Genomic DNA, 114296 nt, shown 5'->3' on the forward strand with positions numbered 1-114296 from the left:
CACCGCCCTCTTCTTTTTGCGTTTTACCAGCCCTCCCGGCCGGTGGAAGGCCTCATCTGCAAAGCCAAGAGTACGGCACTAGGGCGTCCGCGGAGCGTTCAGTAACGCAATGAGCGATTAAGCCTCCTAGTGTCCGTTTGCACGCTCGTACAACTGCGCGGCCGGTCGGCGGTGAAGAGTTGTGGAGCGTTGCGGGGCGGAGTGGCTTTCCACTGTGGGTGGTCCTGGCAATTTATTTGCGTTCAGTAGGATCGAGCGCCGTCTTATTGAACCGGTCTGGGCGAGCGTTTGGCCTAGCGCTGTATGGCTCACGCTGCGGCAGCGCAAGAGGATCTAAATTCCGGCTTTTTCGCTTGGGGTTGTAGAATAGGGCCGGTATTTCTGTGCTAGTTCCAACCAAGAAAGGGTAGGGCTTAATGTCGGAGCGCAACCACAACGGGCGAGCTGGACGTGACCGCAAACCACGCAATAACAAGGGCCGTGATTTTAAGGGCGATTCCCGGAAAAAGAAGTCTTTTTCGCCGCAGCGCTCCGGTTACCGTGAGGAACGCATCAATCGTCGCATGAGTGACCCAGACATCCCGGCCGAGGTGGATGTTAACGATTTGGATCCCTTGGTTTTGCAGGACCTAAAATCGCTCTCGAAGGAGAATTCCGAGGCCGTCGCCAAGCATATGATCATGGCTGCGACCTGGATGGAAGACGATCCCAAGCTTGCCTTGCGCCATGCACGTGCTGCTAAGGACCGTGCCGGCCGCGTGGCTATCGCCCGAGAGGTCAATGGTATTGCCGCATATCGTGCTGGCGAGTGGAAGGAAGCGCTCGCTGAATTGCGTGCTTCCCGGCGTATTTCCGGCGGGCCTGGGCTGCTGGCCGTAATGGCTGACTGTGAGCGCGGCTTGGGACGCCCAGAAAAGGCGCTCGAGCTTGGGCGCACGGATGAGGCGGCCGACCTAGATGATGAATCTAAAATTGAGCTAGCGATTGTTTTAGCCGGAGCCCGCTTAGATATGGGCCAAGCCGAGTCTGCCGTCGTAACTATCCAACGCGCTCATCCTGATCGCGATGCACGCGGGATAGGTGCATGCCGCCTGGCTTATGCCTACGCCAACGCACTGCTGGAAGCTGGCCGGAAAGATGAGGCCAAGGATTGGTTTGAACACGCAGTGTCGATTGATGAGGGCGACTGGACCGATGCAGCGGAGCGCTTAGAGGAGTGTAAGTAGTGACGGTTCTAAGCAAACACGATGCTCTTCTGCTCGATCTTGATGGCACCGTGTGGGAAGGCGGCCGCCCACTTTCTAACGTGGTGGACGTCATCAATACCTGTGGTGTGCCGGCGGTGTACGTGACGAACAATGCTTCACGCAGCCCAGAAGCAGTGTCGAAGATGCTGGCAGACATCGGGCTCGAGGCGACCACGCAGCAGATTATTACCTCCGCCCAAGCAGTCCTTCAATTAGTGGCGGATGAGGTGCCAGCCGCCTCGAAACTCCTCATTATTGGTGCTGATTCCTTTCGTGATTTGGCCCGCGAGATGGGCTTTGAGGTGGTCTCCAGCGCTGATGACAAGCCTGCCGCTGTTGTGCAGGGTTTTGACCGTTCTGTTGGCTGGGAGCAATTGACTGAAGGGGCTCTGGCCATCCGCCAGGGAGCGAAGTTTTTCGCATCGAACCTAGATACTTCTCTGCCTATCGAGAGGGGATTTGCCGTGGGCAATGGTTCCCTCGTGGCCGCCATCCAGTCCGCCACCGGGGTAGAGCCGGTGTCTGCTGGAAAGCCTGAGCCAGCCATGTTTACTTTTGCGGCGAAGCAAATTGGTGCGAAAAAACCGCTTGCTGTAGGCGACCGTTTGGATACCGATATTGCCGGTGGTAATTCTGCTGCCATGAATACCTTCCATGTGCTTACCGGTGTTTCTGGGGAACTAGAACTTATTGAGGCACCTGTGGAGGCGCGCCCCAACTTTATTGGTGCAGGTATGCATGAACTGGCTTTGCCGGTCTCTGTTGCCCGACCTGGAGCACAGGGTGGATTTACTGCTCGGTGTGATGGACATGATCTTCTGCTCGAGGGCGGTGACGAAAAATCTACCTCCGTTCAGGCATTGCGCACCGTGTTGGAAGTTGCATGGGCCATGCCGTCACCGCCCCGCTATATTCAGCCGCGAAGCGAGCGTGCGGAAAGGGTTGTTGCGCAATGGCGGTAAAGCCGCATGATTTTCGGGCTGTCAAGGAGCCGGCAGAGATCGATGCGGAAGTAGCAGAGATCCTTGGAGAAGACGCAGCGGATTTGGCCGCTGAAGTAGATCAGCTTGATCGCGCCCACAATGTGTTGCGCGATGCATTGCAGGAGAATTAATGCCCCCACAACGTCGTAGGTTAGATGCGGAGCTGGTGCGCCGAAAGATTGCGCGGTCACGTGAGCAGGCACGGGAGATGATTAAGTCCGGCCGTGTCACGGTTGGTGGCTTCAAGGCGCAAAAGCCGGCGTCGATTGTAGAGCCCGAGGTTTCCATCAAGGTAGAGGAAGCCGAAGAAGACAAGTGGGCTTCACGTGGCGCTCACAAGCTTTTGGGCGCCTTGGCGGCGTTCGACGTCGATATGAACGGCCGAATCCTCGATGCCGGCGCTTCTACCGGTGGCTTTACGGACGTGTGCCTTGAACACGGTGCGCAGGAAGTGCTGTCTGTCGACGTAGGCTATGGGCAGTTGCTATGGCGCCTGCAAAACGATGATCGCGTAACCGTTTTAGACCGTACGAATATCCGGAATTTAACGCTGGAGCTTACCGACGGCCCTTGCGACGGCATGGTAGGCGACTTGTCCTTCATTTCCCTCCGCTTGGTATTGCCGGCCATTGTGGAATGTCTGAAGGACGGCGCTTGGTTGTTGCCCATGGTGAAGCCGCAATTTGAAGTGGGCAAAGAGCGCCTCGGAAGCGGTGGTGTCGTTCGTTCACCGGAACTGCGCAAGGAAGTAACCAAGGAAGTCGCTGAGTTTGCCCTGTCCCTTGGGTTGAGCATGCACGGAGCTGTAGCGTCCCCGCTGCCTGGGCCAAGCGGCAATGTGGAGTACTTCTTATGGCTGAAAAAGGACGGCGCTCCCACGGATCTGGCTAGAGTAGAAGAAATGATTGACCGTGCAGTCGAGGAAGGCCCGCAATGACCCGTGAGATCCTGTTGGTGCCTCATGCCAACCGCGAGCAGAACCTGCAGGCAACGTCGCGAGCAGCGGAGCTGCTACAAGATGCCGGGATTACTGTTCGAGTGTGCGCGGACGAGAAGGTCTTGCCTGGGCTAAAGCACGTCCCCCACACCGAAGACGCGGCTTCGGGGTGCGAATTAGTCCTGGTACTCGGTGGAGACGGAACCTTCCTCCGTGCAGCGGATATGGCACGTTCTGTGGATATTCCGGTGCTAGGAATCAACCTCGGGCATGTGGGATTTCTGGCTGAGTGGGAAGTCGAATCCCTAGATCAGGCCTTAGTGCGGGTCATAGACAAAAGGTACCGCATTGAGGATCGACTCACCATCGATGTCACCATCTTTGACGAGGAAGGAACCCTTCTCAATCGCAGCTGGGCTCTGAATGAGGCTTCGGTAGAAAACCAAAATCGCTCTGGAGTATTGGACGCAATTTTGGAAGTTGACCGCAGGCCGGTGTCTTCCTTCGGTTGTGATGGGGTGCTCATCTCCACGCCTACTGGGTCGACCGCCTATGCGTTTTCGGCTGGCGGGCCGGTGCTGTGGCCCTCTCTCGATGCGATTTTGGTAGTACCGAATAATGCGCACGCTTTGTTTACTAAGCCACTAGTCGTCTCGCCCAATTCTTTAGTTGCCGTTGAATCAACCATGCGTACAACTCCGGCGACCGTGATTTTGGATGGTTTCCGTGAGCTCGCAATGCCGCCGGGAGCTCGCGTGGAGGTAGTGCGAGGCGCGCGTCCGGTGCGATGGGTACGCTTGGATGACCAACCTTTTACTGACCGTTTAGTCTCGAAGCTGCGCCTGCCCGTAGAAGGGTGGCGCGGGCCGAAGGAGAAGTAGTGCTCGTCGATATTTCCATTAATGACTTGGGCGTTATTAGCCAGAGCTCCGCGGAGCTCTCTACTGGTCTAACCGTGCTTACTGGTGAGACTGGCGCGGGCAAGACCATGGTGGTTACTGGATTGCGGCTTTTAGCAGGTGGACGCGCGGATGCCTCCCGGGTGCGGGATGGGGCGAAGAAAGCAGCAGTAGAGGGGCATTTTTCCTCGGGGAAAGATTCTATCCGCGAGTTGGTCGAATCAGTAGGTGGGGAGCCCGATGAAAATGGAGAATACATCGTCTCCCGGACGGTTTCTGCTGCAGGTAGATCGAGGGCCTATTTGGGTGGTCGGGCGGTGCCTGCGGCAACCTTAGGCGAATTTGCCCGCGAACTTATTACGGTCCATGGGCAAAATGATCAGCTGCGTTTGCTTGCTCCCGAGGAACAATTGGGTGCAGTAGACCGTGCGGATCCTACGTTGACCGAGGTACGCCGTCGCTATACCGAGGCTTTTAAAGAATGGCGCCGTTTGGCAAAGGACTATAAGCGGCGTACAGAGCAGCGCCGCGAACTCGCGCAAGAGGTTGATCGCCTGCAGTTCGCGGTGGATGAGATCGACGGCGTTGCGCCGGAGCCGGGTGAGGATGAGGAGCTGGTGCAGCTGGTTCGCAAGCTGCAAGACGTCGACGGTCTTCGCGAATCCGCGGAAGTTGCACTGGCTTCTATCGACGGCACCGAGGAACTGGAAGAGGCTGCCTCGGCGTTGCTGGGCCGGGCGGTTTCGGCATTGGCGGGGACTACCGACAAGGAATTGGCCGCCTTGGGCGAACGGCTCAGTGAGATTTCTTCACAACTGGGCGATATTTCCGGCGAGCTGGGAGGGTATCTGGCCGGGTTGCCGGCGGATCCGCAGCTTTTAGAAAAGTCCTTGCAGCGCCAGCAGGAGCTTCGTACACTGACCCGCAAATATGCCGGGGATATTGACGGAGTTATAGCTTGGCGGGATGAAGCTGCAGCAAAGCTCGAATCCATGGATACCTCAACTGAAGCCCTAGAGGAATTGAAAAAGCAGGTCAAGGACGCTGAATCGGTGATGGTTGAGCGGGCTGGGGAGCTGACAAAGGGGCGCCGGCAAGCGGCGAAGGCTTTGGGGGAGCAGGTCACGCAAGAGCTGCACGGCCTAGCCATGCCGAATTCAACGTTGACGGTTGAGTTGACGCAGGCGAAATATTCTAAAACTGGCGCGGACGCGGCCGAGCTGCAGCTGAACGGAAAGCCGATCGCGTCTGCAGCTTCAGGCGGCGAACTTTCCCGTGTCATGTTGGCCTTGGAGGTGGTGCTAGCGGATGAGGACGGCGCCACCTTGGTCTTCGATGAGGTAGATGCCGGTGTGGGCGGACGCGCGGCGGTGGAAATTGGCCGCCGCCTGGCACGTTTGGCCGTGCACAACCAAGTTATCGTGGTAACACACTTGCCGCAGGTAGCAGCGTATGCCGATGCACACCTGCATGTTTCGAAGGAAAAATTCACTTCTGGTGTGGCCGAGCTTTCGCAGGACGAGCGCGTGGAGGAGTTGGCGCGCATGCTGGCAGGCTTGGATGATACGGAGACTGGTCGCGCGCACGCGCAGGAGCTTTTTGAGCGGGCACAGCAAGAAGCTTCCGCGCGCCTAACCCACTAGAAACAATAATCACGTCACAATAGGGGTCATGGCTCTGTTTTCCCGTAACCCCGAGCAGCCTGGTGCACTGCGCGATTGCACTCCGGGCGCTAAGGGGATGAAAAAATTTAGTGAAGGCGATGTCGCCGTAATTGATGCGGCTAATATCTCTCGCCACGAGGCCCAGACCCTCGTTGACCTTAAACCCTCCGCCGTGATTAACGTGGCGGAGTTTTCTACCGGTACGGTCCCCAATTATGGCCCGCACATTTTGCTTGACGCCGACATTGCCCTCGTTGAGGGCGTTGGCCAGTCCTTCGTGTCCGAGTTCAAGGATGGAAAGAAGGCGCGAATCGGGGAGGATGGCACCGTCTTTAGCGGTGATAAAGCTCTTGGCACGGGCCGCGTGGTTACTCGCGAGCGAGCAGAAAAGAACTTTACCGCGGCACAGGGTGCGCTGATTGACCACATGGAATCCTTCTTTGGCAACTCCATTGATTTTATTAACTCTGAGGGGCCGCTGCTTATCGACGGCCTCGGGGTTCCCGCTTCTGGCTCTGAGATCGCAGGCCGCAAGGTCGTGCTGTTTTCGCCAACAGACAGACACCGCGAACAGCTCAAGCAGCTGCGGAACTTTATCCGCGAGTATGAGCCGCTGCTGATTGCGGTGGGAGAGGCTGCAGATTCGTTGCTAGCACAGGGGTATAAGCCAGATTTCATCATTGGTGATCCCGATGGCGTCAGCGATGAGGCCCTGCGTTGTGGCGCCCGTGTGGTTGTTCCTGCGGATCCAGAGGGCGAGGTAGAAGGCCTTGACCGCATCCACGACCTCGGCATCGGTGCCATGACTTTTCCCGCAGCGACGCATTCAGGTACCGATTTGGGTCTGCTTTTTGCTGATTATCACGGCGCAGACCTCATCGTGCAGGCAGGCGGTGGGGTAGACCTTGATGATATTTTTGCGGATCGCACCAACCCGTCGGCGGTGCTTTCCCGGCTTAAGGCCGGCACCAAGGTGGTTGACGCGGATGCGGTGATTAACCTCTACAGTGCACCTTCGTCCAACCTTGGCTGGCTGTGGGCACTGCTGGGAATCCTGGTAGCCATTGCGGCGGTTATCCTCATTGTCGGTTTCGGCGGAAGTCAGGACTTTGCAAGTAACCTCAGCGAAACCTGGTCCAGGCTCTTTGGGGGCGCATAGAGCATGGCAAAGACTGAGCTAGTAGCAGGCTTGGGCTTCGGCGCCGCAGTAGGCGTGGCGCTGGGTGCCCTGATCATTGCTCCCAATCTGACCACCGGCATGGCCGATGATGATCCGATCCGTGAGGAGCACCGCAAGGTCGTCCAGGACAATAAGATTTTGCAGACCCAAAATGAGGCGAGCGATAAAATCGTGGCTGATTCCGGGGCGGAACTAGTAAACGGGGCATTGTCTCAGCGCCCCGTGCTCATCGTCACCACCGACGATGCAAATGGCGGAGACGTGGACGCAATCCGGAAGCTCTTGGAAACTTCCGGTGCCACGGAGGCCGGCGAGATTAAGCTGACCAAGGACTTTTTGCGCCCCGAAACTAAAGACAAGCTTTTGCCCATCCTGAAAGACACTGCGCCTAAGAAGGCAGATACCAAGGATCTGGATTCTGCGGGAGCGCTCAGCGGTGAGGTGCTCGGCACTGCATTGTCTATGGATCCTGAGAGCACGAAGCCCATGGCATCAGTACAAGAGCGTGCGGATGTGCTCCATAAGCTGCGCGACGAAGGCTTCATTGACTACGAGGATGGGACCATCGTTCCTGCCCAGGCCATTATCGTCGTCTCTGGCAATGGCCTGTGCGGCTACCCTTCCGATGCTTTGGCGGAATTTGTTACCGGGTTGGATGATGTCAATGGTTCTGTTGTGTTTAGCGGGCGTACCAAACAAACTCAGGACGATAAGGCACTTGCCCAGGTGCGCGACCAAGATGCGAAGCTGTCCACGGTCGATGGCACCGAGCGTGCAGTCGAGCGCATTGCCGTTATTTTGGCCACCGAGGAGCAGCTCGATGGTGGTCAAGGCGATTATGGTGCCACAGAGACCGCGGATTCTGCCCTACCGGGAAAGAAATAGCTCATGGCGCATGATTTCAAGGTGCTTGACTCGCAATTGCTTGTCGACGCCCCCATTCTCGCTCTCCGCCGCGACGAGGTTGTCATGCCCGGCGATGTTTCTGCCTCCCGCGAGGTAGTAGAGCACCTAGGCGCGGTGGCAGTGGTGGCACTGGACTCGGACGAACGCATTGCCATGGTGTATCAGTATCGCCACAGCGTGGGCAAGCGCCTGTGGGAATTACCGGCAGGTTTGCTCGACGTACGCGGCGAAGATGAGCTAACCGGCGCGAAGCGGGAGTTACAGGAGGAAGCTGGTCTGAGCGCGCAGACGTGGTCAGTGCTGTCGGATTTGGTAACTTCACCGGGGTTCTGCGAAGAAGCGGTCCGTGTTTTCTTAGCCTCCGACCTTTCTGAGGTGCCGCGTATGGAGGCTACCGGGGATGAAGAAGCTGATATGGAGGTTGCTTGGGTCCGGCTCGAGGACGCCGTCGACAAGGTAATGCGGGGCGAAATCGTCAATTCCATCGCCTGCAGCGGCATTTTGGCGGCTTATGCAGTGCTGCGCGGTGGCAAGGCGACCCGCAGCGTGGATGAGCCTTTCACGTTGCGGCCGACGTCGATGAGTGCCCGGCGCACGGGCGCGGACCTGAAGCAGCTGTGAGCGCGGTCGAAGATATAGCGCAGACGTGGCTTAACCATCTAGCGGTTGAGCGAGGCGTTTCTGCCAATACGTTGAGTAATTATCGCCGTGATGTTCGGCGCTATGTCACTTGGTTGGAGGACAACGGGGTAGAGGACCTGCGCGCGGTAACGCGGCCTATGGTGGAGGCTTATCTCAAGGATCTGCGGTCAAAAATGGCTGCGTCCTCGGCTAATCGTGCTCTCATCGTAGCCCGCGGGTTGCATAAATTTTCCGTGGCAGAAGGCGTTGTAGACGTCGATGTTGCGGTTGAGGTTACCCCTCCATCAACTGGACAGCATTTGCCGGAGACGTTATCGGTGGACGAGGTTAGCGGCCTTATTGAGGCAATTCCCACTGAAACCCCGGTGGATGTGCGCGACCGTGCTCTGCTGGAAATGCTCTACGGTACTGGCGCGCGAATCTCAGAAGTAATCTCCCTAAACGTTGATGACGTTTCCTCCGCGCAAGAGGTAATCCACCTGCACGGAAAGGGCGACAAAGAGCGGATTGTGCCCTTGGGTTCGCATGCCCGCCAAGCCATTGACGCCTATTTGGTGCGGGCTCGTCCGATGCTGAGCAAAGGCACAACGCCGGCGTTGTTTCTCAATACCCGCGGCGGAGCTTTATCGCGCCAAAGCGCGTGGGCAGTGTTAAAGACAGCTGCACAGCGTGTAGATCTGGGAAAGTCCATTTCTCCCCACACCTTGCGGCATTCTTTTGCGACGCACCTGCTTGAAGGCGGCGCAGATGTGCGCACCGTGCAAGAATTGCTGGGACATTCATCCGTGACGACAACGCAAATTTATACTCACGTCACTGCCGACTCCTTGCGTGAGGTGTGGCGCACCGCTCACCCCCGTGCCTAAGAAAGGACATATATGTTTTCTACTCGTGTAGCCGGCGCGGTACTTTCTACCGCGTTGCTTTTCCCCGCGGTGGCGCAGGCACAGCTGCCACCGGAGGTAGAAGCCGCTATTGCCGCGCCTATCCCGGTTCCGGCCGGCGAAACCACGACCGTGAGCCTGCCAGTGCCGGCCGAGGCGAGCTACTCGGGTGATGGGTGGAACGTTTCTGCCTCTGGTACCTCTGCTACCATCACCGCCCCACCAGAGGGCGGCCAAATCTCTGTTCCCGTCTCCGCCCAGGGTATGAATGCAACTCTCACGCTGGTAGCTGATGGTTCGGTGGAGCAGGAAGACATTCAGGAAGAAATCGACGGTGCAGAGGGTGCTCCAGCGCCGAGCCCGGCACCGAATAGGCCGGATGACGGCGGCAATCCGCCGGCAGACAAGGGGGCCGAAGGTGGGGCGGAAAAGCCCGCGCCGGCGAAAGAGAACGAAAATCTCCCGGTAGTCCCAGGCGAAAAACCGGAACGTAAGCCGGCAGGGGAAGCCAACCTTGAAGGTGCGGAATACGTCAACCTTGAATCTCATATCGAAGGCAATACGATTACCGCGAAGATGGGGCTCAAGCAGGCCTACGACCTCTACCAGCAGTTTAAGGACACGGAGGAAAACGACGTTAAGCTGCGCTACCTTGATGGTGAAGGAAATATTATCCAAGGCGTAAAGCACGACGTGGATGCTTCATCACGCACCCTCACTCTGACGTATCCAGAGGGGGAAGCGCCTGATAATCCCTTCATTATGCAGTTGCTGCGCAACGATGGCTCTGGTGCCGCCCTCATCGTCACTTTGCAGGACCCTAATTATCGATCTGAGTCGGAGAACCTCGATAAGCGGCAACAGGAAGAACCCAAAGATGATAATGAGAGCTCGCATATGGGCTGGATTATCGGAGGGGCAGCTGCGGCGATACTTATCGTTCTGATCGCTCTAGTGGCCGCACTCAAACGACGTTCTAGTCAACGCTAAAAGCTTGATATAAACTAAGTCTCGGTACTTTCTTGCTGTAGCGGGTACGCTTTAATGACAACGTTGTAATCAACCCTAAGCCAAGTGTCATGGTCCGGAACTTGGCGTCAAGGAAGCAGGTGTGACTGTGAGCGAAGAGGGTCTCTTTTCTGCCTCTGATGTAGAGGTGGGGCTGACCGGTCGTCCTATCCGCGAGTTGCCAGAACCCGCACCCTTGGAAAAGCATGGGCCGGCCACCATTATTTCGATGTGTAACCAAAAGGGCGGCGTGGGTAAGACCACCTCCACCATTAATATGGGAGCCTGCTTGGCTGAGTATGGCCGTAAAGTCCTCTTGGTTGACCTTGACCCGCAGGGTGCGCTTTCGGCAGGTTTGGGGCTCACACATGATGATATCGAGGACACTATCTATGACGTCATGCTCGATAGCCATACCTCTATTCACTCCGCTATCCAGCACACTGGGGTAGCAGGCCTGGATTTGGTACCGGCAAATATTGACCTTTCTGCTGCGGAAATTCAGATGGTCAATGAAGTAGGCCGCGAACACACGCTAGCTCGGGCCCTGCGCCCAGTGCGGCGCGATTATGACTTCATCATCATCGACTGCCAGCCCTCCTTGGGGCTGCTTACCGTCAACGCGCTTGCCTGTTCCCAGGGCGTGATCATCCCAATGGAGTGCGAGTTCTTCTCCCTGCGCGGTTTAGCGCTATTGACTGACACGGTGGAAAAGGTCTCTGACCGTATCAACTTTGATCTTGAGGTCATGGGCATCTTAGTGACGATGTTTGATCGCCGCACGAAGCATGCTCGGGAAGTTATGTCCCGTGTGGTGGACTATTTTGGCGATAAGGTCTTTGACACCGTAATTACTCGGACCGTTCGTTTCCCGGAAACGTCAGTGGCCGGAGAGCCGATTACTACGTGGGCGCCAAACTCTCCTGCTACGCAGCAGTATCGCAACCTGGCCAAAGAGGTCATTGAGCGCTCGACCGTTTAAGGTATCGTGACCCAGCCGGAGATTACGGGCTTTCGCATTGCACTGCGAAATTTTGAGGGCCCATTTGACCTGCTTTTGCAGCTTATCCAGTCCAAAAAGATGGACGTAACTGATGTTGCGCTTTCAGAGGTAACGGACGAGTTTGTCGCCTATACGCGGCAGCTGGGCGAGTCTGCGGATTTGGATGAAACCACTGATTTTTTGCTGGTGGCAGCGACGCTTTTGGACTTAAAGGCGGCGCGGCTCCTGCCTCGCGGTGATGTCGACGAGATTGAAGACTTGGAACTGCTGGAGTCGCGCGACCTTCTTTTTGCTCGTCTTTTGCAATATAAGGCCTATAAACTAGTAGCGGACCAATTCGCGGAGTGGCAGCGCGAGGCCCAGCGGAGCTATCCGCGGGCGGTAGCTATCGAGGAGAAGTTTGCGGAGCTTTTGCCTCCTGTCTCCCTTGGCCATACTCCAGCTAGTTTTGCTGAGCTCGCCGCGGGAGTGTTCCGCCCAAAGCCGCCGGAGGAAGTGGCCACCGGCCACGTGCATGCCGTGGCGGTATCGGTACCAGAGCAGGCCGGCAAGATCTTGGAAACCCTAAAACTATTGGGTGCCGGTCAATGGATGAGTTTTGGTTCACTGACCCGTGACTGCACGGTTTCTATGCAAGTGGTGGGCCGATTCCTGGCTCTTTTGGAGTTGTACAAAGCCAAGGCGGTCGACGCACAACAAGAGGAAGCGCTGGGCCAATTGGATCTTTCGTGGACGGGTTTGGATGTTGACCCAGCGGTAGTAGCCGCTGCGAACTGGGACTAGGGTCGCTGCTGGATAAACTCCAGCGTCTCCGGGGCCAGCTCGCGGTCAGAATAGACGCGTACGTCAGGCTCATCCGGGTTGTCCTCGGTGCCTACGCGGCGGCCTTCCCACACTTGCTGGAGCCCTTGCTTTTCGATGACCCGGATTGCCGCCGGGTGGTTGGTCGTCACGCGGGCGGTGATGGGGGAATCAGAGTCAACCTGGCGGACGCTCTTTAGCGCCGCAGAGGTGATCTCTGAAGCAAATCCTGCACCCCAATGGGTGGGACGCAGGCGGTATTTAATGTCCCAGAAATTTCCGTCTTCAACGAAGATGGCGCCACCGACGCCGACGAAATCAGAAGGATTATGGCGCATGTAGGCGGCCCATGGACCAAAGTGGTGGGCGTCCCACGATTGGGAGGATGATTGGGCGAGCGCACGGGTAGTGCGGATATCGGCGAAGCGTCCGTTGGGACGGTGGCTCCAAATTCGCCCGTCGCTGTAGACCTTGTGGGTCTCTTCGATATTGGCAGCGGATAGTGGGATGAGAATGAGTCTGTCGGTGCGTGTAATAGTTTCCATGGCAATATGTTATCCGACTCACACTAGGAAGTGAAAGTGATTTAGGAAATCTCAGGCGTCGTTTTACGCTGCAGTAAGCTTGGCTTCTATGGACCTTCCCCTCATCTCGCAGCTCCGTTCCCGCCTTGAGTCAATCTTGCTCGTGCTCGATTCCCCAGCTTCGGTGGAGTCCTTGGCGCGTGCTTTGGGGGCGGAAAGGGACGTCGTCAGTGATTGCCTGCGCGCTGTCCAGCGCGAGCTGAATAATCGTGGTTCTGGTATCGAGTTGCGCGAGACCCAAGAGGGGTGGCGCTTTTATACGCGTTCCGAAAACGCAGGCGCGGTAGAAGAATTCCTCTTGGATGGCGCCCAGACAAAGCTCTCGCGTGCGGCCCTGGAGACGTTGGCGGTGGTAGCCTACCGCCAGCCCGTAACCCGCCAGCAGGTTGCCGCTGTTCGCGGCGTCAATGTCGATGGTGTTATGCGGACCCTAAGCCTGCGCGGATTGGTGCGGGAGCTGCCGCAGGATGATTTTGAAGGTGCCGCGCACCGCTATGAGACGACGGAATTGTTCCTCGAGTTATTAGGGATTGATTCTTTGGAGCGCTTGCCGGACTTGGCGCCGCTATTGCCTGACGTGGAGGCGATCGACGAGGAGTACTAGCGTGGGGTAAGATTGCCCAGGTAATTTCATATCTTCGAGAGAAAAGGACACGTACGTGACTCCTCCCGCTCGCCGTGACGGCACACCGGATAAGAAGCAGCGAGACAGTGACATCATTGTCTCTAATGCTAAGCCGGCCCGTCACCAGCATGTGTCAAAGAAAAAGCAGAAGGCTACTGCAGAATCCGTAGCCCGAGAACTGGGCGCCGATTGGCTGGTCGATGAAGACAAGCCTAAGGGGGAACGTCTCCAAAAGGTGCTCGCTAAGGCAGGCGTTGCTTCTCGTCGCCACGCTGAAATCCTCATCGATGCCGGCCGTGTTGAGGTCAACGGCAAGATCATTTCCAAGCAGGGCGTTAAGGTAAACCCCTCTGTTGACGTCATCCGAGTAGATGGCGTGCGCGTTAATGTCAACGAGGAGCACGAATATTTTGTGCTCAACAAGCCGCGCGGCATGCAGTCCACTATGTCTGATGACTTGGGCCGCCCGTGCGTAGGCGACGTGGTTTCGGAAAAGGTTGCTGCTGGCCAGCGTCTCTTTCACGTAGGCCGCCTCGACGCCGATACCGAAGGTCTGCTTATTCTCACCAATGACGGCGAGATGGCTAACCGTTTGATGCACCCTAAGTATGAGGTGACGAAGACCTACCTCGCCACTGTTTTGGGTGAGGCCGATCGGAAGCTTGTGCGACAGCTCAAGGAAGGAATCGAGTTGGAGGATGGCCTGGCAAAGGCAGATTTTGCGCAGGTTGTAGATACCAACCAGGGATATTCTTTGGTTCGTCTTGAGCTGCATGAGGGGCGCAAGCACATTGTGCGCCGCATGTTGAAAGAGGCGGGTTTCCCCGTGCAGCGTTTGGTGCGTACCAAGCTTCATACGGTGCAGTTGGGCGATATGAAGCCTGGTGGCCTGCGTGCTCTCAATTCCAGCGAATTGACTAGTCTGTATAAGGCGGTGGAGATGTAATGATTTCTAATATGGCGAATCAGGGCCTCATCCTAGCTGTGGATGGCCCTTCTGGGACTGGTAAGTCGACCACGTGCCGCGCCCTAGCCAAACAACTCGATGCAAAGTACATCGACACTGGTGCCATGTACCGTGTAGCAACTCTTGCCGTGTTGCGTAAGGGAGTGGACCCTGCGGATACGTCCGCGGTGATTGCTGCTACTGCCGATCTGCCATTGGAAGTTTCCGATGATCCAGATTCCACCGAGGTTCTTCTCGGCGGCGAGGATGTCGCGCGCGTTATTCGGGAAGACGAAGTCACTCGCAATGTCTCCGCCGTATCTGCCATTCCGGAAGTTCGGGAAAACCTGGTAGCCCTGCAGCGCAAGCTAGCCCGCGAGGCACACCGGGCTATTGTAGAAGGGCGCGATATTGGCACCGTTGTGCTTGCTGATGCCCCTGCTAAAGCATTCATGACCGCCTCTGCTGAAGTCCGAGCCCGCCGACGTCAGGCGCAGAACGAAAGGGCAGGAATCGCTTCAGACTACGAGACGGTACTCGCAGACGTGCAGCGCCGCGATGCGGCAGATTCTTCACGCAAAACCTCGCCATTGCGCCCAGCAGACGATGCAACCTTAGTTGATACCTCGGATATGAGCCCTGAGGATGTCATACAGGCCCTGATTAACGTGGTAAAGGAGTCGGTCAATGACTAAGCACGATCCCCAGGAAGAGTCGGAGACTCAGTTCCATTACCCGGCCGGAAAGTTCGATGATGAGGTGGTAGAAGCCTCTCCTGGTTGGGCCGCTGATGACTTCAATGCCGAGGAGTTTGACTATGAGTTCGATGACTCGGAATTCGGCGAGGCCGATTTTGGTGAAGAAACAGAAGGGGAAGAGCCGCTAAGCGAAGAGGAATGGGAGGAACTCTCCCGTGCTTTTGGTGTTGAGTCCGATGATCACACCGAAGAAGCTCTGTGCACGGTAGCCATCGTGGGTCGCCCTAATGTGGGCAAGTCTTCCTTGGTCAACCGTTTCCTTGGCCGTCGCGAAGCAGTGGTAGAAGACCACCCGGGCGTTACCCGTGACCGAATCTCCTATGTAGCGGACTGGAATGGGCAGCGCTTTTTGGTACAAGATACCGGCGGTTGGGATCCGAACGTCAAGGGCATCCATGGCGCAATCGCTCGCCAGGCAGAGGTGGCGATGGAAACCGCTGACGTCATCGTCATGGTGGTAGACACCAAGGTGGGAATTACTGCGACGGATGAGGTCATGGCCCGCCGCCTGCAAAAATCCCCCGTGCCGGTGATTCTGGTATCGAATAAGTTTGATTCCGATAATCAGTATGCGGATATGGCCGAGTTTTATGCGCTGGGTTTGGGCGATCCGTGGCCGGTATCTGCTCAGCACGGCCGCGGCGGCGCGGATGTGCTCGATGAGATTTTGCGGGTATTTCCTGAAGAGCCGCGGCAGACCGCGATTACTTCTGGTCCGCGCCGCGTCGCTTTGGTGGGCAAGCCTAATGTGGGTAAATCCTCCCTGCTCAATAAGCTGACCAGTGAAGAGCGCTCCGTGGTGGATAATGTCGCGGGCACCACCGTGGATCCGGTGGACTCTTTGGTACAGCTGGATGAGCAGCTGTGGAAGTTCATTGATACTGCCGGCCTGCGCAAGAAGGTCAAAAACGCGCAGGGACATGAGTACTATGCCTCCTTGCGTACGCGTGGGGTTATCGATGCTGCCGAGGTGTGCATTATGCTTATCGACGCCTCTGAGGAGATTTCTGAGCAGGATCAGCGCGTGCTTAATATGGTGCTAGAGGCAGGCAAAGCCCTCGTTATCGCATTCAATAAGTGGGACCTCATGGATGAGGACCGCCGCTACTACCTAGACCGCGAGATCGATCAGCAGCTGAGCCACCTACCGTGGGTTACGCGTGTGAATATTTCCGCCGAAACGGGCCGCGCCCTGCAGAAGCTGGAACCTGCCATGATCGAGGCGCTGGAAAGCTGGGACCAGCGCGTGTCTACGGGTCAGTTGAATAACTGGTTGCGTGAGGCCATCGCAGCTAATCCTCCGCCGATGAAAAATAACCGCCTGCCGCGCGTTTTGTTCGCCACGCAGGCATCCACGCAGCCGCCGACGATTGTCTTGTTCACGACAGGATTTTTGGATGCGGCCTATCGCCGCTACCTTGAGCGCAAGTTCCGTGAGCGTTTTGGCTTTCATGGAACGCCCATCCGCATCGCAGTGCGAGTGCGGGAGAGGCGCGGCAAGAAGCGCTAGCAGTATGCCCGTTACGCTGGGATTATAGCATTCAGGCGAGCGATTTTTGCACTGAAAACGGTGTGAGAATTAGCTCGCCTGTCCGTTTATGTCCGTTCATGTGGGGATCGATAGGATATAACCAGTTATAGATCCTCTCGTGATGGAAGGCTTTGTATGTTAGCCAGCGTAATCGCGCCAGATTCAATTCTGGCCATCGTGCTCCAGATCATCATCATCCTTAGCGCCCTGCTCTTGGGCACTCGCTATGGTGGCATCGGGCTGGGACTAATCTCCGGCATCGGTCTGATGCTCATGGTCTTTGTTTTCGGCCTCGCCCCGGGCGAGCCTCCGGTGTCAGTGATGCTGACCATCATCGCAGTCATTGGTTGCGCGGCTACCTTGCAACAGGCCCGCGGGCTGGAAGTGATGATGCAATTTGCCGAGAAGTTCCTTCGCGCCCACCCAGAGCGCATCACCATCCTCGCGCCGCTTACTACCTGGTTCTTGACGGTCCTTTGCGGTACGGGCCACGTGGTGTACACGATGTTTCCGATTATTGAGGATATTGCGCTGAAAAAGGGCATCCGCCCAGAACGCCCGATGGCTGTCGCCTCGACGTCGGCGCAGATGGGTATTACGGCCTCTCCAGTGTCTGTGGCCACCGTGTCCTTGGCGTCTATCATCGCAGAAAATGCCGGCGCTATCGACCACGCCTATTCCATCCCGCAGATCCTGATGGTGGCTCTTCCAGCGTCACTTTCTGGCGTCATTCTTGCCGCACTGTGGTCGCTGCGCCGCGGCAAGGACTTGGACGAGGATCCGGCATTCCAGGAGCGAATGAAGGATCCGGAGTTTGCCGAAAGCATCAACCAATCCACTGGGTCGCTTATGGATGAGGAATTTTCGCCGGAAGCAAAGCGCGCGGTAGTTATCTTCCTCGTCGCTATCGCCAGCGTTGTCGCCCTCGGTGCCTTTGAATTCCTTCGCCCGCTTGTTCCGGGAGATGATGGCGAGCTAAGCCCGCTGTCTATGAACCTGGTTATCCAAATGGTCATGCTGGTAGCCGGCGCAATTATCTTGCTCAGCTGCAAGGCAGACCCAAAAAAGATCGCTTCCACCCCGGTGTTTAAAGCCGGCATGACCGCAGTATTCTCCGTGTTCGGTGTGGCCTGGATGGCGGATACCTTCTTCGAAGCCCATATCGACGCTTTGGAATCCAACCTGGGCTCCGTAGTGGAGGCCGCCCCATGGGCCTACGCCGTGGTGCTGGTCATCGTGTCTAAGCTGGTGAACTCGCAGGCCGCGGCCTTGGTTGCAATTGCTCCGATTGGCCTGCAGCTGGGCATCGACCCTGCCATCATCGTCGGTTTCTACGGCGCGGCCTACGGCTACTTCATCTTGCCCACCTACCCCTCGGACCTTGCCTGCATCGGCTTTGACCGCACGGGAACGACGCACATTGGCAAGTTCGTCATCAACCACTCTTTCCTGATTCCCGGCGCCATCTCGGTATTTACTTCCTGCGTCGTGGGCTCGCTCCTAGCGCAGATCCTGCTTTAATCCGACTCCCGTACCAGCACGAAGGCATCCGTGCGGTACGGGATGTGCAGTTTTTGTCCGGGCGTATATCCCAAGTGCTCGTAGAGGTACCAGTCCAGGTTGTGGGTCATGCGCTCATGGATGGCTTCGCCGTTGCGAAGCCAGTAAGACCGGGTATGCATTAGCTGGTGAAGTTGTTCCGGGGTAAGTTCGTGCTCCCAGGTCAGGCGGAGTTCTCGCTCTAAAGACCACGGCGCCGTATAGTCCGGGTAGAAACCCGGTTTATGTACATCGCCAGAGTGCATAATGCGAGAAAGCCGCAAAACCCATGGGTCGGCATTGACATCGAGCGTATTCCAGACCAAGAGGATTTTTCCGCCCGGCGCGAGGACGCGGTCAAGCTCTGCGCAGGCGGCTGCCACATCAACCCAGTGCCAGGTTTGGGCGAGGCAGGCTGCGTCTAAGGAGGCGTCGGCAAGCGCGGTGTTTTCGGCCGTAGCACGCAGGACCGGCAGGTGTAGACGGGAAGCGAGAACTCCCGCCATATCGGCGGAAGGCTCCAAGGCTATAACCCGCTCATTGGGAAGGGACTCAGTGAGCTTTCCGGTACCTGCACCAATATCAGCTACGGTGTGGGCAGGGGCGATAAGGGCAGTGACTTCGTCCGGATAGCCAGGGCGTACATCGTGGTACGTGCTAGCGCCGCGGCGGAAGGCTTGGGCGGAGGCGGTGCGTTGCGCGGCAGTGCGGAAACCGGGGCCTTGCTTCGTGGAGGCCTTGCGGTAGCTAGGAAAGTGACGGGGATCTGGGCGGCGAGTCGACATAGCTCATCTAACCTACCGCGAATTAGAATGGCTGCCTATGAGGACACTTCCCGCAGCATCAGATCCCAGGTGGCTGCTGAAGACGGTCTTTTCCCGCCCTGCTCTTACTGTGCCGGCAGCGCTATGCATGGTTGTGTCCTTTCTGCTTAACGCCACCACCCCAGTGATAGTGGGCCATGCCATCGATGAAGCCGTGGCGCAGGGATCCATCCACCGCCTGGGGCTATGGCTAGCGGTATTAGTAGCCGCATTCGGTCTTAATGCCCTAGCCGCCTGGTACGGGCGCGGGCTGAATGCCCGAGCCATGTTGGTAATTGGCCACGATGTCCGCATGGCCATCACGGATAGGATTCAAGACCCGCGTGGAATGGCGGGCAAGCCCCGCAGCGCCGGTGAGTTGCTGGCTATTGCCTCCACGGACGCTAGGCGGGTGCAGAATGCGGTGATGATGACGGTATTCCCCGTCGCAGAGATTAGCGCCATTGTGTATGTGGCTATCATGACCAGCCGCATCAATCTACCCTTGGGCATTGCCATTTTGTGCGGCGGCCCGCTCGTGGTGTCGGGCTCGGTGCGCGCGGCACAGCCACTGCGCGCCCGCTCAGGAATCCGCCAGGCGGCGTTGGCCAAAGCCAGTGCAATGGCCACCGATGTGGTGCACGGCCTTCGGATACTCAAAGGCTTGGGTGCGGTAGCAACGGTGAGTATGCGCTATGCCCAGGCCTCTGACACTGCCTATGAGCGAACGGTAGACGCCAATGCCTCCCAAGCGCGCTTCAATGCTGCTACGGAGATTTTGGGCTCGGTGTATGTCATTGCGGTGGGCATTGGGGCAGGTGCGCTAGCAATGCATTCCACTATCAGTGTGGGTGAGCTTATTACGGTTATTGGTCTGACGCAGTTCGTCATCACGCCGATGACGATGTTGGGGCGAAATATTGCCTCGCGCTGGGCAGCCGCGCAGGCAAGTGCTGCCCGCGTTACGGCCGTCCTTGCTGCTCCCAGCGTGGAAGGCAAGAAACCGCAGCTTCCGGCCCTCGCCCCTGGAGTGAGCGTGGTGGCCGAGCCTGTCCCAGATGATCTAGTTTTTCTGCCGCGGGAGCGTTTCCTTGTTGCTCCGCACGATACGCTGCTTTTCGAGGGAACCGTGCAGGAGAATATTTCTTCTGATAGCGCGGTTGCCAAACGGGCGCTTTACACGGCCGCGGGGGAAGATATCCCGGGTGGTTTAGATCGCGAGGTGGGGGAGGGCGGCCGGAATCTTTCCGGGGGACAACAGCAGCGCGTGGCGCTAGCACGAGCAATTGCGGCGGACCCTGCGGTCCTTGTTTTAGCCGATCCCACTACCGCCGTGGACTCGGTGACTGAGCAAGTCATTGCGCAGCGGGTAGCACACCACCGCGGTATAAAGCCAACGCTCGTTTATACCGCTTCGCCGGCATGGACTGCTGTGGGATCGAGCCTATGATGCGGTTTCCTACGGCTTCGTGGCGCCAGGTGCGCGAAGAAATTAGCCGGCAGCTTTCCGACGTCCCCGGTGCGCGGCCGCAGGCTGCCGTGGCCTTTGCCTTACTCACCGCGGGCGCAAGCGCCAATGTAGCGATCCCGATCCTGCTGGGAAAGATTGTTGATGCTGTCATCACCAAAAGTGCAATTTCTACCATTGGCCTTTCGTTGATAGTGGTAGCCGTGGTCTCCGCAGCGCTCTCCGCAGCGGGGTTCTTTCTTCTCTCCCGCCTTATAGAGCGGGTGATTTCGGCTTTGCGTGAAGACATGCTGTCTACCGCTTTGCGCTTGCCCACACATCGTGTGGAGGAAGCGGGCACCGGGGATTTGGTCTCTCGCTCTACCGATGATGTAGCAGAGCTCTCGGCAGCGGTCACCGAGACCGCACCAGTGTTGGCCAAATCTGCTTTTGCCATCACCACCACCGGGGTGGCGCTGCTTAGCCTCAATTGGCAATACATACTGGTAATAGTTGCAGTTGCGCCGCTATATGTAGTCGCCGCTCGCAGGTACCTGCACCGAGCCCCTGGCCGCTATGCCGATGAGCGTGCGGCCATGGCCGAGCGAGCGCGCAGGCTTCTTGAGGCGATACGAGGGCGAAAGACCGTGCGCGCCTTTGGACTGGAAGGGCAGATGCATGCCGGCATCGAACGTGCCTCCGCGCAAGTGGTAAAGGATGGCTACGCAGCGCGTAAAACCATGATGGTTCTACAGCTGTGGATGACTGGCATTGAGCTCACCATGCTGTGCTGTGGTCTTGGGGTGAGTTTTTGGGCGGTGCAAACGGGAGCACTCACAGTTGGCGCCGTAACCTCAGCCATGCTTCTGCTCATCCGTTTGCGGGGCCCGCTCATGGGATTGATGCGGGTAATCGACACCGTACAATCCGGCTACGCCTCGCTGTCTCGCATAGTCGGGGTCGTCGTTGACCCGCCGCGGGCGGTGCCGGACTACGGCGCCCCAGCCCCACACGGAGAAGCCGAAATGCGAAATGTGAGTTTTAGCTACGGCAACGGTGGCTGGGCTGTACGAGACATCAGCCTCAATATTCCTGCCGGGCATACGGTGGCTTTAGTCGGAGCCTCCGGCGCGGGTAAGACTACCGTGGCCGCACTTTTGGCTGGCTTGCGGGTTCCTGAGGAAGGAAAGGTCTTGGTCGACGGGGTAGAGGTAGCACTTCTTTCGGACGCTGAGCGCGTGGCGCGATTAGCCATGATCTCCCAAGAGGTACACGTTTTTTCAGGCACCCTCCGCGAGGATCTTTCTTTGGCTGCCCCTCAGGCAAGCGACGCACAGATGCTTCAAGCACTCGAGCGGGTGGGCGCACGCTGGTTTGCGCAACTAGACGATGGCCTAGATACGGTTATCGGCTCACAGGGAGTCCAATTAGATCCTGTGGCGTCCCAACAACTCGCGCTAGCACGAATATTGCTTTTGGACCCGAAAATCGTCATTATGGATGAGGCCACTGCGGAGGCGGGTTCGGTGGGAGCCGAAGCCCTCGAAAAGGCCGCCATCGAAGTCACCCGTGGGCGTTCGGCGTTGGTCGTGGCGCATCGGCTCGACCAAGCAGCACGGGCGGATAGAATCATCGTGATGGATAATGGCCGCGTGGTTGAACAGGGAAGTCACCACGACCTGCTAGATTATGGTGGCCGTTATAAGCACTTATGGGACGCATGGCAGAAGGGACGACAAGGATGAACGCGAGGTCACTTCGGGCCGTGCTCGGTGCGGTAACTGTGTGTTTTCTTGCCGCTGCTGGCACTTCGTGTTCTAGCGAATCAACAGAGTCCCCGCACGCGGCAGAGACCACCAACACCGTTAACCTAGGAATTCCTACCTCCGCACCCTTGAACGGCCCTGAGCCGGGCTCTTTTAGGACGATCAACCTGCCCTCCGGGCGTTCCTTTATCCTCAGTGTGCCCAAAGACTATTCAGGGGATAAAAAATGGCCTATCGTCCTCGCCTTTCACGGGTGGGGTCAGTCTGCCGAAAACCTCCGTGGTTATTCTCGCCTGGATGCCGCAGATGCCATCATGATTTTCCCAGAAGGCAAGAAAAAGGCGTGGAGCCCCGCTCCATATGCCAAGACCTCGACAACGGAAGATAAGAAGTTTGTGCGGGAAATAATTGATGCGGTCCGCGCTACTTACCGCGTAGATGATGGTCGAATTTTTGCCACCGGTATGTCTAATGGCGGCGGATTCGCTGCCTATCTGGCCTGCCAGATGCCCGATACCTTCAAATCCGTTGCCACCGTTTCCGCTGCCTATTATGAAGACATTCTGAAAAACTGTGCGCACTCTCCCGTCGGGCGGCTGGATATGCACGGCACCGTAGACCCTGTGGTGGGCTATTACGGAGGCACTCGCCACAAGACCAAGTACTACTCCGTGGAGTCCGTGCTGGAACAGGACCGCAAACGCAATGGTTGTTCGACCAAGGTCGATACCACCCGCTTGGTCAATAATGCGCTCGATATGAGGTGGAGTGGTTGTACCGCACTGCTCGAACATATCCGTATCGCCGGGGGTTCGCACGTGTGGCCTGGAGGCACGGCGGACGCGCATAACGAGGTAGGTAGGTTCTTCGCTACCGATCGCGTCTTAGATTTCTTCGGAATTCCTGGTCGTCCTTCCGGTACCGCACAAACCTAGCTCTGCTTAAAGACCTGAAAGGTAGCACCTGGAACCTTGCGCACCCTTTCCATGCAAATATCTGCAACGGTAGAAAAACCAGCGCGGTGAGCCGTGCTACGCGGGGAGGTAGGCTCCGGAATTTGCGCTAGATGGAAAGTCCTGGACCCCCCATCTTCGGCGTTGAGCTCTATAACCGCCTGCGCTGTGGTGCCGGACCCAGCAAAGAAGTCTAAGACGCGAGCATCCTTGCCACCACCAATGGACAGAAGGTGTTTAATCAGGCGTACCGGCTTTGGAAAATCGAAGATGCCCTCTATACCCATTGCTTCCTCCGCATCGCGTCGGCCGGTGCGGGTCACTCCAAAGCGCTCGCCGTCCAGGATCGAACGTGGGCGTGCGCCTACCTTCTGGTAGTTCTTGGTGTAGACAAACCCGCGACGGAAAACCAGCTCATCGTAGAACTGTTCCACCTTGTCGAGGCTCCATCGCCAGCGAGCGACTTTTTTCTTTCCCGCCGGTTGGTCTGGCCAATACTCCTTTCCATCGGGCCCTGAGATCGGAAAATCTAGAGAAGGAAGGTACCCAAGGGTTTTAGAATCTAGGCGTACCAAGGAGTATTTTCCCTTGTCATCCTCATGGTTATATTTGGTGGAGGTATGACCTTGGATATCGATATTGAAACCGGGGTTGTCTGGAGTTCGGGCATAACACAGGATGTATTCGTGCTCTACCACGGCGTATTTTGCATCATTTTTGCCGGTGCCGGCCTTCTTCCAAATCAATTGGCCGGCAAAGCATCCCTCTCCAAACACCTCATCGAGCACCTTGCGGGTATTGGCTACCTCGTCTTCGCCAATGGAGACGAAGATGAACCCCTCAGGGGACAGTACTTCTCGAGCCAAAATCAACCGGGGGAGCATCATCGATAGCCATTCCGAGTGCCATTCCGCATAGCTACCTGAACGCAGCTGGCGACGTAAACGGTAGTTATCGCGGTAGACAAAGTCTTTGCCCGTGTTATAAGGGGGATCGATATATATGACGTCAAAGACCTCTCGGCGCGCGGCTAGCTCTTTTAAGACTGGAAGGTTATCTGCAGCAAAAATCCTATTGAGTGAGTCACCTGGTGTACTAAGGGCAGAATCGAGCGGGAAATTCCGTGCTAAGGGCGTATGTGCGGCTTCTCGGGCTGCGTCTTTGCCTGGCCAAACTAAGCCAAAAAAATCCCCGCCTGTATCCGGATGTGGTGGGTGTGGTGGGTTAGCGGTAGCCATGGTGCAATGCCTTTGTCAGGAGGGGAAACGTCAATATCGTCTAACGCTAGCATTCGCAAGAATTAGGACAGTCGGCTTTAGCTAAAATGCCGCCGCTGCCTAGTAGTTTGGGGCTTTGGAGTAGGACTAAGGCGGTGGCCTTAAATAGTTATCAAGCTGTGGGGCCTTCATTTATGATTCTGAGAAGAACTCCGTTACAGAACGGAATTGATTTTGGTTTAGCGGAGGCAATGTTTGGTCTAGTGACTCAATCGCTCGATCTGGTGGCATGGAGTTAGAAGTATCGGTACGTTGGGATGTGTTGCCGGACACGGCAATAATTAGACAAAGCTAGAACTAGAAGAAAGGATAACCACATGGGTATCTTCGATAAGGCCAAGGATGCACTGAACTCCGACAAGGGCGAAGAGATCACCGATAAGGGCTTGGACAAGGCAGCTGACGCAGCTAAGGGCAAGCTGGGCGAGGACAAGGCAGACCAGATCGACAAGGCTCGCGACGCTGCTGATGGCAAGCTCGGCAACGAGTAAATAGCGTTCACCTGCTAGACGGGTGAACAGTTAGTTTTTATTTTGGCCCCCAACCCGTCAGGGTGGGGGCCAAAATTGTATCGGGCTTGAACGCAGTGATCTGCAATAGGTCTATCCCAGTGATGTCACCTTTTTGTGGGTGAATTGAACTATAAAATGGGCGAATCGGGCTGAATTTTTGCAGGAAATCGCTAGGATTATTGTGTGAACAATCTTGAAGGCTCCGTCTCCCACGCGGGCTCCGCTAAGCAGCGCTTGCTGGAGCAGAGTGCTCGTATCCTTGCCAAGGGTGGGCGCGACGCTTTACAGGTTTGTGCTGTCGCGGAGCAAATCGATGTGCCAGTCGATGAAGCTAAGTCCTTTTTCGAAGACGACCACGACCTTTATATTCAAACCAGCCGATTCTTGGATGAAAGAATCCGTGTGGCAGCGTTTAAAGCACTGGATGAGTTGCCGGATGATGCTGCGGCTATTGAGAAACTTCGTGAAGTAGCCAAGGTTTACTTTAACTTAGCTATTGAAAACCCGACCTATTTCGCTGCTTATAATAACTGTCAGACGGCGACGAGCTTTCCCAACTTTGAAGACGGCATTGAGCAGGCGGAAAGCTTCGACGCTTTTCCCCCGATCTTCCGCTGGGTACTCGAGCACATGCGGGATGCGGCAGTTGCCGCACGGGGCGAGTTTAAGCACCGGCTGGTAGTTATCCAGTCGCTCTCTTTCTTGTGTGAGCTGCAGGGAATTACCCACTTGGCCACGTTTGGAATTATGCGACACCTTTCGCCGACAGCGAAGAAGCAGACCTTTAATGCTTGTCTTGAGACGTTGTTTTCCGGCTTGGAAATTTGCTTGCGCGACGGGCAGATAGCCCCCTTCGAACCAGAGGCGCTTTCTGGGGAACCGCCGGTCCCGTTTACTACTGCTGCAAAGGACATGCCAAAGTCCACGGCGGAGGAAAAGCGCGCAGCCATTTTCCGAGGTGCGGCGGAAGAAATCGTCTACAATGGGCTTCCTAATTTGCATCTGGGCTCAGCAGCTGCACGGGCGGGCGTAGATCTGGCGGATGCCGAGCATCTCTTTGACGGCGATTCTCACCTGTTGCGTGCTTTGGAAGAATCCTTGGATGAAGCTAATACGCTGGCAATCATGCGCCAAAACCAGGTTCTGCCTGAAGGCTCCCACGGACTTGCTTATATCAAGGCAACCGGCTTTGGGTACTTGGAATATGCGCTTGAGGATCCCATTGGGTTTGTTGCCCTCATTGAGGTCTCTAGCCGCTCAATCGTCCCCGTTTCTTTCGAAGAGACCGGCGATACTGAGCAACCATTTGATATGGGCAAGGCATTTACCTTCATCATGAATTTGGTGCGAGATGCCATTTCTGAGTCTAATGGACCACGTTCGCCGTGGATTCTTTTTACCCAGATTGCAGCTTTGTGGGCTTCCATCCACGGCCTTTCGCAGCTAAGTACCGTAGGGGCGTTGCGCTATCACTCGGCCAATTTCTACTTCAACCTGGCTTCTAAGGTGATGGATATAATCCTTCAGGGCATGGTCAATGTGCTCGAGCTAAAAAGGCCCGATTAGGCATATACAAGCAACAGGGGGATTTCAGCACCGGGGCCGCGTTTTATTAAAGCCAGCCTTGTGCTTGCGCAATAGTTGCTGCCTCAAAGCGATTTTCAGCCGCGGTTTTAGCGATGAGCGAAGATACAATATTGCGTACCGTGCCATTGCTCAGGTGGATCTTGCGGGCGATCTGGTGAGTGCTGCTACCTTTCAAGGCGAGAAGTGCGACTTCCTGTTCGCGTGCGTTCAGTGGATTTTCCCGAATGAAAATGGTCTCTTGGGCGAGTGCTGGGTCAATGACCTTAAGCCCGGAGTGCACCCGCCGAATGTCTTCGGCTAGTTTTTCTGGCGGGGTATCTTTGACTACGAACCCGGAAACCCCGGTCTCCAGCGCCCGTTTCACGTAGCCACCGCGGCCGAAGGTAGTGACTATGAGGCTGCGGCAGCCCGTGCCTTGCAGCTCAGCGGCGGCATCTAGCCCGTTCTTGCCGGGCATTTCAATATCCAGCAGAGCAACATCGACGCTATGCTTGGCGACGAGCCCCGCAACCTCCACACCCGTTGCGCACTGTGCTACAACGCTAATGTCTGGCTCTGTTTCCAAGAGAGCAACTAGCGCCCCTCGCACCAATGATTGATCCTCAGCAATGAGAACTCGAATGGTTTCAGGCATCGCCTACACCTCCGTCGGTGCTAAGAGGAAGAAAGTCGTTGTCTCCGTCCATAGTAACCAAGGCGAGCGTGCAGTCATTGCGGCGCGCAAAAAGCAGCTGCCCGCCAGCTTTTGTCACGCGGTTGCGCAGACCACTAAGCCCTCCTTGGGGACGGAACAGGCTTTCTTCTGCACCGAATCCGCAGCCATCGTCTGCTACCTGCAGTTGGTGGTCTGTCACTTGGACCCAGCAATGGGTGGCACCGGAGTGCCGGACCACGTTGGTGGTCAATTCGCGCAGCGCCCAGGAAAATTCGGCGTCATAAAGACCAGTGGCCTTGGTAGCCGAAGGCAAATAGGGCGCAATACCCGCGGTTTCGAGCGCCCTCCGAGCGGCGTGGATTTCGCCTTCAAAGGTGGGCATGCGCATCCGAGTCACTGTGGAGCGGACTTCCGCCAGACCTCGGCGAGAAAGCTCACTTACCTCTCGCAGTTCCTGCTTTGCCCGCTGTGGATCCGTATCTATTAGCCGGCGCGCCAGCTCGGACTTAAGATTAATCACGGTAAGAGAGTGCCCCAAGAGATCGTGAACATCGGTAGCAATATCCTCGCGCTGGCGTGCCAGCTCCAATCGGCGTTCTAGCTCTGCGCGACTATCTTGACGCTGGGAAAAGGTGCCGAGCAGCACTAAAAATATTGGCCAAGCGAAAAGGACGATGAGGACCCAGCCGATATTTTTGGGCGTAAGGTACCAAGTGGCAGCAGCCACCACAGTCCCTGTAAGAAGGGTGAACGCTAAGCTGTGGCGCAAAGGAAGGTTAAAGCCGAGCAATGCCGCCAAGTACGGCGCAAAAATGACGGCAATGCTCCCGAAGAAGACAGTCGACAATACCGCGATGGCTGCAAGTGCAAACCAATACAGCCCGATTCGCTGCTCTACCCGCCATCCGCGGGGGTAGTAGCCTCCAGCGCCGAAAGCGAAGAAATAGACAAGACCGAACACTAGAGCGCACGAAAGGGCCCCGGTTTGATTAGTAAGGGTCATCCCCGGCGCGGCAAAAGTGCTCCCCAGTCCGGGAATGAGGAAGACTAACCACACACTGGCAAAAAGCGCACTTTTGAGGCTGAAACCGCGGAATGGCTCTCGGAGAGATGACATCAGCGCCGAGCTTTGTCGCGGGAGCGTAGCAGGAGACACGCGGTCAGGAAGATTGTCGTCCATACCGTGAAGTTTAGCCACGCCATCCACAACGGGTGCGTAATCGTGCCTTCATCCCCGTTGAGAAACTGGCTTCCTTCTGCCAGAGGCCACTGGGCTAGTACAGCTGGACCGAAAAGGGGAGTGAAGCGGCCCCACTCCATTAGCGGCTTGGTCAGCGGTGTGAACACATTCGCCGCGAAAAGAAAAAGAACGACAGACGTCGAGGCGATTGCGACGGAGTTGTCGGTGGGCAACGCCATTGCCCACACCAAGCCATAGAAGCCCAAGGGAATGGAAACTAGGAGGCAGGAAATGAAGCTTAAGATCCACTGGTGTGGCTGCATTTCCGCATGTGTAGCGGCGCCAGTCAAATATACTGCCGTAATGGGTAGCAGGGCTTGAAAGCCGATGGATATGAGGTTTGCCCATAGCAGCTGGCGTGAGCGTAATGGAGTAAGCGCTAGTTGGCGTGCCCACCCAGTCTTGGCATCGGTGACGGCGGAGCCAGCGGCTGCAACGGAACCAGCGACGCCGCCGTAGAGTGCCATGCTGATCATTTCTAAGGCAGCATAATTACCTCCTTTAAAGGGGGTATCGCCAAAGTCCATCATGGCGCCGAAGAGGAGATAGAAAAACACCGGCAAAATGGTGCTGAAAAATATCGGGGTGAAGTTTCGACGCAGGCGCAGCAGGTTATGGGCAGCAAACCGCAGGGTTCGTGCAGTGGTGGTTGCAGGTTTTATCGTCATGGGAGATTCCTTGTGCAAAGGTTTACTAGAAGTGGCTGGTTAAGGTTGGGGCGCAGTCATCGCTAAAAATGCGTCCTCTAAGGAGCGGTTCCGAATTGTGATGTCGCGCGCCGAGGTGTGGTTAAGGAGGTATCTTGCAAGCGCATCAGAGTCACTGGTTACCATGCGGGCGTAGTCGCCGGATTGGTAAATCTCGGCAGAAATCGGTAGCTCGTCTGTAGAGGGGACTGGCCCTGCGAACCTCGCCTCGACAATGCGCTGGGCCGAATGCTCGCGAAAATCCTGGGCGCTTGCATCCGCACGTAGTTTGCCTTCATGAAGGAGAATAATCCTTTGCGCAAAATTGTCCGCCTCCTCCAGATAGTGGGTGGCAAAGACAATAGTTCGTCCCAACTCTGCCTGGCGGCGCATGGTGGTCCAGAACTCGTGGCGAGCATTAGCATCCATTCCTGCAGTAGGCTCATCGAGCAAGAGAACGCGGGGATTGCCTAAAAGTGCGAGGGCGAAGCGTACACGCTGTTGCTCGCCGCCAGAACATTTGCCCACCTTTCGGTGAAGGATCCGTGTGAGGTCGGCTTGTTCGGCTATATCCCCGACTGGCAGGGGATGCGGAAAGGTGGCGGACATCATCTGCAGGGTGTCTAGGATTGTGAGTTCGGGTAGGAGGCCGCCGGTTTGCAATACGGCACCGATTTCTGAGCCTTGGACGGCGGCCCGTGGGGTGCGGCCAAGCACGGCAATGTTGCCTGCGGTGGGGGTGGTGAGCCCTAGGATGAGGTCAAAGAGGGTGGTTTTACCTGCACCATTGGTGCCTAGGAGCCCTACGATCTCGCCTTGGGAGATGCTAAATGAAACCTCGCTCAGCGCACGGACCGGCTCTGAGCTCCTCGTGGCGAAAGTTTTACTGACTCCGGATACTTTTATGGCTGGCGTGTGTTTAGCCCTAAGGTCTGTCGTGCTCATACCTAAAAGGTATTCGGGGCCAGCAAGAATGGTGAATAGGATCTGTCATGAAATTTTCATGACAAGTGTCATGGCGCGATAGGCTGGGTGAGTGCTTACTACTCTCGCAGCGGCCGCTGGGCTATTTGTGGCCACCAATATCGATGACATTATAGTGCTATCCCTCTTTTTCGCCCGCGGTGCTGGGCGCAAGGGAACAACTGCCGCGATACTGATGGGCCAGTATCTCGGTTTCCTTGGCATACTGGTGGCCTCTTCCGTTGTCGGATTGGGCTTCAACGCCGTTATACCGACCGATCTCATTCGCTACTTTGGCCTCATCCCGTTGTTGCTGGGCCTGTGGGCGGCGTGGCAGGCATTCCGAGGTGAGGATGACGATGAGGATATTTCCGGCAAAAAGCTGAGCACGCTGGCGGTCGCCGGAGTCACTTTTGCCAATGGAGGGGACAATATCGGCGTATACGTGCCCGTTTTTACTACCTCTACGCCGGCCGAAGTAGCAGTTTATTGTGCCGTCTTTCTCGCGCTTGTAGCTCCACTGGTTTGGGCGGCGCGGTTTGTGGCAACTCGGCCTGGAATAGCCGAAGCGCTGGAGAAGTGGGAGAGTGTGCTCTTTCCCGTGGTGCTCATTGCGCTGGGAGTCTCGATTTTGCTTGCAGTATAAGAAAAGCCAGCACCGTGTAGGTGCTGGCCGCTATTTGTCGGGCTAACAGGATTTGAACCTGCGACCCCTACACCCCCAGTGTAGTGCGCTACCAAACTGCGCCATAGCCCGCCGTCGCACTGTGCGACTCATCTAGATTACATCAGTAGGATTCTACTGTGAAATTTGGGGTGTAACCTGCGTTAAAGCTCGCCGGTGGAATACACCCACGTACCGTCGAAGCGGCGGAACGAGGAACGTTCGCGCTGCGAACCGACAGCTGCTCCCTTATAAAACGCCTCAAATTCCACTACGCCGGAACTATCCATAAGGCCGCCGCCTTGGGTATCTAGGATATCGAGGCGGTAGAACCTAATGGGGGAGTCTGCCAAGTCGAGGGCCTCAGGTCGAGTGACAGGATCCCACGTGCGCAGCAAGTACTCCTCGTCGCCGGTAACAAAAGCGCTAAACCGGGAGCGCATGAGCGCTTCTGCGGTGGGCGCATTGCTACCGGCATGGTACTTGCCGCAGCACTCGCCGTAGGAAAGGCCGGTGCCACAAGGGCAGCGGCGCGAGGAGTCATAAGCAGGCATTAGTGTGCGTCCACGATGGTGACGTTGCCTAGCATGCGCTCGACATCAGTATCCTTCGCGGCAGAGTGCAAAATTGATACCTCTTCCGCTGAGAGGTTACCGGCGAGTTCGATACGGCGCTCGAAGCTGGCAGGGCCGGTTTGGATGATGCTCACATGGACGTCGTCAAGCGCGAGCTTTTTGCCAGCCTCCTTGATAGCTTGGGTCGACGCCGCAGCGAGGGCAGACATAAGAAGGCCCTCGGCGGTAAAACCCTTGCCCTTGCCGCCGTTCTTTTTAGTGCGGTCGGCGCTAAGGCTATGGTCATTGTGGCGCACGACCACGCCGAATTTGGTGCCGGTAGCCGGCTGCGCAACAGCGGCGTCGGTACCTACTTCTTCCGGCGTGTAATCGGGAACGATAAACTGCTCGGCCCACGGCCCGATGAGATCCGCTGCACGAGCGGCCGTACCTTGCTTGGTGAGCAGGTGGTCGGCCTTGTCGAGGGAGACCAAGGACTTGGGGTAGCGCGTGAGGAGGAAGATATTCTGCGCATTATCGATACCCACGGTTTGGTCGATGGGAGAGTGCAACACCATCAAGGGCTTGCGTAGCTTAGGCAGATATTCCTCGGGGTTGGTATCTGCCAAGTCCTCCAAGAACTTGCGGGAGATGATGAGCCCGCGGCCGCCGAGGACGACTTCTACTTCACCATTGGCGTCGACCTCGCCAATCTTATCCGCGTAGTGAAGCACGGAGTGGGCTGGATCAAACGGGGCGCCGAGGGTAGCTACCGCTTTGAGGGACTTCATGGTCTTAGCTGCCTTCAAAGCGGCGGCTCCGCCCAGCGAGTGGCCCATCAGCAATTGGGGTGCAGAATAGTGTTCCGTCAGCCACGCGGCTGCGGCGTGGATGTCATCGACGTTTTGGCTAAAGGTAGTATCGCCGAATTCACCGGCGGACTGGCCCAGGCCGGGAAAATCAAAGCGCAGCGTGGCGATGCCGAACTCGGTGAGCTGCTTCGCGGTGCGGGCGGCACCAGGGGTATGGCGGGAGCCGGCGAAGCAATGGGCAAAGATGGCGTAGGCGATCGGGGGAGAATCCGGGAAGTCGATGGTTCCAGCCATCTCAGTACCCCGGCTCGAAGGCAGCTTTACATTGACGGATTGCATGAGAACTAGAATAACGGGCCTCTTTCCCGCAATCCATACGAGGTTGACTACAGTCGATAGGAGCAATCCATTTAAGGAGGATGAGTCATGGGCGCGTTTGATTGGTTCTGGAAGGCAATGGGCTCGCAAAGCGAGCGTAATAATAAGAAATCCAAGGCCATCGTGGGTTCGGCAGACGAAGCTGCCCGGACATTGAGCCAGCACGATGACGCAGCTGTGGCCCAGGCCGCGCGCGATGCCGTTCAGTCCGGTGAGATAGTGGACAAGGCGCAGTTCCTCGCGGCCCTGGCAGTGGCCTGCGAACGCACCCTGGGCATGAACCCCTTTAACGTGCAATCACAAGCGGTCCTGCGCCTACTCACCGGAGACGTCATCCAGATGGCCACCGGTGAAGGCAAAACACTGGTGGGTGCCATGGCTGCCACCGGCTTTGCGCTGACCGGAAAGCGCGTCCATGTAGTTACCGTCAATAACTATCTTGCTGCTCGCGACGCCGAATGGATGCGCCCCGTAGTGGAGTTCTTTGGCCTGAGCGTTGCCTCGGTAACAGAGGGCATGACTCCGGACGAGCGCCGCGTTGCCTACGCACAGGATATTATCTATGCGCCCGTGAACGAGCTAGGCTTCGACCTGCTGCGCGATAACCAGATCACTGACCGTTCCCACACCGTGCAGGCCGCCGGGGATGTTGCCTTGGTGGACGAAGCCGACTCCGTCTTGGTAGATGAGGCCCTTGTGCCGCTGGTACTTGCCGGAAACCGACCGGGCGAAGCACCCACCGGACATATCACCAATGTGGTTTCCCACCTGCGCGAAAAGCTGGACTACATCATCTCTGAGGACGGCCGCACCGTTCAATTGACCGAAGATGGTGCGCGCCGTGTGGAGCAAGAATTGGGCATTGATTCGCTCTATTCCGAGGAGAATATCGGCACCATTTTGGTGAAGGTTAACCTTGCCCTGCATGCCAAAGCGCTGCTTATCCGAGACATTCACTACATTGTGGTTGACGGCAAGCTGCAGCTTATCGATGCCTCGCGGGGCCGCGTTGCCGACCTGCAGCGCTGGCCCGATGGCCTGCAAGCGGCGGTAGAGGCCAAGGAAGGCCTGGAAGTCTCTGAAGGTGGGCGCATTCTCGATACCATCACCTTGCAAGAACTTATGCGGCGCTACCCACTGGTGTGCGGGATGACGGGCACCGCGGTGGAGGCAACCGATCAGCTGCGCCAGTTCTACGGTCTGCACGTCTCTGTTATTGACCGTAATAAGCCTCTGCAGCGGTTTGACGAACAAGACCGTATCTTTGCGACGGTCGAGGATAAATCTGCCGCTATCGTGGAAGAAATCGCCGCCATCCACGCTACGGGGCAACCCATCCTGGTGAGCACGCAGGATGTCGCCGAATCGGAGGATTTGGCAGATGCACTGGGCAAGCGGGGCATTGAGGTCAATGTCCTCAACGCCAAAAATGATGAGCAAGAGGCGCGGATAGTCGCCGAGGCCGGAGATATCGGGCGCGTTACCGTTTCTACCCAGATGGCCGGTCGTGGTACTGATATCAAGTTGGGCGGCGCTAGTGAGGCCGACCATGACGCAGTAGCGGAGCTTGGCGGCCTAGCGGTCATCGGTACCTCGCGGCACCGCACCGCCCGCTTGGACAACCAGCTGCGCGGGCGTGCGGGCCGGCAAGGAGATCCGGGGCTTTCCCTCTTCTTTGTCTCCTTGGAGGATGACGTGGTTCAGCAAGGCGGCGACGGCGAAACTGTCCGCGCCCAACCGGCCGAGGACGGACGTATCGAGTCCAAACGGGTCAGTGACTTTGTAGCGCACTGCCAGCGCGTGACCGAAGGGCAATTGCTCGAGATCCATGCCCAGACATGGAAGTACAATCAGCTCTTAGCTGATCAACGCATCATCATTGATGAGCGCCGAGCCAAGCTTTTGGATACCGATCAAGCCTGGCAGGAGCTTTCCCAACGCGCCCCAGAGCGCGCAGCAGAGCTTGCGGAGGTTCCCGAGGAAGCTCGCGTTAAGGCCGCACGCGAAATCATGCTTTATCACTTGGACCTTGCATGGGCCGACCATCTGGAGCTCATGGACGATGTCCGTGAGTCCATTCACTTGCGCGCTATCGCCCGCGAGACGCCGATCGATGAATACCACCGCATTGCGGTAAGGGAGTTTAAGGACTTGGCCCAGCGGGCCGTCGAAAAGTCGGTGGAAACCTTCCACACAGTGCTTATCGACGCCGCCGGGGCGCACCTTGATGACGCCGGCCTAGCCCGCCCGAGTGCTACGTGGACCTACATGGTTTCCGATAACCCCCTTGCGGGCAAGGGAAATTCCGTGCTGAGCGGTATCGGAAACATTTTCCGGTGAAATAAATCTCCACCAAAGGGTCGCGGACCCAAATAAGTCGCTAGTATTGTCATAAGTAACTCGTAACTAATCCCCGGAGGTAACAATGAGCGAGAACACCGGAACCCCGGAACCACAGGTAGAGACCACATCTGTATTCCGCGCAGACCTGCTCAAGGAGATGGAAAACGGCGCGAATGGCAACGAGACTGCCGTTGCCGGTACCGATAACCTGGCAGAGGGCCAGGCACTCTTGGTGGTCAAGCGCGGCCCGAATGCGGGTGCCCGCTTCTTGTTGGACCAGGCGACTACCACCGCTGGCCGCCATCCCGAGGCGGACATCTTCCTCGATGACGTTACGGTATCCCGCCGTCACGCGGAATTCCGCAAGAATGATGATGACAAGTTTGAGGTAGTTGACGTGGGATCCCTCAACGGAACCTACGTGAACCGCGAGCCACGCAACTCCCAGGTGCTCGAGGTGGGAGATGAAATCCAGATTGGCAAGTTCCGTTTGGTTTTCATCGCTAACCAGAGCTAATTCTTTCGTAGACCAGCCGCGCTTCCGTTCGAGGAAGGGCGGTGTAGTCTACGTATGGCACGATAAGAACTTTTTTCAGGACCACTAAGAGATAGACACAGTGAGCGCAGCAGATTCTTCGGCAGCAGCAGTACGCCGTACCAGCCCCAAAGCTAAAAAGGCTAAGACTATGTCCATTGGCGTGGTTTTGGAGACGCTGAATCAGCAATTCCCAGACGTCACGGTGTCCAAGATTCGCTTCCTTGAATCAGAGGGGCTTATTAGCCCGCAGCGCACGGCCTCGGGCTACCGCCGCTTCACCCAAGAAGACGTGGACCGGCTGCGTTATATTCTCACCACTCAGCGCGATAACTATACGCCGCTAAAGGTTATCCGTGAGCAGCTAGAGGCCATGGATTCCGGTCAGGTCACCGCCATTGTTTCTGCGGGCCATGCCGAAACCCTCCTGTCCCCGCAGCAGTTTAAGGCCCCTGTCGTCACGCGTTTGACTGATGTAGAGGTAGCCACGCAGGCGGGGTCCAGTGAAGATGACGTCGCATCCTTAGTGAAGTACGGCCTCATTCGCCCAGATGCTGCTGGGTTTTTCAATACCGATGACGTGGCTATTGTCTCAGCCGCCGTGGCCCTCAAGGCTTTTGGTTTCGGTGCCCGTGAGCTTAAGTCCCTGCGCAATAACGCGCGCCGGCAGGCTGACCTGATTTCCCAGGCCGCAGCTCCAGTGGCACACTCAAACTCTGATACTGCACACCAGAAGGCGGAAGAAATCTCCCAGCAGATGACCGCGCTCGTGGTGTCTTTGCATGCGACCCTGGTGAAATCAGACCTACGTGACGAATACCAGGCTTAATACACCACCAATTCCATCTTTGTGGGAGAGTGGTAGTCATGAGTGATGTAACCCTAGAGTTCCACGGAATCCACCAAGTCGGTCCTGAAGATGATGTCTGCGCATTGTTGCGCTGGCCAGAGGAAAATCGCTTGATCCCCGTGTGGATTTCTCCCATTGAGGGCATGCAATTGGCCGCCGCTTTAGATGGGCACCAGCCAAACCGGCCCAACTCGCACGATCTGATCTGCGAGATCCTTGAGGCAACAGGCGGGGTGGAATCCATAGACGTTGCCAACTACCACCAGGGAACGTTCATGGTAGACATTAAGGCTGCGAACGGCGAGGCTTATGATGCTCGGGTTAGCGATGCGCTAGCTGTATCCGAATTTTTCAATGTCCCCATTTCTGCCGAGGCGGAGCTCCTCGCGCAGGTATCCGTTTATGCCAGTGATGCGGATCTGAAAGAATATTTCGACTTGGAGATTTCTACCCCTTCTCAAGATGATTCGGAAACTGGCAGCGAAAACGCGGAGTCTTCCACATCGGCATCAGGGAATGCGCAGGCAGATGCGGATTTCGAGGCCATGATGAGATCTTTGGGAATGGAAGAAAAGGATTTCCTTTCGGGGGATGATGAAGAAAAAAGTTAATGACACGCGTGTGACTAATGGTGACAATGTGGTTCTAGAAGTCTAAAGTTGTACTTGAAAGTTGAGCAGGCAGCGCTTGACGGGTGCATGCGCTTGGCTTTTAATTGATCTTTAGAACTTCCAACAAACCCCATTGGAGTAATTACGTGAGCATTATCGAGGACTCCCAGCCCGAATCCACCTACGTACAGGAATCACTTTTTGATGTCGGACCTGATGAGGAAGTGGGCTACCGCGTGCCTATTGCCTGCCAGGTTGCCGGCATTACTTATCGCCAGCTGGACTATTGGGCACGCACCAACTTGGTGAATCCGTCCATTCGAACGGCACGTGGTTCTGGTTCCCAGCGCCTGTATTCCTTCAAGGATGTATTGGTACTCAAGATTGTTAAGCGCCTGCTAGATACCGGCATTTCCCTGCAAAATATCCGTTTGGCCGTTGAGTCCCTGCGGGATCGTGGTGTCAATGATTTGGCAGAGCTCACCCTCGTATCAGATGGCACCACCGTGTATGAGTGCCGTTCTAACGATGAGGTAATTGACTTGCTTGCCGGTGGCCAGGGCGTCTTTGGCATTGCAGTTCCTGGTATCTTGAAGGAACTGTCCGGTACCATTTCTTCTTTCCCTTCGGAACGCATCGAAGACTTCGCCGAGGACAACGTCGTCGGGCTCGACGAGCTTGCTGCCCGTCGCAAGCGCAAGAGCTCCTAGGCTTTGAACATAAGAATCCACCCTATTTCCCGGCTCACGGGGAAATAGGGTGGATTTTTGATCTCCAAACAACGAGCAGCCTACGTTAAGCGCCCCTCGGAACCTTTTATCTCTTCGCGTCGCTGGGCCCTAGCCCAAGGCGCTTCAATCCGGCTTTTAACACGGGCTCGATTATTGAAGTGCCACCTGTGCCTAGCTGTCGGTACCTCTATGGAGATAGAAATAAAGGCACCCAACATAATCGTTTGGTGCCGAGGGAAAGGGCGGTTGGATATTAAACGCCTGCGGCCTTAGTTATAGCGCCAGTAAGCTTGGCTTCCTCCGCTGAGTCAACGGTGGTGAAACTATCGGCTGCGGACTTTAGAGCTGCATCCACGTTGCCTTCACCTACGTGCACGACACTGAGGGAAACGTCCTTCGAAGCAGCGTCCTTAAGTGCAGCCGTAAATTGAGCATCATCCATGTCTTGCTCGGTACCTGTAGTCACCACGAGCACCCGCGCCTTGTCGCCGCTACCTGCAGCTTGGTCGGCAGCGTTAGCTACAGCCGCTACAACAGCGCTGCGCGTTTGTGGAACACCGCCGGTACCAAAGCCGCCGAGGGTGCCGGATACGGCATTGCCATCCCCAAAACCCAAGTTCTGGCGGTAGCCAACCGTTGCCGTCTCAGAGATGGGTGAAGAATAATTCCACAAGGACACAGCCCCGCCGTCAGCAGCTAGGTCAGACGCGGTGGTGCCCAAGGCCTGGGAGACAGGACCGTAGATGGGAGCCATTGAGGAGGAAGTATCCAAAAGAAGTAGGGTATTTGCAGCCATCGTTAGATCGGGTTTGGGTTGTGCTGCGGAACTAGGAGCTGGGGCGGAGCTCCGTGGAGAGGAAGAACTGGTAGGCGCGGCGGAAGTGGGGACACTGGAGGTCGTTTTCGTGGTCATCTCCGTTGTAGCCTCGCTGCTGCTTTCAACAGCTGCGGGAGCAGCGGCATCGTTCTCATCGGCGTTGTCCATACCTCGCACGAGGAAGGTCACCAAGGCGATGATGGCCAGAAGCGCGATGACAGCCACTGCAATAACCCATCCCGCTACTGCGAAGGTATTTTTCCCATTTGAATGCCGTGCCATGTGGTGTGTTCCTCCCAAGCAAACTGCCGTTGTTAGTGGCTTATTGTAGCGGGGCGAGTGCCTGATCTATCACAGCGACAAGCCTGGCTCGCAGCGGTTCGGCCTTCTGCGCCAGGGAACGCTGCCGAGAGACATATTCGGCTTTGCCTTCAGGGGTTTCGATGGGCACTACCCCGAGACCCCAATCACGGCAGTCATAAGGAGAGGCCTCCATGTCTAGGATGCGTGCTTCAATCGCCAAATCTAGGCAGTCAAGGAATAGCTTGCCGGGAACCAAAGGGCCTAGCTTCCACGCCCATTTATAAAGATCCATCGTGACGTGTACGCAGCCCGCTTGGTCATTTGCGGGCTGGTCTTCGCGGTGCAGCACGGTGAGGTTAAGCGGACGAGCTGGTGGGGTGAAGAAACGGAAGGCATCGTAGTGGGAGCACTTAATTGAGTGTTCATCCACAACGCGGTTTGTGCCTTCTGCACCTAGGCGCAAAGGAAGCGAATGGCGCGGGGTGTCTGTGTGGTAAACCATCGCCCATTCGTGCAGGCCAAAGCAGTCAAAGTGGGCGGGGTTGCTTGCAGAGTGGCGAAGAAGATTCGAGATATAACGAACCGAGCTACCGCGGCGTTGTAGAAAGCCAGCCACATCGACGGTTACGCCGTCTGGGGTGGCGTGGTAGTCGCGCCATTCGGCGTGTGGGGGAGTGCCTTCTAGCGCTATTCCTACACCCGGGTGCCAACGCTTCAAGTGGGAAGGCCGGACGGGGTAGTACTCAAAGAGAAAATCGAAGACAGGGTGATAGCTGCCAGGGTGGCGGAAACGCTCTAAGCGGTCGGTGGCTTGCTTTTCGTGTTGTTGCAGCTGAGCTTGCCAATCATCCGGGCTCAAAGTGTGCACGAGGGCATTCCTCCTTGTCTTAGCGGCCGCGGCGACGGGTGTTTCTACTACCTGGGCGGCGGCGTTGAGATGGGGATTTCTTCTTTGCGGGCTTCGCTTGGTTCTGGGGCGTGGCCTGCCCAGGCGGGGGAAGGGCGGGACCATTCGGTTTGCGAGCACCCGTTACCTCCTTGAGTACAGGTGCACCTGCAGGATTATCGCGGCTAGAAATATCGTGCTCAGTAGCCGTGACCCCTGCTTTGTTAATAAGCGCTGATACTTCCTTGCGTTGTTCATCCATGACCAAAGTAACGACGGTCCCCGCCGCGCCGCCACGTGCCGTGCGCCCAGCGCGATGGAGATATGCCTTGTGTTCTGCGGGTGGATCGATATGAACGACGAGGGAAACATCCGCAACATCGATACCGCGCGCGGCAATATCTGTGGCAACCAGCACGGGGACGCTGCCATCGCTAAAGCCCTCGATGGCGCGGGTGCGCGCGCCTTGCCCCTTATCTCCATGTAGCGGATAAGCATTGATGCCAGCACGGCGCAGCTTTTTGACTTGCCTATCCACCCCGTGCTTCGTACGCATGAACATGATGGTTTTGCCCTGGCGAGCAGCAATTCGCAAGGCTACTTCATTCCGCGCCGGACGGTCACCGACGAAAAAGAGATGATGGGACATGGAGTCCACCGCAGCTTGAACCGGAGCAGTGGAGTGGACAATAGGATCGTGGAGGAATTGCTCCACCAGCTTATTGACGTCCCCGTCGAGGGTCGCCGAAAACAGCAATCGCTGACCTGTTGCTGGGGTCAACCGCAGGAGTTTGCGTACCTGGGGTAGAAAGCCCATATCGGCCATTTGATCGGCCTCATCAAGGGTGGTGATGCGGACCGCATCCAATTGCAGCTTTCCCTGGTTTATGAGATCTTGGGCGCGGCCAGGGGTGGCGACGAGAACATCGACGGGGCGTGCCAGCGAGCGGATATGGTGATTGATATTTACCCCACCCACCACGGCGAGAACTCTCAAGCCAAGCGTTGCCGCAGGTTCATCAAGACGCTGGTAAATCTGGGTGGCCAACTCCCGGGTTGGCGCAAGAATGAGCGCACGGGGATGAGCGGGCTTGGAAGCACCCGTTCCGGCAAGGCTCGCGAGCATGGGTAAACCGAAGGTAAAGGTCTTTCCGGAACCGGTAGGGCCGCGGCCGAGGACATCTTTGCCTGCGAGGACGTCGGGAATCGCGGCGCTTTGGATGGGAAATGGTTCGGTGATGCCTTGGTCACGCAATACGTGCACTAGGCGCTGGGGTAAGCCGAGATCGGCAAAGGTAGTCATTGTTTACCCATACTATCGGCAATAAGGCGGATCGCCGCATTCGTGTGGAAGCGCCTGCTGAATATGGGATAGGGCCCCGAAGGGCCCCATTAAAGCAATACGAATCTAGTCGGTTTGGGTCAAGCTGCGGTCGCCAGACCACTCGATGTGGAAGGTACCTGGCTTGTCGGTGCGCTTGAAGGTGTGTGCGCCGAAGAAATCGCGCTGGCCTTGAATCAGGGCGGCGGGAAGGCGCTCGGCGCGCAGGCTGTCATAATAGGAGAGGGAAGATGCAAAGACTGGGGCCGGTAGGCCCAGCTGAGTGGCAGCGACGACTACTCGGCGCCACGGATCGATGAGGTCTTCCAGCTCACCCTTGAAGTAAGGATCGAGGATGAGGGCAGGAAGGTCTGCATTATTGTCGTAGGCTGCGCGGATGCGATCCAAGAACTTGGCCCGGATGATGCAGCCGCCACGCCAGATAGTAGCTAGGTCGCGAGGGTCCACATCCCATCCGAATTCCTCGGATCCAGCCTTGATCTCATCGAAGCCTTGGGAGTAAGCAATGAGCTTGGCCGCATAAAGGGCGCGGCGCACGTCTTCAATAAACGCGGCTTTGTCCACGTCCAGCTCCTTGATAGTGCCGGCAGGCAGCTGGCCTTCTTGGGCAGCGCTGCGCTGCGCGGTGGAGGAGGAAAGCGCGCGGGCGAAGACCGATTCGGCGATGCCGGTAATGGGAACACCGAGCTCCAAGCCATTGATGGCAGTCCAGCGGCCGGTGCCCTTTTGGCCGGCGGCGTCCACGATGACGTCGACAAGCGGGGCACCAGTCTCCGGATCCTTTTGGGCCAAAACCTCGGCGGTGATTTCAATGAGATAGGAGTCAAGGTCGCCCGAGTTCCATTCGCGGAATACCTCTGCGATCTCGGCCGGCTCCATGCCTGCACCGTAACGCAGTAGCTGATAAGCCTCGCCGATGACCTGCATATCGGCGTATTCGATGCCATTGTGGACCATCTTGACAAAGTGGCCGGCGCCATCTGGACCAATGTGGGTAACGCATGGAGTGCCATCAACATTGGCGGCGATGGACTCAAGAATCGGGCCAAGAGTCTCCCAGGATTCCTTGGGGCCACCAGGCATGATGGCCGGGCCATTGAGCGCACCCTCCTCGCCGCCAGAGATGCCAGCACCCACAAAGTGCTTGCCGCGGGCGGCTACGTCCTTCTCGCGGCGAATGGTGTCCGTGAACAGCGCGTTACCGCCATCAATAATGACATCGCCCTCATCCATGGCCTCAGCCAGCTGATCGATGACCGCATCGGTGGCCTTGCCAGCCTTAACCATGATGATTGCCTTGCGTGGGCGCTCCAAAGAAGCCACGAAGTCCTCGATGGTCTCCGAAGGCACGAAATTGCCTTCCTCACCGTGAGCCTCAATGAGCGCATGGGTCTTTTCAGGGCTGCGGTTGTATACCGCTACGGTATTGCCGTTGCGGGCAAAGTTACGGGCCAAATTAGATCCCATGACCGCCAATCCCACGACGCCAATTTGAGCAAGTTCATTCTTATCAGTCATGCTGCCTATCCTACGTCACTGGGATGCGGTGCTGGCATCAATGGCTAGGCTGGTGGACTATGTCGGATACGCAGAAACTCAATGACTTGCTTCACCTCGCTCATACGCGGGTACTCACTGCAGAAGAACTGGCGTCACTTAATGCCCTCAATGGCGGCCTTGCGGAATTGATAGGGCTGCAATTTACCCATATAGGCCCGTGCGAGGCGCGCGCGAAACTGCAGGTTAAGCCCGAACATCATCAGCCCTGGGGAGTGGCCAATGGCGGGCTGTACTGTTCCATTGCAGAAACCGTGGCCTCCATCGCGAGCGTGGTGGCTGCCGACGCCCCCGCAGTAGGAGTGAATAATTCCAGCGACTTTATCCGCTCTACGGGACAGGGGGAACTGGAGGCTGTGGCTACACCAGTGCAGCTTGGCGGGCGCACCCACCTGTGGAGCGTTGAGATGCGCCAGGGCGGGGAGCTCATTGCCCGCACCACTTTGCGCACCATGATTTTGCGTTAGCTCACCCGCTTGGCAGTAAAGGACATCCCGTGGGAGGATAGCCGTTCCAAATACGGCTCAGCTAGTCCGGTGGCCGGGGTAAGCACGCCTCCTGTGCGGTCAGAGTCGGTGCGCGATTCGAGTAGGCAGAGTACAGCCTGGCTCAGCATCATGGCGGTAACCTCGTAGCCGGGGTCCCCCTGCGCTGAGACGGTTGCAAGCCAGCGCTCGCCGTCCTCAGTCACACCGTGGTGGCTGATGTGGAAATGTGCGCCCTCAAGCCCAGGCGTGGGCAGGACCTTTTCCACCACGGGGCGCAAGCGTGATTGGGTGCCATCAAAAAGCAGCTTGGTGGCGAGTGCCAGTCCATAGGCCCGTGCACGACCGGCTAGCCCAGTCCCTGTAAACCACGCTTCCTTATAAAACAAGCGCTTGCCCCACGCCCGCCCAAGCAGAGCGTTGGAGCGGCGCACCACGCGGGTATTGAACATGGACATGAAAAATGGGCCCACCCAGCCAACGCCATCCAACTCTTTGACCTCAAAGTCCCGCTGGAGTCCTTCCAAGCGTGGACCAGCCTTCGGATCTGGATCGAGGGAGTAGGGATTATGCAGGTTGCGGGCAACACCCTTATCGGCGTGCGCAGCGAGCGAGACCTGCAGGGAAGATTCGATGGTGCCCGGCGAGATCCCGCCTTTCAGCTTGTCTACGACCATTTCAACCCGCGCAAAAGGCTTTGCTGCGGCCTTATAAAGGTTGAGCATCCCGATATCTGAAGGCACGGAATCGAAGCCGCAGGAATGGATGATGCGCGCACCTGTGGATTCAGCCTCGGCATGGTGGGAATCGATGCTGTGGCGAATGAAGGGAACCTCACCGCACAGGTCGACATAGTCCACGCCATGCCGCGCGCAGGCGGCAAGGACGTTATCCCCATAAAGGCTGTAGGGGCCCACCACGGTAATCAGTACCTGGGTACCTTCCACCATGCGCTCTACAGCGGAGGCATCGTCCGCGGCGGCGATGGCAATGTCCCAGTGCGGGTTGAGCTCATCGCGCAGCGCGGCTAGCACCGGTCGGTTCCGGCCGGCCAGAGTCACAGAGGGCGCGTTAATCGAGGCAAGATAGCGCGCCACCAATTGCCCGACAAGCCCGGTGGCACCATAGACAGTGATATCGCTCATAGTATAGGAGCGTACCGCAGTCTTTAGAGCCAGTGGTTCTTACGGAACCAGGCCCAGAGCCCGAGAACGACCAAGACCATGATGACAATCGCCATGGGGTAGCCCAAAGCCCAATGCAGCTCCGGCATGATGTCGAAGTTCATCCCGTAGATACCTGCCACCAGGGTGGGTGCGGCCCACATGCCAACGACTGCGGAAATGGTGCGCATATCTGAGTTTTGTTGCATGGTTACCTTGGCCACCGAGGCATCGATAAGCGAGGTAAGGCGCTCATCGAAGCTGGAGACCTGGTCCTTGACTACGAGCTCGTGGTCGTTGACGTCGCGCAGATACGAGCGCAATTGCTTAGAAATCAGATCCTTGTGATCAGAAACCATGGATTTAAGCGCCACCGACAGTGGGTCAATGGCATGCTTCATCTCCAGCACCTCGCGCTTGAACATGTAAATTCGGTCCACATCAAACTTGAGGTTAGGGGTAAAGATTTCTTCTTCCAGCTCATCGACCTCAATGCTGATGAGACGAGAAATCTCCGAGTAACGGTCCACCATCATATCCAGGATCTTCCAGGCCATAGCCACTGGGCCAAGCTCCACCAGATCCTGCTCATCTTCCACCGTGTAGGCCAAGTTGGGAAGCTTTGCCCCGTGGCGCACGGTAATGATGAAGTTGGAGCCCATGATCATCTGGATCTCACCGGTGGAAATGATTTGGCGCTTATCCGTTACTTCATCGTGGTCGCGATAGTTCACGGAGCGGGCGACGACGAAGAGCTGGTCATCGTAGCGTTCGAGTTTGGGGCGCTGGTGCGCCATAACTGCGTCTTCCACGATGAGTTCGTGGATGCCAAACTGTGAGGCTACCTTGGTCATCTGAGACTCATAGGGCTCGTGCAGGCCCACCCAGATAAAACCACGACCATATTCTTCGATAGCTTCCAAAGCAGAGCTGGTGGAGTATTCACCGGGAAGCGACTCGCCATCAACAAAAACGCGGCAGTGTTCAATCGCGCGTTCCGGCGGTACCGGCAGGGAGGTGGGCTTACTTGGAGGCTCGGGTTTCTTGCGGCCCCTAAAGGGTGAAGGTACGGATGGCATCGTTTCAGCCTCCTTTGCGCGGTAGTGCGGACAAGTTCGCAAAAATTCGACGGCGATTTTATGCAGCGGGTAAATCTTACACCGAAGGCGGGTAATATAATCGAATCTATGCCTACGTGGAAAGAAGTAACCGAAGCTAATCCCGAGCACTCCCATAATTTTGCCCGCAAATGGAAGCTGCTTGCCGCACAAGGCAAGGACATCAATGGCGAGGCCCGGCTTATTGATGCCATGGTCGAGCGCAACTCCACCATCCTCGACGCCGGTTGTGGCACTGGCCGAGTCGGTGGCGAATTGCTTCGCCGCGGCCACAGCGTCGTGGGAGTCGACGTAGATCCCATTCTTATCGAGCACGCAGAGCACGACTTTCCGGACGGACATTGGTTCGTTGGAGACCTGTGCGAGCAAGAGGTGCCGGAAGGCCCCTTTGATATCGCCGTGTCTGCCGGCAATGTGATGGGCTTTCTAGCAAGAGAAGGCCGCGAGCCCGCTTTGCGCAATATCTTTAACTCTCTCAAACCAGGTGGTCGCCTGGTCACCGGCTTCGGCGAGGGCCGGGGCTGGGAGTTCTCCGACTTCCTCGATATGGCGCAGAAGGTGGGCTACCGAGTCGACTTCACCTTCTCCTCGTGGGACATGAAGCTATTCTCGGAGCATTCCACCTTCCTCGTCGCCGTCCTTTCGCGTCCGGGGTCGGACCTTCTGGCCTAAAAGCGCCTATCGGCTTGGTCGAAGAAATCTACCTCATGGTGGCTCGCTGTGATGTAGGCGCGCTCGGCCCGTGTACGAGTGCGCTCATCCGCCCCGCTGAGAGCCTGCTCGACAATGTCGAGGCTGGCGCGGACTCCGTTGAGGAAGTCTTCACCGCCGTACATGGAAAGCCAGGAGTGATAGGGATGTTCTGGGGAATCGAAATCTGCGAGGTGTAGGCCTACCTCTGCATAAAGCCAGTAGCAGGGCAATACCGCCGCAGCACCTACCACGTAGTCATCCGTATGAGTTGAACGGATAAGGAAGTCCGTATAGGCGCTAGTAACCCTAGAAGCTGCGGTAGTGATGCCCTCTTGGAGCCAGCCGCGGTGCAGCTCGGCCTCAACCGCCAAGCAATCATGCGCTCCTTCGGCCCAGTGCAGTTGCTGTGCCGCTGCAGGGGCTAGGCTGGCTAGGCGCGCCAAGGCCTTGGAGTAGGCGTTGAGGTACTGGGCATCTTGGTCAAGATAGAACCCAAAGGCTTCTTTATCCAAAGCGCCCGTTCCCAATGCCCGAATAAAGGGCAGAGCCTTGATAGCCTCCCAGTGATTTCCCGCCAGGTTCCACAGACGTTGCGTGTGTGGTCCGGCCGCAGGAACGCGGGGCTGCTCGACGTTTTCTGGTTCCTTCAAGCTGCCGGACAGGTAGGGCTGCGGCAGGGTAGAGGCCGCCCGCATCAGGCGCTGCGAGCGGTGCAGGTGGTCCACGGGACCGTGCCCTTTGCCCACCTGGAGCGCATCCGCGTGAACAATGGCTTCGTGCAGCCAGTGGGTGGACCACGTAAGCGCTGCGGTGTGGCTATCGCCGGCTCCAAGCCGGGTAGCCAGAGCAGAGGAGAGGGAGCAACCCGTGCCGTGCGTATTCTTCGTGTCCACCCGGCTCGAGGAGACGCGGTGAACGGACCCATCCGGATTCACTACCGCATTGTCTGCGATATCGAAATCGAGGTGACCGCCCTTGACCACAACCGCAGTAGAAGCTTCCTTCGCCCATTGTTTAGCGGTGGCGATGGCCTGCTCGAGGTCGCCTGCCTCCTCGGTGTTGGTGAGAACAGCCAATTCTTTCAAGTTTGGGGTGATGATATCCACCCGGGAACACAGATCTCGCACGGCCTGTTCGGCTTCCTGCTCCAGCAGCCTATCCCCGCTGGTAGCCACCATGACCGGATCCAAGACCACGGGAACATCCTCCGGCAGGCGACGTAGGAAATCTGCGACCTTGGCGGTAATGGCGACGTCAGCAAGCATGCCAATCTTTACCGCGTCTATCTCCACATCGTCAATGACTGCTTCTAGCTGCTCTTGCAGAAATTCCACTGGCGGGACATGTACGCTGCGGACGCCCTGGGTGTTTTGGGCTACCAAGGCTGTTACCACATTCATGCCATATCCGCCCGCAGCGGCAATGGATTTTAGGTCAGCCTGGATGCCCGCTCCGCCCGTGGGGTCTGTACCCGCGATGGACAGTACTCGGGGATAGATACCTTTAGGCATGAAAAGCCTCCTTTAGTCGGCCGGCGGCTGCTGCAGGGTCTGCGGCCGCCATGATGTCGCTGACTACGCAAATGCCGGCAAAGTCGCTTCCCGCCAGCTCGTGCGCGTTATGGTCTTTAATGCCGCCGATGGCGACGGAATCAATGCCGCGTTCCCGTGCGGCGCGGGCGAGGGCTGCTGCTGCATCTGGCCCCATCCCCGCCGGGGCGTTCTTCTTCGTGTTCGTCGAATACACAGGGCCGATACCGATGACATCCGGGCGGGCGTCATCCGACATGGCAGCAAGTTCGGCGTGATTGCCAATGGACAAGCCGATAAGTTGCTCATCGGACAGCATCCCTCGGGCTTCACGGAAGGCCATGTCACCTTGACCAATGTGTAGATGGCAGCCGAGTTTTGCTGCTACCTCCACGCGGTCATTGATAAAAAGCGGAACATTTCCGAGCACGGCCAGCAGCTCGCGGGCGGTGTGTTCAATCTGCTCATCACTAGTTTCCTTATCCCGCAGCTGGACGACGCTAACCCCACCGCGTACAGCTTCCTTCACGATGCGAACCACGTTTTCTCGCCCGCCTGCCAGATCTGGATCTGTGACAAGGTAAAGCGACCAGTCGATTGCCATTTAAACCCCTTCGACGTCTGTGAGCTTGATTAGTCCCTCGATGTCCGCCGTCGGGACATCGTAGAGCGCGTCCAGCCAAGCAACGGCAAAGGAGCCTGGCGCGTGGTGCTTTTCAGCTGCCACGCTGCCTGCGGCTCCCACGTGTGCGTGGGCCGCGATGATTGCTTCGAAAGGATCCTCCCACGCCGCCAAATATGCTGCGCAGATAGCACCGAGTGAACAACCAGTACCAATGACGTTTTGGAGCATCGGATGACCGGAGTGCAGATAGGCAGCGCGCGTGGTTTCACCTGCGTGGACGATAAGATCGCGTGGGCCGGAAATGGCTACTACGGCGCCAGTGTTCTGGGAAAGCGCTAGTGCGGAATCTAACGCGGCTTCTACTTCATCAGTAGATTCGACACCGCGGCCGCCCTGTCCGGTACCCGCGAGCGCAATGATTTCTGAAGCATTACCGCGGATCGCCCCTGGGCCAAGGGGCAGCACCTCATGCATGAACTTGGTGCGGTTGGAGAGACCGCCGGCACCTACCGGATCGAGTACCCAGGGGGTCTGTGCGGCATTCGCACCCGCGATGGCCTCGCGCATGCCGCCGTATTGTTCGGAGCTAGGCGTGCCACAGTTGATGAGAACACCGCCGGCTACCTGTGCAAACTCGCGGGATTCCTCCGGAGTATCAACCATCGCCGGGCTGGCGCCAACGGCCAAGAGGGCGTTGGCGGTGACGTTGGAAACGACCTTATTGGTCAAACATTGAATAAGTGGTGTGGACTCGCGCACGGCATCGTGCGCGCGGAGAAAACTATATCCCACAACTATCCCTTCGCTAGTTCTAACTGAGTGCAGGTTCGATGGGTATTTCTCAGCCGCACTGTGTGCGGCACCCCATGTTGCGTTTCTCAGCCTAACAAAGGTCACGGAAACTATGTGCGAAAATCGGCGCTCCAGTGCCCAGTTGGGGTGGTGCTATCGCTATCAATGAGTAACGACAGGAAAATAGAAAATCGCCGCCCTTGCCCTGCATTGAGGCAGGAGAGCGGCGATGCGATCGAGGAGTAATTACTTCTCGTTCTTGTTAATGATGTTGCGCGCGATGCGCTGCTGAGTGGTGATTTCTAGGTTGCCGCGGTCACGGGAAAGAATATTGGTTGCCCAGTTCACCAGCACTGCCAGGCGACTGCGCAGGCCAATCACATAAGTCAGGTGCAGGCCCAGCCAAGCTACCCAGCCAGCGAAGCCACCGAACTCGGTCTTGCCCAGCTTGACGACGGCGTTGAAGCGCTTGACGATTGCCATGGAGCCCTTGTCAAAGTAATCAAAGGCTTCCTTCTCATTGGCGGTAGACTCCTCGTCCACCTTTGCCTGAATGAGCTTAGCGACGTGCGCGCCACCCTGAATAGCAACCTGTGCGAGGCCAGGCAGGCGGTTGAGGGAGATCATGTCACCGACCATGTAGACGTTATTGTGCTCGCCCACGGTCAGGTCCTCGTTCACGGAGACACGACCAGCGCGGTCTGCCTCGACGCCAGCCTGCTCGGCCACCATCTTGCCCAGTGGGGAAGCGGCCACACCGGCGGACCAGATCTTGGTAGCACCCGTCAGGGTGGTCTCTTCCTCGGTCTTCATGTCCTTATAAGTGACGGTATCCGCGGTCACATCGGTCACCATGGCGTTGAGGTGAACCTGTACGCCTTCCTTTTCCAAGGTGCGCTGTGCCTTGCGGCCCAAGCGCTTGCCAAATGGCGGCAGTACCTGTGGGGCGCCGTCAAGCAAGTAGATCTTGGCGGAGGTGGTCCCGTAGTTGGAGTAGACATCGTTGAGGGTGCGGTTTGCTAGTTCGGCAATCTGGCCGGTCAGCTCGACGCCGGTTGGGCCAGCACCAACGATGATGAAGGTAAGCAGGCGCTCGCGCTCCGCTGGGTCGTCGGTAAGCTCAGCTTTCTCAAATGCGGAGATGATGCGAGAGCGCAGCTCGAGGGCATCGTCCAAGGTCTTCATGCCTGGGGCGAACTCGGCAAAATGGTCGTTGCCAAAATAGGACTGACCGGAGCCCGCTGCAACCACCAGGGAATCATATGCGTAAGTGCGGGAGAACTCATCCTGCTCGGCAGTGACGGTCTGGTCAGCCAGGTTGATATCGGTAACCTCGGCGTTGACGAAGTGAACATTATCCTGATCGCGCAGCAGCTGGCGGGTGGACGGGGCCACCTCACCGGCGGAAATCATGCCTGTTGCTACCTGGTACAGCATCGGCTGGAACAGGTGGTGGTTCTTCTTATCGATGAGAGTGATTTCTACATCGGCGTTCTTTAGCTTCTGGACGGTGTTGAGACCACCGAAGCCAGCGCCAACCACGACAACGTGGTGACGGCCACCATTGGGACGATAAGCGGTATCAGTCATGGATTTATTGCGACCTTCCTCAAGAAAGCTAATGTTTTGTACCCATTCAGTGTAAACACTTCTAACAGAACGTGCATACTCATTGACTGATAAACTTCCGTGCATCGTTAATATTTTCGCGGCAGGAACCATTGCGCCTGTGCGGAGCGCCTAAGCCGAGGTGCGTGCCAAGCTGACTAAGGTAATTGCCGATAGTGACTTCCTCCGCCCACCAAGGAGCGCACCTGGCATTATGAGTTTTATCCGCCCCGAGCATTTGAGCTCCATCGATGCAGATTCCTGGCCCAATGTGGCTACAGTCCCTTCATCTCGTTGGCCTGGTTTAAAGGCTCGCCGTGCAGAGGCTGAATTTGCCAAGGCTTGCGATGACGCCGGATTGGAACTCGACTTGGAAGTAGAGGGCGGACCAGATCTCAAGGTCGGACACGATGCTTTGTTTGAACGAATCGCCGCCAGTGGATGGCTGGGGTTCGCAGAAAGCTTTATGGCAGGAGAGTGGTCCGTCAGCTCGTCCTCCCAGCTGGTAAAAGTGCTTGGGCGGTTGCTGGGGGTGGGATATCTTCCCAAGGCCAAGATGCTAGACACCGGCAATTCGGAGCCAGGGGAGTTGCCGATGGAGTTGGTCCGGCTCTATTCCGGTGATGGTTTAAGCCATGTGGGTGGCATCTTTTCTAGCGGTGTGCCGACGACCATTAGGGAGACAGTAGAAAGCTATAGCCCCAAGGCCGGCCGCAAGGAACCGAAAAGCCACTTCGTGGATGTCACGACGCTAAGCGAGCCCACGAGTGTGGACAGAGACGATTTGGGCGATGCCCAGCGCCGCGCAGCGGACTGGCTTCTCGACGTCACTCGCACCGGCGCCGGAACCCACCTATTAGTGTACCCGGCCGCTGGAATGCAGCCTGCCATGCGCGCGACCAAGCGGCGCGCAACGGTAGACGTATTGACCAGCGATGTAGATCAGATAAGTCACATGCGTGAGGCACTCGTGCTCGAGGGGGCAGATGATTCCATCCATGTGGAACGCATTCCCGGGGTTGTCCCAAATCCCAAGCAATGGCGCGGACACTATGACGCAATCGTCACCGTGGAAAAGGTAGAACAGCTTAGCCCGCAGGAGCGCAAAGAGTATATTCGCGCAGTCGACCGGTTCTTAACCCCTAATGGCCGTGCAGGAATTCAGTCCCTTGTGGCGACCGAAGCAATGACCGACGCCGGAAAGGCCTCGATTCAGGCCTTGCGGGCATATGTGTGGCCTGCACTGGACTATCCGCTTACTGCGGAGCTGCACCAGCTCGTCGATAAGAACTCGAACCTGCGCATCGTATCGGAAACACACGTGGGGACGCACTACCTAGAATCTTTGCGTCAGCAACGATCCTTTTTTGATGGGCACCTGCGGGAGGCCGCGGCGGCTGGGTTCGACCCAGTATTCCGCCGCCTGTGGACCTTCCAATTTGCCCTCCGCGAGGCCTTAATGACGCTCGGAATGATTGATGCGGTGCAATTTGGATTGGCCCACCGCAACCGTGGGGGACGCCGCTAGGCGGGCGGCAGCTCGTCGAAGTTTTTCATCAGGTCCGCGCTGGGCACAAAGAAGTTGGTGCCAGTAAGAGCGGTGGAGAAGTCTAGAATGCGGTCGTAGTTCCCCTCCGGCTTGCCGATGAACATATTGCGCAAACGTTCCATGACGTTTTCTGGATCCTTTGCATAGCCGATGAAGTAAGTACCCATCTCACCAGCAGCAAAAGAACCAAAGACCATATTCTCGCGGTAGATATCTTCCTCAAGGTCGTTGAGAGCAACGTGAGAATTGGAAGGCTTAATACCATCGTCGAGCTCGATATCGTCAGCCTTTGTGCGACCAATGACCTTTTCTTGCTCTTCGGTGCTCAGCTCGTTCCACTTGTCGAGGTCGTGGATATATTTTTGTACGGTGACATAGGAGCCACGGGGGTAATCGGCGGCGTCGTCAAGCAGCACGGTATCCAAAGCTTCCTCGGCGAGGGGATTGGCGGTGCCGTCTACAAAGCCAAGCAGGTCGCGCTGGTCAAGGTATTTAAACCCGTGGGTCTCATCGATGACCGTTGCAGCATCACCCAGTTGGTCTAAAACCTGCCGGGCCATTTCGTGGCAGAGATCGTAGCTATTAGCGCGGAAGTGCAACAGAATATCGCCTGGCGTTGCTGGGGCCTTGTGCGCTGCGTCAATTGCCTCGAATTCCTTTAGCCGATTAGGAAGGGGTGCGCTGGTCAAACGCGGCCACATGGAGGCGCCAATGCCGACTACGGTATAAAGCTCGCCGTCGTTATAACGGAAGTTTACGGACTTAAACAGTCCAGCGAACCCCGAAAGCATATCGCGGGTGGATTGCTCGCCGCCATCCTTGATCTCAAGGACCAAGAAGAGCGCTGCGCGGGAAGGCTTATCTACTACATGCTGAATCGTCATAATGCCGATTTTACGCACCCAGTAGTGATCAGGTCCGTTCGCCGACTTGGAATCGCCCCTGATAGAGACCTGCTTGGCCTTTATATGCGCTAGTGTGCATTTTAGTTGAAAACTAACCGATAGCCGGGTGAGAAGATGTGGGGCATGGATACGAAGAAGCAAAAGAAAAGCACCGCGCGGATCTTCGTATTATTTGCGCGGAAAGACGATTCATTTGATGAGTCCTTTGCAGGGGTTGCGCTGACGCGCGCCCAAGAAAAAGCCATGGGGCAATGCGTAGACCGCTCAGGGGTGACCTGTTGGACTGAAGAGACATGCCTGCGTGGGTGGAACGGTCCACTGGATGAAGAACACCATCCGGAAGTGGTTTACATCGTATTTAGAGGTGGACACGCGCAGGGATCGGATCCGTCGAGCGCAGAATTCGATCCAGAGCTTAAGGCCGCATGTGCTACGAGAGACCAAGCCGAGAAAGAAGTCGCCCGCGGCAAGAATAATGACGAGAGACCAATCTTCGTGAAGGAATGTCATATTTGGAAAGCTTCATTCGGGCGCGTGTTGTCAGGAGCGAACAATAGAGGCGGGGTCCAAGTATCAATGTATGGAGTCAGGAACTAAAAGGGGGGAATGCCACCCCTAGTTTAAATGACATAATGTACATTATCGGACATTTATCCATGGTTGGGGCAGTTCCTTATTTATACCTTGGCATACCTCGAGCCTTCTAGTCGGTCTTATCAGAATCCCCGCTTGCTCCTTTTATTGCGGCGACTATCTTCGCACCGCCTTCTGCTGTGAAGCTCTGCTTTGCGATGTCGCCCAGTTGCCGCGATACACTCCAGTGGCCACTGGTCCGCCAAGCTGGCTGACTAATCCTATCGAGGGTCGCCGGTATGCAGTCTGCCCCTGTGACGCCAGGCGCCTTAACTATTAAGCACTATTGAGCCCCTCCGTGCCACGGGCGTCAGCCATCTATGGCGTGTGGGTCCCGATGTGTGGTCGGACGGGTGGATTTCGGCAAAAATACACCCTACTGGAGCATGCAACCACACCACCATATAACGTCACATTGACGATATTCGGGGCAACTACCGTTCGCTTTGGATGTCTTATTTAACGATTACGGTAAGCACTCCACAGCTGCCATATTGTCAAAAGCGCCAAGCAGGCAGAAATCGCTACGATGACCCACATGTGTTGAACGGCTACGAAAATGGTAAAGCCGATGACTATAAGAAGGCGCAGCCACATAAACGGGATCATTTGGCGGGTGTTCATAGGCTAGTCCTTATTAGTCCTTCTTGAAGGAAATGCGAAGATTGACCTCGCCCTTTTCCTCGACCTTTGCGGCCAACATTTCCGGGGTTTCTACGCCATAATCAAGGCGATTAACTGGAACGGTGCCGCCGATGACGATGTTATCCCCGTCGCGGAGAACGTCAAAGTCTTGGGAAACCTCGTGTGTCTCATCCTTGATGGTCAAGTCACCGGTGAGCTTTACCGTGCCAATGGTGCCGTCATCTGGGACGTCGGCAAGCGAAGCGGGTTTGGTGAGCTTAAAGGAAGACTCTGGGTAAAGTTGCGTCTCAAAGAGTTTGGACTTCATATTTTGGTCGCGGACCTTTTTATCCGTAGACAACTCATCCATATCCACGGTGACCGTCGCGGTTTTGAGGGTGGAATCAGAAATTTCTGCTTGACCGGTTACCTCAGTAGTCGAACCAGATGTAGTGGTCTTTTCTGCAGGTAGGATCTCATTGAAGGTAAAACCAACCGAGGTATGATTATCAGCACGCCCCTTGGCAACCTGCCAGGATCCATCTAGTTCCGTAGACGCAGCCTTAGCTCCATCGGCGGAAATAGGCTCTGTTTTTACACCGGCGCCCTTGAGAAGCGAATACACCATAGGGCCAATGGCCACGGCGGTGAGCAATACAATGAGCACCACAAAGATGGTAATGACGAGCTTGCGGTTATAAAAAAGCTTTTTCATCTTCTATCGAAGTCCTTCTAGGCGTCGGGCCAGGGCTACAAGCTCTTCGCACAAACCGGCAAGCTCCTGCGCACTAGCACCTTCCTCCGCGGCGGTATTGATATCTTCTGCGGAACAACGTAGTTCAAAAAGTCCGTCGCGCAAACTTTCTGCCTTCTCCGGAGTAAGGATCACAGCGTTAGCGGGAATACCCGTGCCACTAACATTATTTCTTTGCTCATACGCCCGCTGTTTGCACGAGGCGCTGCAAAACTTCCGTGGCCGCCCTCTACCGCCTTGATCAATGTCCTTCCCACACCACTGGCAGGAACCGACGTTGCGTTCACGACTAGCTGTACGGATCACCCGATACACTTTAGTCCATTTTGGGCGGGCTGGGAACAAAGGCGCGAGGGTGTTCGTTATAATTAGTAGCTCTTAGGCGAAGTTTTGCTTCGCACTCAATCAGGGATCTCTTTGAAAAGGATGATGTTGCATGGCAGATCGCGTACTCCGTGGCAGCCGTATGGGCGCAGTCAGCTACGAAACCGACCGCGACCACGACCTCGCACCGCGCCAAATGGTGAAGTACCGCACCGAAGACGGCGAGATTTATGAGGTGCCTTTTGCGGATGATGCTGAAATCCCTGAGGAATGGATGTGCAAAAACGGCAAGCTAGGCCACCTTGTAGAAGGTGAAGGCGTTGAGTCTAAGCCGGCTAAGCCGCCACGTACCCACTGGGATATGCTGCGTGAGCGCCGCTCCATTGAGGAGCTGGACGAGCTCCTAGAAGAGCGCATTAACCACCTGCGCTCCCGTCGCCGTTCCGCAGCCCGCCTGCTAAAGGAGCAGCAGGAACAGCAGCAAAAGAACTCATAAGGTTCTGCCGCAGACAAAGGCCCGTACCTCCTTAGTTTTACTAAGGGACGGTACGGGCCTTTAGCGTTGAAGCATGGGCTACTTCTTCAACTGTGCAATCTGGTGCTTTGCTAGGTGAGCAATTTCCCCGGCGAAGTCAGATGCCCAGCCGGCGCCCTTGCGGGCCTGCACGCCTAGATCGTGAATGGAGCCATCCTTGACCTCACGATTGACCAGCTTGGATACGGCGCCGCCGAAATCCTGCAGCTGCTCCGTGCGGTGGGCAACGCCCCACTTGGTTACCTCCAGCAGGGAATCTTTCACGAAGGAACCATCAAGCTTGGACTCGCCGTATTCGCGCTCGGTGAAGGTAATAGGAACCTCGCGGACATCGAAGCCGGCCTTAACCGCGCGGAAAGCCAGATCCACCTGGAAGATATAGCCCGCCTTGGATAGCTCGTCGAAATCAATGGATTCGAGGAGCTCGCGGCGGAAGGCACGATAACCGGCGGTCATATCGGACAGACCAGCGCCCAGCGCCACGGAAATGTAGATATTGCCCAAACGGGAAAGGTACTCGCGAGAAGCCGGCCAGTTGACGGTCTCGCCGCCCGGAATATAGCGGGAGCCGATAACTAGGTCCGCACCCTTGTCTACCTCTTCGAGCAGCAAGTGCAGCTGCTCCGGCGCGTGGGAGCCATCTGCATCCATCTCGCACAGTACCTGGTAATCACGCTCCAAGCCCCACTCAAAGCCAGCGATATAGGCGCCTAGCAGGCCACCCTTGCCTTCGCGGTGGAGAACGTGGATATGGTCATCCTGCGCTGCGAACTCATCGGCCTTGTCGCCGGTGCCATCGGGCGAGTTATCGTCCACGATGAGGATATGCACCTCTGGGACCGCCGCGCGGACGCGTCCAGTAATGAGAGGTAGGTTTTCGATCTCGTTGTAGGTCGGGATGATGACCAAGGTCGAGGCTTCAAGCGTGCTCACAGTGTTTATGCTCCTACGTATGTATCTGTGCCGGAGCGGCGCGGGGTGCGTCGCAGGCGGTTTGTGCGCAAAGCTACCAGTGCGCAGACTGTTCCAATAATAACCATGAGCCATTGCAGGGGCGAACCAAACCTAACGGAAAAGGTCTCGCCGCTACGCAAAGGCAACTGCTCCACGAGAGCGGCCGGCGTAAAAATTTCCGTGGACTGGCTGACGCGGCCATCGGGGTGAACAATGGCAGATACTCCAGAGGTTGCCGCCACCACCACGGAACGGTCTGTCTCCATCGCACGCAGCCGGCTCATGGCCAATTGCTGGTAAGTCATATCCGAGTAGCCAAAGGTGGCGTTATTGGTTGGCGTAGTCAGCAATTGTGCGCCATTTTTGACCGATTCTCTAAAGGCGTTGTCGAAGGAGACTTCGTAACACGTTGCCACGCCTACCGGCACGCCCGCCATGGAAACCACACCTGGACCATCGCCGGGTTTGAAGTCCCCGGCAAGATCCACGTAGCCAGAAAATTTGGCAAAGAAATCCCGCATCGGCATGGTCTCACCGAAAGGCTGCAGGTACTTCTTATAGTGGTGGTCCCCTACCGCGTGGCCAGGAGCAAAGACCTGCATTGTATTGCGGGCGCCCACGTCATCGCGCGTAGCGGTGCCAACCAGAACGGGGGCATCAATCGCATCAACGGCACCACTGATTGCCGCGGCTGCCCTACCGTCATGGAAAGGATTGATATCGGATGAGTTTTCAGGCCAGATGACAAGGTCGATGTCCTTGTCACGCGCGGCCAGCTTCTTCGTTTCAGCCACATGATTATTGAGAACCGCTTGGCGCTGCCCAGCAAAATCTAGGCCCATGCGGGGTACGTTTCCTTGAATGGCAGCAACCTTTGCTTCACCGACAATGGAGTCGTCGCGGTTGATGCTCAAGCCCGCTACCGTCGCGGTCGCAAGGGGAAGAATAACTGTCACCAGTGCGACGGCCTTGGCCTTCCACCCGCGTTGAATCACCAAGGCGGCGATTCCGCAGCCACACAGTACTGTGGCGACGGTGATAAGCGAGGTGCCACCCCACGGCGCTAGCTTGGCTAGCGGCCCGTCGATTTGCCCCCAAGCCAGTTTGACCCAGGAAAAACCACCGAAAGGTAGAGAAGAACGCAGCACCTCCACCGCGAGGTAGACGAACGGGAAAGCAATAAAACCGTACTTCCACCGTGCCACCGCGGCGCCGCCAAAGCCCAATAGGATGGCGTAAACCGCAAGCCATACTGCCAACGCAATATACGGCCCGCTTCCCACCAATTCACCGATCCAGGGCAAGGTGAGAAGATAGAGCACGAGTGAATGCGCTACCGCGAGTAGTGCGCCCAGACGGGCGGAGACGTGCCTAGTTCCCCAAGGCATCAAACTCACATAGAGCAAGCCCATGCCTGCGACTGCGGCCCACCACCAGCCGCGGGGCTCAAGGGCGGCATAAGTAAGCAGACCAGAAAGGCCCGCCACTAAAAGGCGGGCAAGGATAGGCAACACTAGCTCTTGCCGCCCTTAGTCTCGCCACCGGCAGGGCCAAAGTCATCCGGATCTAGGTTTTCAGTCCACCGGCGAATCTCTTCCTCATCCAAGACCTCATGTGGGCCAGCGTCCTGAGTACTCGGGTGCCCGCTGTGTGCGGCTTGTCCGCGGCCGAAGGAGCCAAAATCGCCATACGTGTCATGCTGCTGCGCCATCGGGGTTGCCTCGTAGATCTTGACACCCATATTCTCGATCTTGCGGTACAAAGACGCTGCCATAACTGTGCGGATGAGTGCACGGGTGGGCGAGAAAATAAGTAGGGCGCCGAGAATCGTGGTTAGGAAGCCAGGCAAGGAGAGCAACATGCCGCCTACCAAGGTAAGACCTACGTTGCTGGCAGTCTTGCCCATATTGCCGCCGCGGACAACGTAAGTGCCGTCTCCTGTGCGCTCGACCTGCTTTCCCATCAAGCGCCGGACTTCAATGCCGGCGATGGACATTCCGAAAAACATGGTGACAAAGAGCGCGATTAGCGCCCAACCAACACCGATCCATGTGGATACGGCCCAGAAAGTCAGGGTTTCTGCGACCATGTAGAGAGCAAAATAGAAAAACGGCATGGCTTCAGTTTAACGAGGCAGACTGAAAATGCGCTGGCAACACTCGTGAACTATGCTGCAGCCGCGGCAGGTTAAACTGGTGCGCATGTTTACTCCTGCGCTTTTCGACGACCCTCAGTACGGCACGTGCACCCGCATCCACGTTGCCGGCGGCAGCACCCACGCCCCAGATTGGGCAACTTTGGCAGAATGCGCCAGTGCTTGCGCGGATGGATTTGTGTACATCGACCGGTTTTCTGCCATCGAGCTGCGCGGAATTACGGATGCGGAGGCGCTTAAGCGGCGGCTCCAGGGCCTGCATCTACATGCCGCCACGGTGCCGGTGCTGGCCTCACCCCTATCGGCAGCGGCCAAGCAGGCGGCCCAAGACATTGCGGCTGAACTGGGTGCGGTAGAAGGTGGGCCAGGTCTTGCAGTCATCGCGGGAGAGGATAACTTGCCCGCGGGTGCCGCTGGTGTGAGCTTAAACATCGACAAGGATGGTTCTTTGTACCTTGGGCGCTCCCCGCTTGTCGACACCCCTACTGCCCCACTTACCCCACACGCCGCCGCCCGTCATTATGAGGAAGCACTCCAGTGCGCGGAGGCCGAGGAACACACAAGCTCCGCCCTGGCAGAACCCGGCCCCATTGGCTGGCTGGATGAGCATCTGCCTGCGGGCATCGTTGATCTGGGCGCAGGCGTTCATAAAGGCGCAATTCCAGCCGAGTTTGCACAGCTCATTGGGCAGCTGGAAGTAGACATCACCGTCACCCCTTGGGGCGGATTAGTCTTTCACAATATCGCTGAGGGCGATGCCGAGGTGGTTCTGCGCGTACTCGCCCCGCGTGGATTCATCTTCGACATCAACTCCCCACTGCTCCGCGCACACTAGCAGGATCGCAGACTCTAGCGTGGCATGTGCCGCCAGATTGGGCGCGGCACGAGGCGCATGATCCACGCTAGGCCCTGTAGAGCTCTGGGGATCCAGATGGTGCGCGAACGCGGTCTCCCGCGCCGTGCATCGTGGTCTATGCAGCTGACCACGGCCTCGGCCACATCCTCTGGACGCACCGAAAGCGGCGCCGGTTTCATTCCTTCTGTCATGCTGCCAATCACGAAGCCGGGGCGTGCGGTAATGAGTCCTAGCCGACTGCCGTGCAGCTTGTCGGCCAAACCTTGACAGAAGGCGTCAAGACCAGCCTTGGTAGAACCGTAGACGTAATTCGCTCGACGGGCCCTCCACCCTGCGATCGAAGAAAACGCGATGATGTGACCGCGCTGCATGCGTTCAGAAACCAAGGTGAGCAGGGAAATCTGCGCCGCGTAATCAATTTTGGCGATGTCGACCGCGTGGGAAGCATCGCGTTCCGCTCGCTCCTGGTCACCCAGGATGCCAAAGGCTACAACCGCAATCTCCAGAGGTCCTGCTAGCTCTATCGCGCGATCGACAACGCCAGCATGGGACGGAAAATCTGCGGCGTCGAAATCAAGCAAGTGCACGCTGCGCGCGCCCGCCGCCCGCAACTGCTGTTCTCTACCGTCCATTCCATGGGTGCCACGAGCAGCGAGCACGATGTCCTTACCGGGAGCCACCCGCCGAGCTATTTCGCCGCCGATATCACTGCGGCCACCGAGGATTAGTACGCCAGCCATTTAACGGACTTCACGCGGAGCTAGGTTAAGGGACTCGTAGCCATCGCTAGTAAGCACCACGATATCCTCCAAACGCATGCCCCACTTGCCTTCCACGTAGATGCCCGGCTCAATGGAAAAGGCCATGCCTTCTTCCAATGTGAGGTCATTGCCTTCCATAATGAACGGCTCTTCGTGAGTGGATAGGCCGATGCCATGGCCAGTGCGGTGGACAAAGTTGTCGCCCCAGCCGGCTGCAGCGATTGCCTTGCGGGTAATGGCATCGATCTCTGCGGCGGTGCTACCGGGGTGGGCTGCAGCGCGGGCGGCTGCTTGGGCGTCGGCAAGCACGGCATAAGCATCCTGAAAGTCCTGCGGTGCCTTGGAAACCTCCCCGCCGACCACGTAGGTGCGGGTGCAATCGGAGTGGTAACCGGAAGGCAGAGTGCCGCCGATATCGACGACGACTGGCTCGCCCTCCGCTAACACACGGTCCGAGAAACTATGGTGCGGGTTGGCGCCGTTCGGGCCCGAGCCGACAATCACGAAATCGATAACGGTGTGCTCTTGCAAGATGAGCTCTTCCAATTCCTGAGCCACCTCCGCCTCGGTGCGGCCCGGCTGGAGGAGTTTTGGTACCTGTGCGTGGACCGCATCGATGGCCTGGCCAGCCTTGCGCAGCTCAGCAATCTCAGCTTCATCCTTGCGGGTAAAAAGCTCCGCCAGCGCGTAGGTAGCCAACTGATAATTGGCTTGTGGGATTAGATCCTGAAAACGCAGGACGTGGTCTGCAGTCAGCGACTGCCCCAGGGCCACATTGTTTAGAGCAGCGCCTGCACCATCTAGTGCTAGCTCATAGGGATTATCGCCGTCGTTCCAACTCCTTAGCTCTACATCCAGCTCTCCTACTGGAGCCGCCTTGATATCGGTGATATCGGTATTAGGCGCTGCGATCCACGCATTGCCTTGCTGCGGCACGACCAAAACGGTAAGGCGCTCGTGCGAGGAAACCCAGGAGCCAGTGAGATAGGCAAAGTCTGGACCCGTACCGATGAGGAGTAGATCGATGTCCTTGTCCTTAGCGGCCTGTTGGGCGGCCTGCAGGCGCTGGGCGTAGACATCAGCGGAAAAAGTCTGAGTAACAGTCATGTCCCAGAGTCTACTCGCCCAAGCCGCGGCCTCTAGGCGCCGATGGCTACCACACCGCGCTGAATGGCATCAATAGCCCGACGGGCATTGCGCTGAATCTCGCCGTCATAACCGGTCTTCGCCACCTGCTGCAGGAGGTCAATGACCTGCCGGCACCAGCGGACAAAATCACCGGGGGTAAGTTCGGCGCCGGCTTCATTAGCGGCAGCCATGCAATAGCCCAAGGGGGCACCGGCTGCCCATTGGTGGACGGCCAGGGCGAAACCAGCCTCCGGCTCACGGGTAGGCGGCAGACGGTGGCGCTGCTCATCGGCGGTGAGTTCGGTATAAACGCGCCACGTGCCATTCATGGCATCGGCCATGCGCTCGGTAGCTGCTTCTGGCTGCCCACTGGTAGCCTTGCGGTTTTCGAAACAGCACAAAGAAGCAACGCCGGCAAGCTCGGCAGGATCCAACTCATCCCAAATCCCGCGCTTCAAGCACTGTGCCACGAGCAGATCGGATTCGCTGTGAATCTTGGCTAGACGCTCGCCTTCCTCAGTAATTACGGGCGTGCGTTCGGAACCTACCCCGGTGAACTCGACATAGTCCATTTCTGCCAGAAGGTCAACGATGCGCTCGAAGGTGCGGCCCAAAGTATCTGTAGCCTTATTTACCTTGGACTGGAGCTTGTCTCGGTCACGCTCGCGCCGTGCGAGCTTTTGTGCCAAGCCCGCCAGCTGCTCGCGATCAGTAGCCGGCCACTCGTGCGCGGGATGAGCGCGTAGCTGATCGCGCAACTGCCCTACCCGCTTATTGGGCCGAGTACGGGGCTGCGACTTCATCCGCTTGGGGCGATCGAAGTGCTCACGGCGCAAGACATCCTGCACGTAACGGGTATTGCGCCGTGGGTTCTTGCGTACCGGCTTCGGCACTTTAATGCGCCCCACCTGAATGGGAGGATTATTGATCCCGGCGGCGTCGATCCGACCAGACCACCCAGATTCCGTGGTAATCCACGGGCGGGGATCCGCGGTCTGGTTAGCGGGCGTGACAACCGCAGCGAGAATAGGGCGCTTCTTGCCGGGCATGGCGATAACATCACCTAGCTGCAGACGCCCCAGAACCGCAATAACCTCTTGGTTGCGTTGGTTAGCGCTATCGATTTTGGACTGCTTTTCTTCAGCGCTGAGTTCGCGGCGCAGGCGGACGTAGTCCATCAGTACCTCGGCGGGATCTTCCCCGTCTTTGGCAGGAGGTGCTAGCGACGCCACGGCATCATCCAGCTGGCTGCGCAGCTCGCGTACTCGATGTTCCGCGCGCTCAATTTCACGGGTTTCTTCCACCACCGAGCCATCCGCTTGGAACTGGGCAAAAGACTTCTCTAACAACCGAAGAGAGTCTTCGAACCCAAGCATGCCCAGCAAGTTGATTGCCATATTGTAGCCTGGAGCGAAGGTAGAAATGAGAGGGTAAGTGCGGGTGGAAGCAAGGCCGGCTACTTGACGCGGATCCATGGCGGGGGCCCATTGCACGACTGCATTGCCCAAGGTATCGATGCCGCGACGCCCCGCGCGGCCAGTTAGCTGCGTGTACTGGCCGGGGGTGAGATCAACGTGGGCCTCACCATTGAATTTGATGAGTTTTTCTAGCACCACGGTGCGCGCCGGCATATTGATGCCGAGAGCCAAGGTTTCGGTAGCGAAGACGGCGCGGACGAGGCCGCGTACGAAGAGGTCTTCCACGATGTGCCGGAAGGCCGGCAGCATACCTGCATGGTGTGCCGCGAAGCCCCGGGAAAGGGCTTCGCGCCAGCGCTTGAAGTCTAGGACCTGTAGATCTTCTTCGGGGATACCTTCTACACCAGCATCGACGATTTCTTTGATCTGCTGCGCTTCTTCTTGGGAGGTAAGCACCATGCGGCTGCGCAGACACTGATAGAGCGCGCCATCGCAGCCAGCGCGGGAGAAAATGAAGGTAATGGCCGGCAGCATGTCTTGGGACTGGAGTACTTTCAGTACCTCCGGACGGCCCAGGGGGCGATAGCGATCCTGCTGGCGAGAAGCACCGGAGCGTCCCCTTCCCTTTCCGCGGAATTCACTACGACCGCCGCCCTTGTGGCGGGCGCGGGCGCGAAAGCCCTTGCCGGACTTATAGTCTGCGCGACCGTCATCGGTATCGCCGGCCTCAAGGCGCTGGATTCTACGCTCTAGCTCGGCGTTGACTTGTCCGCCGGATTCGGGCTCGAAAAGCGGATAAATCTTACGTCCCAGCATCATCCACTGGTCGAGCGGAACTGGGCGGTGTTCGGAAACGATGACGTTGGTATCGCCACGCACAGTGGAAAGCCAATCGCCGAATTCTTCCGAATTGGACACTGTGGCAGATAGACCAATGATGGAGACATGGTCTGCCAGGTTGAGGATTACCTCTTCCCACACTGCGCCGCGCGAAGCATCAGCCAAAAAGTGGATTTCATCCATGACCACATGGGTAAGGCGATCTAGTGCTGCGGATTCTGCGTAGATCATATTGCGCAGCACCTCGGTGGTCATAACGACGATCTCTGCATCGGAGTTGATCGATACATCACCGGTGAGCAAGCCGACGGCTTCCTCACCGTGCTCTTCCACCAAGTCGTGATACTTCTGGTTGCTCAACGCCTTAATGGGAGTTGTATAAAAGCACTTGGTACCTCGGCTTAATGCCAGCGATACTGCGAACTCGCCCACAATGGTTTTGCCGGCGCCGGTCGGCGCGCACACCAGCACACCGTGCCCGTCTTCCACGGCTTGGCATCCCTTAACCTGGAACTCATCCAAGGGGTATGGCAGGGCTGCAGAAAAATAATCCAGATGAGTTTCAGTCATGACTCCCCAGGCTACCCGTGCCTAGAGGACATCGTCGAAAAAGCCGCCGCTGTTCGACGAAGTCCCGGTGCCGCCGGTGGTCCACGTCTGCGGCTGCTGTCGCTGTGCCTGCTGGACTGGTTGAGAAACCGGCTGAGAAGGAGCGGGCGAAGGGTGTACCTGGGTTGGCGCCGCGACGGGAGTAGGCCCTCCAACAGCGTCTGGACCGGCACCAAGCGGTGAAGCAGCCTCGTCGTCAAGGTCCATCCACTCGGGGCGCTGGCGTTGCATGCGCTTATCGTGGATGCGGCAGAACTGGAATGCAATCTCGATGAGAAGGATGAGCGATCCAGCCAAAACCACCATTGAGAAGGGATCCTGGCCCGGGGTAACAAAGGCGGCGAAAATCATCACGACGACAATAATGATCCGCCGCTTGTCCTTGACATGCTCATATTCCAGCACACCAATAAGATTGAGCGACACAATGAGCAGGGGAATTTCAAAGCTGATGCCGAATATCAGCAGCAATGCCAAAAGGAAGTAGAAATAGCGTTCACCTGTCAGCGCTGCTGTTTGGTACTCTTCACCGATGCCCATGAGGAATTCCAGCCCAACGGACAGGATGAAATACGCGAGCACGGCGCCAGCAACGAATAGTCCCACTGCGGCAGAGACGAAACTCAAGGTGTAGCGACGCTCATTTTTATGGAGGCCAGGGACTACGAAGGCCCAAATCTGATATAGCCACACCGGCGAGGACAATACGGTGCCCGCCAGAGCGCCTACCTTCAAGCGCAGCAGGAGCATTTCAAAAGGGCTGGTGGCCAAAAGACGGCATTCGCCATCCGCACTGAAAGAGGCGCGCTTGTCTGCTGGCAGCGCACAATAGGGCTCGCGGAGGATCTCACCCAGCGGGGAGATACCGAACGGTGCGCGTTGGTACCAGATAAAGCCAATGATGGCGCCGACGACCACCGCTAAAACGGCGATGATGACGCGGCGGCGAAGCTCCTGCAGGTGCTCCACCAAGGTCATCTCCCCGGTAGGGTTCTTCTGCTTGCGCGAAAAACGCAGCTTCCCCTTCACGTTCTTGCTTGCCTTCGGGGCAGAAACAGGTTGTGACTGTGGCGACATCAGTATGGCTCTTTCAACGCAAAGAAGCGAACACTTCCCTGCTGCGCGGATTACGAGAGTGTATCCACGCGCTGCAGAGGTGTTCGCGCAACGACGGGCTGGGGGCGTTTACTGCTGAGGGTTGGTGTTGCTCTGCTGGCCCGGCTGCATGTCCGGTCGATTCCAGAATTCCTCGTCGGACTGCTGCTTCTGGTTCAGCTGTGCCTGCGCCTGGGAACGCTGGGTATCCTCGGACTGCATCTCATTAACCTCAGATTTGAAGATGCGCATGGAACGGCCCATGGAACGTGCCAGATCCGGCAGCTTCTTTGCACCGAATAGCAAGACGATAACGAGAACGATTAGGCCGATTTCCATAGGTCCTAGGGTCATGGAGAAACCTCTTTCAACTAGTGCGCCAGCATGCCGAGCAGCGGTACTGCCGGAAAATCTTCCAGCGGGCGGGCGCAGTTAACGGGCAAGTAACTGGCTATTGAGTATAGCCGCTCAAAGCGGCATTTCCTCGCTCCGCAATGAGCTTAACCACGGATTGAGGAGCAACTACTCGCAACCTATCAGCTTGACCCAAGGCAAAACGAATCAGCCAGTCCACTGATCCCACAGGCATCGTCGCAGCTACTTCCCCATTTCCTAGGTCTTCGCCCAGCCGCATATCGTAATACTCAGCCAGCCACGTGAATTCTTGGTTAATTGCTAGTTTCACGGTGTCCGCGTTGCCCAAATTAAAGGGTGAAGCGGCATCAAAATCGAGGTCCTTCAGGTGCGGCTGCGCCTGCTCTTTTTCCATATGAGCGTTCCTAATGCGGTCGATCCGGAAGGTGCGATGGGCTTGCTTTGCTTCTTCCCATGCCGCCAGGTACGGCTCAGAATCAACGATGAATATGCGCGCCGGATCCACTAGCCTCTCGGATTCTGCATTAGACGAAGCACTCCAGTAGCGCAGCCGCACCCGCTTTCGTTCATTGACCGCTTGGGTCAAAAGCGCCTGGATATCCGTTTCTTCAGGGGCTGGAGTAGACAGTGAATCATAGATTGCTGCCGTCTTCTCATCCATGATGCCGCGCAATTTAGCAGCGGCGGATTCGACCGCGTGGGCGTCAATAAGCCCCGGCATGGCCTGCAGGGATTCTAAGGTAAGGAGCAAAGCACCGGCCTCGGTGGGGGTAAGCCGCAAAGCTTGGCTCAGGCCTTGATCATTGTGAATGGTTACCCCGTCGCGGTAGCTGAAGCTGAGATCAATGAGGTCTTCAGTATTTCGGCCTGTACCGGAACAAAAGAGGCGATCGAGGGCTTCCTTCAGCTCACCGGGTTCCATTCCCAAATCTGTAGCCGCTTCCATCGGCGTCTTGTCGGGGTGATTTTTAAAGTAGGGAATCAGGTTCAAAGAGCGCACGAGCGCTTGGAGCTTTTGCGATCCATCGGCCATAGCTAGCGTCCTTCCTGCCGTTGCGCCGCAGCGTGCAAAAGAGAAATGACCTCCTGGCGCACCCCGGCAGGTTCGACCACCTGTACCTCTGGCGCGTACCCGGCCGCTGTGCGCACGAGCCAATCCTTATCCACGTTGCGCAGCAATACTGTGCCATCAGGCTGCTTCTCGCCCGCATCCATTAACTCCTGTGCCTTTCCCACCGGAATGATAAGCCGCGCGTCTACCTTTTCTCCGCGCTGCAATGCGCGCTCTACCAAGACCTGCAAGGTCTCTGTTGGCACGGTGCGTTCTGCAGGATGATGTGAGCGTTTGATATCGGAGACGCGAAGCGCGCGAAAGACACGAGGGGCCCCGCGGTCCACATCGAATCCCACGATGTAGATGTGGCTATCGCGATTGACGACTCCCCAGGGATCCATCACGCGGCGTACTGGCTCAGCGGCCGGGTTTGCGCGGTAGGAAAAGGTAATGCGCAGTCGGTTGCGCACCGCAGCGAGGACAGAGGTAATAACTTCTGGGGCAAGGCGGGTGATGTCATTGACCGCCGTGTACACCGGCGCGCCCGAAAGGTTGCGCGAGGCGCCGCTGGCAGCAATCTTGGTCCACCCAGATAAAGAGAAATCGCTTAAGCCTCCCGTGGTACCCATTCCCCCTGCTATGCCTAAAACCATGGCCTCTTCCGGAGAAAATTCCACCGGCGGTAGCTGGTAGCTGCTTGCGTCGAGACGGTAGCGCGCACCATCCTCACCACCGGAATGCACAATGGGCACCCCGGCGCGTTGGAGGGTCGCTATATCCCGCGCCAAAGATTTGGCAAAAGCCTCGCCCGACTTATCGCCGTACCCGGCAACGTGGCGACGAATCCATGCAGCGCTGCGATCAGGGCTACCGCCGGAGTTTGCCGCGCCTTGTAGCGCGAAGGAGAGGTTGGTGAGCCTTTCTACCGCCTCATCATGCCGTTTGGGCGTGGGGTTGTGTGCTGCCACGTGCTGTGTTGTCTCCCTGATATGACTCTATGGTGGATCTAGCTGTGGTGTGAATGCATATAGTCTAGCAATGCATCGACTCGTTCATCGTGGGCAATGAAGGGATCCAAAAGTTCCTCGGTTCGCGGTTCGGGCCGATTGACTTTCAGCCGCGTCCAATCAACGGTGACATTGGCGCCACAGTTACGCGCGGTAGCCAAGAACTGGCCGCGCAGCGCAGCGCGCGTGGTCGCCGGCGCTGTGTCCATCGCGCGTTCAATATCAGCATCCTCAATCCAGCGATCGATAAGACCTTTGCGCAGCAGTACATGGTAGAGCCCGCGTCCAGGACGGATATCGTGATACGTCATATCAATCTGGGCCAGCTTAGGGTGGTCCCACTGCCCACCGAGCCGCGCACGGTAGCGCTCAAGCAGGGCGAGTTTAATGACCCAGTCGATTTCCCTGTCCACTTCGGAAAAATCTTGGGTCTCAATGGCGCGCAGGGTGCGTTGCCAGAGATCAACTACGCGCCGCATTTCGGCGGTAGGGGTACCAGCGTCTTCCCTTTCTTCCAGCCATTGGCTTGCGCGCATACAGAGCTGCTGTTGCACCTCCAGCGCGGTGACTGATCCACCTCCGCTAAGTGGTAGTTCGGTCGATCCCGTCATATCGCGCGCAATAGCGCGGATATGGTGAATCGGCTTTTCGATCTCATATTCCGGCAGCTCAAATCCGGCCTCCAACATTTCCAAAATGAGCAGCGTTGAACCTACTTTCAGCGCCATAGTGGGCTCGGCCATATTGGAATCTCCCACGATGACGTGCATGCGGCGGAAGCGTTTGGAATCGCCATGCGGCTCGTCGCGGGTATTGATGATGGGACGCGAACGGGTGGTAGCAGAAGAAACGCCTTCCCACACCTGGTCCGCACGCTGCGAGAGCAGGAATTGGGCGGGCTTATCGCCCTTAGCGGGTTGGACCATGCCGGCGCCGCAGATGAGCTGACGGGTGATTAGGAACGGCAACAGCGCTAGCCCTAAGTCCTTGAGGACCATATGGCGGCTAATGAGATAGTTTTCGTGGCATCCGAAGGAATTGCCAGCCGAGTCCACGTTGTTTTTAAAAAGGTACACCGCACGCGGGTGGCCCTCGGCAGCGAAAGCTTGCTCTGCTTGCTCGCCAAGCCGGTTGACAATGGCATCGCCCGCGCATTCATAGGCCAAAAGCTGGCTCAAACTGTCGCACTCGGCGGTGGCTATCTCGGGATGGGAGCCGACATCCAGGTAAAGGCGGCTGGCATTGGTTGAAAAAATATTGGAGGAGGAATGCTTTTGGACAATGGGCCTAAAGAGCACACGCGCTACTTCATCGGGGCTCATAGTGCGTTCCTCAGAGCCTGCGCTGGTAGCTAGGCCATATTCTGTTTCGATGCCCATGATGCGTCGGGCAAAGACAGGGCGCTTATCACTCACCCTTACTGCCCGCCCTTTTGGACATAGGAGCGCACGAATTCCTCGGCATTATTTTCTAGCAGCCCGTCGATCTCATCGAGAAGTTCATCGGTACCGGTGGTATTGATGCTGAGCTGCGTAGAGGTAAACTCCTCGTCGCCGGCGGAGTCATCGCCGCCATTACCGCCGGTAACCTGGGACTGGTGAGTGGACATAGGTGGAAGATCCTTTCTATGGATTCTGCTTTTATACGTGGTTATTAATTACGGTACTCGGGGTGGATCCCACTGTCAGTGAGTCTTTGGAGAAGATCCTCGACCGTGTCGGCGGCGTCAATCATCTCTCCACATTCAGCCTGAGTGAGACCAGTGGCGATATCCATGGGAACTGTGGCCCACGGTGCGGCGGTGCCCTCCCCTACTCGTACGGTGAGGCTTTGCCAGCTTGCGGCAATGATATCCTCGCCGAATTTCTGCGTTACTCGGCCGCGGAAATATGCGCGGGTGTCCTCCGGCGGACAGCTGGAAGCACGCTCAATTTCGGCGGGGCTAAAAAGCTGCCGCATCTGGCCTTTGCGCACTAGAGCGTGGTGAAGCGACTTGGTTGGATCAATCTCCGCGTACTGCAGGTCAATGAGCCGCAGCTTGGGGTCGTCTGGATTGATGCCGCGGTCGAGATAGCCCTTAATCAGGTGATACTTTGCCACCCAGTCCAGCAGGTGTGCGGCCTGCATCGGGTCTTTCTCCAGTAGCGCAACTACCTCGTCCCAGGCCGCGAGGACCTTATGATCGGCTGGCGTGCGTGGGGTTAGGCGTGCGCGATATTCGGCAAGGAGCTCTAGGGCGGTGAGCCGGCGGGCGTCGGCAAGCGTGAGGCGATGCTGCAGCTTAAGGTCACGGCTCACTCGTGGGACTTCCGCCACAGCATCCTTAAGGCGGAGGTCGCTGAAGTCCACGCCCTCTTCGATAGCATCGAGCACTAGGGAGGTCATCCCCAGTTTGAGCAATGTAGAGGTCTGCGACATATTCGCGTCCCCAATGATGACGTGGAGGCGGCCGTAGTCTGCATGGACTGCATGCGGCTCATCGCGGGTATTGATAATGCCGCGATTGAGGGTGGTCTCTAGCGAGATTTCTTGCTCAATGTAGTCAGCGCGTTGGGAGATCTGGAAACCTGGTTCCTCGCCAAACTCCCCTAGCCCCATGCGCCCGGCACCGATGACTACCTGGCGAGCAACAAAGAAAGGGATGAGGGCCTGCGCCAGAGTGTCAAAGTCCGTTTCACGGGAGTATTGGTAGTTCTCGTGCGAGCCATAAGACGCGCCCTTGCCGTCCACGTTGTTTTTATAGAAACGCAAGACAGGGCACGGGTCATGGTTGGCAAGGACGGACTTTTCTTGCGCGCTAAGCCCCGCTACGGCCGCGGCGGCTTGAAGGAGCGTGGCGTCACCTGCGGCGTCATAAAGCGTGGCGTCCCAGGCATTAGTGCATTCCGGCGCGGAATACTCTGGATGCGCGTGGTCGACATAAAAGCGGGCGCCATTAGCCGTGACCACATTGGCTACTCCAATGGCGTTGGGGTCGACTACGGGCACCGTCTGGTAGCGCTTGAGATCAAAGCCGCGGGAATCGCGCAGCGGGTGTTCCTCGGCAAAATCCCAGCGTGAGCGCGCCCCTGTGTGCATCGCGGCATAAGCTACTACCGCGTGAGTGGAAGAAATAATAGGTGAGTACTCCGGTAGCTCCGGGGTCGCAATTCCGTACTCGGTTTCGGTACCTATAACGCGGCTCATGCGCTCCTCCTTGTGGTCAATAGCTCCACCCGTTCTACGCGGGCACCGGAATGGTCTTGGGAAATGATCTTGGTCCACTCCTCCGGGTTGGTGGAGGTAGGAACATATTCTGATTCGGCGCGCTCGGCAGCGATGGCATCGAGCAAGTGCTGCTTGGCGATGCCCTCGTGGTCCCCGCCTGCCGCCTGCTCGCTGCCTGCGCGCAACCGGAGAGCGTCCTTGATAGCCAGCTTTTTGGCCCGCGAGAGGATATTGGCAATCATTGCGCCGGAGACAAAGTCGCGGTAATGCAGTATTTCGCGTTCTCCGCTGGAAAAGTGCAGCTGTACGAAGGGGCGATCGGCATAAAGCTCATCCACCGCGGCGTTAATGAGTTCGTCCAACGTGCCCTGGTGCGGCACAGAATCGGTGAAGTGGCGGGCGAAAATCTCTCGGGCACCCTGTTTATTCGGCCGGTTAACCCGGATCTTGATATCAAGCCGGCCGGGGCGCATGATGGCGGGATCGATGAGCTCCTCGCGGTTGGTAGCGCCAATGACGATCACATTGGACAGGCTCTCAACTCCATCGAGTTCCGTGAGCAGCTGTGGAACAACCGTGGTTTCCATATCGGAGGACACACCCGAGCCACGAGTGCGGAAAATCGATTCCATCTCATCGAAGAAGATGACCACTGGCCGGTCAGCGCTGAGCTGGGCCAATTCGCGGGCCCGCTCAAAGATGAGGCGGATGCGGCGTTCCGTCTCCCCCACATACTTATTGAGCAGCTCTGGGCCCTTGATATTAAGGAAGTAGCTCGGCTCCTCACTGCCTAATTGCTGGGCTAAAGAGTGGGCTACTGCCTTGGCAATAAGCGTCTTACCGCACCCTGGCGGGCCATACAGGAGCACGCCCTTAGGCGGCTGTAGCTCGTATTGGTGATAGAGATCGGGATGGATAAACGGTAGCTCTACGGAATCGCGGATCTGGGAAATCTGCTCGCCCAGCCCGCCGATATCCTCATAGCGCACATCTGGGACCTCTTCCAAAGAAAGCTGGGTGACTTCAGTCTTTTCCACCTTTTCTAGTGCGATGGCAGCTTTGGGGTCCACGAGCACGACCTCGCCTGCTGGCACGCGCGTTTCCTCGCGCAGCGCATGCGAAAGCAGCACTACCTTTTCCTCACCAGAGGAATTTGCCACTATCAGGCGGTCTTGGCTGAGGCGCTCCACCACCGTTGCTAGCTCGCCTGTACGCTCAGGCGGGCACCCTTCCACGACCACGAAGCCATCGCCCAAGCGAACCTGCTGGCCGGCCGAGAGGCTGCCTGGTTCCACGTTAGGCGAGACCTTAAGCTGCATAATGCGGCCATTGGTATAGACCTCCGCGGTGGTTCCCACTTCGCTGTGGTTCGGCGAATAACCTAGAAAAACACCGTAGGTCGATGCCGGCTCAGCCAGCGCGTTGAGCTCGGCAAAAAGCTGTTCTAGCTTCACGCGCGATTCTTTTAATAAGCCCGCCAACTTCTGATTGCGGGCGGCAAGCTGGCTGACCTGCCGCTTATAGTCCGTGGCTTCATCCATGCCCACTACTCTAACGCGGCGCGGGCAGCGAGAGAGGGCACTTGCCCTTTAAATTCTGGGCGTTGAGAGGGCCCTACTTCCGGGCACGGCGCTGCGGGCGTGGTGGGGTGACACCATCGGCCAGGCGGCGAGTCCAGATGAGGAAGGCGGTGTGCGCATTCATGCGGTGCTCTGGGCGGGTAGCTAGGCCTTCGACCTTCCATTCACGCACCAGCGATTCCCATGCCTTGGGCTCGGTGAAGCACTTGAGTTCACGAATGCCTTCCATGACCTTCATTAGCTGTGGCACCGTTGCCACGTAGGTCATAAACACGCCACCTGGGATGAGGAGATCGCGCACGGTCTCCAAGTGTTCCCATGGTTCGAGCATATCGAGGATAACGCGGTCTACCGGCCCACCCAGGTCTGCAGCGGTAACGTCTGCCAGATCACCAAGGCGTGGCGACCACCACTCCGGCTGCTCGCCAAAGTATTCCTTCACGTTATCCACCGCATACTCAAGGTGATCATCGCGCACCTCATAGGAATACACATGGCCTTCTGGGCCGACGGCACGCAGCAAAGACATGGATAGCGCACCGGAACCGGCACCGGCCTCGAGCACGCGCGCGCCCATGAAAATATCGCCTTCTACCAAGATCTGTGCCGCATCCTTGGGGTAGATCACTGCGGCACCGCGCGGCATGGACAGGACGTGGTCCACCATCAGGTGGCGGAAAAGCAGGAAGGAGGAGCCAAGGGTGGACTCAATAACCGAACCCTCATCCATACCCACGATGTCATCGTGGTTAATTATGCCCTTGTGGGAGTGGAACTGGCCTCCCTCTTCAAGGATGACCGTGTAGTGGCGCCGCTTGGCGTCGGTAAGCTGCACGCGGTCGCCATAGGCAAAGGGGCCGGAATAAGCCATGTCTCAAGACTCCTCGAGGTTGCGATTACTATCCCACCAAGTATGCCTCAAGCGCTTGTGCAAGCCATACTTGGTCCCGCTCGCCCACCATTTCACGCGCCGAGTGCATCGACAGCATGGGCACGCCCACATCCACGGTGTCGATGCCCAAACGGGTTGCGGTGATGGGACCGATGGTCGATCCGCACGGCACGTCATTATTGCCCACAAAGCGCTGCACCGGCACGCCAGCCTTGTCGCACGCTGCTTCCCACAACGCCACTGTGGTGGCATCGGAGGCATAGCGCTGGTTGCCGTTGATCTTGGTCACTGGGCCCTTGCCGATTATCGGGTGGTGCGTGGGATCGTGCTTGCCCACGTAATTGGGATGCACCGAATGTGCCGCATCGGCCGAGACACAACTCGAGCGGGAAAACATCTGGAAGCGTTCCTCCTCGTTAGCTCCCAGTGCCCGGGCCGTTCGAGTAATGACGTCCGCCAAAATAGGCCCGCCCGCACCGTAGCGGGAGCTGGAACCTACCTCTTCGTGGTCAAAGGCCATCATGACCAAAATATCCTTGCCCTGATAGTCCTTGGCAGCATTCTTCATCGCCGCCAAGGAGGCATGTACAGAAGAAAGATTATCCATGCGCCCGGCTGCAATGAACTGCTCTCCTGCCCCAAAGACCTCACCGCGGGCGGCATCGGCCGTAATCAGGTTGAAGGATGCAATGTCCTGCTTGCCGACGCCCGCCTTCTCCCCCACTACCTGCAAGATCGATGCCTCTGGGTCACCGACGCCGAGGATAGGCTGCATATTGTGCTGTCGGTCTGGCTTGAACTCATCCTTGCGGTACAGGTGGATGGCCAAAGACGGCAGGCGCAGGACAGGGCCAGTATTTACCACATGCCGCGTGCCGTCCTTAGTCACAATCTGGCCAGCGACGGTCAACTCTCGGTCAAACCAGGTATGCAGTAGCGCCCCGCCGTAGACCTCTACTGCTACTTGCTGCCAGCCCGCCGCCGAAAAGTCCGGCGTGGGTTTGAGCACCAGGCCCGGCGAGTCCGTATGTGACCCCACGATGCGAAAACCAGAATTCTTATCCGCCTCCTGTGGTACATACCAGGCCGCTACCGCGCCACCGCGCACCATCACGTGGCCACCTGGCGCGGCCGACCATTCCTCGCTCTCATCCTGTAGATCAAATCCCACCTCGCGCAATTGGCGGGATACCTCCTCCGCAGCGTGATAAGAGGAGGGAGAAGCGGCGATGAAATCGAGGAATTCTTCGGTATAACTCATACCTCCTAGCTTGCCACGAAACGCACGGCGATAGGCTAGATACACCATGGCTACTTCATCGACACCCCGCCCGCTTGCCCTGTCACCCTCGCGCGCTTCCGATTACAAGCAGTGCCCACTGCTCTATCGCTTCCGGGCCATTGACAAGCTGCCCGAACCCAAAACCATTGCACAGGTCAAAGGAACCCTACTGCATGCCGTACTGGAGGAAATGCATAAGCTACCGCGCGCAGAGCGCACCTATCCTGCCGCAGTAAAGATGATTAAGCCCTCGTGGGCAGACATGACCGCAAAGGACGCGGAACTGCTCGAGCTCGTGCCAGAAGAAGACACCTATGACTTCTTCGTTTCCGCCAGAGAACTGCTCAAAGGCTATTTCCAGATGGAAAACCCACAGGGCTTTGATTGCCAAGAAACCGAGATGTACGTCAACACAGTTCTTCCCAATGGCGTTCCCGTTCGTGGCTTCATCGACCGAGTGGATCGCGCGCCGACGGGCGAGGTCCGCGTCGTTGACTATAAAACCGGCAAGAAACCACTGCCCCGCTATTCACAAGATGCCCAATTCCAAATGCGTTTCTACGCGCTAGTCTACTGGCGCATTCTAGGCACTATCCCCCACCAGTTGCGGCTTATGTACCTCAAGGTCTTGGACTCGATGTTTCTTAGCCCAAACCGAGAGGAGCTGGAGTACTTCGAGCGCGATCTCGGCGAGTTGTGGGCCAAAATTGAAGCCGATGGGCGCGCCGGGGATTTCCGCCCCAAGCCCTCCAAGCTATGTGGCTGGTGTGCCCACCAGGATCTTTGCCCAGAATTCGGCGGCACGCCGCCGCAGTACCCAGGGTGGCCTGGTTCCGCGGCGGATAACAAGGACTAGGTCCACGCGGCCTTAGAAAAGGCCGGAGATAGTGCCATCCTTATCGACGTCTATGTTGTTGGCCGCCGGCTTCTTTGGCAACCCCGGCATCGTCATGACATTGCCGGTGAGCACAACGATAAAGCCTGAGCCGGTGCGCGGCAGCAATTCGCGGACATGCAGCGTATGGCCTTCCGGCGCACCCAGTTCAGAAGCATCATCGCTGAAGGAATACTGTGTCTTGGAAATGACCACGGGTAGCTTGTCCCAGCCATTGTCCTGGATGTACTTCAGATCTTTAAGCGCCTTTGCCCCATACTCCACACGGTCGGCGCGATAAATCTCGCGAGCAATGGTCTCGATGGAGGCTTCAATTCCCTGCTGCGGATCGTAGAGCTGCTTGGCATCGCCCTGCAGGTTCTCCAGCAAGGTCTCTGCCAGTTTAGTCGCACCTGCACCGCCCTCGGACCAGACGTTGGCTTCTTCCAAGGCCACTCCAAAGTCCTTGGCCCACTGCCGCATAAACTCGCGTTCCACCTCCGTATCCGACCAAAAGAGGTTGAGCGCTACCACTGGCTTGATACCGAATTTGCGCAGATTTTCTACGTGGCGCTCAAGGTTGACAATGCCCGCCTTGAGCGCATCTACGTTCTCTTCCGTGAGCTTATCCTTGGCTACTCCGCCGTTGTATTTTTGCGAACGAATGGTGGCAACAACAACCGCACCGGCAACATCCAGATCGCCAAAGCGTGCCTTGATATCGACGAACTTCTCCCCGCCCAAATCGGAGCCGAAGCCAGCTTCGCTCAGGACAATATCGCCGAATTGTAGAGCGGTTTGAGTTGCTAATAGGGAGTTGCAACCATGGGCAATATTGGCGAATGGTCCACCGTGTACCAAGGCTGGCACCCCGCCGAGGGTCTGTACGAGGTTCGGATTAAGGGCATCACGCATCAGTGCCGTGAGCGCACCTTCTGCGTTCAGGTCACGCGCAGTAACTGGGCGTTCATCGTAGGTGAACCCGATGGTGATATCGCCAAGACGCTTCTTCAGGTCTTCAAGATTCGTGGCCAAGCACAAAATGGCCATGATTTCAGAAGCGGCAGTAATGGTGAAACCGGTTTCAGCAGGCACGCCGTGCGCTGGCCCGCCTAGACCAGTAACTACGTTGCGCAAGGCACGGTCGTTGACGTCCATGCACCGTTGCCACGTAACGCGTCGTGGGTCGATGCCCAACGCGTTTCCTTGATGTATGTGGTTATCAAGGATGGCGGCCAAGGTGTTGGTTGCGGAGGTAATCGCGTGAAAATCCCCGGTGAAGTGCAGATTGATGTCCTCCATAGGCACAATCTGTGCGTAGCCGCCGCCAGCCGCACCACCTTTAATACCCATCACTGGTCCTTGGGAGGGCTCTCGCAGGGCAACTATCGCTTTCTTGCCCAATTGGTCTAGGGCATCGGTCAAGCCGATGAGAACGGTGGATTTTCCCTCGCCGGCAGGGGTGGGTGATACGCCAGTGACAAGAACCAGCTGGCCCCGGTTTTCCTTGGAATAGTCAACCTTGGTGATATCTACCTTGGCTTTGGTGGTGCCGTAGGGAATCACGGCGTCGGAAGGGATGCCCGCCTTTGCTGCTATCTCTGCAATCGGCTGCAATTGGTGGGCCTGGGCAATTTCAACATCGGATGGCTGAGTAGTCATGACCTAAGCCTACCGAGCGGTTGAGTTAAATAGGGCTCATTTAGGCAAGAAAGTGAAATGGATTAAGTTGCTCGCTGATGCAGCAACCAAAAAGGCGCCCCTGAAGGGCGCCTTGGGGATGGATTTATCTTCCTCTAGTTATAGGAGGACGAAACCGAATGCATAGCCCAAGAGGACCGAGAGCACGATGCTGACCGTACCTGGGATCAGGAATGGGTGGTTGAATACGGCCTTGCCGATACGAGTCGAGCCGGTATCGTCCATCTCCACTGCTGCCAACAAGGTTGGGTAAGTCGGCAGGATAAACAGAGCGGACACCGCTGGGAAGGCAGCGACTGCGGTAATGGGGCTTACTCCCAGGGCAAGGGCTGCCGGCATAAGGGCCTTGGTCGTAGCTGCCTGCGAGTACAGCAACGCTGCAGCGAAGAATAGCACCACTGCGAGCAGCCACGGCGAAGATTCAATAACGCTGCCAGCCATAGACTGAATATCGTCCATGTAGTGGTTGATAAGGCTGGTGCCCAGCCAAGCCACGCCTAGCACACAAATACATGCGGACATACCGGACTTGAAGACCGGCGTATTCAAAACATCTCCAGCCGGGACCTTGGTCATCATAACGATAATGGTGGCAGCGGTGAGCATGACCGTCATAATGGCTTCATTACGTGGAAGGGTCGGGTCGGCGATAAGCCCGACCTGCTCCGAGGTCAGGGTGGCCCACGCCATCACGATGATGATGGCTACCAAGAACACGAGAACAGAAGCCTTGGCACCCTTCTGCGGAGAGTAGTTCCCTGCGCCCAGTGGTTCCTTGACCAGGCCTTGTGCCTTGCGCTCCAAGTAAACCGGATCATCTTCAAGCTCTTTGCCAAACTTATTAGCTACCCAGGCAGCTGGGAAGATAGACAGGAATGTCGCCGGAATAACGACCGCCAGTACCTGTAAATAGCCCACCCCAGTCGGCTCTAGCAGGCTAGCGAGCAACACCACGGCTGCCGAAATGGGCGAAGCACAGATTGCCATCTGAGAGGCAACTACCGCGATGGATAGCGGGCGTGAAGGACGAACCTTACCCTCTTTAGCTACCTCGACGATAACCGGCAAAGTAGAAAACGCAGTGTGCCCGGTGCCAGCGAGAACCGTCATTAGCCACGTAACAATTGGCGCGTAGAACGTGATCCGCTTTGGGTTTTTGCGCAGGAACTTCTCTGCAATGTGCACCAAATAGTCCATACCGCCAGCTCGCTGCATTGCTGCGATAGCAGCAATGACGGTCATGATGATGCCGATAACATCGAAGGGGATATCTTCCCTAGTAATGGGAACACCGGTGAGACCAAGCGCCAACACGCCGAGGCCGCCGGCCATACCGATACCAATTGATCCAATTCTCGCACCCAAAACGATGGCCGCGAGAACGATGACTATATGAACAATAACCATGGACGTACTCCATACGCTCTCTATGCAAACTATGGGCACGCATCTCCATAAAGAGTGCATGCCGTCCTCAACATCTTCTATTTTGCACCCGCTGTGGTGATTTATTCATTCAAAGTGCCTGTTTGTGTTGATTCCCACATAAAATAAGGATTCCGCTATAAAATGACCGGTATTCTAAGACGCATCGTCCCTGTACAGGAGAATAAAAGATGAATGTGAATAGTGCCCCTTCACCATGCACAAACCCCCGCAGCCTCCGCCTGCTTTACTTCCATGTGAAGTAAAAGTGGCGGCAACTGCGGGGGCCTACTCCGCGGGCACTATACCCTGCTGCTTCTAAAGCGCTGTGGGCTTAGTCTTCGTCAATGAAGAGCTGGCCTCGGAACTCTGGGTGCATGAGGTTTTCTACGGACAGAACCTTGTTCAAGGTTGCTTCATCCAGCAGGCCCTTCTCCAGGACGAGTTCCTTGACGCCCTTGCCGGTCTCCAAGGACTCCTTAGCGATCAAATCACCATTGTGGTGGCCGATGAACGGATTCAGGTAGGTGACGATACCAATGGAATTTTCTACGTAGGCGCGGCACACATCCGCGTTGGCGGTGATGCCCGTGACGCACTTTTCGTGCAGCGCATCGACGGCGTTGCCCATGATACGAATGGACTGGAACAGCGCTTCGCCGATGACCGGCTCCATGACGTTTAGCTGCAGCTGGCCTGCCTCAGCGGCCATGGTGACTACGTGGTCATTGCCGAAGATCTTGAAGCAGGTCTGGTTGACAACCTCCGGGATAACCGGGTTTACCTTACCCGGCATGATGGAGGAGCCAGCCTGGCGGGCTGGCAGATTAATCTCAGCCAGGCCAGCGCGAGGGCCGGAGGACAGCAGGCGCAGGTCATTACAAATCTTGGCGAGCTTCATCGCTGCGCGCTTGATGGTTGCGTGCAGTAGCACGTAAGCACCACAGTCAGAGGTTGCTTCAATGAGATCGCGTGCGGTCTTCATTTCCAAGCCCGTAACCTCAGACAAGGCTGCTGTGACCTGGTGGCGGTAGCCGGCAGGAGTGTTTACGCCGGTGCCGATTGCGGTTGCACCCAGGTTGATCTCCAGCAGGCGGCGCTGAGCATCGCGCAGCAATGCTTGTTCCTCGTTCAGGTTATTGGTAAAGCCCTTGAACTCATCGCCCAAGGTCATCGGAACAGCGTCCTGAAGCTGGGTACGGCCCATCTTCAGGATGTCCTGGAATTCATTGCCCTTGTCCTGGAACGCGGCGCGCAGGCCATCCATGCGCTCAATGAGGTGGTCAACCGCTGCATGCAGACCCAGGCGGAAACCGGTCGGGTAAGCATCGTTGGTGGACTGGGACATGTTCACATCATCATTGGGGTTGATTATGTCATAAGAGCCCTTCTCCTCACCAAGGTATTCCAGAGCGAGGTTGGCAACGACCTCGTTGGTATTCATGTTCAGCGAGGTACCAGCACCACCCTGGAAAACGTCCAGTGGGAACTGGTCCATGCAGCGGCCCTCTTCCAGGATCTGGTCACAAGCCCAGATGATGGCTTCGGCCTTCTTCTTAGGCAACACGTGAAGGCGACGGTTTGCCATGGCAGCCGCCTTCTTGACCTGGACCATGCCGCGAATGAAGTGCGGGATGGTGTTGATGGTCACATAAGAAATCTGGAAGTTTTCCATAGCGCGAACGGTGTGCACACCGTAGTAAGCGTCCGCTGGAACTTCCAAAGAGCCAAGAAGGTCGGTCTCGGTGCGAGTCTTCTTGCTGGAATTCTTAGGTGCCTTCTGTTCGGCCACCTTCTGCTGTGCAGCGTGAGTAGAAGTATCAGCTTCCTTCTTCTTCACGTCCTTTGCTGCAGACTTGGTGTCCTTTTCTTCTTTCTTAGAGGACTTTGCCATGATGGCTCGGCTCCTTTGCCTGTCGAGACTTATATTCGGATGAGTAACCTCAAGCGCTAATGTTAGCCACGACTGAATCTATTTGGGCCGACCCAGAAAATTCGCTCCCCCTAAAAGCGGGCGATGCGTAAATCAGAAGCCAAGATCGCCTCTGCGCCGAGTTGGGAAAGCCGGTCCATGACTTGGTTGGCGTTTTTCTTGGGAACCATCGCGCGCACCGCCACCCAGCCCTCACGCGCCAAAGGTGAGACCGTAGGACCGGTTAACCCGGGAGTAGTACCAGCAGCCGCATCGAGATTGGATTGCGCGATGTTGTAATCGATCATCAAATAGGTGCGAGCGTGCAAAATTCCCTGCATGCGGTCGAGCACTACCTGCTCTTCTTCGCTAACTTCAACCCCTGTGCGCTTGATTACTACGGCCTCGGACTCAATGATCGGCTCGCCGAACGGCGCCAACCCTTGTTGGCGCAAGGTAGTACCAGTTGACACGACATCAGCAATGACATCGGCAACGCCTAACCGGATGGAGATCTCTACCGCTCCGTCTAGCCGAATAACATCGGCCTCAATTCCATGCTCGGCAAGGTTCGCACGGACAAGATTGGGGTAAGAGGTCGCGATCCGGCGACCATCCAGTTGAGAGATATCCCACTCCTCCCCCTGCGGGGCTGCATAGCGAAAAGTAGATCCTCCAAACCCTAATGGCAGAACCTCATCAAAGCTCGCCTTTGAGTCGAGAGCTAAATCGCGACCGGTAATACCCAGATCCAAAACTCCGCGGGCGACATAGATGGCGATATCTTTGGGCCTTAAGAAGAAAAACTCAACCCCGTTATCCGCATCAACCACATTGAGTGTTTTGGAATGTCCACGCCCCTTGTAGCCGGCCTCTGCAAGAATGTCCACGGCGGATTCTGACAATGAGCCTTTGTTCGGTACAGCAATTTTTATCATGCGGATCCTTCCGTCCCGTGGGGCGCTGTTTAAAGGTAGTTGTAGATGTCTTCTGGGGAAAGCCCCCGCTTGAGCATCATGACCTGTGTCCAATAGAGCAGCTGAGACATTTCTTCTGCTAGCTCAGCGTCTGACTGATACTCTGCGGCGATCCACACTTCCCCGGCTTCTTCGATGATCTTTTTGCCGATGTGATGCTCGCCTTTATCCAATGCGGCAACGGTGCCAGAGCCAGCGGGGCGCTGGGCAGCTTTTTCGGATAATTCAGCAAAAAGGGAATCAAAGTTCTTCACGCCTACCTATTGTTCCACAGGTAGTTAGAGAATGTAGTAAAACCTAAAAGTTCTACTGCTATTCCGAAATCTTGCTAAACCACTCATAGACCTCGGAGGCCCGAGCACCGGCGAGGTGCCGCGAGTTGCGGAGCTGGGAGACCTCGGTGACCTCCGGCGGGACCTCCACCTCGTCATCTTCGGGCAAGCCGATGACTACACAGCCAGCATCAACTGCGGCGCGCATTCCCGTCGCGGAATCTTCAAATACCAAGCAATCCGCGGGTTTTGCTCCGATGCGGCGGGCCGCTTCGCGGTACATATCCGGTGCAGGTTTCCCGGCAGGTACTTCATCCCCGCAAATGGTATCGACAAAGTACTGCCGCCCCAACGCGCTAATGGCGGCATCGGCGACGTTGCGCTCGGTATTAGTCGTCACCATCATTGGCACGCCATCCGCCTTCAGCTCATGCAGCAACGCAGGAATGCCGGGAAAAATCTCCAGCTTGCGAGCGAAGAGCCCTTTGACATAGTCAAACATCCGAGCGCGATATCGATCGCTGTCACCGGGCTGCAGTGTCACCCCCGCATTATTTGCGCAGATCCCCAAAGTCGTCTCAAAAGTCGCCCCCACAGTGGCAAGGCGCTGGGTGGGAGTTAAACGCTTCCCCAGGAGCTCCGAGAGATAGAACGTTGCCTCCGCCCAAAGCGGCTCCGAATTGGTGAGCGTGCCATCCATGTCCCAGAAAATGGCGGCGGGCTTTGTCAGACCAGAAACGGCATCGGGGTGCTGCACGAGAATAAAACTAACTTTCTCTTTAAAAAGGCTGCGGGGTGAAACCGACCATGCGCTAAGGGCACAGAAGTAAGCGCCAAGCTGCGAATATGCCGCGGGCCGGCGCTTAAAAAGCGAGAGGACAAGAACTAAAAGTCTAGTTCTGGAATGTGCGATAGTGCTTCGTCATCTGCTCCAGTTGCCGCGCAGGCGTTGTAGATAAGCTCAGATAGCTCTTCCTTCTCTTCCGGCTCGAGGACAGCGTCGTGCTGGGCACGATTAAAATCGGCCAACGCACGAACGGTCTTGGACAACACGGTTACCAGCTGCGGGCCATCTGGATCATCCGGAAGGGCATCCAGCCCATCGAGCATATTCTCAAGGTGACCGCGCAGCTCCGGAAGCACGCTGGCATCAAACGGAGCCTCCCAGAACTCCTTTTCCTCCTCTTTGAGGTAATCGCCGGTGGCGAAGGACTTCAGATCACTTATGAACTCATCTACGGTGGGCTGGAAATCGGCGCGAATGCTCATGCTGTAGATACTGCCCTATCTTGGCTAAACCTGCACGCCGAGGAGTGAATTTAGGGCAGTGCGAACCAAATCGCCCGCTCCTTCTTCGTCTGTGCCTCGCTCAGCCTGCGACCACTTATCCACAGCAGCCAGCGCCGCCGGGGTATCGAGGTCATTGGCGATCGCCGCGCGCAGCTTGGCGACGACCCCTTGTGCCCCCGCCATGCTTCCTGGCGTAGCCACTGCTTCCCGCCACGCGGACAGACGGTGCTTTGCCTCTTCGAGCACTTCATCCGACCAATCCCGCTCATCGCGGTAATGCCCAGCGAAGACGCCCAAGCGGATAGCGGACGGCTCCTCGCCTGCTCCTACTAACTTGTGGACGAAGACGAGGTTGCCCAAGGACTTAGACATCTTGACCCCGTCGAGGCCGATCATGCCTGTGTGCACATAAAACTTTGCCATGCGGTCCACGCCAAGGGCCGCCTCGGCGTGGGCGGCGGAAAATTCGTGGTGGGGGAACTTCAAGTCACTGCCGCCACCTTGAATATCAAAGGTCGAACCTAAACGATTGGTGGCAATAGCGGAACATTCAATATGCCAGCCCGGACGGCCAGGACCAAAGGGCGACTCCCAAGCAGGCTCACCTTCGCGGTGAGCGCGCCAAATAAGTGCGTCAAGCGGGTTCTTCTTACCCGGGCGGTCTGGATCGCCGCCGCGTTCTGCAAAGAAGGTCTGCATCTCTGCCGCAGAATAATTGGACTCGTATCCAAACTGCTCGGTGGCCTCGATGGAGGCGTAGATGTCAGGGTAATCGGGATCATCTACGACGTAGGCCGCACCAGCGTCAAGAAGCTTCTGGACCATCTCCACGATTTCATCGACGGCCTCCATGGCGCCGACATAGTCTTGCGGCGGAAAGACGGAGAGCAACTCCATATCGGAACGGAAAAGGTCAATCTGAGACGTACCAAGCTCGCGCCAGTCCACACCATCGCGTTCGGCGCGCTCAAACAGTGGATCATCGACATCGGTGATGTTTTGTACGTAGTGAACCTTCTTCCCAGCGTCCAAAAAGGCGCGGTAGATAAGGTCAAACGTCAAGTATGTAGCGGCATGGCCCAGGTGGGTGGAGTCATAAGGCGTAATGCCACACACGTACATGGTGGCGGTATCCTCTGCGACATCTACGGGAGCGATGGTTTGATTCGCGGAATCGTACAAGCGCAGCTGCGCCGCATCACCGGGCACAGGGCGGAAGGAAGGTATAGGCCAAGAATGCATAGCCACCATACTAACGCGGTGTGCTTTAGAGCGGCTGCAGGACTCCCAGTGCCAACAGAATCATCACGAGAACACCGACTGGGATGCGGTATGCGGCAAACCACGAGAAGGAGTGGTTACCCACGAACTTCAGCAACCATGCAATGGAGGCGTAGCCCAAGGCAAAGGCGATGCCAGTGCCAACCAAAAGCTGCAGACCGGTAGCGGATTGGCCGGCTGCGGGAGAAAAGGCGTCGGGAAGCGAGAAAAGCCCCGAAGCTAGGACTGCTGGAATGGCAAGTAAAAAGCTAAAGCGCGTGGCCACCTCGCGGTCCAGCCCTAAGAACAGACCACCAGAGATGGTGCCGCCGGAGCGAGAAACACCTGGTATGAGCGCCAGGCACTGGCACAGGCCCATGACGATGGCGTCTTTCATAGTCAACTGCTCAAAGCCGCGCTCCTTCTTCCCTAGCTTTTCTGCGGCAATAAACACAAAGGAGAAAAGAATCAGCATGGCGGCAGTGATCCACAGGTTGCGCAGGGCTCCGCGGATTGCATCTTCGAAGGCATAGCCGATGATTCCGATGGGAATAGAGCCGACGATAACCATCCATCCCATGCGCCAGTCCTGTCCACGGGAGGACTTATCGGTCCAACCGCGGAACCAACCGGTAAGGATCTGCCAAATCATGGGAGCAAAATAAACCAGCACCGCTAGCTCGGTGCCAAGCTGAATGACTGCGGTAAAAGATGCGCCGGCATCCTTGCCCCAAAAAAGTTCGGAAACAATGCGCAGGTGACCAGAGGAACTAACCGGAAGGAACTCGGTCAGACCTTGCACGATGGACAAAACAATGACCTGTGCCCAAGAGACGGCATCTGTTGCGGTATTTGAAATCACCCGCTTCACACTACAGCGGAACACGGCTTCCGGTTTTTATAACGCGCGCTGTTAGGATTAGGAGTCGTGAAATCTCAATCCGGCTCCGCACTGATCTTTTCTAGTTTGCTGGCGCTTAGCGCCACCGCACTGGCCGCCTGCCAGCCCGATGTGGGCGTGGGCGCCGATCCGGAAACCGCGGTCAAGGGCAATGCCACCCCGGCGGCCTCGCCCGCCAAGGCAGACCCGGAGGGCACCGTCGTAGACCTTAAGGAAGACATCACAGACCTTGCTGCTGTCGATAACTCGCTTGCGGTGCGCACTAAGGACCAGCTCCTTATCGGCAGCCAGAAAGAGTTTGCGGGCCATAAGGCAACTGCTTTAGACATTTCTGCGGAGTGCGGTGATCTAAGTTCATCGTCGTCGGGCTTTGTACTGGCCTGCCCGGAAAAGGTCCTGCTCATCGATCCCTCCTCCCCGGATTCTCCCGAGGAGGTCCGTATGGAGGAGGAGACTCCTGTTACTGCTGCCACCCAGCTTTCCAGCGGCGAGATCTTTGCTACCTCAGCCGATTCCAGCACCGTTGGCATTTATAAAGACGGCAAACGCGAAGGTGACATCGAGGTCGAAGCCGGCTCGGACCAGCTACTAGCCGTGCCCAATTCCACGGGTGACGATGGAGTGGTACGCATTCACCGCGAGGATTCCACCATTCAAAACGTGGATTGGACTAATGATCGCGCGGGCGGTCGACTGCGCGTTGGCCAGGGTGTAGGAAGCATCGCGGTGGGCGACAATGGCGTTGTTCTTGCCTCCGATACCGAGGGCGGACGCTTGGCTATCTACACTTCCGATGATGTCGTTCGCCTGCACCAATACGGCAACGTCAATGGCACCCCATGGGGCGTAGCTTGGGACAAGGAGCACAACCTGGCGTGGGTCAGCGCCACGGATACGAACAAGGCTCATGCCTATGAGATAAATAAAGGTGTTCCGGAACTGCGCGGAGATATCTCTACCGTGCCAGATGCACAAAACATTGCCGTACTTAACAATGGCACCTTCGTGGCTGCCTCCGCTACCGGCCACGGTCTCCAGTTCGTGGACACCCCGCACCTGAAGAAGGAGTCTTAACACCATGACCAGCACTATCGATCGACTGCGCGCGCAGGCCTACCAAGTGGCATTGCGTGGCATGTTTCAGCTTAGCCCGGAGCGAATCCACGGAATTATCAACACCGCACTGAGTGGACTCCAGGCGGCTGGTCCGGCCAACCGGGCCTTGGCAAAGGTGCTGCCGGTCAACGATCCGGTGCTCCGCCAAGAGGTCTTTGGCGTAGAGTTTCCCCGCCCACTGGGACTAGCTGCAGGGTTTGATAAAAATGCCGCCGCTGCTGATACCTGGTCCCCGATTGGCTTCGGCTTCGCGGAGTTGGGCACCGTCACCGCCCAAGCACAGCCGGGAAATCCGGCGCCGCGACTTTTTCGTCTAAAGGCCGATAAGGCCATCTTGAACCGCATGGGGTTTAACAATGAGGGTGCAGCGGCCGCTGCAGAAAACCTCCGCAAGCGCCGCTACAGCGATGTTATTGGCATTAATATTGGCAAGACTAAAGTCACCCCTGCCGAGCACGCTGTGGAAGATTACCGCCGCTCTGCTTCCGTATTGGGCGACTTGGCTGACTTCCTTGTAGTCAACGTTTCCTCGCCGAATACCCCGGGCCTGCGCGACCTACAAGCAGTGGAGTCGCTGCGCCCCATTCTTTCTGCCGTGCAAGAGTGCACCGCCGTTCCAGTGTTGGTGAAAATCGCTCCCGATCTTTCGGATTCCGACGTAGATGCAGTGGCAGACCTAGCCCTTGAACTCGGTCTCGACGGTATCGTAGCGACCAATACCACCATTTCCCGCGAGGGGCTCAAGACCCCTCCTGCCGAGGTAGCGGAAATGGGGACCGGTGGAGTATCTGGTCCCCCGGTAGCCGAGCGCTCTCTGGAGGTGCTGCGCCGTCTCAATGAGCGTGTCGGAGGCCAGCTCACCCTCATCTCCGTCGGGGGCATCTCCACGCCGGAGCAGGCGTGGGAACGCATCACTTCCGGCGCTTCCTTGTTGCAGGGCTACACCGGCCTCATCTATGGCGGTCCAGATTGGATCCGCTATATCCACCGTGGCATTGCCGCCCAAATCCGCGCCCACGGCTTGCGCAATATTTCCCAAGCGGTTGGCTCTGGCCTGCCATGGAAACCCGTGGATTAATCCCTATCGGAGACTCTTGGTTAAACAAGGTAGTCCGCCCCCACCTGCTCTACCCTAAGCAGCTGGGGGCGGACTTTCATTGACCAAACACGGCACTGGCTAGGCTTGCGCCATAGCGCTGCGCCTGAGAATAAGCGCGCACAGGACTGCGAAGCCGGTGTAGAACACCACCCAAAACTGCGCTTGAGTAAATAAAATCCCGCCGGGTAAGAAGCGGCTCGCCGCAATGACTACGATCGCAACCACTAATGCCACAACCTAGGCGCGGCTTCCCGCCTGGCTTCTACTCATGGTACTAAAGGCCCCGACGAGGAACGCGGCAGCAACAATAGCCACCTTCGAATACGTCCATGCGAAGTCGGCTCCCCAGCCATCCGAAAAGACAGAGATTAGCGCGAAGAGAGCCAGCACGAATGCGACCACCATGAAGGCGCCGCCGACCCGCAGGGTCGCCGGAGGGCTAGCCTGCGATGCACTAGAGCTACTTGCCATTACTTTGCCTCGTACCAGCCCCACAAAATGGCACGGCCGAGCGCGTGGAAATGCAGGTTGAAGCCGAGCACAGTCGGGGTTGCATCTGGGTCGATATCGAGCTTCTCCACGTCTACTGCATGGACTGCGTACAGATAGCGGTGAGGTGCGTGACCTGCAGGCGGGTTAGCGCCATAGTAGGTGCGCTCGCCCGAATCGTTGCGCAAGCTAATAACACCGTCAATGCCCAGGTCTTCTGCAGCACCAGCATTGGTAGGCAACTCGCTTACCTCAACGGGGATATTGAAGGCTGCCCAATGCCAGAAACCAGAAGCGGTGGGCGCATCCGGGTCGAAACAGGTCACAGCCAGGGACTTAGTGCCTTCAGGCAAACCGGACCACGCAAGCTGAGGGGAAACGCTTTCCGGAGCGCGAAGCTTTTCTTGCAGCTCATCGCCTTCGACCACGTCGGTGGAAGAAAGAACAAAGGAAGGAACATCACGCAGCGGTGCGTAGGGATCTGGTCCAGGGAAACGGGAGTCATCTGCATAAGAAGTCATAGACCCATTTGTACCCCACCTCACAAGTCGATGTCGATGTGGTGTAACCGCACGCCATGGTCACACTACAGTCGTACCCCAGTACGACGCCTAGGCCGGATTACACCCATGTATTTCACCACCCTTCACGCATGGACTTTTCGGCGCCCTACGCTGGCGATTTGTAAAGCACACCCCACGCAAGATACAGTATCGGAGTGCCCAGCCGAGAGGCTGACAAACACCCTGCCCGGGTGGCGGAATGGCAGACGCGCTAGCTTGAGGTGCTAGTGTCCTATTAACGGACGTGGGGGTTCAAGTCCCCCCTCGGGCACAGGCTTCCGGCGGTTACCACGAGGTAGCCGCCGGATTTTTCTATCCTGCACTCCCTCAAGGACTACGATTTCCCCATGACCACATTTCTGAGTTGGGTGCGCAATTTCGGCCACTTCCTGCTTTCGCTCACTCGGTCCGCTTGGCGCTCAATCCAGCGGTGGACCGTGCAGCGGTGGATAGTCGTTCTCGCTGCAGTAATCGCCCTCCTCGCCGTGCTTTATTTCTACGACCTGCCGGATGTGGCTCGCCTGCGTGATGCCTCCACCCGATTTGGCGCATGGTTCCCCTTCATCTTCACCCTAGGTTATGTCATATTTACCCAGTTTCCCTTTCCTCGAACCTTCTGGACGGTAGCCGCAGGACTATTATTTGGCCCGTGGAAGGGACTCGCGCTTTCCCTGTGCGCCTTGACGGTATCAGCGGCGTTGTCCTTTCTTATCGTTCGCAAGCTCCTCGGAGCCTGGATCCGCCCGCACCTGACCCATCCCGCAGTGTTCACAATCAACGCGCATCTCGAGCGGCGCGGGTGGCTGGCCATCGCTTCCCTCCGGATGGTAGCCGGCGTCCCGTTTAGCCTCCTAAACTACGTTGCTGCCCTTACTCCGGTAAAGCTCAGCCACTTCACCTTGGCCACCCTTGTCGGTTCTATTCCTACTACGGCTTTGGGCGTGTTCTTCGGCGATACCCTCACCGGACATACCTCACCCGGCATCGTCCTCGCTATGGTGGTTTTCGCTGCGATTGGAGCGGGAGGGCTTTATATGGACTCGCGACTTCCCACTCGCCCTTAAGTCAAGTTCGAGCGGTAGACTATTCCGCATTAGGTTCTTAAAGGGAGGTTTTCCATGCTTGCTGTCCACGCCCGCTACCGGGGCCGCTCCGTGCGTCGTGCAGAGTTGGTCCAGCGTTCTGCGTCGGCCCTATCAACTCTTTCTGGCGTTGGAGAGTTCCATGTGCTTGGCGTGGAAGATATTTGCGCCGTAGTTGATTCAGCAACGGCCGTCTGCGACGTCGTCATGGCCTTGCTTGCCGACGGCGACTGGGCCATCGGCATCGGTATAAGCCCCGGCAACCAAGAAGATGAGGAGGGGGCACGCCAAATAGCTACCGCCGCGTTGCGGAAGTCCGCCCGTATGGGCCAGGTCTACGCCAAGATCAACAAGCGTGGCCGCGCTTCCGAGGCAAGCGATATCGCGGCCACCTTTGCCCTGCTGGGATATGTTTTGCACAAGCGCACCATCGAGGGGCGCGAGGCTACCTCACTCGTGCGTGCTGGGCTGAACCAAAATGAGGCCGCCGAAGAGCTAGGGATTTCTAAACAAGCCATGTCGCAGCGCCTCCAGGCGGCCGGCTGGAGCGCGGAGTTGGCTGGATGGCAGTTGGCCGTCAACCTGATTGAACGCGCGAATCTTACCCAGCCTTAGAGCAAATCAGACTTGCTCAGTTCGGGCGTCGTAACGAAGTCCACGAGCCGCTCCACCGCGCCAATCAGACTGGAATCTAAGTCACGGAAAGAATGCACGGCGTTATACACATGACGCCAACCGTCCTTAGGGTCGCTCCACCCCACGCGCCTGCACATTCCGGTCTTCCAGTCCTCGCCATAAGGTACTTCTGGCCATGCACGCAATCCCACGCGCTGCGGCTTCACCGCTGCCCAAATATCGATGAATGGATGACCAGTGACTAGGACATGCTCTCCCACGGTTTCCGTTAACCGGGTTTCCTTGGAACCTTGAACGAGGTGGTCAGCCAACACACCTACCCTGCGGCCGGGTCCGGGCTGAAATTCCGCCAAGCGGTCTTCCAAATTGTCCAGGCCTTCAAGGTATTCCACCACTACGCCTTCCACGCGTAGGTCGTGGCCCCACACCTTTTCCACAATAGCGGCGTCGTGGACACCTTCCACCCAAATGCGCGAGGGCGCGGCGACCTTAGCCTCCACGTTTTCTACGCGGCGGGAACCGGAGTTGGACTTGCGGGGTGCCTGCTTTTCGACGTACCGGGTAAGCGTAACCGGCTTACCCTCCACTAGGAACCCGCCTTTGACCAAATTAAAAACGCGTTCCACACCGTGGCGATCCTCAAGGCGAACTACCTCACCGAAAACGGTCTTATCCACCCCCATGACAGCACCCACAAATTCGTCACCACGTACTTCCACTACCATTCCGGGCTCAGCTGGCACCTCAGGATATTGACGCGGCTTCGACCGCGAGTGGCCAGCAAATATGTCTCCGCCATAAGGATCAAAACTCATGGCCCGTTAGTCTATCTATTAGACTGGCTCGTCATGGATATGCGCGCCGAAGTATGGTCACCTTTACAAAACACCGCTGTCTGGCTGGGCTCGTGGCTGTGGGGACACGAAACCACCGATGATTTGCTAGATGCTCTTAAAGAACTGGGCGGGCGTCCGGAGAGTGTGGATGAAGCACCGTTCGTCGATGTGCTAGCGATGCTGCGCGCAGAGACCGCTGAACTTACCGCGAAGCGCGGTGAGCGCGCGGAACCCGTTGTACGCCTCGCGCTTTCCGGGCCGGGAGAGCCCCCTGCCCTACCCGCAGGATCGGAGTCCTATCACGCAGCTATCCAAAGTTCCGCCGGAGCAATCATAGTTCGCACCAATAATCCCACGCGCAACTTAGTCCTCATACCTCATATCCACCACAGCCACACCGCGTGGCAGGTGATCGTCGAAAAGCAACAGCTCCCCGCCCCCGCCTGGCTGAGCCCTGGGGAAGCCGACGCACTGCTTGCTCAAGCAACCAATGAATCCGCTGACCTTATCGCCGCAACTGGGTATAGCACTGAAGCGCTGCCCACCCCCCGCCTCACCGTGGGAACTTTAAGCGACTTTTATGACACCCCCGGCCTTCCCCAATCAACGCCGGCCCGAGCAGCCAAACTCTTCACCCGCGCCGACCGAGTGGCCGCGATCATCGAAACGGTTACCGACCGCATCAACGATCACAGCCTTGACCCGCAGTTACTCCGCTTGTGGCGCCACATCCGGCAGGCCCGCATGACGGGCGTTGCCTATGCACTCGGGGAGTTCGCGCGTTAAAGAGACCAAATATCGCAACATCCCGCGGCACACGGCGCACCATTGAGCGTGCACCCTTGCACGGTCACCTGCCCGCTGGTTTCCTTCTCGCGGCCATGCTCCAGCTCTTCTATAAGGTCAACCACCATTTCTGCAAACCGAGGGGTCGGGCCTGCAGTACGGGTACGCACGACCCTGACCCCCATATCCTCGGCCGCCTTCTGCAGCTCGGAATCGAGATCCCAAATAACCTCCATATGGTCGGAGATGAAACCAATTGGGCAAACCACAACCGTGTCGACGCCTTCGTTGTGGTGAATCTCAGTGGTGTGATCAACAATGTCGGGCTCTAGCCACGGAGTGCGTGGATTGCCTGAGCGTGACTGCCATACAAGGTCATAATCGGAAATACCGGCCTGCAACGCCACCAACCGCGCCGCCTCGGCCACCTGGCGGGAGTAGAGGTTTTTATCGCCTTCCGCGCCGCCAACGTTATCGTGCGCAACCGGGACAGAATGCGCGGTGAACAAAAGCCGGGTAGTCCGCTTCTTATCAGCTGAAACTTGTTCCCAGACCTCCGTTACGGCAGTGGCCATTTCGGCCACAAATTTCGGATGATCAAAGAATTGACGAATCTTCGTAAATTCAATCTCCGGCAGGCCTTGCTGCGCGAGATGTTCGCGCATGCGCTGAATATCTTCGTCATATTGCCGGCACGCGGAGTACCCACCCCATGCGGAGGTGGCAAACACAGCTACTTTACGGATACCGTCCCGAGACATCTGTTCTGCGGTCTCGTTGGCAAAGGGATGCCAATTCCGGTTGCCGAAATAAACCGGTAGATTATGTCCGCGTTTTTTCAGCTCACCTTGGACATGTTCGATAATTTCACGGTTGAGCGCATTGAGCGGACTTACGCCTCCGAAGTGATAATAGTGCTCACCCACTACTTCAAGCCGTTCGCGAGGAATGCCTCGACCACGGGTAACGTTCTCCAAAAACGGAACGACCTCCTCGTTTCCTTCCGGGCCACCGAAAGAAAGGACGAGGAGGGCGTCGAAGTTTTGGGCATTCTGTTGTGCGTCAGTCATGCCCTAAACAATACCAACCAAAAGTTGGAGATTAGAGAAGGCGCACGACGTCGGGAGTAGCGCCACCCCAGCGAACTGGAACTACTGAAACAGTCTGACCAGACTGTGGCGCCTCAATCATTTGGCCGTCACCTAGGTAGATAGCTACGTGCTGGTTGCCACCAGGACCGTAGAAGATAAGGTCACCGCGCTTCGCGTTGTCGCGAGGAACCTTCTTGCCCTGCTGGTACTGTGCGCCAGTGTAGTGAGGCAGGTCCAGGCCAGCTGCCGCGTAGGCGTACTTTACGAGGCCAGAGCAATCGAAGCCCGACTGGTTGAAATCACCGAAAGAGTCAGCCACTCCGCCATCTCGGAGCCCACCGGTAGGACCATTGTTATCGCCGCCGCCCCAAACATAAGGCACACCAACCTGAGATTCAGCACGGGAAATGACGGCCTCAATCTGAGCATCACGCCCAGCATCTGCGCCCGCAATAGCATCGTCAGACTCCGTCACCTCGTCCACCTCAGGCGCATCAGCGCTAGCAGCGGGTGCAGTGTTCGGGCTTCCCAATCCAAGCAAGTCAGATGAGCCCTGCATGAGGGTGCGCACATCGTCCTCATCAACTGCAGCAGCGATATCATTCGCAAGTCCGAGCGCATCATCTACAGAGGACCCAGTTGCGAAGTCGACGTTCTGAAACCTCGGGGTAGCACCCTGATTGAGGGCGTTTCCAAATTCAGCTTCCGGAGCGGTACCACCCTGGTTGATAGCGCCTCGCTCTTCCGAATTATTGGACGCGTTCGGGCCAGCAGAAACCTGCGGGACCCCCTCCCCAACAACCTCATCGGTAAAGTTTTCTGACTTGATTTCTTCGGTCAAGTTTTCAGGGTTGACCGTCGCGGCGTCGGAAGCCTTTTGATTGTCAAGCTCATTAACTGGATTTAGGCCGGTATCAAGCGTGTCCTGCTGAGAGAGCTGAAGACCGCTTTCGTTTGCCTCCTGGGATTCCGCTCCCTGCTGGCGAGCAAAAGTTGCCTCCGCAAACCGTTGGGTAGCGTTCAGTCGAGCCTCATCTTGTGCTAACTCTCGACGCTCTTGCACCACACGATTCTCGGCGTCTCGCTTGTCTTTGTCTGCCTGATCCAACTCGCCCTGCAGGCTAGCAAGGTACTCTTCATTCGCCCCTGGATCGTCGCTAACTTGTTCCATTTGGCTCTGGATCCGAGCGATACGATCCTCGGCTTCAGCGACATCAGCTTCCGCTCGACTTAGCTCTGCACGCGAAGCCTCAACAGCCCCCTGCAAAGAGTCTGCGTTGTTAACCGCGCGGTCAATTGCCGCACGCTCTGAGTCGTGTGCTTGGATTACACCAGCATTGTCCGCCGGTGAATCATCGGCGCCTGCTGGCGCTACGGTAGAAAGAGTTGATACGGCTGCGGTACCTACTACCGCAGCAAGGAAAGCGCGAACATGTCGAATGCGCGGAAGGCGAATGGTGGCCACTGAAATACTCCTAGATTGGACCCACACAGTTCCTTTAAGAAGTGCCCATCACCGCTTCCGCGCATAGGAATGCCCGGGCTCCCCGCCTGCCTATTTCGCACAAACGCAGGCGTTATCGCATGTCTAACCGGGGTAACTAGAAAATCGCCTCGAGACGATAAAGATAGGTACGCGAAGCTATTCTCAAGCGCCCGTAGACACTAGAGGGGTAAATGGTTATGGACTGCCTCAATTGGCTGAGACTTCACTCCGGGCGTGTTGTTTCTATGGACCACCCAACAGTCCAGGGACTTTTCGTGCTGTAACTGGAAAACCTGGCCATTATCGCTTTCCAGCCGACTGCCTTAAATCGCTACTGTTTCCCCACAACAGCGAAAATCAGACACCTTTGGATCCGGCTGAATTGATTAAAAGCCTACTCGCCCAAAATCAACAGGCTGGCGCAAAAGGTCTACACATATCCTTTGTTCACATGTTCACAGCAGAAATTCCCATGACTGCGAAGTCCACATTCTCGTTCGCGATATTTGCGACATACGTTCCAGGATGCGTTTTACAACCCAAGATTCCGCATGCCCCGATCACGTTCTATTGCACTGAGCGCCGTGAGAACTGCTCTACGGGTTCTGGCATGACTCGCCGCGGCGCCGGCTGACTTTGTTAAAAGGTCTAGCCCCTTAACAATCCTGAGCCGTCGAGGGCAAGCAGCCACAAACCATGAACAGGCCACACGAAGCTGGCCCTGGCGGAGTGAACAGGAGTTCCTAGACCCAAAACCCTATGGACCTATCCGTGCACCCCTTTCGTGGCTCTGAGCTTCGCGCTCTGCCCTATCGAAAGATTCGCACCAAAAGTTCCACACGGTGGAGTTCTAATGAACCCGTCTCACCTCATAAACGGAAGGTGGGTTGATGTTTAATTTTTTCGAACATTGCAATCGCTCAAGTTTTTAACTTGCATCCCCAACCTCTTTCGATGGAGCCCGGTTCATTGACTTCCAAGAACGGCCACTCGATGTTCCATCATTCGCTCGAGGCGTGCTTCCCCACATACCCGTGCGAGTTCTCTCGTGACAGTCAAGGCTAAGCCCATGAACCCAGGAAGCAAGAAATGTCCCCTGAGTCGACATCCGAACCTTACGTCACGACACGCCCGCTTCGCACAATTTTCCCGCAATTCACGTGAGTCAAGTTAATTCACATGACTCAACATGAGCACCTAACCTGCAATGATTTTGTTACCATCCCGTTATTGTGATTTTAATCACACGGCACCTGGATGGACACACGCTTCAAACCGGCCCCTGTGGACAGTATGGAAGCAAACCGACCACTCCCCTACCCCGAGTCAACCCCTAAGGGTTTACTTTGCCCCTCCCCTGCCCTTCCCGTACCTTTCACCGACACCCCTAATCGTTTTGTCATCGGATACGGGCCCTGCTTCGGCACCCAATTTTAGACGCCTTCAGCACTCCTACGGATAAACGAGACAGCAACTTGTTCATCGCCGCCCGGCACCTCTACCCCACCCCCTGGTGGTCTTTACGTAAATTACTTTCCTCCTAAAACGGTTCGCAAAAGTTTCAGCTACTTATCTAAAACTTTTTCGAACAAACCTATTTTCCTACAGTCTCCACCTTGTTCAAGAGGCGTTACTTGGAATCTCGGATCCAGCGCTCAATGTCGAGGCGCCCTGCCTTTCATACCCCTGGGGTCCGCTTACAGCCCTTCAGACTTGCGTCGGCTTGCCACCATAAAAGAGCTAACCAAGACAAGCACAGCAATCACAGCAACCGCTCCCACGACTGTTGCCACCGGGAAGCTGATTTGGTCTAGTCCTCCGTAGTACTTAGTCAGAAGGTCCACCTGGTCAAGCCCGGGCGGCAGTTGCGCCTGTACTGACTCAATATCGGCTCGACTATAAGTATCACTAACCGAAGAGACATGTTGTGGGGTCTGGACAATGACCGTGTTCAACCCCGTGGCATCTTGAAGCTCTTGGGCAATGTCGCGGACGTCGGGGGTCCGAACATCGATTACATCAACTACGGCCACGCCGTCGCCGTCCCGCAACCCCTTGCTCACATCCGCATTGAGTGTGGCATTGTGGCTAAGCGCCGCGGCCGTATAGGCCACCCCATCCTCTTTGAGCTGATTCGCCAAGTCAGATATATCTACCCCTGCGGGAACCATGCGAATCCCTTCCTTATATATAGGGCCCCTAAACTACTTCTCCCCCAAGATACGGGCAGCTAGAAGCGACCCAACTCCTCAACTCGCCGGTTTTCCCGAAAAGGTGAAACAGAACGCTTGTACTGTTACAATGGCAGCGACCGAAGGTTTTAGCCTCTACAATATCTAGGTGAACCATCGCGTTCTTTGTCGCCTTCAGCACTGCGGGCCCCATGGTCGCGTCCTGTCACATTAGTGACCGAAGACGCAGAGCACCGCCCCGCGGTAACGACAGACGACGAGTACCAAACAGAACACACTGTTTATCAACAAGGAATGGAGCTCCCTGTGACTGAAAGCTTGAACTCCTTCGAGGCCAAGAAGACCCTTGACGTCAACGGCAAGTCTTATGACTACTTTGACATCAACACCGTCTCCGGCTTGGAGAAGTTGCCTTACTCCCTCAAGGTGCTAGCAGAGAACCTGCTGCGCAATGAGGACGGCAAGAACGTAACCAAGGACCACATCAACGCCCTGGCAAACTGGGACCCGGAAGCGGAGCCAGACACCGAAATCCAGTTCACCCCAGCACGCGTGCTCATGCAGGACTTCACCGGCGTTCCTTGCGTTGTTGACCTTGCCACCATGCGTGAGGCGGTCTCTGCCTTGGGTGGTACCCCGGATCAGGTCAACCCGCTCAACCCAGCCGAGATGGTTATTGACCACTCCGTCATCGTTGAGGCCTTTGGCTCCACCGATGCACTGGAAAAGAACGTCGAAATTGAGTACCAGCGCAACGAAGAGCGCTACCAGTTCCTTCGCTGGGGTGCTGAGAACTTCTCCAACTTCCGCGTTGTACCTCCAGGAACCGGCATCGTCCACCAGGTAAATATCGAGTACCTGTCCCGCGTTGTATTCGACAACGAGGGCCTTGCTTACCCTGATACCTGTATCGGTACCGACTCCCACACCACCATGGAAAACGGCCTAGGTATTCTTGGCTGGGGCGTCGGCGGCATCGAGGCAGAGGCTGCGATGCTCGGCCAGCCGGTATCCATGCTCATCCCGAAGGTCGTTGGCTTCAAGCTGACCGGCGAGATTCCAACCGGTGTTACCGCAACCGACGTTGTACTTACCATCACTGAGATGCTGCGCGAGCACGGCGTTGTCCAGAAGTTCGTAGAGTTCTACGGCAACGGCGTCAAGTCCGTTCCGCTGGCTAACCGCGCCACCATCGGCAACATGTCCCCTGAGTTCGGTTCCACCGCGGCGATCTTCCCAATTGATGAGGAGACCACCAAGTACCTCGAGCTCACCGGCCGCCCACAGGAGCAGATCGACCGCGTTGAAGCATACGCCAAGGCGCAGGGAATGTGGCTGGAAGAGGATGCCCCGGAGGCAAAGTACTCCGAGTACCTCGAGCTGGACCTGTCCACCGTTGTTCCTTCCATTGCTGGTCCAAAGCGCCCGCAGGACCGTATCCTGCTGACCGAGGCCAAGGAGCAGTTCCGCAAGGATTTGGCTAACTACACCACCGACGAGGTTTGCGTCGATGAAACCTCTGTTGAGGCAAAGCGCATGTCCGCAGAAGGCGGCGCTCCGGAATTGGAGGACGTCACCGGCGGTTTGAATAAGGCCCGCGAGGGCCACGGCGAGTCCTCCGCTATTGGTGCAAAGGGCCGTCACTCCAACCCGATTACCGTTGAGTCCCAGAATGGTGGCGAGTTCACCTTGGACCACGGCATGGTCGCTATCGCCTCCATCACCTCCTGCACGAACACCTCCAACCCATCCGTGATGGTGGGCGCAGGTCTTATTGCCCGCAAGGCAGCAGAAAAGGGCCTCCAGTCCAAGCCGTGGGTTAAGACCATCTGTGCCCCTGGTTCCCAGGTTGTTGATGGTTACTTCCAGCGTGCAGACCTCTGGAAGGACCTCGAGGCAATGGGCTTCTACCTCTCCGGCTTCGGTTGCACCACCTGTATCGGTAACTCCGGCCCATTGCCGGATGAGGTATCTGCAGCCATCAATGAGAATGACCTAGCTGCCACCGCGGTTCTTTCCGGTAACCGCAACTTCGAGGGTCGTATCTCCCCAGACGTCAAGATGAACTACTTGGCCTCCCCAATCATGGTCATCGCCTACGCCATTGCCGGCACCATGGACTTTGACTTTGATGCACAGCCACTGGGTCAGGATATGGAAGGCAACGATGTCTACCTGAAGGACATCTGGCCATCCCCGCAGGAGATTGAGGACACCATTCAGTCCGCTATCTCCCGCGAGATGTACGAGGCTGACTACGCCGACGTCTTTAAGGGCGACGAGGCTTGGCGCAACTTGGACGTGCCGGAAGGTGAGACCTTCAAGTGGGATGAGGATTCCACCTACATCCGCAAGGCTCCTTACTTCGATGGCATGCCTACCGAGCCAAACCCGGTTGAGGACATCAAGGGCGCTCGCGTTCTTGCGAAGCTGGGTGACTCCGTCACCACCGACCACATCTCCCCTGCTTCCGCTATTAAGCCGGGCACCCCGGCTGCGCAGTACCTTGATGAAAACGGCGTTGCACGCAAGGACTACAACTCCCTGGGCTCTCGCCGTGGTAACCACGAGGTCATGATGCGCGGTACCTTTGCGAATATTCGCCTGGCTAACCAGCTGGTCGATGTCACTGGTGGCTACACCCGTGACTTTACCCAGGAAGGCGGCCCACAGGCCTTCATCTTCGATGCTTGCCAGAACTACAAGGAAGCCGGCATTCCACTGGTAGTCATCGCTGGTAAGGAGTACGGCACTGGTTCCTCCCGTGACTGGGCTGCAAAGGGCACCAACCTGCTTGGCGTAAAGGCTGTAATCACTGAGTCCTTCGAGCGCATCCACCGTTCCAACCTGATCGGCATGGGCGTTATCCCACTGCAGTTCCCACAGGGCGAGTCCCACGAGTCCTTGGGGCTGGATGGCACTGAAACCTTCGATATTGAGGGCATCACCGCCTTCAATGAAGGCTCCATCCCGAAGACAGTCCACGTCACCGCCACCAAGGAGTCCGGCGACACCGTCGAGTTTGACGCTGACGTCCGCATTGACACCCCGGGTGAGGCTGACTACTTCCGCCACGGCGGCATCCTGCAGTACGTCCTGCGCCAGATGGTCAAGAGCTAGGCGCTTTTCGCACAATCCTTAAGCCCCTGAAGGGGCTAAGGGCCTAGGTTCGGTCGATAACGCGGGGTTGCACCGCCCTCCCCAGTAGAGGGCGCTGCGGCCCCGCGTTTCGTCGCATAGATTTTATTCTTATTCAAAATTACTGATTTATTATTCTTTAGACGTTCCCCATTAAGGAGAGTTGCCTACTATGCCAATCGTCAGCGAATCTGAACTCAGCCGCCGTCGGCACGACATTCTCGTAGGCGCTCGCCGGTGTTTTGCAGAGCACGGGTACGAGGGAGCTACAGTTCGTCTACTAGAACAGGCAACGGGCAAGTCCCGCGGCGCAATCTTTCACCACTTCGGTGACAAAGAGTCTCTCTTTCTTGCATTGGCGCAAGAAGATGCCGCCCGTCAGGCCGAGGTCGTAGCCCACAATGGCTTGGTTGAGGTTATGCGTGAGATGCTCCAGCATCCTGAGCGTCACGATTGGCTAGCCACTCGCTTGGAAATCACTTCCCTCCTCCGCACTGATCCTTCCTTCGCCGCTAGGTGGAAGGAAAACCAGTCGGTTCGTGGCGAGGCCGTGCGCGCACGCTTGGCGTCCAATGCGGACAAGGGCCGCCTGCGCGATGATGTTAATATCGACACCTTGGCTATCTATCTAGAGGTGTTTATGGATGGGTTCATCAACCGGCTCGCCTTGGGCGAAACCGCAGAGCTGGAAAAAGTCCTTGACTTAGTAGAGCAATCTATCCGTGGCGGTCAGGCGGATCTGTCTTAATCCCGTCTGAACAGTCCTGCTCCCGGCTGCTTGTTACTTGAAACGCGCAATAGCCGGGAGCTTTTCGCATGTGCTCAGCGGTGCGGTGACGGTAATTTCTTTTCCGTGACTTGGGCGTAGGTCGATATTTCCGCCACAAACTGCGGATCATGGCAAGTAACCACTAAGGCACTGCCGGACTGTAATCCGTAGTGGATTAGTTGGTGCATAAGCCATCGGTCCGCGGCGGAAAGCAAGGTATCTGGCTCGTCGAGCAGCACCTTCTGGCGGTGCTGCCCAATAACGTGGGCCACTTGCGCAAGCCGCAGGCGTGATGATGACAAATCTAAGGGATGATCAGCAGGATTTAATCCCAGCAGGTTGCGCAAAGCTTCATTGGGTACAAATTCCTCCACTGTGGAAAATGCCGCCTGGTCAAACGGCGACTGCATAGCAAGGGCGGGAAGATTTCGTACAACTCCCCCGCCATCAAGCCCGGCGGCGGCGCGCAAGAGCGACGTTTTACCGCTACCATTATTGCCGCGCAACCATGTCACCCCGGCTTCCACGGTGGGGATTTCTACGGGGCCGACGCTAAAAGTTGTTCCGGTGGGCTGGGAAAATTGCCACCACCTTTTCTTCTTTGGTCCTCGCTGGGCAATTAGCGGGCCTATGCTCCCCTGCCGCCCGCGCGCATATACCCGCGGCAGGTTGAGGGGTGCTACGAGTGGTTCTGTTCCTATGATTTCTCCGCCTAGCTCTGGCCAGGTAGTACTCGAGACGGCAATAACGCAGGTATGCGGCATTGCCTGCAGAAGGTTAATCACTTGTGCGCGCGACTCTGAATCGAGGCCAGCTGCGGGTTCACAAATGATCATGATCGCAGGCTCGCGGATGGCCACACAGGCTGCGGCTAATCTGCGAGTTTGGCCGCCAGACAGCTGCGCGGGGTCATGTTCACAGTAGGCCGAAAGGCCCACTGCGCTAAGCATATGGTCCCCGCGGACTTGCATCTCCTCCGCAGGCACACCCGCGTTTTCCAGGCCTAGTACTACTTCTTCAATGCAGGACTCGCGCAGGAAACTAATTTGTGCGGAAGCATCCGTGCCGATGATTGCTGCGGTGGACAGAGATTCCGCTAGCTGCGCCGCAACATCTTCCACTGCTTTATCAGGATCGACGAGAACCTGAACGATGGTCCCAGGGGTGGGGCGAAGGTGGGCTAGATCCATCTAGCAATCACCACCGCAAGGCACACTAGCGGGATAAGGAAGCGTAAGACTCGGGACAACCTGGAATCGGCAACGGGCCGCAATAAGCTGCGTTTCCCTTCCTGGTCGAACCCGATGGCGGCCAGGGCTTGGCCGCGTTGAGTTCCTTGGATGAGGAGGCGAGCGATGACAGGAATAATGACGCGAGAGATGGTATTGCGCCAGGTTATGGTGATTCCGGCTAATTGGTTGGCTTCACGGACGCATCGCCAGGCATGCGCGCCTTGGGGCAAGGTCTGTAGGGAGGAACCAACCACATACGCCATCTTGTGTCCGGCGCAGGAGATTTGCAGCCATTTGGCGATATCCGCGATGCGCAGCGCCGCCATTGCTGCGATGAAGCAGGCCATGAGCGCACAGAAGCGGAGGCTGAGGCTACCGGCGAGCATCAGGCCGTCGGCAGTAAGCAAAGGCGCAACTGGGGTGTCCCCGTAGGGAGCGTGAATGACCAGCATGGAAAGGGCCGCGGGCACGCTCAGTGCAATCGTAGTCAAAATCACGGAGGCGTTGCGGGTAGATACAGTGCCGCTGGCAAGGGCAACGAGCATGACGCTTGCCGACGCCACTGGGGTGTTCAGCGCCAAGGTAAGAAGCCAGCCGCAGGCCGCAATGGTGACTACGGTGGCAGGATGGAGGCGGCTCATCAGCGTGGTTGCAGCGATTCACGGGTGCGTTGCGGCAAAGCTTTTACCGCTGCCCAGACGATAAGGAAAACCAGCGCTTTATCCAGGGGATCTGAGATGAAGGACTGCAGGGTAACCGAGGCGATAAGGGAATTGCCCAGCTCGCGAAAGAGCGAGACAACCGCGCCCGTACCAAGACCCGCGGTACCGCCATAAACAAAGGCAGCGACAGGGGCGGCGAGCATGCCGGAGACAATGCCGATAACGGCGCCACTGAGAATAACCCACCATACCTTGGTAAATGCACCCTTCTTGATGACGAATCCGGAGAGGAATCCCGTGGCGGCGGACACTGCAGCGAAAGGCAAAGCAGCGGGGTTGAGCAAGCCCCACACGACAGAAGACAGCGTGCCGGTAGCCAGGCCAGCAATGGGCCCGGCAAGCGCGGCTACCAGGATAGTTCCCACGGAATCGATATAGAGAGGGATGCCGATTGAACCAATGATTTCACCAACGACAATATTAAGGACCAGCGCCACCGGGATGATGGCGATGGTTCGCGCTGGTAAAGCCGGCACGGTGCCAGCAAGCAGGAGCGCGGCGCCGATAAGATAGCCGCTCAGGGTAACGAGCGCTTCAGTCGAACCAGCAACAGAATGCCAGTCCGTGGGGCGCAAAAGCACCAGGTAAATCCAAGTCGCGGCAACGATTAATGCACCCGCGATGACCATGGCCTTGCGGGCGGGGGTGAGAGAAAGCTGTGACACAATAAAAGTCCAAATCCATAAATAGAAAAAGGGCATAGAAAAACGCCGACCGCGGATGGTGCTGCTTTCCTATGTCACCTCGGAAAGCGATCCCGCACGGCACGTGCGCCGCGGATAATAGTAGAGGTTCTGCTCTTTAAAAGCCACTAGCGTGAAGCCAATAGTGTAAACCCCCGCAGACATTCTTGATGCGCGGCTTCCATATCTGCGCTCGTAACCAGTCGTGCGTTGTGGGCTCGGCCCCAGTGGTTTCGCAAGTCCGCAACGCTCGTCCCCCGCAGTAGCGGCGATTCCGCTTCGACATCAACGGTAGTTTCTACAACCTCGAAGTCGATCTGCTCTAAGGCGATCATGCACGTCAAAAGGTCGTGGATTTGGGCCTGATAGCCTTCCCCCTGCGCTTGGTGGAATTCAAAATAGTAGCGCAACACATCCGGCAGGATTTGTGCCATAGGGTGTCCGTGCAATAATTCCATGACCGCTTCTAGGCGCTGTGGGGTAATGAGAAACTGCTCTGTTAGCTCAAGCGAACATAGTGTGGTGGGAACGCGCGGGGCAGATGAATGAAAGTGCTGGGCGGCGGCGTGCGGATCAACCCAAAAGTTCCATTCCGCGGTCGGGGTGGTATTTCCCCGGTAGTTAACCGCGCCGCCCATGATGGTAATGGCGCCAAACTGCGCGACGGCTTCACTATGGGCTTTTTCAAATGCTGCAAGATTGGTGACCGGCCCGGTAACAATCAACTGCAGATCGTGATGAGCGGCTAGTGCTTCTTTCCATAGACGCTGCCAATCGCTGTGGTGCAGCGTGGTAGTAGGTGCAGTGGCATAGCCCAATCCCGTCGAACCATGGGTCTCAGGGGTTGTGGTGAGATCCACCTTCAAAGGGCGGGTCAAACCGGGGGCTACGGGGACATCGGCAAGCGAGCACAAATCCAGGATCCAGCGGGCATTGGCCGCAGTCTGATAGGCCTCGACGTTGCCGGCTGTAGTGGTAACGCCCACCAGCTCAATTTCCCCGGCCTGATGAAGGCCCGCCAAATACATCAGGGCGAGGCAATCATCTATGCCGGGGTCACAATCAATTAAAATAGCTGGAGGCGTGGCAATCATAGTGCCAGCCAGTCTAACGCCTTACTTGATGGAGCTCACCGGATTGTCGCCATCTACAAAGGCGAGCGGGGATTCCGGCAGGGTTTCGCGGCCGAGGGCCTCGACGATGACATCGGCGACCAGCTCGCGCGAAGAAGTCATGGACTCCTGTAGCGCCTTATCCTCGATCTGCTCCAGCCCCTGTGCTGGTTCCTCGGTCAGCATTGCTGGCTTGAGGATAAGGTGCGGAAACTCTGCCTGAGCAAGGCGATTGTCCACTTCCTTCTTGGACTCAACGTAGGCATACCACTTCTCGTCGGCGGGATCCGTGGTGGCTTCCTGGGAACCGACATAGGAAATCATGAGGTAGGCAGGCAGGTTCTTTCCCTCCTGCTGCAGCGTCTCCATAGCATCGAGGGTGGCGAGGGCACCATCGCGGTCAACGGCCCACGTAAGGTCTGCCCCACCGCGGCCGCCGTTGCCAGCGCCCCACACTACGGCGTCATAAGCGGCGAAAAGCTCCGCCCACTGCGCAACGGTCTGCTCGGTAATATCGGCCAATACCGGGGTCGCGCCGAGCTTTTCAATCTCAGACTTCTGCTCAGGGTTGCGGATAAGGGAGTGGACCTCGTGTCCGGCCTCCACCAGCTTTGGGGCGGCCAACAGGCCGACCTTGCCATGTCCACCGATGTACAGAATCTTCTTTTTATCAGTCATACCTCCCCACCGTAACAACGACGCCTCTTGCCCGCAGCGACCCCGGCCAGTACCGGTGGCAAAATGGCGGCGGTGGCTGCAGCGAGCAGATAGAATTGCTTGCATGTATGCCATTATGACCGTCACCGGAGCCGATAGCACCGGCATTATCGCCGCGGTGACCACTACCCTTGCCCAACTCGATATCAACGTCATTGACGTGTCCCAAACACTCATGGGCGGTTACTTCACCATGATCCTCCGCGTCGAATTTGATGCGGATAAGGTCTCCATCCAGACCATCAAGGAGCATATGCGCCCCGTGGCGGAAGAAAAACACCAGTCCATCCGCATTCAGTCCGAAGACCTCTTCACCGCCATGAATGAGATTTAAATGAGCACGCGTTTTAATACCACTAATATCTTGGACACCATCGAGATGATTGAGAACTATCGTCTCGATATCCGCACCGTAACCATGGGCATCTCCCTCCTTGGATGCACCCGATCCACCATGGACGCTACCTGCCAGGCCATCTATGACCGCGTCACGCAGCAGGCCGGGCGCCTAGTGGAGGTATGCGAAGGCATCGAAGGCGAGCTGGGTATCCCCATCGTAAATAAGCGTATCTCCGTGACCCCAATATCCTTGGTGGTAGCCGGTGTAGAAGGAAACCCCGTCGACGCCGCAAAGGCACTGGACAAGGCAGCCAAAGAGGTAGGAGTCAACTTCGTGGGCGGCTATTCCGCTCTGGTCGAAAAGGGCGCTACCACCGCGGAACAAAAGCTCATAAGTTCCATTCCAGAAGCGCTAGCTACGACTGACGTCGTGTGTTCCTCCGTCAATATCGCCAGTTCCCGCGCCGGTATCAACATGGATGCGGCAAGGAAGATGGGCGAGGTTATCAAGGAAGCTGCCGAGCTGACCAAGGACAATTCCGCCATTGCCTGCGCCAAGCTGGTGGTCTTTGCTAACTCTGTGGGTGACAACCCATTTATGGCCGGCGCGTTCCACGGCATCGAAGAACCCGATTGCGTAGTCTCCGTCGGCGTTTCTGGCCCAGGTGTTGTCGACCGCGCCTTGGGATCGCTCGAAGGGGCCAGCCTGGACCAGGTAGCGGAAGAAGTCAAGAAGGCCGCTTTCAAGATCACCCGCGCCGGGCAACTAGTGGGCACCATGGCCTCCGAGCGCCTTGGCGTACCCTTCGGCATCATCGACCTTTCGCTTGCCCCTACTGCCGAATTGGGAGATTCGGTGGCCCACATCCTTGAGCATATGGGATTGGACCAAGTAGGCACGCACGGCACAACTGCTGCTTTGGCTCTGCTTAACGACGCCGTAAAGAAGGGCGGCATGATGGCCTGCTCCCGCGTCGGCGGTTTGTCTGGCTCCTTCATCCCGGTCTCCGAGGATAAGGGGATGATCGATGCGGTTAAGTCTGGCTCTATCTCCATGGACAAGCTGGAGGCCATGACCGCCATTTGCTCGGTGGGCTTTGACATGATTGCGCTGCCGGGCGATACCTCGGCCGCGACGATTTCGGGCATGATTGCTGACGAGGCCGCCATCGGCGTGATGAATCATAAGACCACGGCGGTACGCGTGATCCCGGTTCCTGGCGCCCAGGTGGGCGACGAGGTGAGCTTCGGCGGCCTGCTGGGCTACGCACCGGTGATCCCGGTCAATGAAGTAGGCAACGCGCAGTTCATTAACCGCGGCGGCTTCATCCCCGCTCCAGTGCATGGATTCCGCAACTAAGGAGAGCGGCAACTGCGCCGCGGCCTAGTCCGCGGCGTGCTCTTCGCCGGGTTTCTCCGACTCCGCCCTTTCGGCGAGGTTGTCCTGGAAATGCTGGTAGGAAGATTCCAGCTGTTTTAATTCCACCTCGCCGCCAACTTGGCGGCGGGCATCAGAGTAGATGGCCCGGGCGGCGTCGGCAAGCACGCTCCGGCGCTCAGCAGTGCGCAAAAGGGCCACTACCTTGGCCAGGTTATCCAGCAAACTGAGGTAAATCTCCGCGTTATCGGCGGCGTCCCGCCGAATCTGCGCGAACATCGCCTCCACAATTTCCTCATAGCTGAACGTTTGGTAATCGAGGCGAAACTCGCCGTTAACGTGCACAATGCCCTGCGGAAGCCGCTTATCCCCGATGACGGTGAGGATCTGGGTAAAGCGGTCAATGATATCGATGACCGTGTACGGATCATTGACACCAGTACTCAATGCGCGGGCAGCAATCTCCGCCAGGTGCCGGGCGGTAAAACGAGGGTCGTGAGCTGAGGCATGCTCCCTGTACTGGGTGAGCACGATATGGCGCTCAACATTTTCCGGCAGGCGCGGCACACCGTGCGCGATAACCTCGCCTTCCAGTACCAAGTCACCCGGCGCCACGCCGAGGTGCACCGCGCAATTCTCCCGTGCCGCTGCCTGCGCAATGGCGTCATAGTCGACGAACTTGAGGTAGCCAGTTCCACTGCTGCGCCGCTTTTCCGCATCCACGTAAAATTCTGGCCCAGGAGCCTTGGCCGCTTTTTCCTCTTCGCCCCGCCGGATGAGCCGGCGCATGTGGTCCTCTACGTCTTCGGCCACCACGTGAACTACGTGAGACATACTGATCGATTGGGCAATATGGACGATGAAATAAATGAGGAAGATTACGCAGGCGATGGCCAACAGCACCGTTACTGCTACGTTCAAGGAAGGAACATATTCTTCTTTCCCATTACCGCCCGTTTGCACCGCACGTAAAGAAAGAAGGGCAAAAATGAAGGTTGCAAGATAGATCGCCAGGGTCGATTGTATAGAGCGATCTTTTAGAAACTCATGCAGCAGGCGCGGCCCCATTACTGTGACAACACCAGAAAGTGCGGTCAGCGTGATGAAGAAAAGGGTGCCAGCAAGGGACAGCGACGAGGTAGCTACCGCGCTTAGAATCCCTTGGGCACTATCGGCGCTGCCATCATAAAAGGGGGTGGCTGCCACGCGAAAACGGCTACCGACCGCGATGAGCAACTCTGCGTTGACGGCGGCAACGGCCACCGCCACTGCAGGGATTAGCCAAAACTTTTCCCGCCAGGCAGGCATCCTCTCCAGTAGCGTCTTCATGTTTTCCTAAGCTAGCTCCACGATTTCCATGTAGTCATCGGACCACAAATCTTCGTCACCATCGGGCATGATGATTACGCGTTCCGGGTCCAAAGCCTTGACCGCGCCCGGATCGTGCGTAACCAGCACCACGGCCCCCGTATAGGTTTTTAGCGCATCGAGTACCTGCTCGCGCGAGATTGGATCCAGGTTATTCGTCGGCTCATCCAGCAGCAGCACATTCGCGCGGCTAGAGACCAGCGCGGCCAAGGCTAGGCGCGTCTTCTCACCGCCGGATAGAGTGCCCGCGGGTTGTTCCAACTTCTCGCCGGAGAACATGAAGGCACCAAGCAGACTACGCAGTTCCTGCTGATCCGCGTCTGGGCAGGCGTCAATGGTGTTTTGCCATACAGACTTATCCGGATCGATGGTGTCGTGTTCCTGCGCAAAATAGCCGATCCGCAAGCCGTGGCCGCTGACGATGCCACCTTCACCGTCGGTGCGCTCCACTCCGGCCAGCAATTTCAACAGCGTGGTCTTACCCGCGCCGTTATAGCCCAGCACCACTACTCTTGACCCTTTATCGATGGCCAAATCCACCCCGGCGAAGACCTCTAGGGAGCCGTACATCTTGGTCAGCCCCTTGGCATTCATGGGTGTCTTACCGCACGGTGCCGGCTCGGGGAACTTAATATTGGCCACCTTATCGGCCACCCGCACCTCATCGAGCTGGCTCATCATGCGCTCAGCGCGGTGGAGCATTTGCTTGGCCGCAGCGGCCTTCGTTGCCTTAGCACCCAACTTAGCAGCCTGCTTTTGCAGGGCGGATGCCTTCTTTTCCGCATTGGCCCGCTCTCGGCGACGGCGCGCTTCATCGGTAGCACGAGCATCGAGGTATTTCTTATACCCCATGTTGTATACATCGGCCTCGCCGCGAACCGCATCGAGGAACCACACCTTATTACACACGGCCTCAAGCAGCTCGACGTCGTGAGAAATCATAATGAGCCCGCCCTCATGTTTGGACAGAAATTGGCGGAGCCACGTAATAGAATCCGCGTCCAAGTGGTTCGTCGGCTCATCGAGGAGCAGGGTGGTCTGGGATTTTCCGGACCCCTCGGTAGCGGCAAAGAGAATTTGCGCTAGCTCCACGCGGCGGCGCTGACCACCCGAGAGAGTTTTGAGTTGCTGGTCTAGGACGCGCTGCGGCAGACCCAAATTATCGCATATTTGCGCGCACTCGGAGTCGGCTTCATAGCCGCCAAGCGACTCGAATTGCTCCTCCAAGCGGGAGTATTTCCGGATGGCCTTATCCCGGAACTTATCGTCAGTGGCCGATTCCATAAGCTCTTGTTGCTTGGCCATGCGGCGCTTGAGATCATCCAAACCGCGGGCGGAGAGAACGCGCTCTCGCGCGGTCTGTTCAATATTTCCTTCGCGGGAATCCTGGGGCAAATAACCAATGGGGCCCGAACGAGTAACTGAGCCGCCATAGGGCTCGGTCTCCCCTGCCAAAATGCGCATAGTCGTCGTCTTGCCCGCGCCGTTGCGGCCGATAAGCCCGATGCGGTCACCGGGTTGCACACGCAAGTGCTGCCCTGGGGCTTCGAGAAGCGTGCGCGCTCCTACCCTGACTTCGAAATCATTGGTTACAATCACGAAGAAACAGTCTAGCAATTGACGCTGCCGACGCTAAGACGCGCTAACGCCCCCAACAACTGTCTCCCTAGACCGGGAAATGCGCTGCTGGAGGCGTGTGCGTAGGACGCGATTTAAACCGCGAAGCCGAGGGCCTGAAGTTGCTCGCGGCCCTCTTCCGTAATCATCTGCGGACCCCATGGTGGCATCCATACCCAGTTGATACGGACGGCATCGGCCAATTTATTGGCCTTGACGATGTCTTCCACCTGCTCAGCAATGACATCGGTCAATGGGCAGGCCGGCGAGGTCAACGTCATATTAATCATGACGATCTCCTTGCCATTGTCCTCTTCGAACCACAGATCATAGACAAGGCCCAAGTCAACAACGTTGATCCCGAGCTCAGGGTCAATGACGTCTCGCATAAATTCGGTGACGTCAAAGGCTTTGGAAATCTGCTCTTCGGTTTGCTCCGGTCGCTCGCCGCTGCCGGAGAAAGAGGAATTCTCGTTCTGATAAGGATCTACGGGATCAGTCATCTAGCTCTCCACTTCTGTTAGTGCATCGGCGGAAGCAGCCTGGAAGGCCTTCCATCCGAGGAGCGCACACTTTACGCGCGCTGGGTACTGGGACACTCCGGCGAAGGCTACGCCATCACCGATGAGGTCTTCATCGCCCTCGTCCTGGCCGCGAGAGGTGATCATCTTTTCAAACTCGGCCAGCTTCTCATTGGCTTGCGCGAGCGGTAGCCCAACGATTTCTTCAGCCATAACCGAGGTAGAAGCTTGCGAGATGGAACAGCCTTCCGCGTCATAGGAGACGTCCTCAACGGTCTTGCCGTCATCGGAAAGACGCACGCGCAGGGTCAGCTCATCTCCGCAGGACGGGTTCACATGGTGAACCTCAGCCTGATAAGGCTCCCTCAGTCCGGCGTACTGCGGGTTCTTGTAGTGGTCCAGGATGACGTCCTGGTACATGGAATCTAGGTTCATGAGGCAACTCCAAAGAATTCGCGGGCGGCCTTGATTGCTTCCACCAGCTTATCTACTTCTTCCTCGGTGTTATAGAGGTAGAAGCTGGCTCGGGCGGTGGACTGTGCCCCGCAGGCGCGGTGCAATGGCCACGCGCAGTGGTGGCCAACGCGAATGGACACGCCGTGGTCATCGAGGACCTGGCCCAAGTCATGCGGGTGAACGCCGTCCACGGTGAAAGAAATGGCACCGCCGCGGTTTTCAGTGGTTTCCGGGCCGATGATGCGCAGGCCCGGGATTTCCTTCAGCTGGCGCAGTGCGCGCTCCGTAAGTTTCTTTTCGTGCGCGTGGATATTATCCATGCCCACTTCTTCCAAAAACTTCACCGCGGCGCCGAGGCCTACTACCTGGCTGGTCATCTGCGTGCCTGCCTCAAAGCGTGTCGGCGGCTCGGCAAAGGTTGTCTGTTCCATCTTGACAATCTCAATCATGGAGCCACCGGTCAAGAAAGGCGGCAGCTTTTTGAGCAGCTCCTCCTTGCCGTAGAGGACACCAACGCCGCTGGGGCCACACATCTTGTGACCGGAAAACGCCGCGAAGTCCACATCCAAGGCGTGGAAATCTACCGCCATGTGCGGCACCGACTGGCAGGCGTCGAGTACAACCATGGCGTCAACCGCGCGGGCGCGGCGTACCAGCTCATCGACATCCGCCACAGCACCGGTCACATTGGACTGATGGGTAAACGCAACGACCTTGACGGATTCATCGAGTTCGAGCGAATCGAGATCGATGCGACCGTCTTCGGTCATGGAGTACCACTTCAACGTAGCGCCGGTACGAGCGCAAAGCTCCTGCCACGGCACCAAGTTAGCGTGATGCTCCAGTTCGGTGATCACAACGGTATCGCCCTCGCCTACGTAGAGGTCCCCCGCGCGTTCGTCGCTAAGCACATAAGCAACCTCGTTCAGGGCCTCGGTGGCGTTTTTGCTAAAGGCGATTTCATCGCGGTCCGCGCCTACGAACGCGGCGATAGCCTGCCGTGCGGACTCATAGGCATCATCGGCTTCTTCCGCCAACTGGTAGGAACCGCGGTGAACAGGGGCGTTCGTATGCAACACAAACTCCTCTTCCGCCTTCCACACCGACAGCGGGCGCTGGGAGGTAGCGCCTGAATCCAGATACACCAGAGGCTTATCGCCTCGGACGGTGCGCTGGAGAATCGGGAACTGCTCCCTGATTGCGTTTACATCAAATCCAGACATGAATCTTCTTAGGATAGTCTCGGTTGACCGGCCGGTGGCCGGTCCTTACTTGAGGAACTGGTCGTAGCCGTCAGACTCGAGCTGATCGGCCAATTCGGCGCCACCGGTCTTGATGACGTGGCCATCAGCGAAGACGTGGACAAAGTCCGGCTTCACGTAGTTCAGGATGCGCTTATAGTGGGTAATCATCAAAATGCCACCATTGGTTTCCTTCTGGTAGCTGTTGATGCCCTCAGAAACGATGCGCAAGGCGTCAACGTCCAAGCCGGAGTCCGTCTCATCCATCACTGCGAACTTTGGCTTGAGGATATCCAGCTGCATAACCTCATGGCGCTTCTTCTCGCCACCGGAAAATCCCTCGTTAACGGAGCGAGAGATGAAGGACTTATCGATCTTCAGGTTCTCGCGGGCCTGGGTAAGCTCCTTATTCCATTCACGCAGCTTCGGTGCCTCACCGCGGATGGAGGTGACGGCGGAACGCATGAACTGGGAGACCTTTACGCCCGGGACCTCAGTGGGGTACTGCATTGCCAGGAAAAGGCCGGCACGAGCGCGCTCATCGACGGGCATGTCCAGTAGGTTTTCGCCGTCGAGCAGCACCTCGCCCTCGGTAACCTCATACTTTGGGTGGCCGGCGATGGTGTAGGACAAGGTGGACTTGCCGGAGCCGTTCGGGCCCATGATGGCGTGGATCTCGCCAGAGTTGATCGTCAGGTTGACGCCCTTGAGAATTTCCTTCGGCTCGCCGCCTTCTTCCGTCGGCAGCACTTGAGCGTGGAGGTTCTTAATTTCCAGAGTAGACATAATGTGTGTGGTTTCCTTCTATGAAAGCTTTAGGCGGAGATCTTTTCCAGTTCTTCGGAAATGCGGTCTTCCAATTCCTCAGACAGGGACTGCACCGGGATGCGGTGGATGACCTCATTGAAGAAGCCACGGATGATGAGGCGGCGGGCTTCAGCCTCTGGAATGCCGCGAGACATGAGGTAGAACAACTCAATGTCATCGAAGCGACCAACGGTGGCTGCGTGGCCGGCGCCGGTAATTTCACCAGTCTCAATCTCCAGGTTAGGGATTGCATCCGCGCGAGCGCCCTCGGTCAGGATCAGGTTGTTATTGGTCTCGTAGGTATCAGTGCCCTGTGCATTGGAGCGAATGAGAACATCGCCCACCCAGCAGGTGCGGGCCTCATTTTGCTTAGTACCCTGCAGCGCGCCCTTATAAAGAACATGGGAACGGCAGTTAGGAACGGAGTGATCCACGAGCATGCGGTTCTCAAAGTACTGGCCTTCGTCCGCGAAGTACACGCCCAATAGCTCTGCGTCGCCACCTTGCTCGGTGAAGTTCACGCGCGGCACGATGCGTACTACTTCGCCGCCAAAGATGGCGGAGTTATGGCGTAGCACGGAATCGCGGCCGAGCTGGGCAACGTGGTTGGACAGGTGAACCGCATCGTCTTCCCAGTCAACGTCAACGACAACGGTCAAGTGAGCACCATCGCCCACGATGAACTCGACGTTATCCGCGTGGGTGCCGGAGCCGACATACTTCAAAATGACGGTAGCTTCAGCGTGGTGGCCTACCTCGATGGAGGTGGCGCCAAAGGACGTTACGCCCTCGCCCTTGCCGGTATAGGTAATGACGACGGGTTCTTCGACCTGAGCCTCTGCATCGATGGTGACAACCTGGCCTTCTGGCATGGAGGTCCATGCCTGTGCCGCGACACGATCAGACGGGGTACCTACACGGCCCAATCGTTCATCATCACGAGCGACGGTCTCGGAGCTTACGCCCGGGTGCTCGCTCACGGTGACATCCTGGGCTACAGCCTCAGCAAACTCGCCATTATGCAGGCCACGGAGCTTGCGCAGGGAAACAAAGCGCCAGACCTCGTCACGGCCGTGTGGCACCGGGAAGTCCTCCACGTTGGTGGAGGTAAAGACATCACCCTTGGTGATCTTATCCGGATTGAATTCGTTCGAAGCGACCATTTTCTTTAGCCGACCGATCCTTCCATTTGCAGTTCGATGAGGCGGTTGAGCTCGAGGGCGTACTCCATCGGCAACTCCTTAGCAAT

The 114296-nt window shown here is 57.1% G+C and carries 111 protein-coding genes, 2 tRNA genes and 1 riboswitch (1 of these 114 running past the window's edge); of the genes, 46 read left to right on the forward strand and 67 right to left on the reverse strand.

Annotated elements, in window-relative coordinates:
• The first annotated feature begins 416 nt into the window (after positions 1-416).
• The 13 genes from QP990_RS03825 to QP990_RS03885 all read left to right on the forward strand — a co-directional run bounded on the left by QP990_RS03825 (position 417) and on the right by QP990_RS03885 (position 12136).
• Positions 417-1226 (forward strand): hypothetical protein, encoded by an 810-nt coding sequence (locus QP990_RS03825; RefSeq protein WP_225746996.1) that lies wholly within the window; start codon positions 417-419, stop codon positions 1224-1226.
• Positions 1226-2209 (forward strand): HAD-IIA family hydrolase, encoded by a 984-nt coding sequence (locus QP990_RS03830; protein ID WP_239208311.1) that lies wholly within the window; start codon positions 1226-1228, stop codon positions 2207-2209. The genes QP990_RS03825 and QP990_RS03830 overlap by 1 nt, the downstream gene beginning before the upstream one ends.
• Positions 2200-2361, forward strand: coding sequence for a hypothetical protein (locus QP990_RS03835; RefSeq protein WP_005324658.1), 162 nt, complete (start codon positions 2200-2202; stop codon positions 2359-2361). The genes QP990_RS03830 and QP990_RS03835 overlap by 10 nt, the downstream gene beginning before the upstream one ends.
• Positions 2361-3167: a TlyA family RNA methyltransferase gene (locus QP990_RS03840; protein WP_239208312.1), complete on the forward strand. Its 807-nt coding sequence runs from the start codon at positions 2361-2363 to the stop codon at positions 3165-3167. The genes QP990_RS03835 and QP990_RS03840 overlap by 1 nt, the downstream gene beginning before the upstream one ends.
• Complete coding sequence (locus QP990_RS03845; protein WP_023021614.1) at positions 3164-4048, forward strand: NAD kinase; 885 nt, start codon at positions 3164-3166, stop codon at positions 4046-4048. Before QP990_RS03840 ends, QP990_RS03845 begins: the two co-directional genes overlap by 4 nt.
• Complete coding sequence (gene recN, locus QP990_RS03850; RefSeq protein ID WP_239208313.1) at positions 4048-5709, forward strand: DNA repair protein RecN; 1662 nt, start codon at positions 4048-4050, stop codon at positions 5707-5709. The genes QP990_RS03845 and recN overlap by 1 nt, the downstream gene beginning before the upstream one ends.
• Positions 5710-5737: 28 nt before the next feature.
• On the forward strand, positions 5738-6889 hold the full coding sequence (gene steA, locus QP990_RS03855) for a putative cytokinetic ring protein SteA (RefSeq protein WP_284798497.1): 1152 nt from the start codon (positions 5738-5740) through the stop codon (positions 6887-6889).
• Positions 6890-6892: 3 nt separating this feature from the next.
• Positions 6893-7795 carry a copper transporter gene (locus tag QP990_RS03860; RefSeq protein ID WP_239208315.1) on the forward strand — a complete coding sequence of 301 codons (903 nt, stop codon included), beginning with the start codon at positions 6893-6895 and terminating at the stop codon, positions 7793-7795.
• A gap of 3 nt (positions 7796-7798) precedes the next feature.
• A complete protein-coding gene (locus QP990_RS03865) occupies positions 7799-8437 on the forward strand; it encodes an NUDIX hydrolase (RefSeq protein WP_239208316.1) in 639 nt (212 codons plus the stop codon).
• Positions 8434-9324, forward strand: coding sequence for a site-specific tyrosine recombinase XerD (xerD, locus tag QP990_RS03870; RefSeq protein ID WP_239208317.1), 891 nt, complete (start codon positions 8434-8436; stop codon positions 9322-9324). The genes QP990_RS03865 and xerD overlap by 4 nt, the downstream gene beginning before the upstream one ends.
• 12 nt (positions 9325-9336) lie before the next feature.
• Entirely contained in the window at positions 9337-10332 is a 996-nt protein-coding gene (locus QP990_RS03875; protein ID WP_239208318.1) for a hypothetical protein, read from the forward strand.
• 127 nt (positions 10333-10459) lie between these two features.
• Positions 10460-11332: a ParA family protein gene (locus QP990_RS03880; protein WP_034668724.1), complete on the forward strand. Its 873-nt coding sequence runs from the start codon at positions 10460-10462 to the stop codon at positions 11330-11332.
• A gap of 6 nt (positions 11333-11338) precedes the next feature.
• A complete protein-coding gene (locus QP990_RS03885) occupies positions 11339-12136 on the forward strand; it encodes a ScpA family protein (protein WP_239208319.1) in 798 nt (265 codons plus the stop codon).
• Here QP990_RS03885 and QP990_RS03890 read toward each other — a convergent pair.
• Complete coding sequence (locus tag QP990_RS03890) at positions 12133-12699, reverse strand: GNAT family N-acetyltransferase (RefSeq protein ID WP_239208320.1); 567 nt, start codon at positions 12697-12699, stop codon at positions 12133-12135. The two genes, QP990_RS03885 and QP990_RS03890, sit on opposite strands and share 4 nt — an antisense overlap.
• Before the next feature lie 88 nt (positions 12700-12787).
• Between QP990_RS03890 and scpB the strand changes: the two genes are divergently transcribed.
• The 5 genes from scpB to QP990_RS03915 all read left to right on the forward strand — a co-directional run bounded on the left by scpB (position 12788) and on the right by QP990_RS03915 (position 18119).
• Positions 12788-13342, forward strand: coding sequence for an SMC-Scp complex subunit ScpB (gene scpB / locus QP990_RS03895; RefSeq protein ID WP_086589032.1), 555 nt, complete (start codon positions 12788-12790; stop codon positions 13340-13342).
• A gap of 55 nt (positions 13343-13397) precedes the next feature.
• Entirely contained in the window at positions 13398-14309 is a 912-nt protein-coding gene (locus QP990_RS03900; RefSeq protein ID WP_239208321.1) for a pseudouridine synthase, read from the forward strand.
• A complete protein-coding gene (gene cmk, locus QP990_RS03905; RefSeq protein ID WP_239208322.1) occupies positions 14309-15004 on the forward strand; it encodes a (d)CMP kinase in 696 nt (231 codons plus the stop codon). Before QP990_RS03900 ends, cmk begins: the two co-directional genes overlap by 1 nt.
• Positions 14997-16577, forward strand: coding sequence for a ribosome biogenesis GTPase Der (gene der / locus QP990_RS03910; RefSeq protein ID WP_086589034.1), 1581 nt, complete (start codon positions 14997-14999; stop codon positions 16575-16577). The genes cmk and der overlap by 8 nt, the downstream gene beginning before the upstream one ends.
• A gap of 156 nt (positions 16578-16733) precedes the next feature.
• Positions 16734-18119 carry an anaerobic C4-dicarboxylate transporter gene (locus QP990_RS03915; RefSeq protein ID WP_049360916.1) on the forward strand — a complete coding sequence of 462 codons (1386 nt, stop codon included), beginning with the start codon at positions 16734-16736 and terminating at the stop codon, positions 18117-18119.
• Here QP990_RS03915 and QP990_RS03920 read toward each other — a convergent pair.
• Positions 18116-18922, reverse strand: a complete 807-nt coding sequence (locus QP990_RS03920; RefSeq protein WP_023021599.1) for a class I SAM-dependent methyltransferase — start codon at positions 18920-18922, stop codon at positions 18116-18118. The two genes, QP990_RS03915 and QP990_RS03920, sit on opposite strands and share 4 nt — an antisense overlap.
• A 37-nt stretch (positions 18923-18959) precedes the next feature.
• Here QP990_RS03920 and QP990_RS03925 point away from each other — a divergent pair, with 37 nt between their 5' ends.
• From QP990_RS03925 to QP990_RS03935, 3 genes are read left to right on the forward strand one after another with little or no spacing between them, the layout of a single operon-like run.
• A complete protein-coding gene (locus QP990_RS03925; protein ID WP_239208325.1) occupies positions 18960-20390 on the forward strand; it encodes an ABC transporter ATP-binding protein in 1431 nt (476 codons plus the stop codon).
• Positions 20390-22132, forward strand: coding sequence for an ABC transporter ATP-binding protein (locus QP990_RS03930; protein WP_239208368.1), 1743 nt, complete (start codon positions 20390-20392; stop codon positions 22130-22132). The genes QP990_RS03925 and QP990_RS03930 overlap by 1 nt, the downstream gene beginning before the upstream one ends.
• A complete protein-coding gene (locus tag QP990_RS03935) occupies positions 22129-23088 on the forward strand; it encodes a PHB depolymerase family esterase (RefSeq protein WP_284798498.1) in 960 nt (319 codons plus the stop codon). Before QP990_RS03930 ends, QP990_RS03935 begins: the two co-directional genes overlap by 4 nt.
• Here QP990_RS03935 and QP990_RS03940 read toward each other — a convergent pair.
• Positions 23085-24344, reverse strand: coding sequence for a site-specific DNA-methyltransferase (locus tag QP990_RS03940; protein ID WP_239208327.1), 1260 nt, complete (start codon positions 24342-24344; stop codon positions 23085-23087). The genes QP990_RS03935 and QP990_RS03940 overlap by 4 nt on opposite strands.
• A gap of 356 nt (positions 24345-24700) precedes the next feature.
• Between QP990_RS03940 and QP990_RS03945 the strand changes: the two genes are divergently transcribed.
• On the forward strand, positions 24701-24874 hold the full coding sequence (locus QP990_RS03945; protein WP_239208328.1) for an antitoxin: 174 nt from the start codon (positions 24701-24703) through the stop codon (positions 24872-24874).
• A gap of 204 nt (positions 24875-25078) precedes the next feature.
• Entirely contained in the window at positions 25079-26461 is a 1383-nt protein-coding gene (locus QP990_RS03950) for a hypothetical protein (protein ID WP_239208329.1), read from the forward strand.
• 46 nt (positions 26462-26507) lie between these two features.
• On the opposite strand, the gene QP990_RS03955 is transcribed toward QP990_RS03950, so the two are convergent.
• The 4 genes from QP990_RS03955 to QP990_RS03970 form a co-directional block, all read right to left on the reverse strand.
• Positions 26508-27116, reverse strand: coding sequence for a response regulator transcription factor (locus QP990_RS03955; protein WP_239208330.1), 609 nt, complete (start codon positions 27114-27116; stop codon positions 26508-26510).
• Positions 27109-28098, reverse strand: coding sequence for a sensor histidine kinase (locus QP990_RS03960; protein ID WP_239208331.1), 990 nt, complete (start codon positions 28096-28098; stop codon positions 27109-27111). Before QP990_RS03960 ends, QP990_RS03955 begins: the two co-directional genes overlap by 8 nt.
• 155 nt (positions 28099-28253) lie before the next feature.
• Entirely contained in the window at positions 28254-29045 is a 792-nt protein-coding gene (locus QP990_RS03965; RefSeq protein WP_200287528.1) for an ABC transporter permease, read from the reverse strand.
• Between the two features lie 39 nt (positions 29046-29084).
• Positions 29085-30008: an ABC transporter ATP-binding protein gene (locus tag QP990_RS03970; RefSeq protein ID WP_200287526.1), complete on the reverse strand. Its 924-nt coding sequence runs from the start codon at positions 30006-30008 to the stop codon at positions 29085-29087.
• Between the two features lie 91 nt (positions 30009-30099).
• Between QP990_RS03970 and QP990_RS03975 the strand changes: the two genes are divergently transcribed.
• Positions 30100-30672, forward strand: coding sequence for a cadmium resistance transporter (locus tag QP990_RS03975; RefSeq protein ID WP_284798499.1), 573 nt, complete (start codon positions 30100-30102; stop codon positions 30670-30672).
• A gap of 37 nt (positions 30673-30709) precedes the next feature.
• Here QP990_RS03975 and QP990_RS03980 read toward each other — a convergent pair.
• From QP990_RS03980 to QP990_RS03990, 3 genes are all read right to left on the reverse strand, one after another.
• A tRNA-Pro gene (locus tag QP990_RS03980) sits at positions 30710-30783 on the reverse strand.
• 71 nt (positions 30784-30854) lie between these two features.
• A complete protein-coding gene (locus QP990_RS03985; protein ID WP_023021590.1) occupies positions 30855-31244 on the reverse strand; it encodes a YchJ family protein in 390 nt (129 codons plus the stop codon).
• Complete coding sequence (locus tag QP990_RS03990; protein WP_239208333.1) at positions 31244-32395, reverse strand: alpha/beta fold hydrolase; 1152 nt, start codon at positions 32393-32395, stop codon at positions 31244-31246. The genes QP990_RS03985 and QP990_RS03990 overlap by 1 nt, the downstream gene beginning before the upstream one ends.
• Before the next feature lie 87 nt (positions 32396-32482).
• On the opposite strand from QP990_RS03990, the gene secA2 reads away from it, so the two are divergent.
• From secA2 to QP990_RS04015, 5 genes are all read left to right on the forward strand, one after another.
• Entirely contained in the window at positions 32483-34774 is a 2292-nt protein-coding gene (gene secA2, locus QP990_RS03995; RefSeq protein WP_239208334.1) for an accessory Sec system translocase SecA2, read from the forward strand.
• A gap of 85 nt (positions 34775-34859) precedes the next feature.
• Positions 34860-35294, forward strand: coding sequence for an oxoglutarate dehydrogenase inhibitor Odhl (odhI, locus tag QP990_RS04000; protein WP_023021587.1), 435 nt, complete (start codon positions 34860-34862; stop codon positions 35292-35294).
• Between the two features lie 100 nt (positions 35295-35394).
• The gene (locus QP990_RS04005; RefSeq protein WP_034655346.1) at positions 35395-36141 is read left to right on the forward strand and encodes a MerR family transcriptional regulator; all 747 of its coding nucleotides are present in this window, start codon (positions 35395-35397) and stop codon (positions 36139-36141) included.
• A gap of 38 nt (positions 36142-36179) precedes the next feature.
• Positions 36180-36773: a bifunctional nuclease family protein gene (locus tag QP990_RS04010; RefSeq protein WP_239208335.1), complete on the forward strand. Its 594-nt coding sequence runs from the start codon at positions 36180-36182 to the stop codon at positions 36771-36773.
• 146 nt (positions 36774-36919) lie between these two features.
• Positions 36920-37483, forward strand: a complete 564-nt coding sequence (locus QP990_RS04015; RefSeq protein ID WP_284798500.1) for a MerR family transcriptional regulator — start codon at positions 36920-36922, stop codon at positions 37481-37483.
• 274 nt (positions 37484-37757) lie between these two features.
• Here QP990_RS04015 and QP990_RS04020 read toward each other — a convergent pair whose 3' ends face one another.
• The 4 genes from QP990_RS04020 to gndA all read right to left on the reverse strand — a co-directional run bounded on the left by QP990_RS04020 (position 37758) and on the right by gndA (position 42370).
• Positions 37758-38603 carry a hypothetical protein gene (locus QP990_RS04020; RefSeq protein ID WP_200287516.1) on the reverse strand — a complete coding sequence of 282 codons (846 nt, stop codon included), beginning with the start codon at positions 38601-38603 and terminating at the stop codon, positions 37758-37760.
• A gap of 40 nt (positions 38604-38643) precedes the next feature.
• Positions 38644-39492, reverse strand: coding sequence for a hypothetical protein (locus tag QP990_RS04025; protein ID WP_023021582.1), 849 nt, complete (start codon positions 39490-39492; stop codon positions 38644-38646).
• Positions 39493-39511: 19 nt separating this feature from the next.
• Positions 39512-40813 (reverse strand): DEAD/DEAH box helicase, encoded by a 1302-nt coding sequence (locus tag QP990_RS04030; RefSeq protein ID WP_239208336.1) that lies wholly within the window; start codon positions 40811-40813, stop codon positions 39512-39514.
• Positions 40814-40918: 105 nt separating this feature from the next.
• Positions 40919-42370, reverse strand: a complete 1452-nt coding sequence (gene gndA / locus QP990_RS04035; RefSeq protein ID WP_239208337.1) for an NADP-dependent phosphogluconate dehydrogenase — start codon at positions 42368-42370, stop codon at positions 40919-40921.
• Positions 42371-42429: 59 nt separating this feature from the next.
• On the opposite strand from gndA, the gene QP990_RS04040 reads away from it, so the two are divergent.
• Entirely contained in the window at positions 42430-42876 is a 447-nt protein-coding gene (locus tag QP990_RS04040) for a PaaI family thioesterase (protein WP_200287512.1), read from the forward strand.
• Here QP990_RS04040 and QP990_RS04045 read toward each other — a convergent pair.
• Both QP990_RS04045 and QP990_RS04050 read right to left on the reverse strand, forming a co-directional pair.
• On the reverse strand, positions 42873-44039 hold the full coding sequence (locus tag QP990_RS04045; protein ID WP_284798501.1) for a trans-acting enoyl reductase family protein: 1167 nt from the start codon (positions 44037-44039) through the stop codon (positions 42873-42875). The genes QP990_RS04040 and QP990_RS04045 overlap by 4 nt on opposite strands.
• A gap of 23 nt (positions 44040-44062) precedes the next feature.
• Positions 44063-45136 (reverse strand): magnesium and cobalt transport protein CorA, encoded by a 1074-nt coding sequence (locus QP990_RS04050; RefSeq protein ID WP_239208339.1) that lies wholly within the window; start codon positions 45134-45136, stop codon positions 44063-44065.
• 108 nt (positions 45137-45244) lie between these two features.
• Here QP990_RS04050 and QP990_RS04055 point away from each other — a divergent pair, with 108 nt between their 5' ends.
• Positions 45245-45847, forward strand: coding sequence for a bifunctional 2-polyprenyl-6-hydroxyphenol methylase/3-demethylubiquinol 3-O-methyltransferase UbiG (locus tag QP990_RS04055; protein WP_239208340.1), 603 nt, complete (start codon positions 45245-45247; stop codon positions 45845-45847).
• On the opposite strand, the gene QP990_RS04060 is transcribed toward QP990_RS04055, so the two are convergent.
• The 4 genes from QP990_RS04060 to QP990_RS04075 all read right to left on the reverse strand — a co-directional run bounded on the left by QP990_RS04060 (position 45844) and on the right by QP990_RS04075 (position 50404).
• Positions 45844-47379, reverse strand: coding sequence for a bifunctional hydroxymethylpyrimidine kinase/phosphomethylpyrimidine kinase (locus QP990_RS04060; RefSeq protein ID WP_284798502.1), 1536 nt, complete (start codon positions 47377-47379; stop codon positions 45844-45846). The genes QP990_RS04055 and QP990_RS04060 overlap by 4 nt on opposite strands.
• Entirely contained in the window at positions 47372-48001 is a 630-nt protein-coding gene (gene thiE / locus QP990_RS04065) for a thiamine phosphate synthase (protein WP_239208342.1), read from the reverse strand. The genes QP990_RS04060 and thiE overlap by 8 nt, the downstream gene beginning before the upstream one ends.
• Positions 48002-48814 (reverse strand): hydroxyethylthiazole kinase, encoded by an 813-nt coding sequence (gene thiM, locus QP990_RS04070; protein WP_239208343.1) that lies wholly within the window; start codon positions 48812-48814, stop codon positions 48002-48004.
• Positions 48802-48899, reverse strand: a riboswitch (TPP riboswitch). (Overlaps the previous gene by 13 nt.)
• Before the next feature lie 161 nt (positions 48900-49060).
• Positions 49061-50404 carry an NAD(P)/FAD-dependent oxidoreductase gene (locus QP990_RS04075; RefSeq protein ID WP_023021572.1) on the reverse strand — a complete coding sequence of 448 codons (1344 nt, stop codon included), beginning with the start codon at positions 50402-50404 and terminating at the stop codon, positions 49061-49063.
• A 232-nt stretch (positions 50405-50636) separates the two neighbouring features.
• On the opposite strand from QP990_RS04075, the gene QP990_RS04080 reads away from it, so the two are divergent.
• A complete protein-coding gene (locus QP990_RS04080) occupies positions 50637-51950 on the forward strand; it encodes a cyclopropane-fatty-acyl-phospholipid synthase family protein (protein WP_239208345.1) in 1314 nt (437 codons plus the stop codon).
• Here QP990_RS04080 and QP990_RS04085 read toward each other — a convergent pair.
• On the reverse strand, positions 51947-52855 hold the full coding sequence (locus QP990_RS04085) for a Dyp-type peroxidase (protein ID WP_239208346.1): 909 nt from the start codon (positions 52853-52855) through the stop codon (positions 51947-51949). The two genes, QP990_RS04080 and QP990_RS04085, sit on opposite strands and share 4 nt — an antisense overlap.
• 144 nt (positions 52856-52999) lie before the next feature.
• Between QP990_RS04085 and QP990_RS04090 the strand changes: the two genes are divergently transcribed.
• Positions 53000-53473, forward strand: coding sequence for a hypothetical protein (locus tag QP990_RS04090; protein WP_239208347.1), 474 nt, complete (start codon positions 53000-53002; stop codon positions 53471-53473).
• A gap of 495 nt (positions 53474-53968) precedes the next feature.
• On the opposite strand, the gene QP990_RS04095 is transcribed toward QP990_RS04090, so the two are convergent.
• From QP990_RS04095 to QP990_RS04105, 3 genes are read right to left on the reverse strand one after another with little or no spacing between them, the layout of a single operon-like run.
• A complete protein-coding gene (locus QP990_RS04095) occupies positions 53969-54133 on the reverse strand; it encodes a hypothetical protein (RefSeq protein WP_023021569.1) in 165 nt (54 codons plus the stop codon).
• 13 nt (positions 54134-54146) lie between these two features.
• Positions 54147-54848 carry a YceI family protein gene (locus QP990_RS04100; RefSeq protein WP_239208348.1) on the reverse strand — a complete coding sequence of 234 codons (702 nt, stop codon included), beginning with the start codon at positions 54846-54848 and terminating at the stop codon, positions 54147-54149.
• A gap of 3 nt (positions 54849-54851) precedes the next feature.
• Positions 54852-55193 carry a hypothetical protein gene (locus QP990_RS04105; protein ID WP_034655353.1) on the reverse strand — a complete coding sequence of 114 codons (342 nt, stop codon included), beginning with the start codon at positions 55191-55193 and terminating at the stop codon, positions 54852-54854.
• 130 nt (positions 55194-55323) lie between these two features.
• Between QP990_RS04105 and QP990_RS04110 the strand changes: the two genes are divergently transcribed.
• A complete protein-coding gene (locus tag QP990_RS04110) occupies positions 55324-55707 on the forward strand; it encodes an RNA polymerase-binding protein RbpA (RefSeq protein WP_023021567.1) in 384 nt (127 codons plus the stop codon).
• A gap of 78 nt (positions 55708-55785) precedes the next feature.
• Here QP990_RS04110 and QP990_RS04115 read toward each other — a convergent pair whose 3' ends face one another.
• From QP990_RS04115 to QP990_RS04125, 3 genes are read right to left on the reverse strand one after another with little or no spacing between them, the layout of a single operon-like run.
• Positions 55786-56679: a polyprenol monophosphomannose synthase gene (locus tag QP990_RS04115; RefSeq protein ID WP_023021566.1), complete on the reverse strand. Its 894-nt coding sequence runs from the start codon at positions 56677-56679 to the stop codon at positions 55786-55788.
• Positions 56680-56684: 5 nt separating this feature from the next.
• Positions 56685-58214: an apolipoprotein N-acyltransferase gene (gene lnt / locus QP990_RS04120; protein WP_239208349.1), complete on the reverse strand. Its 1530-nt coding sequence runs from the start codon at positions 58212-58214 to the stop codon at positions 56685-56687.
• The gene (locus QP990_RS04125; RefSeq protein ID WP_284798503.1) at positions 58214-58816 is read right to left on the reverse strand and encodes an FxsA family protein; all 603 of its coding nucleotides are present in this window, start codon (positions 58814-58816) and stop codon (positions 58214-58216) included. The genes lnt and QP990_RS04125 overlap by 1 nt, the downstream gene beginning before the upstream one ends.
• A gap of 85 nt (positions 58817-58901) precedes the next feature.
• On the opposite strand from QP990_RS04125, the gene QP990_RS04130 reads away from it, so the two are divergent.
• Positions 58902-59690 (forward strand): precorrin-3B synthase, encoded by a 789-nt coding sequence (locus QP990_RS04130; protein ID WP_284798504.1) that lies wholly within the window; start codon positions 58902-58904, stop codon positions 59688-59690.
• A gap of 14 nt (positions 59691-59704) precedes the next feature.
• On the opposite strand, the gene QP990_RS04135 is transcribed toward QP990_RS04130, so the two are convergent.
• The 13 genes from QP990_RS04135 to QP990_RS04195 all read right to left on the reverse strand — a co-directional run bounded on the left by QP990_RS04135 (position 59705) and on the right by QP990_RS04195 (position 74938).
• Complete coding sequence (locus QP990_RS04135; protein ID WP_023021562.1) at positions 59705-60451, reverse strand: SDR family oxidoreductase; 747 nt, start codon at positions 60449-60451, stop codon at positions 59705-59707.
• On the reverse strand, positions 60452-61579 hold the full coding sequence (locus tag QP990_RS04140; protein WP_284798505.1) for a Xaa-Pro peptidase family protein: 1128 nt from the start codon (positions 61577-61579) through the stop codon (positions 60452-60454).
• A 32-nt stretch (positions 61580-61611) separates the two neighbouring features.
• A complete protein-coding gene (locus tag QP990_RS04145; protein ID WP_239208352.1) occupies positions 61612-64428 on the reverse strand; it encodes an RNA helicase in 2817 nt (938 codons plus the stop codon).
• A 21-nt stretch (positions 64429-64449) separates the two neighbouring features.
• Entirely contained in the window at positions 64450-65544 is a 1095-nt protein-coding gene (gene tatC / locus QP990_RS04150) for a twin-arginine translocase subunit TatC (protein WP_239208353.1), read from the reverse strand.
• Between the two features lie 108 nt (positions 65545-65652).
• The gene (tatA, locus tag QP990_RS04155) at positions 65653-65916 is read right to left on the reverse strand and encodes a Sec-independent protein translocase subunit TatA (RefSeq protein WP_284798506.1); all 264 of its coding nucleotides are present in this window, start codon (positions 65914-65916) and stop codon (positions 65653-65655) included.
• A gap of 97 nt (positions 65917-66013) precedes the next feature.
• On the reverse strand, positions 66014-66970 hold the full coding sequence (locus tag QP990_RS04160) for a YafY family protein (protein WP_284798507.1): 957 nt from the start codon (positions 66968-66970) through the stop codon (positions 66014-66016).
• A gap of 2 nt (positions 66971-66972) precedes the next feature.
• Entirely contained in the window at positions 66973-67959 is a 987-nt protein-coding gene (locus QP990_RS04165; RefSeq protein ID WP_284798508.1) for a YafY family protein, read from the reverse strand.
• A 38-nt stretch (positions 67960-67997) separates the two neighbouring features.
• Positions 67998-69377, reverse strand: coding sequence for a Pup--protein ligase (gene pafA / locus QP990_RS04170; RefSeq protein ID WP_284798571.1), 1380 nt, complete (start codon positions 69375-69377; stop codon positions 67998-68000).
• Positions 69378-69415: 38 nt separating this feature from the next.
• Positions 69416-69607 carry a ubiquitin-like protein Pup gene (locus tag QP990_RS04175; protein WP_005324778.1) on the reverse strand — a complete coding sequence of 64 codons (192 nt, stop codon included), beginning with the start codon at positions 69605-69607 and terminating at the stop codon, positions 69416-69418.
• Between the two features lie 44 nt (positions 69608-69651).
• Entirely contained in the window at positions 69652-71184 is a 1533-nt protein-coding gene (gene dop, locus QP990_RS04180) for a depupylase/deamidase Dop (protein ID WP_284798509.1), read from the reverse strand.
• Complete coding sequence (gene arc / locus QP990_RS04185) at positions 71181-72746, reverse strand: proteasome ATPase (protein WP_284798510.1); 1566 nt, start codon at positions 72744-72746, stop codon at positions 71181-71183. The genes dop and arc overlap by 4 nt, the downstream gene beginning before the upstream one ends.
• 73 nt (positions 72747-72819) lie before the next feature.
• Positions 72820-73656, reverse strand: a complete 837-nt coding sequence (locus QP990_RS04190; RefSeq protein WP_023021551.1) for a tRNA (adenine-N1)-methyltransferase — start codon at positions 73654-73656, stop codon at positions 72820-72822.
• Positions 73657-73684: 28 nt separating this feature from the next.
• A complete protein-coding gene (locus tag QP990_RS04195; RefSeq protein ID WP_284798511.1) occupies positions 73685-74938 on the reverse strand; it encodes a M18 family aminopeptidase in 1254 nt (417 codons plus the stop codon).
• A gap of 46 nt (positions 74939-74984) precedes the next feature.
• Here QP990_RS04195 and QP990_RS04200 point away from each other — a divergent pair, with 46 nt between their 5' ends.
• Positions 74985-75815 carry a RecB family exonuclease gene (locus QP990_RS04200; protein WP_284798512.1) on the forward strand — a complete coding sequence of 277 codons (831 nt, stop codon included), beginning with the start codon at positions 74985-74987 and terminating at the stop codon, positions 75813-75815.
• Positions 75816-75827: 12 nt separating this feature from the next.
• Here the strand turns inward: QP990_RS04200 and QP990_RS04205 are convergent, their stop codons facing one another.
• The 9 genes from QP990_RS04205 to QP990_RS04245 form a co-directional block, all read right to left on the reverse strand.
• A complete protein-coding gene (locus QP990_RS04205) occupies positions 75828-77495 on the reverse strand; it encodes a formate--tetrahydrofolate ligase (RefSeq protein WP_284798513.1) in 1668 nt (555 codons plus the stop codon).
• Between the two features lie 138 nt (positions 77496-77633).
• Entirely contained in the window at positions 77634-78941 is a 1308-nt protein-coding gene (locus tag QP990_RS04210) for an anaerobic C4-dicarboxylate transporter (protein WP_023021547.1), read from the reverse strand.
• A gap of 352 nt (positions 78942-79293) precedes the next feature.
• Positions 79294-80853 carry an aspartate ammonia-lyase gene (gene aspA, locus QP990_RS04215; RefSeq protein WP_284798514.1) on the reverse strand — a complete coding sequence of 520 codons (1560 nt, stop codon included), beginning with the start codon at positions 80851-80853 and terminating at the stop codon, positions 79294-79296.
• 110 nt (positions 80854-80963) lie between these two features.
• Entirely contained in the window at positions 80964-81809 is an 846-nt protein-coding gene (gene hisG / locus QP990_RS04220) for an ATP phosphoribosyltransferase (protein WP_284798515.1), read from the reverse strand.
• A gap of 29 nt (positions 81810-81838) precedes the next feature.
• Positions 81839-82102 (reverse strand): phosphoribosyl-ATP diphosphatase, encoded by a 264-nt coding sequence (locus tag QP990_RS04225; RefSeq protein ID WP_284798516.1) that lies wholly within the window; start codon positions 82100-82102, stop codon positions 81839-81841.
• 58 nt (positions 82103-82160) lie between these two features.
• The gene (locus QP990_RS04230) at positions 82161-82877 is read right to left on the reverse strand and encodes an HAD family phosphatase (RefSeq protein ID WP_284798517.1); all 717 of its coding nucleotides are present in this window, start codon (positions 82875-82877) and stop codon (positions 82161-82163) included.
• A gap of 128 nt (positions 82878-83005) precedes the next feature.
• Complete coding sequence (locus QP990_RS04235) at positions 83006-83389, reverse strand: hypothetical protein (RefSeq protein WP_023021542.1); 384 nt, start codon at positions 83387-83389, stop codon at positions 83006-83008.
• A 24-nt stretch (positions 83390-83413) separates the two neighbouring features.
• Positions 83414-84652 carry a cysteine--1-D-myo-inosityl 2-amino-2-deoxy-alpha-D-glucopyranoside ligase gene (mshC, locus tag QP990_RS04240; RefSeq protein WP_284798518.1) on the reverse strand — a complete coding sequence of 413 codons (1239 nt, stop codon included), beginning with the start codon at positions 84650-84652 and terminating at the stop codon, positions 83414-83416.
• A gap of 25 nt (positions 84653-84677) precedes the next feature.
• Positions 84678-85532 (reverse strand): undecaprenyl-diphosphate phosphatase, encoded by an 855-nt coding sequence (locus tag QP990_RS04245; RefSeq protein WP_284798519.1) that lies wholly within the window; start codon positions 85530-85532, stop codon positions 84678-84680.
• Between the two features lie 66 nt (positions 85533-85598).
• Between QP990_RS04245 and QP990_RS04250 the strand changes: the two genes are divergently transcribed.
• On the forward strand, positions 85599-86645 hold the full coding sequence (locus QP990_RS04250; protein ID WP_284798520.1) for a hypothetical protein: 1047 nt from the start codon (positions 85599-85601) through the stop codon (positions 86643-86645).
• 4 nt (positions 86646-86649) lie between these two features.
• Positions 86650-87765 carry a quinone-dependent dihydroorotate dehydrogenase gene (locus tag QP990_RS04255; protein WP_284798521.1) on the forward strand — a complete coding sequence of 372 codons (1116 nt, stop codon included), beginning with the start codon at positions 86650-86652 and terminating at the stop codon, positions 87763-87765.
• 491 nt (positions 87766-88256) lie between these two features.
• Here the strand turns inward: QP990_RS04255 and QP990_RS04260 are convergent, their stop codons facing one another.
• Complete coding sequence (locus tag QP990_RS04260) at positions 88257-88796, reverse strand: YbhB/YbcL family Raf kinase inhibitor-like protein (RefSeq protein WP_086587667.1); 540 nt, start codon at positions 88794-88796, stop codon at positions 88257-88259.
• A 227-nt stretch (positions 88797-89023) separates the two neighbouring features.
• Between QP990_RS04260 and QP990_RS04265 the strand changes: the two genes are divergently transcribed.
• The 3 genes from QP990_RS04265 to QP990_RS04275 all read left to right on the forward strand — a co-directional run bounded on the left by QP990_RS04265 (position 89024) and on the right by QP990_RS04275 (position 90535).
• Positions 89024-89109: transfer RNA gene (locus QP990_RS04265), tRNA-Leu, on the forward strand.
• Between the two features lie 76 nt (positions 89110-89185).
• Positions 89186-89902 carry a TVP38/TMEM64 family protein gene (locus QP990_RS04270; protein WP_284798522.1) on the forward strand — a complete coding sequence of 239 codons (717 nt, stop codon included), beginning with the start codon at positions 89186-89188 and terminating at the stop codon, positions 89900-89902.
• Positions 89903-89956: 54 nt separating this feature from the next.
• Positions 89957-90535: a hypothetical protein gene (locus QP990_RS04275; protein WP_023021534.1), complete on the forward strand. Its 579-nt coding sequence runs from the start codon at positions 89957-89959 to the stop codon at positions 90533-90535.
• Here the strand turns inward: QP990_RS04275 and QP990_RS04280 are convergent.
• Positions 90532-91371 (reverse strand): DUF3097 domain-containing protein, encoded by an 840-nt coding sequence (locus QP990_RS04280; RefSeq protein WP_034655356.1) that lies wholly within the window; start codon positions 91369-91371, stop codon positions 90532-90534. The two genes, QP990_RS04275 and QP990_RS04280, sit on opposite strands and share 4 nt — an antisense overlap.
• Before the next feature lie 33 nt (positions 91372-91404).
• On the opposite strand from QP990_RS04280, the gene QP990_RS04285 reads away from it, so the two are divergent.
• Positions 91405-92178 (forward strand): hypothetical protein, encoded by a 774-nt coding sequence (locus tag QP990_RS04285; protein WP_023021532.1) that lies wholly within the window; start codon positions 91405-91407, stop codon positions 92176-92178.
• Here QP990_RS04285 and QP990_RS04290 read toward each other — a convergent pair.
• From QP990_RS04290 to QP990_RS04300, 3 genes are all read right to left on the reverse strand, one after another.
• A complete protein-coding gene (locus tag QP990_RS04290; protein WP_023021531.1) occupies positions 92175-93248 on the reverse strand; it encodes a ferrochelatase in 1074 nt (357 codons plus the stop codon). The genes QP990_RS04285 and QP990_RS04290 overlap by 4 nt on opposite strands.
• Before the next feature lie 31 nt (positions 93249-93279).
• Positions 93280-94734 (reverse strand): NlpC/P60 family protein, encoded by a 1455-nt coding sequence (locus tag QP990_RS04295; protein WP_239208367.1) that lies wholly within the window; start codon positions 94732-94734, stop codon positions 93280-93282.
• A 1718-nt stretch (positions 94735-96452) separates the two neighbouring features.
• Positions 96453-96926, reverse strand: coding sequence for a DUF6676 family protein (locus tag QP990_RS04300; protein WP_023021529.1), 474 nt, complete (start codon positions 96924-96926; stop codon positions 96453-96455).
• A 327-nt stretch (positions 96927-97253) separates the two neighbouring features.
• Here QP990_RS04300 and can point away from each other — a divergent pair, with 327 nt between their 5' ends.
• Both can and QP990_RS04310 read left to right on the forward strand, forming a co-directional pair.
• On the forward strand, positions 97254-100067 hold the full coding sequence (gene can, locus QP990_RS04305; RefSeq protein ID WP_023021527.1) for an aconitate hydratase: 2814 nt from the start codon (positions 97254-97256) through the stop codon (positions 100065-100067).
• A gap of 190 nt (positions 100068-100257) precedes the next feature.
• On the forward strand, positions 100258-100833 hold the full coding sequence (locus QP990_RS04310; RefSeq protein ID WP_023021526.1) for a TetR/AcrR family transcriptional regulator: 576 nt from the start codon (positions 100258-100260) through the stop codon (positions 100831-100833).
• Between the two features lie 74 nt (positions 100834-100907).
• Here QP990_RS04310 and QP990_RS04315 read toward each other — a convergent pair whose 3' ends face one another.
• The 5 genes from QP990_RS04315 to QP990_RS04335 all read right to left on the reverse strand — a co-directional run bounded on the left by QP990_RS04315 (position 100908) and on the right by QP990_RS04335 (position 105281).
• Complete coding sequence (locus QP990_RS04315; RefSeq protein ID WP_023021525.1) at positions 100908-102044, reverse strand: hypothetical protein; 1137 nt, start codon at positions 102042-102044, stop codon at positions 100908-100910.
• The gene (locus QP990_RS04320; protein WP_284798523.1) at positions 102035-102727 is read right to left on the reverse strand and encodes an energy-coupling factor transporter transmembrane component T; all 693 of its coding nucleotides are present in this window, start codon (positions 102725-102727) and stop codon (positions 102035-102037) included. Before QP990_RS04320 ends, QP990_RS04315 begins: the two co-directional genes overlap by 10 nt.
• Entirely contained in the window at positions 102727-103437 is a 711-nt protein-coding gene (locus QP990_RS04325) for an ECF transporter S component (RefSeq protein ID WP_239206865.1), read from the reverse strand. The genes QP990_RS04320 and QP990_RS04325 overlap by 1 nt, the downstream gene beginning before the upstream one ends.
• A 182-nt stretch (positions 103438-103619) precedes the next feature.
• Positions 103620-104585 carry a nucleoside hydrolase gene (locus tag QP990_RS04330; protein WP_248098352.1) on the reverse strand — a complete coding sequence of 322 codons (966 nt, stop codon included), beginning with the start codon at positions 104583-104585 and terminating at the stop codon, positions 103620-103622.
• Positions 104586-104606: 21 nt separating this feature from the next.
• Entirely contained in the window at positions 104607-105281 is a 675-nt protein-coding gene (locus QP990_RS04335) for an NAD(P)H-binding protein (RefSeq protein ID WP_023021521.1), read from the reverse strand.
• A 103-nt stretch (positions 105282-105384) separates the two neighbouring features.
• Here QP990_RS04335 and QP990_RS04340 point away from each other — a divergent pair, with 103 nt between their 5' ends.
• Both QP990_RS04340 and QP990_RS04345 read left to right on the forward strand, forming a co-directional pair.
• Complete coding sequence (locus tag QP990_RS04340; protein ID WP_023021520.1) at positions 105385-105654, forward strand: ACT domain-containing protein; 270 nt, start codon at positions 105385-105387, stop codon at positions 105652-105654.
• The gene (locus QP990_RS04345; RefSeq protein ID WP_248098354.1) at positions 105655-107019 is read left to right on the forward strand and encodes a PFL family protein; all 1365 of its coding nucleotides are present in this window, start codon (positions 105655-105657) and stop codon (positions 107017-107019) included. It abuts the gene before it with no gap.
• A 24-nt stretch (positions 107020-107043) separates the two neighbouring features.
• Here QP990_RS04345 and QP990_RS04350 read toward each other — a convergent pair whose 3' ends face one another.
• The 8 genes from QP990_RS04350 to sufB all read right to left on the reverse strand — a co-directional run.
• Entirely contained in the window at positions 107044-108366 is a 1323-nt protein-coding gene (locus QP990_RS04350; RefSeq protein WP_259824551.1) for a DUF2254 domain-containing protein, read from the reverse strand.
• 6 nt (positions 108367-108372) lie between these two features.
• Positions 108373-110004, reverse strand: a complete 1632-nt coding sequence (locus tag QP990_RS04355) for an ABC-F family ATP-binding cassette domain-containing protein (protein WP_023021517.1) — start codon at positions 110002-110004, stop codon at positions 108373-108375.
• Positions 110005-110117: 113 nt separating this feature from the next.
• Entirely contained in the window at positions 110118-110525 is a 408-nt protein-coding gene (locus QP990_RS04360) for a metal-sulfur cluster assembly factor (RefSeq protein WP_023021516.1), read from the reverse strand.
• Complete coding sequence (gene sufU, locus QP990_RS04365) at positions 110526-110978, reverse strand: Fe-S cluster assembly sulfur transfer protein SufU (RefSeq protein ID WP_284798524.1); 453 nt, start codon at positions 110976-110978, stop codon at positions 110526-110528.
• Complete coding sequence (locus QP990_RS04370) at positions 110975-112222, reverse strand: cysteine desulfurase (RefSeq protein WP_049378170.1); 1248 nt, start codon at positions 112220-112222, stop codon at positions 110975-110977. The genes sufU and QP990_RS04370 overlap by 4 nt, the downstream gene beginning before the upstream one ends.
• A 45-nt stretch (positions 112223-112267) precedes the next feature.
• Positions 112268-113026, reverse strand: a complete 759-nt coding sequence (gene sufC / locus QP990_RS04375; RefSeq protein WP_023021513.1) for a Fe-S cluster assembly ATPase SufC — start codon at positions 113024-113026, stop codon at positions 112268-112270.
• A 29-nt stretch (positions 113027-113055) separates the two neighbouring features.
• On the reverse strand, positions 113056-114210 hold the full coding sequence (gene sufD, locus QP990_RS04380) for a Fe-S cluster assembly protein SufD (RefSeq protein ID WP_023021512.1): 1155 nt from the start codon (positions 114208-114210) through the stop codon (positions 113056-113058).
• Positions 114211-114215: 5 nt separating this feature from the next.
• Positions 114216-114296, reverse strand: the final stretch of a protein-coding gene (gene sufB, locus QP990_RS04385; RefSeq protein ID WP_023021511.1) for a Fe-S cluster assembly protein SufB. 1359 nt of this gene lie beyond the right edge of the window; only the last 81 of its 1440 coding nucleotides appear in the window; its start codon lies off the right edge, out of view; its stop codon occupies positions 114216-114218.

This window comes from Corynebacterium sp. MSK071 (assembly GCF_030232125.1).
GTDB lineage: Bacteria > Actinomycetota > Actinomycetes > Mycobacteriales > Mycobacteriaceae > Corynebacterium > Corynebacterium kefirresidentii.

Bases quoted from the DNA above. Each gene is read 5' to 3' on its own strand.
- QP990_RS04090 (WP_239208347.1), top strand. From the start codon at position 53,000: ATGGATACGAAGAAGCAAAAGAAAAGCACCGCGCGGATCTTCGTATTA.
- QP990_RS03825 (WP_225746996.1), top strand. From the start codon at position 417: ATGTCGGAGCGCAACCACAACGGGCGAGCTGGACGTGACCGCAAACCA.
- QP990_RS03955 (WP_239208330.1), bottom strand. From the start codon at position 27,116: ATGCCTGAAACCATTCGAGTTCTCATTGCTGAGGATCAATCATTGGTG.
- QP990_RS04330 (WP_248098352.1), bottom strand. From the start codon at position 104,585: ATGATTGCCACGCCTCCAGCTATTTTAATTGATTGTGACCCCGGCATA.
- QP990_RS03990 (WP_239208333.1), bottom strand. From the start codon at position 32,395: ATGCAATCCGTCAATGTAAAGCTGCCTTCGAGCCGGGGTACTGAGATG.
- QP990_RS04285 (WP_023021532.1), top strand. From the start codon at position 91,405: ATGGATATGCGCGCCGAAGTATGGTCACCTTTACAAAACACCGCTGTC.
- QP990_RS04130 (WP_284798504.1), top strand. From the start codon at position 58,902: ATGTTTACTCCTGCGCTTTTCGACGACCCTCAGTACGGCACGTGCACC.
- QP990_RS04160 (WP_284798507.1), bottom strand. From the start codon at position 66,970: ATGGCCGATGGATCGCAAAAGCTCCAAGCGCTCGTGCGCTCTTTGAAC.
- sufD (WP_023021512.1), bottom strand. From the start codon at position 114,210: ATGGTCGCTTCGAACGAATTCAATCCGGATAAGATCACCAAGGGTGAT.
- tatA (WP_284798506.1), bottom strand. From the start codon at position 65,916: ATGACCCTAGGACCTATGGAAATCGGCCTAATCGTTCTCGTTATCGTC.
- QP990_RS04010 (WP_239208335.1), top strand. From the start codon at position 36,180: ATGAGTGATGTAACCCTAGAGTTCCACGGAATCCACCAAGTCGGTCCT.
- QP990_RS03890 (WP_239208320.1), bottom strand. From the start codon at position 12,699: ATGGAAACTATTACACGCACCGACAGACTCATTCTCATCCCACTATCC.
- QP990_RS04255 (WP_284798521.1), top strand. From the start codon at position 86,650: ATGACCAGCACTATCGATCGACTGCGCGCGCAGGCCTACCAAGTGGCA.
- QP990_RS03845 (WP_023021614.1), top strand. From the start codon at position 3,164: ATGACCCGTGAGATCCTGTTGGTGCCTCATGCCAACCGCGAGCAGAAC.
- gndA (WP_239208337.1), bottom strand. From the start codon at position 42,370: ATGACTGATAAGAATGAACTTGCTCAAATTGGCGTCGTGGGATTGGCG.
- QP990_RS04195 (WP_284798511.1), bottom strand. From the start codon at position 74,938: ATGAGTTATACCGAAGAATTCCTCGATTTCATCGCCGCTTCTCCCTCC.
- QP990_RS04350 (WP_259824551.1), bottom strand. From the start codon at position 108,366: ATGAAGACGCTACTGGAGAGGATGCCTGCCTGGCGGGAAAAGTTTTGG.
- pafA (WP_284798571.1), bottom strand. From the start codon at position 69,377: ATGGGCATCGAAACAGAATATGGCCTAGCTACCAGCGCAGGCTCTGAG.
- QP990_RS04335 (WP_023021521.1), bottom strand. From the start codon at position 105,281: ATGACTGATAAAAAGAAGATTCTGTACATCGGTGGACATGGCAAGGTC.
- QP990_RS04340 (WP_023021520.1), top strand. From the start codon at position 105,385: ATGTATGCCATTATGACCGTCACCGGAGCCGATAGCACCGGCATTATC.
- QP990_RS04045 (WP_284798501.1), bottom strand. From the start codon at position 44,039: ATGAGCGATATCACTGTCTATGGTGCCACCGGGCTTGTCGGGCAATTG.
- QP990_RS03935 (WP_284798498.1), top strand. From the start codon at position 22,129: ATGAACGCGAGGTCACTTCGGGCCGTGCTCGGTGCGGTAACTGTGTGT.
- QP990_RS04075 (WP_023021572.1), bottom strand. From the start codon at position 50,404: ATGACTGATACCGCTTATCGTCCCAATGGTGGCCGTCACCACGTTGTC.
- QP990_RS04310 (WP_023021526.1), top strand. From the start codon at position 100,258: ATGCCAATCGTCAGCGAATCTGAACTCAGCCGCCGTCGGCACGACATT.
- QP990_RS04125 (WP_284798503.1), bottom strand. From the start codon at position 58,816: ATGCCGTTTTTCTATTTTGCTCTCTACATGGTCGCAGAAACCCTGACT.
- QP990_RS04200 (WP_284798512.1), top strand. From the start codon at position 74,985: ATGGCTACTTCATCGACACCCCGCCCGCTTGCCCTGTCACCCTCGCGC.
- steA (WP_284798497.1), top strand. From the start codon at position 5,738: ATGGCTCTGTTTTCCCGTAACCCCGAGCAGCCTGGTGCACTGCGCGAT.
- QP990_RS04040 (WP_200287512.1), top strand. From the start codon at position 42,430: ATGTCGGATACGCAGAAACTCAATGACTTGCTTCACCTCGCTCATACG.
- QP990_RS03930 (WP_239208368.1), top strand. From the start codon at position 20,390: ATGCGGTTTCCTACGGCTTCGTGGCGCCAGGTGCGCGAAGAAATTAGC.
- QP990_RS03925 (WP_239208325.1), top strand. From the start codon at position 18,960: ATGAGGACACTTCCCGCAGCATCAGATCCCAGGTGGCTGCTGAAGACG.
- QP990_RS04260 (WP_086587667.1), bottom strand. From the start codon at position 88,796: ATGACTTCTTATGCAGATGACTCCCGTTTCCCTGGACCAGATCCCTAC.
- der (WP_086589034.1), top strand. From the start codon at position 14,997: ATGACTAAGCACGATCCCCAGGAAGAGTCGGAGACTCAGTTCCATTAC.
- QP990_RS03945 (WP_239208328.1), top strand. From the start codon at position 24,701: ATGGGTATCTTCGATAAGGCCAAGGATGCACTGAACTCCGACAAGGGC.
- QP990_RS04325 (WP_239206865.1), bottom strand. From the start codon at position 103,437: ATGGTCATCGCGGGTGCATTAATCGTTGCCGCGACTTGGATTTACCTG.
- arc (WP_284798510.1), bottom strand. From the start codon at position 72,746: ATGGATGAAGCCACGGACTATAAGCGGCAGGTCAGCCAGCTTGCCGCC.
- QP990_RS04095 (WP_023021569.1), bottom strand. From the start codon at position 54,133: ATGAACACCCGCCAAATGATCCCGTTTATGTGGCTGCGCCTTCTTATA.
- QP990_RS04360 (WP_023021516.1), bottom strand. From the start codon at position 110,525: ATGACTGATCCCGTAGATCCTTATCAGAACGAGAATTCCTCTTTCTCC.
- QP990_RS04370 (WP_049378170.1), bottom strand. From the start codon at position 112,222: ATGTCTGGATTTGATGTAAACGCAATCAGGGAGCAGTTCCCGATTCTC.
- QP990_RS04085 (WP_239208346.1), bottom strand. From the start codon at position 52,855: ATGACGATTCAGCATGTAGTAGATAAGCCTTCCCGCGCAGCGCTCTTC.
- QP990_RS04205 (WP_284798513.1), bottom strand. From the start codon at position 77,495: ATGACTACTCAGCCATCCGATGTTGAAATTGCCCAGGCCCACCAATTG.
- QP990_RS04175 (WP_005324778.1), bottom strand. From the start codon at position 69,607: ATGTCCACTCACCAGTCCCAGGTTACCGGCGGTAATGGCGGCGATGAC.
- QP990_RS03940 (WP_239208327.1), bottom strand. From the start codon at position 24,344: ATGGCTACCGCTAACCCACCACACCCACCACATCCGGATACAGGCGGG.
- QP990_RS04290 (WP_023021531.1), bottom strand. From the start codon at position 93,248: ATGACTGACGCACAACAGAATGCCCAAAACTTCGACGCCCTCCTCGTC.
- QP990_RS04345 (WP_248098354.1), top strand. From the start codon at position 105,655: ATGAGCACGCGTTTTAATACCACTAATATCTTGGACACCATCGAGATG.
- QP990_RS03970 (WP_200287526.1), bottom strand. From the start codon at position 30,008: ATGAGCACGACAGACCTTAGGGCTAAACACACGCCAGCCATAAAAGTA.
- QP990_RS04270 (WP_284798522.1), top strand. From the start codon at position 89,186: ATGACCACATTTCTGAGTTGGGTGCGCAATTTCGGCCACTTCCTGCTT.
- QP990_RS03840 (WP_239208312.1), top strand. From the start codon at position 2,361: ATGCCCCCACAACGTCGTAGGTTAGATGCGGAGCTGGTGCGCCGAAAG.
- QP990_RS04145 (WP_239208352.1), bottom strand. From the start codon at position 64,428: ATGACTGAAACTCATCTGGATTATTTTTCTGCAGCCCTGCCATACCCC.
- QP990_RS04190 (WP_023021551.1), bottom strand. From the start codon at position 73,656: ATGGCTTATTCCGGCCCCTTTGCCTATGGCGACCGCGTGCAGCTTACC.
- QP990_RS04055 (WP_239208340.1), top strand. From the start codon at position 45,245: ATGCCTACGTGGAAAGAAGTAACCGAAGCTAATCCCGAGCACTCCCAT.
- QP990_RS03965 (WP_200287528.1), bottom strand. From the start codon at position 29,045: ATGACGATAAAACCTGCAACCACCACTGCACGAACCCTGCGGTTTGCT.
- QP990_RS03860 (WP_239208315.1), top strand. From the start codon at position 6,893: ATGGCAAAGACTGAGCTAGTAGCAGGCTTGGGCTTCGGCGCCGCAGTA.
- QP990_RS03985 (WP_023021590.1), bottom strand. From the start codon at position 31,244: ATGCCTGCTTATGACTCCTCGCGCCGCTGCCCTTGTGGCACCGGCCTT.
- QP990_RS03915 (WP_049360916.1), top strand. From the start codon at position 16,734: ATGTTAGCCAGCGTAATCGCGCCAGATTCAATTCTGGCCATCGTGCTC.
- QP990_RS04110 (WP_023021567.1), top strand. From the start codon at position 55,324: ATGGCAGATCGCGTACTCCGTGGCAGCCGTATGGGCGCAGTCAGCTAC.
- QP990_RS04280 (WP_034655356.1), bottom strand. From the start codon at position 91,371: ATGAGTTTTGATCCTTATGGCGGAGACATATTTGCTGGCCACTCGCGG.
- mshC (WP_284798518.1), bottom strand. From the start codon at position 84,652: ATGCATTCTTGGCCTATACCTTCCTTCCGCCCTGTGCCCGGTGATGCG.
- QP990_RS04235 (WP_023021542.1), bottom strand. From the start codon at position 83,389: ATGAGCATTCGCGCCGATTTCCAGCCCACCGTAGATGAGTTCATAAGT.
- QP990_RS04140 (WP_284798505.1), bottom strand. From the start codon at position 61,579: ATGACTGTTACTCAGACTTTTTCCGCTGATGTCTACGCCCAGCGCCTG.
- QP990_RS03920 (WP_023021599.1), bottom strand. From the start codon at position 18,922: ATGTCGACTCGCCGCCCAGATCCCCGTCACTTTCCTAGCTACCGCAAG.
- hisG (WP_284798515.1), bottom strand. From the start codon at position 81,809: ATGATAAAAATTGCTGTACCGAACAAAGGCTCATTGTCAGAATCCGCC.
- QP990_RS04080 (WP_239208345.1), top strand. From the start codon at position 50,637: ATGAGTTTTATCCGCCCCGAGCATTTGAGCTCCATCGATGCAGATTCC.
- QP990_RS04030 (WP_239208336.1), bottom strand. From the start codon at position 40,813: ATGACTACCTTTGCCGATCTCGGCTTACCCCAGCGCCTAGTGCACGTA.
- scpB (WP_086589032.1), top strand. From the start codon at position 12,788: ATGGACCTTCCCCTCATCTCGCAGCTCCGTTCCCGCCTTGAGTCAATC.
- thiE (WP_239208342.1), bottom strand. From the start codon at position 48,001: ATGGCAATCGACTGGTCGCTTTACCTTGTCACAGATCCAGATCTGGCA.
- QP990_RS04315 (WP_023021525.1), bottom strand. From the start codon at position 102,044: ATGGATCTAGCCCACCTTCGCCCCACCCCTGGGACCATCGTTCAGGTT.
- QP990_RS04135 (WP_023021562.1), bottom strand. From the start codon at position 60,451: ATGGCTGGCGTACTAATCCTCGGTGGCCGCAGTGATATCGGCGGCGAA.
- sufC (WP_023021513.1), bottom strand. From the start codon at position 113,026: ATGTCTACTCTGGAAATTAAGAACCTCCACGCTCAAGTGCTGCCGACG.
- QP990_RS04275 (WP_023021534.1), top strand. From the start codon at position 89,957: ATGCTTGCTGTCCACGCCCGCTACCGGGGCCGCTCCGTGCGTCGTGCA.
- QP990_RS04020 (WP_200287516.1), bottom strand. From the start codon at position 38,603: ATGGCACGGCATTCAAATGGGAAAAATACCTTCGCAGTAGCGGGATGG.
- QP990_RS03865 (WP_239208316.1), top strand. From the start codon at position 7,799: ATGGCGCATGATTTCAAGGTGCTTGACTCGCAATTGCTTGTCGACGCC.
- cmk (WP_239208322.1), top strand. From the start codon at position 14,309: ATGATTTCTAATATGGCGAATCAGGGCCTCATCCTAGCTGTGGATGGC.
- QP990_RS04100 (WP_239208348.1), bottom strand. From the start codon at position 54,848: ATGAAAAAGCTTTTTTATAACCGCAAGCTCGTCATTACCATCTTTGTG.
- sufU (WP_284798524.1), bottom strand. From the start codon at position 110,978: ATGAACCTAGATTCCATGTACCAGGACGTCATCCTGGACCACTACAAG.
- dop (WP_284798509.1), bottom strand. From the start codon at position 71,184: ATGAGCCGCGTTATAGGTACCGAAACCGAGTACGGAATTGCGACCCCG.
- QP990_RS04300 (WP_023021529.1), bottom strand. From the start codon at position 96,926: ATGGTTCCCGCAGGGGTAGATATATCTGACTTGGCGAATCAGCTCAAA.
- QP990_RS04060 (WP_284798502.1), bottom strand. From the start codon at position 47,379: ATGCCTAAAGGTATCTATCCCCGAGTACTGTCCATCGCGGGTACAGAC.
- tatC (WP_239208353.1), bottom strand. From the start codon at position 65,544: ATGTCGCCACAGTCACAACCTGTTTCTGCCCCGAAGGCAAGCAAGAAC.
- QP990_RS03835 (WP_005324658.1), top strand. From the start codon at position 2,200: ATGGCGGTAAAGCCGCATGATTTTCGGGCTGTCAAGGAGCCGGCAGAG.
- QP990_RS04210 (WP_023021547.1), bottom strand. From the start codon at position 78,941: ATGGTTATTGTTCATATAGTCATCGTTCTCGCGGCCATCGTTTTGGGT.
- QP990_RS04320 (WP_284798523.1), bottom strand. From the start codon at position 102,727: ATGAGCCGCCTCCATCCTGCCACCGTAGTCACCATTGCGGCCTGCGGC.
- secA2 (WP_239208334.1), top strand. From the start codon at position 32,483: ATGGGCGCGTTTGATTGGTTCTGGAAGGCAATGGGCTCGCAAAGCGAG.
- QP990_RS03875 (WP_239208318.1), top strand. From the start codon at position 9,337: ATGTTTTCTACTCGTGTAGCCGGCGCGGTACTTTCTACCGCGTTGCTT.
- aspA (WP_284798514.1), bottom strand. From the start codon at position 80,853: ATGGCAAAGTCCTCTAAGAAAGAAGAAAAGGACACCAAGTCTGCAGCA.
- odhI (WP_023021587.1), top strand. From the start codon at position 34,860: ATGAGCGAGAACACCGGAACCCCGGAACCACAGGTAGAGACCACATCT.
- QP990_RS04050 (WP_239208339.1), bottom strand. From the start codon at position 45,136: ATGCCATCCGTACCTTCACCCTTTAGGGGCCGCAAGAAACCCGAGCCT.